Genomic DNA, 115343 nt, shown 5'->3' with positions numbered 1-115343 from the left:
CAGGCCGCAGCTGCCATGGTGGCGGCCTGATCCGGGGCGATCAGGCGCGACAATGCCTTTTGCAGCCCATCGGAATCGCGGATCATCCGGGCCGCGCCCGCCTTGGACAGACGCGCATAGCTGGCGATATGGCGCGACACGAAGGGCCCGTAGAGGATGGCCGAGCCGAGCGCGGCGGGCGCGTAGGGATCATGCCCTTTCATGCCGCGTTTCAGCGATCCGGCCATGAAGGTGACCGGCGACAGGCGGTACCACAGGCCCATCTCATCGCAGCCGTCGGCCAGCAGCACCTGGGTTTCTTCGCGCGGGGCGTCGTCGCGGGACCAGCGGAGGGCGCGCCAGCCTTCGCGCGCCATGATTTCAGCCATCCTGTCGGCATCTTCGGGGCGGGCGGGGACCAGCACCAGCAGCAGCCGATGCGCAAGGCGCGAGGCCCGGCGATGCGCATCGAGCACCGTTTCCAGTTCTTCGAGCTGGACCATCGCCGCCAGCCAGATCGGGCGTCCCGCCAGGCCCGCGGCCAGGTCATCGCGCAGGGCGTCGTCGCAGGTCAGTGCCGTGCCGCCTTCCTGCAAGGGGCCGGTGATCTCGATCAAGGCCTGTTCGACGCCGTGGCGTTGCAGCTTGCGCGCGGTATTGGCCGAACTGGCCAGCACGGTGTGAAATCCGGCCAGCAGACGGCGGCTTTGGGTCACGCGCAGGCCCCACCGCGGTTCGTCGAAGGCGTCCTCCTCGGCTTCGGCCAGCAGCATCGGCACGTTCTGGCGGCGCGCCTGGTTCAGCAGGGTCGGCCGCAGGTGACCGGTCATCCAGATCAGCAGATCCGGGCGCCAGTGATCGAGAAAGGCGGTGACGGCGGCGCTGTCATCGTCGGGCAGCGTGCTGTGCAGCAACGACGGGTCATCGGGCAGCGGCTGGGTGCCGGCCTCGGTAAAGCTGAGCAGGATGGTATAGCCTTCGTCCTGTGCGATCAGGCGATTGGCAAGCTGTTCAGCGGCTTTCTGACGGGCGGCAAGGGGGCAGTGAATCCAGATCAGGACGCCGCGCGGGCGTGGCGGTGCGGCCTCTGCCGCCTGCGGGCGCGCAGCACGACGGGTCAGGGCCTTGTAGGCGGCAAAACCGGCTGTGCGCGCCATGACGGATCAGTGACCCAGTTCCTCGGTGGTCGACACTTCGACCTCTTCATCGCGCAGGCGGTGAATATGGGCGATGAAATAGCGCATGTGCGCGTTGTCCACGGTCTTTTGCGCGGCGGCCTTCCAGGCGTCGAAGGCACTGGCGTAATTGGGAAACATCCCGACGATATCCAGGTTGTCGACGTCGCGAAAGACGTTCTTGGCCGGATCGACGAGCTCTCCTCCGAAGACGAGGTGTAGGCGTTGCGCCATGGTCAGGCTCCTGTTCACGATGGGTTGCGAGATGCGGAAATGGCTTTGCGCAACCTGCGCAGATTGGGCCGCAGGGTCAAGGGGAAGGGGAAAATGCGCGCGGCTTTGCGCGGGCGGGCGCAGGGGCCGCGAGATGATGGTGACGGTGATCGTAGCGTTGATCGTGACTGGGCCGACAGAGGCTTGTCCCGGTGGTTTCAACAACCAGCGACGCAGAGCGCGCGGTGGGTCATTCGCGCCGGGGCGGCAGGCCGGGGGCGCCCAGCGGCCTGTCTGTCGGCGCGCCGTGGGGGGCTGCGTCGATGTTGCGCGGGCGACGCGGGGCGAGTTCGGCGACCATCTTTTCGTGCAAGACGGGGCCTGCCGCGATCACCCCATTCAGCAGCGGTCGCGGGTTGTTGAACCGCAGCGGGCCACCGATCCGATCCGACGCGATGGCACCGGATTCCTCGACAATCAGCGAACCGGCGGCAATGTCCCATTCCCAGCTGGGGCGCAGGGTCAGCATGGCGTCAAAGCGCCCCTGTCCGACCAGCGACAGCCTGTAGGCCAGCGAGGGGCGATAGACGCGGTCGAAATCGGGCACGGTCTGGCGCCAGTTCGCGGCATCGAAATTCGGGCGGGCTGCCAGCACGGTGGCGCCGGACAGCTGCGATTGGGCGGTGCACAGGATCGGCACGCCGTTCAGCGTGGCGCCGCGCCCTGCGGCGGCGGCGTACAGGCGGTCCTTCATCGGCAGATAGACCACGGCGGCGGTGATGCGCCCGCCCGTGGCCACGGCAAGGGAATGTGCCCATGTCTCGCGTCCGTTGACGAAGGCACGGGTGCCGTCGATCGGGTCGATGATGAAGACGCGGTCCTGCGACAGGCGGGCGTCGTGGTCGGGGCTTTCCTCGGACAGCCAGCCGTAATGTGGGCGGGCCGCGCCCAGTTCGCGGTGCAGCATGGTGTTGACGGCCAGGTCGGCCTCGGTCACCGGGCCCTGATCGTCGGCCTTTTCCCATGTCTGATAGCCCCGCTGGGCAAAGCCGCGCGCGATCTCGCCCGAAGCAAGGGCGGCGTCGATCAGCAGATCGAGGTCGTCTGTACCCGCCTCAGGACCCCGCAATCGTCATCCCTTCGACCAGCAGCGACGGCACGACAGTGGCGCGCCATGTCTTGGCATCGTTTGCCGGGATCAGCCGTTGCAGCATGTCGCGCAAATTGCCCGCGATGGTGCATTCGTTGACCGGCCTGATGATTTCGCCGTTCTCCACCCAGAAACCGGCCGCGCCACGGGAATAATCGCCGGTGTTGGGATTGATGGTCGACCCGATCATCGACGTGACCAACAGCCCGGTGCCCATCTGAGCGATCAGGTCGGCGCGGGTCGCGCTGCCCTGTGTCAGCGACAGGTTCCAGTTCGACGGCGACGGTGGCGACGACAGACCGCGCGCGGCATTGGCGGTAGAGGTCATGCCCAGCTTGCGCGCGGTGGCGAGGTCGAGCGTCCAGCCGGTCAGGATACCGTCCGAGACGATTTCGCGGCGCGCGGTGGCCAGACCTTCGGCGTCGAAGGGGCGCGAATTGCCGACGCGTTTGCGCAGCGGGTCCTCGATCAGCGACATGCCGGTGGGCAGCACCTGTTGCCCCAGCCGGTCGCTGAGGAAGGACGAGCCGCGCGCGATTGCCGCCCCGTTCACCGCCCCGCACAGGTGGCCGATCAGGCTGGCCGCGACGCGTTCGTCAAACAATACCGGATAGGCCCCGGTTTTCGGAGCCGTGGCGCCGATGCGTTGCAGGGCACGTTCCGCGGCAAGCGCCCCGATCTCGTCCGGGCTGCGCAGATCCGCCTGAAACACCCGTCCATCGCCGTCATAGTCGCGTTCCATCGCAGCACCGGTGCCGGCGATCGCGACGCAGGAAATCGAGCGGGACGAGCGTTTGTAATTGCCGGAAAAGCCGTTGGTCGCGGCCATGTAGATCTCGCTCGCGCCGTAACCGGCCGAGGCTTCGGCCTGGCTGATGCCGTCATGGGCAAGGGCCGCGGCCTCGGCACGCATCGCGTCGTCCTGCAATTGGGCCGGGTCGGGTTCGGGCGAATTGTCATACATCTCAAGCCCTTCGGCGTCGCGTCGTGCCGAGAGCTGATCCGGGTCCGCAATGCCGATATGGGCATCCTCGGGCGCTTCGCGGGCCATGGCAACGGCGCGTTCGGCCATCATCGCGAAAGTTTCAGGCCGACTGTCCGAGCCGGAGACACAGGCCTGACGCTTGCCCACGAAAACCCGCAGACCGGCCTCGAACCCTTCGGCGCGCTCGGCGTGCTCCAGAGTGCCGCTGCGCACGTCGATCGAGAGCGAGCTGCCTTGGCGCGACAGGGCATCCGCCGCATCGGCCCCGGCCGCGCGCGCGGCCTCCAGCAGCTTATGTGTGAGATCGGCCAGTGATTGCGACATGGGAACCCTCAAGGAAGACTGCCCCTGACCTAGCCGCTGGGGGGCAGCGGATCAAGGCGGCTGAGGGTCGCGGAGCGATTGCACCTGCTGCGACGGGATCAGGGAGAGATAACCTGCCCATTGATCATGATCTCTTCGTCGGGCGTAACCTTGAGCGTCGTTGCCAGATCGTCGGGGCCGTTGACCTGGCGCGCGAACATCCCGGCATAAAGCGCCGAGGAAAAACCGACACTGGGCGGCAGGATGCCGGTGCTGGTCAGCGTCTGGATCACGGACATCACGCCTTTTGCCCGGACGTTGAGCTGGCCGGTGAACTTGGGATACGCGCCAAAGCGGCTGCGCTGCGCGGGATCGGCGTCGAACGCGCCGTCGGCGCTGATCTGGGCGCCAAGTCCGCGCAGGTCAAAGTTTTCAACGTTCAGCGAGGTGATTTCCGGCGGTTGATCATTGGCCAGCAGGCGCCCCTCGCCTGTCATTTCAAGCGTCAGCGAAATGGGATCGCGTGGCAGCTTGCCGGTGGCATCCAGGATGGCCCAGGCGATATCGGGCAGGGTGACCTGATCCAGTGCGACGGTCAGGCTGAAGGGTTGGGGGCTGTCCTGCGGCTGGGTGGGGCCACTGGCGGCAGCGCGCACCTGACCGATCGATGTCTGCAACGCAAAGGGTATGTCGCTGCCGCGCACCCCCAGCGTGGTTTGCGAAGCGGTCATGTCATAGCTGAGGCCGGTGCCATCGAGGGTGGTGGTGGACTGGCCGCCCTGGCTGTCGGATTGCAGGTACAAACTGTCACTTCCATCGACCAGACTGAACTGCATGTCAGCCGCGCCAAAGCTTTGCGCACTGGAATAATGGCGCGCGGCACGCAGACCGTCCTGGGCGACGCGGGCCGGGTCGATCCAGCTTTCCGTGTCGGATTTCAACGTCTTGGCCATCAGGTTCAGTGACAGGTCACCGACCTTGGGGTCCGTTTGCTGGACCGAGACCCGCAGGCTGTCGATGGCCGAGGATTGGGTCAGGCTGATCCTGTCCCGCGTGCCGAGGCTGGCCTGACCCGAGGGCGCATCGGCGATCAACGTGATGGGGGGCTGCATCTGTTGCACCGCCCCGTCGGGGCCGGACATTTCATCGATGCGCAGGTTCAGCGTCTGCGCCCGGTAGGCATAGTCGGTGTCGCCCGGTGCGCCGCTGGCCGTCATGACGAATCCGGCCTGTGCGTAATGACCGCGCAGCGTCGGGCCGGGGGTGGTCAGCGCAAAGGGCGTGTCGGGTTCCAGCGTTATCCGCACCGTGCCGTCCCCCACCGGCGCCAGCGTGATGCCGCCGAGGCTGAGCTCGGCCGATCCGCCCTCGTCATCGGGGGGCAGGCGGAGCGTCAGATGCGTGATGTTCATCTGCTGGTCCAGACGCTCCACATCGGCGGTGACATGGATGCCGGAGCCGTCCAGCGCGGTGTTCCATTCGGTCCAGACCTCCTCGGGTGTAAGGGAAAATGCTGGCGTGGCAAAGGCTTGGGCCAGGAACAGGCCGCTGATGACGAGGGGTGTGCGCATGAACAAATCGGATCCTCCTGCGGATGGGCACAGTGTTGCTGGCAGGGGGGATGCGGTCAAGCAGGGTTGCCCATCGTGGGGGCGGACCGCGCAGAACCGCCGGTCTGAACGCATGCGATACGCCGGTGCGGGGTGGACCGTGGTGCGGCGCTTCGCTACCTCTGGGGCAAAGGCGCACCGGACGGGTCGCGCCGACAGACAGGCCCGTGACGGGCCAAATGGCAGGAGAGACTCCAGATGACGGATCTGACGGGAAAGACGGTGATGATCACGGGCGCCAGCCGGGGCATTGGCGCCGCGGCGGCGCGCACCTTTGCCGCCGCCGGGGCCAGGGTCGCCCTGCTGGCGCGCAGCGAGGAAGAGATCGCGGCTCTCGCCGGAGAGATCGGCCGGGCGGCGGTGGCCATTCCCTGCGACGTGTCGCGATACTGGGAGGTCGAGGCCGCGATCAAGATGGTCACCGAGACCTTCGGCGGCCTCGACGTGCTGATCAACAACGCGGGTATCCTGAAGCCCATCGCGCCGCTGGCCGAGGCCGACCCGGACGAATGGGGGCACGTCATCGACATCAATATCAAGGGCGTTTTCAATGGGATGCGGGCCGCGATGCCGGTGATGATGGCCGCCGGGGGCGGCACCATCCTGACCGTTTCGTCGGGCGCGGCGCACAACGCGCTGGAGGGCTGGAGCGCCTATTGCGCGTCAAAGGCCGGCGCCGCGATGCTGACGAAATCGGCGCACCTGGAGGGCGTGGACAAGGGGCTGCGGGTGATGGGCCTCAGCCCCGGAACGGTGGCGACGCAGATGCAACGCGACATCAAGGCCAGCGGCGTCAACCCGGTCAGCGAACTGGATTGGGAGGCTCATATTCCCGCCGAATGGCCTGCGCGTGCGCTGCTGTGGATGTGTGATCCGGCGTCCGATGCGCACCTTGGCGAAGAGCTGTCTTTGCGCGACGAGGCGCTGCGCGCACGGCTGGGTCTGGGCAGGTGATCCGGCACCAGGAACGGGCCCCGGGGCAGTGGATCGTGACCATCGACCGCCCCGAAAAGGCCAATTCCCTGACGCCGGAGATGTTGGAAACCCTGTGCAATATCGTTGAAAAGATACAGAAGGCGCAATCGGTTATCCTGACCGGGACCGGCGCGGTCTTTAGCGCGGGCGCCGATCTGGAGGCCGCTCGGAAGGGCCTTGGCGTCTCGCCCCTTTGGGAGCGTCTTTCGGCGGGTGTCGCGGCGGTGCAGGGCCTGACCATCGCGGCGCTGAACGGCACGCTGGCGGGGGGCGCGATGGGGATGGCGCTGGCCTGTGACCTGCGGATCGCCGTACCGGACGCGCGCCTGTTCTATCCGGTGATGCGGCTCGGCTTTCTGCCACAGCCGTCGGACCCGGGGCGGCTGGTCGCGCTGGTCGGTCCGGCCCGCGCCAAGCTGATCCTGATGGGCGGGCAAAGGATAACGGCACAGGAGGCGCTGTGGTTCGGCCTGATCGACCGGATTGTCGATGGCGACGTGGTCGATGCGGCGCTGATGCTGACGACGGATGTGATGGCCGCCGAGACGACCCATGTCGCGGCGATCAAGCGGATGATCTGAGGGATGTCGGTGCGGACCACGCAAGCCTTTGAAATAACAGAATTTCGACGTCGGTATCCTGACGGTATCTCGACGGTAAGCGAACGGTGAAAAATTGCGCGCCGAAGCGGCCACAGAAGGGGAGGCGACCATGCGGCAGGCGCTGGTGATCGGGGGCGGCCCGGCAGGGCTGATGTCGGCAGAGGCGCTGTCGGCCGCAGGCCTGGCCGTGACCGTGGCGGAAAAGATGCCGACCATGGGCCGCAAGGTGTTGATGGCGGGCAAGAGCGGGCTGAACCTGACCAAGGAGGAGGCGCGAGACGCCTTTGTCGCGGCATTCCGCGCCGATTGGTTGCGCGCGCCGTTGCAGGCCTTTGGTCCGTCCGAGGTGCGCGCCTGGACCGAGGCGCTGGGCATCAGCACCTTCGCCGGATCGACGGGGCGGGTGTTCCCGGTCGGCATGAAGGCGTCGCCCCTGCTGCGGGCCTGGCTGGCGCGGCTGGACGCGGCGGGCGTTGCCCTGCGCACCCGCTGGGATTGGCAGGGCTGGGCCGACGGTGGCGACGCGCTGTTCGCCACCCCGGGCGGTTTGCAACGGGTCGCGGCCGACGTGACCGTCCTGGCGCTGGGTGGGGCAAGCTGGCCGCGCCTGGGGTCCGATGGCGGCTGGGTGCGCCACGTCGGGCCGGTCGCCCCGTTCCGCCCGGCAAACTGCGGTTTCCATGTCGCCTGGTCGCACCACATGGCGACGCATTTCGGTGCCCCGGTCAAGGCGGTGGTGCTGCGCGCAGGGGCCGAGGAAAGCCGCGGTGAAATCGTGCTGAGCCGTGACGGGATCGAGGGCGGCGGGATCTATGCGCTGGCCCATCTGCTGCGCGATGGCGTGGCATTGCGGCTGGACCTGCTGCCCAACCATACGCAGGCGGATGTTGCGGCGCGGCTGGCGGGCGGCAAGGCGGGAGAGAGCCTGTCGAACCGCCTGCGAAAGGCGCTGAGGCTGGATGCGGCGAAGCGGGCGCTGGTGCAGGAATGTGCCCGCCCCCTGCCCGACGATCCACAGGCGCTGGCGGCGCTGCTGAAGGATCTGCCGGTGCCACTGGGCGGGCCAATGGACATGGCGCGGGCGATTTCCTGCGCCGGCGGCCTGCGCGCCGATGCGCTGGATGCCGGTCTCATGCTGACGGCGCGCCCCGGTGTCTTTGCCGCCGGAGAAATGCTGGACTGGGAAGCACCGACGGGCGGCTACCTTTTGACGGGCTGCATGGCGACGGGCCTGTGGGCGGGTCGACATGCGGCAGCGTATGGTCAATCGGCTGGCTGAGCTGCCGCCGCCATCATCGCCTTTTCAGACGCCAGGGTGGCCTTGTAGGCGTCGCGCTGACGCAGCCGCGTGGCATAGTCCAGCAGGGCCGGATCCTCGACAGGGAATTTCGCGGCGACGGCCCAGTTCAGGCAATGCACCGCCAGCAGGTCGGGCAGGGTGATCGCATCGCCCATCAGGTAGGGCCCCTGCATCCGTTCGGCCAGCTTGGCGGTGTTGCGCAGGAATTCCCAACGCAGCGACGGCTTGATCGCAGCCACCCTCTGATCCTCGGGCAGGATGAAGGTATGGCGGGTGGAGGTCCAGAGCACCGATTCCAGCTCATCGACGATCTGCTGGGTGATGCCATCCTGTCGGGCCCGCGCGATGGTGCCGGCGGGCGCGGTCAGCGCGCCGTGCCGGTCGCACAGGTAGGTCATGATCGCGACGCTGTCGGTCAGCGATTCCCCCTGGTCGACCAGAACGGGGAGCTTGCCCAGCGGCGTATGCCCGCGCAGCATCGGATCGTGGGGGTGCGCGTCGGTGCGCTGATAGGGTTGGCCCAGTTCCTCAAGCATCCAGATGACGCGAAAGGTGCGGTTGTTGGCACAGCCGATGACGTTGTACATGTGGTTTCCTCCCATGGTTGCGGCAGCACAGCGCAACCGGGGCGGAAAATCCAGCAAAACATGGCAACACGTGCCTAGCGGGTGCGCCCCATCATCGCCAGCCGGATCAGCATCCGTTCGACCAGCGCCATGTCGGGTGCGCTGCGCCCCGCTGATCGCAGGGTCAGGTCCGTATCGGTGATCAGCCCGAGCGCCTGTTCCAGGCGGTTGACGCCCCAGCCCTGGGCCTGGTTCAACATACGGTCCCGTCTGGGGCCGAACACCGGCGGGCGCAGTTTGCCGATACCGGCCCCGGCACCGTCGGGATGGGCGGCGATGGCGTAGAGCGTGCGAAAATGGCGCATCGCGGCGATGCACAGGCCCGTGGCGTTCGCGCCCTGCCCCTGAAGGCGGGCCATCATCGGGCCGATCTCGGCGCTGCGGGCCTCGGCCACGATATGCAGGATGTCGTCCATGTCCGCTTCGGTGCTGGCCGGGGCGCAAAGGGTGATTTCCTGCGCTGTCAGCGGCGTGTCATCGCCGAACTTGTACAGCGCGATCTTGTCGACGGTCTGGCGAAAATCGCCGGGGTCCAGCGTCAGCGCCAGCGCGGACAGGTCGCGCAGGCTGTCGGGGGGCAATTTCCGCAGGCCGGCCTTGTTCAGCGTCGCTTCGATTTCCTCGCGGCTGGGGGGATCGTCGTAGATCCCGCAGGCATAGGCGTTCTTGTGGCTTTCGAAGGCCTTGCGCAGTTTCGACGTGGCTTTCAGCTGGCCGGCGGCGATGATCAGCTGGGCGTCGCCCTTTTGCCAATCCTCGACGGCGGGCAGGATATAGGGGGCCTGCACCTCGGTCGCGCCGTCCAGGAAAACCACGCGCGGACCGGGGAAAAAGCTCTGGGCCTTGATGGCGTCGATCAGTGCGGCGGGGTCGCGGCGCAGATCGGCGGCCTGCATCCGGGTCAGGCGCATCTCTTCCTCTCCGGCGGGGCCGACGAGGGCGGCAACCATTTCCTGCCGACGCAGCGAGATCCGCATTGCATCCGGGCCGTACAGCAGCACGCCAAGGCGGTCTGCCTCGGGGCGGGCGGCATAGCGGGCAATGTCGCGCGAGGCGAGCTTCATGGGGTCAGGGTCTGGTGGGGCGGCGCCTTGGCAGCATCGGCGATCAGGCGCGGCATCAGCATGTTGGCCAGCATGATCACCAGCCGTTTGTGCGCATCGCGCTGCGCGGCCTGCGTGGCGACGGTGGTGCCGGTCGCCGAGTAGCCCGAAAAGTTGGTGACCCGTCCGGCCCCGATCTGGGTGCCAGAGGCGATGTCGCGCAACGTATAGCTGAGATCGCCCACCACGTTGAAACGGGTCGTCGTACCGTCGGTGGTGATCGCCAGCGCGGCCTCGCTGACGCTCAGCTTCAGCCCGAGATCGTAGAGGGGGCTTTGCGGACGGCCGAGACGCTGTTCCAGCTCACGCACCAGGATATAGCTGTCGCCCGAATCGGGGTCGGGCAGCCGGGTCACGTTCAGCAGCCGGTCGGCCCCGCCGCCGGGGGCATAAGCGGGGGTGAAGCCGCAGGCCGACAGCGCCGCCAGGGTGGCGGGCGCTGCAACCAGCAGTTTCAGCAGTCTGCGTCGGTCAGATGACCACATTGACGATCCGTCCCGGAACAACGATGACCTTTTTCGGCGTGGCACCATCCAGCGCCTTTTGCACAGCGTGATGCGCCAGCGCCAGTTTTTCAACCTCTGCCTTGTCCATATCGGCGGGGACGTCGATTTCCGCGCGGCGCTTGCCGTTGATCTGGATCGGCAGGGTCACCGTGTCATCGACCAGCATCGCCGCGTCCGCGACTGGCCAGGGGGCGTGGGCCACCAGACCTTCGCCACCCAGGATCTGCCACATTTCTTCGGCCAGGTGCGGCGTCATCGGTGACATCAGCTGGGCCAGCGTGCGGGTCGCGATGCGTTTCGCCGCGCCCCCCGCCCGGGATTTCTGCACGCTGTTGGTAAAGGCATAGAGCCGCGCGATGGAGGCGTTGAAGCCAAAGCTTTCGATGCCCAGCGTCACGTCGTTGATCGCCTTGTGCATCTCGCGCAGCAGGGCGGTATCCTCGGCGTCGTTCGCGGGCGTGTCGCCATCCAGTTCGGCGGCCAGGCGCCAGACGCGGGCAAGGTGCTTGGACGCGGCCTCGGCCCCTGCGGCAGTCCACTCGACGTCACGCTCCGGCGGGCTGTCGGACAGGACGAACCAGCGCGCGGTATCGGCGCCGTACTGCTGGATGATCTGCACCGGGTCGACGACGTTGTTCTTGGATTTCGACATCTTGGCCGAGGGGATCACCTCGACCTCGCGGCCGTCCTCCAGGAACGCCTTGCCGTCGCGCAGCGTCACTTCCTCGGGGTAGTGATAGACCGGGCGACCTTCCGCGTTGCGGGTCTGGTAGATCGCGTGGGTCACCATGCCTTGGGTGAACAGCGCGTCAAAGGGTTCCTTCGCGGTTTCCGGCAGGTGGCCGGTGATGTGCATCGCGCGGGCGAAAAAGCGCGAATAGAGCAGGTGCAGAATCGCGTGTTCGATGCCGCCGATATACTGGTCGACGTTCATCCAGTAGGCGGCTTCGGTCATGTCCGTCGGGGTGGTGGCGCGCGGCGCGGTAAAGCGGGCGAAATACCACGAACTGTCGACAAAGGTGTCCATCGTATCGGTTTCGCGTTGCGCGGGCTGGCCACAGGCGGGGCATGCGCAATCGCGCCAGGTCGGGTGCCGGTTCAGCGGGTTGCCGGGGATGGAGAAATCGATCGGGGTGCCGCCTTCGTCATACGGCAGCTCGATCGGCAGGTTTTCCTTTTTCTCGGGCACGACGCCGCAGGCGGGGCAATGCACCACCGGGATCGGGCAGCCCCAGTAGCGTTGCCGCGACAGGCCCCAGTCGCGCAGGCGGAACTTGGTCACGCCCTGACCGACGCCGTTCGCCTCGCAGAAATCGACGGCGGCATTCACCGCCTCTTCTCCGGTCTGGATTTCCTGCCCCGCGATCAGGCGGGTATAGCGGACCTTTTCCGTCTTGGCGGGCACGAAGGGCGCAAGCTGGATGTCGATCTCGCCGTCCAGCGGCACGAAGGTCTCGACGATGGGCAGGTCATACTTGGTGCAGAAATCGTGGTCGCGCTGGTCGTGACCCGGGCAGCCAAAGATCGCGCCGGTGCCGTAGTCCATCAGGATGAAGTTGGCGATATAGACCGGCAGCTCCCATGCAGTGTCGAAGGGGTGACGCACGCGAATGCCGGTGTCGAAACCCAGCTTGTCGGCCTTTTCGATGGCTTCCTCGGTGGTGCCGCCGCGCCGTGCCTCGGCGCAGAAGGCGGCAACCTCGGGCGATCCGGCCTCAAGCTCTTTCGCCAGCGGGTGATCGGGCGAGATGCCGACAAAGGAGGCCCCGGCCAGCGTGTCGGGGCGCGTCGTGTAGACGTCGATCCGGTCGAAATGTTCCGGCGCGTTGACGGTGGAAAACGCGAATTGCAGTCCGCGCGACTTGCCTATCCAGTTGGCCTGCATCAGCTTGACCTTGGCGGGCCAGTTGTCGAGGGTGTCCAGCGCGTCCAGCAGTTCTTCGGAGTGGTCGGAGATCTTGAAGAACCACTGCGTCAACTCGCGCCGCTCGACCTCGGCGCCCGAGCGCCAGCCGCGCCCGTTTTCCACCTGTTCGTTGGCCAGCACGGTCATGTCGACGGGATCCCAGTTGACCACTGCGTTCTTGCGATAGACCAGATCCTTTGCGAGGAAATCGAGGAACAGCGCCTGCTGCTGGCCATAGTATTCGGGATCGCAGGTGGCGAACATGCGCGACCAGTCCAGGCCAAAGCCCAGCGGTTTCATCTGTTCGACCATCGTGTCGATGTTGGAATATGTCCAGTCCTTGGGGTGGCCGCCATTCGCCATCGCGGCATTTTCCGCCGGCATCCCGAAGGCATCGAACCCCATGGGGTGCAGCACGTTATGACCCGTGGACAGCTTGTAGCGCGCGATCACGTCGCCCATGGTGTAGTTGCGCACGTGGCCGATGTGGATGCGCCCCGACGGATAGGGGAACATCTCGAGCACGTAGTACTTCGGCTTGTCGCTGTCGCGAAGGGCCTGCGCCTGGGGCGCCTTGAAGACCTCGGCGTCCTGCCAGGCCTTTTGCCACTTCGGTTCGATTTCGGCTGCGGAATAGCGCGACATGGACGCTCCCTCTCGGCTCGTGCGGATGGTGTTCATTAGACGTTAGTTTCGGTGCGGGTTGATAGGGCCGTGCGCGCCAAGGGTCCAGCGATTTAGCGAAACTTCGCTGTTGTGGCCGCTTTGCAAGCGGGGATGGGCCTGTGTAGGCTGCGCAATCGACGAAGGGGACCGTCCGTGAATATCCTGTTCATCCATCAGAATTTCCCCGGCCAGTTCAGGCACCTTGCGGGCGCGCTGGCGGCGCGCGGGCACAGCGTCAAGGCATTGACGCTGCGGGTGACGCAGGTGACGGACTGGAACGGGGTGCAGGTGCTGCCCTATAGGTTGGCGCGCACGGGCGGGCAGGCGCTGCATCCGTGGATGACCGACATGGACAGCAAGGTCACCCGCGCCGAGGCCTGCTATCACGCCGCCTGCAAGATGCGCGACGCGGGCTTTGCCCCGGACGTGATCGTGGCGCACCCCGGCTGGGGCGAATCGATGTTCCTGCGCGACGTCTGGCCCGAGGCGCGCATGGGCATCTATTGCGAGCTGTATCATCTGCCCGGCTATCCGCACCTGGGCTTCGACCCGGAATTCCGGCGCGACGACAGCGGCACCGAGGCGCTGCGCATCCGCATGAAGAACCTCAACAACCACCTGCATTTCGACATCGCGCAGGCGGGGCTCAGCCCGACCGCCTTTCAGGCCGATACCTTTCCGCCGCCGTTTCGCGACCGCATCCGCGTGGTGCACGACGGGATCGACACGCAGGCCCTGCGCCCGGACGCAGAGGCGGTCTTTGCGCTGCCGGACGGGCGGACCCTTGGCCGCGGGGACGAGGTGATCACCTTCGTCAATCGCAACCTCGAACCCTATCGCGGCTATCACGTGTTCATGCGGGCGCTGCCGGCACTGTTGGCGGCGCGGCCCGGCGCACAGGTGCTGATCGTCGGCGGCGATGGCGTGTCCTACGGGGCGCACCCCCCGGCGGGCCGGACGTGGAAGCAGATCTTCATCGACGAGGTGCGCGGCCGGATCAGCGACAGCGATTGGGCGCGGGTGCATTTCACCGGGCGCATTCCGCAGGACCAGTTCCGCGCGATGCTGCAAATTTCGACGGTGCACGTCTATCTGACCTACCCCTTCGTGCTCAGCTGGTCGCTGCTGGAGGCGATGGCCTGCGGGGCGGCCATCGTCGCATCCGACACCGACCCCGTGCGCGAGGTGCTGCGCGACGGTGACACCGGGTGGCTGGTCGATTTCTTTGACGCGGCGGCGCTGGTGCGTCGGATCGCGGCGCTGGCCGGGGATGGCGTGGCGCGCGCCCGGCTGGGCGCGGCGGCGCGGGCGCATGTCGTGGCGCAGTACGATCTGGAAACCCGGTGCCTGCCGGGGCAGATCGACTGGGTCGAATCCCTGGCGAAAATGCAACTGGCGCCGCCGGTCGGGCCGCGCCAGCCCTCAGTCTAGACCTTGTGATCTAGAACTTGCGGTCGGCGACGCGCAGCTGGCGCGCGCGGGTCAGGATCGCGTCTTCGACGGCGCGCTGCGTACCGGCGGCCACGGCCTGTCCGCCCGAGGTTTCCAGCGCCACGTTCAGCGACCGGGCCTCCAGCGCGGGATCCGAGATGTAGACCGTCGCACGATACGACCGCCCGCCGCCCGGCGGTGTGCCGTAGCCGGTAGAGATGACGCCGGTGAACGGGTCGACCGACTGGATCGGCAGGAAATCCAGCACCTCGAGCGAGGCGTTCCAGAGATAGCGGTTCACCGCGACCTTGGTGCCATCGTCGGTTTGCGTGAAAATATCCCAGATCTTGCCGTTGTCGGCATAGGCTGTGCGATCGCGGGCACTGATGGGGTTGGGGCCGGTCGCATCGCCGTCCCCTCCGCTGGCCTCAGGACGCACGGCCCCGCAGGCAGCGAGCGCGAAAAGACCTGCGATGGCCGACAACCTGAATGCGCGAGTAGACGTCATGCTTTAGCCCCGTTCAAAACTTCCCCTCCGATCTATCGAAGCGGGCGATAGGGGGCAAGGTTCTTTGCTGAAACAGGGCCGCAGGCTGCATCGCTCCGCCGAGACGCCCCCCACAGACGGGCGCGGCACGACAGCGGCCGCGCTGCGCCACGCTGCCAAAACTGGCTGTGAACAAGGGGGCGCACCGTTGTGCACTTTGCTGCGTGCACTTTGCTGCGCGCACCTGCACGGATTGGCGACGGGGCGCAGCGGGCCTGCGCTCAACGTGCAGGGACACCGGTCAGAATCTGGCCAGACTCACGGCCCACTGTCACCGGCCAGACTCCCCGTTCCGAGTCCTTTGCCTGAGTCTTTTGCCTGAGTCTCTGGGTCTGAGCACAGCGGCGCGTGGCGGGGCCGGGGGGCGGGCGGCGTGCCCCGACCCCTGCAAACAACAGGTGTGCGCGTGCATTTGGGGGCAGAATCCCCCGGTCCGGCGAAAGGACTGTGGCAGCTTTGCACCATTTCGGGGTGCGTGTGCACAGCGGGGGAGCGGTACGCTTGCAATGGAAAGGTGAAAAGAGCGAAAGACTTGCCATACCCAAATCGGATGCTCCGTTTTGGGGCAGACTGAGAAATCGAGGGAAACACAATGAAAAAGATTCTCTTCGCGACGACCGCGCTGGTTATGACCGCAGGCGCCGCTTCCGCAGAAATCAGCTGGTCCGGCTTCGGCCGTTTCGGCGTTGTCTATGAAGACAATGGCACCGACGACAAAACCTTCCTGGAACAGCGTTTCCAACTGGACGTCGAAGGCACCACCGAAACCGACACCGGTCTGGTTGTCGGCGGCAAATACCGCATTCGTTCGCAAGAAACCGCAGTTGGCAACGACGCCGACGACGCCGGCTACCTGCGCACCACCGAAGCTGCGACCGTCAACGCCGCTCAGATGTTCATCACCTCCGGCGGTCTGACCCTCGAAGTTGGCAACATCGACTACGCACTGGACTCGATGGCCAACCTCGCACTGGGCACCATCGGCCTGCAGAACTTCACCTCGTTCCTGGACGGCCCGGGCTACGCTTCGCGCGGCGCTTCGAACACCGGCGTTGCAGTTCTGTACTCCATGGGCGGCCTGAACGCTCACCTGTCGTATGACATGCAGGACGAAGCAACCGACGCTTACGTGTCCTACGACTTCGCCGGCTACACCTTCGGTGTTGGCGGTCAGGACAGCGACACCTACGCAACCGAGTGGGTTGTTGCATTCGGCGGCACCGTTGGCACCGTTGATTTCAACGCTTCCTACGTCGACAACGGCGACGCAGGCGCAGGCTACGGCCTGGCAGGCCACATGGCTGTTGCTTCGGGCGTCAAAGTTGGCGGCTACCTGTCCTACGACGACGCGTCGGAAGACACCGGCTTCGGCCTGGACGCATCCTACGCCCTGGGCGGCGGTGCGAACCTGGTTGGTGGTGCTTACACCATCGGCGACGTCACCGAAGCAGACTTCGGCATCAACTTCCGCTTCTGATTTCAGAAGTGTGAATGTGATTGGAAGGGCAGGTCATTTGACCTGCCCTTTTCTTTTGTCCCGGTTTGATGTTCCTTGGCGCCACCTGACCCGATTGCACAGCAAGGCCGCCCATGTCCCTGACCGAGATCCGCACCCGTATTCAATCCGCCTGTGACGACGCGGGCCGCGACCCGGCCGGTGTCACCCTGATTGCCGTGTCCAAGATGCAGCCCGACGCCCGCGTGCGCGACGTGCTGGAGCAGGGCCAGAGGGTGTTCGGCGAGAATCGCGTGCAGGAGGCCGCCGGCAAATGGCCCGCGTTCCGCGAGGCGTTTGACGCGGTCGAGCTGCATATCATCGGCCCGCTGCAAAGCAACAAGGTGCGTCAGGCGATGGAGCTGGCCGAGGCCATCCATTCGGTCGATCGGCCCAAGATCGCCCGCACCATCGCCCGCATCGCGGACGAGATCGGCCGGTGCCCGGCGCTGTTCCTGCAGATCAACACGGGCGAGGAGCCGCAGAAGGCCGGTGTGCTGCCGGCCGACGCCGATGCCTTTGTCGCGGAATGCCGGGCGCTGTCATTGCCCGTGGCCGGCCTGATGTGCATTCCCCCTGTCGAGGAGGAGGCGGCGCTGCATTTCGCGCTGTTGGCCAAGATCGCGGCGCGCAATGACCTTGAGGGCCTGTCGATGGGCATGTCGGGTGATTTCGAGAAGGCGATCCGGTTCGGTGCAACGCATGTGCGCGTCGGCTCGGCCATCTTTGGCGCGCGCGACAGCTGAGGTCGTGCGAAGCGCGCGAAATGAAGTCGTGCGAAGCGCGCGAAATGAAGTCGTGCGACGCGCGCGAAATGAAGCCGTGCGACGCGCGCGAAATGAAGCCGTGCGGTGCGCGCGAAATGAGGCCGTGCGGTGCGCGCGAAAATCGCGGGTCGTGGAGAGGGCCGGGTGGTCAAGGTGGGGCGCTGCCCCCCGCGCCTGACGGCGCGTTCCCCCGGGGTATTTTCGGCCAGATGACCGGGGAAGCCCCCTGGCGTCAGTCGATGCGGATTTGCGTGCCGGGTACGAGGCGGCGGGCCAGGCGATGCAGGTGGTCGCGGCGCAGGGCCAGGCAGCCCTCGGTCGGGTAGCGCGGGCGACGCCATTGATGCACGAAGATGGCCGACCCCCTGTGCGGCGTGGCCCTTGGCCAGTTCCAGTCCAGCGTCAGGATCAGGTCGTAGAGCGGGTCGGGTCGGCGCAGGCGTTCGTGGCTGGCGGCGAAGGGCGCACGGGTGTGACAGTTGTAGGCGGGGTGGTCGGGGTCATCGCACCACAGGTCGCCGGGGCCGATCGGGCGGGCCCAGGGCGCGGGGCGGGCGATGCGGTCGGCGCGGTACCAGAGGTCGGCCACGCGGTGTGTGCCCGTGGGTGTGGCGCCGTCGCCTTCGGCCTTGTCGGGGCGAAGGCCGCCGCGGCCGATGCTGCAGGGATAGGTGGTGGTGCCGAGGCGCAGGCCCATGGGCGTGATGCGCAGGATCACAGCAGATGCCCGGATTTCGCGGCCTTTGTCGCAAGGTAGGCGCGGTTGTGGGCGTTTTCGCCGACCTTCAGGGGGACGCGTTCCGTAACCTCGATGCCGTTCTTGCGCAGCATGTCGATCTTTTTCGGATTGTTGGTCAGCAGGCGCGCCTGGGTGAAGCCCAAGCGTTGCAGCAATTCGGCGCCGAGGCGGAAATCGCGTTCGTCATCTTCGAAACCGAGGCGATGGTTTGCCTCGACCGTGTCGAAGCCCTGATCCTGGAGGGAGTAGGCGCGCATCTTGTTGGCGAGGCCGATGCCGCGTCCCTCCTGGTTGAGATAGAGCAGGACGCCGGCGCCCTCTGCCCCCATCTGCGCCAGGGCGCCCCGCAGTTGCGGACCGCAATCGCATTTCAGCGAGCCGAGCACGTCGCCGGTGAAACAGGCCGAGTGCAGGCGCGCGAGGACGGGTTTGTCGCGGGCGGGGCGGCCGATTTCGATGGCATAGTGTTCTTCTCCGCCGTCCTCGGGGCGAAAGATATGCACGCGCCCGGCGTCCGAGGCGACCATGGGCAGGCGGGCCGAGATCACCGGGTGCATCGGGCTGGCGTTGGCCAGCAGCGTATGGGTGGCCCCGGCGGGCAGCGTGGTCAGGTGATGGGCGCTGGCGAATTCGCGCGGCGCGTCGATGTCGAGCACGAGGGCGGCGGGCAGCAGGCGCGCCGATTTTGCCAGTTTCAGGGCGATCCGGTGCAGGTCGGCGGGGCCATCGCGCAGGGCGATCAGGGGGCCTTTCATCGGGTGGCGCAGGTCATCCGCGGGATCGGCCAGCGCGCGGACCCAGGCCGGGCTGGCATCGGCGGGCAGGGGCAGGCGCGCCAGGTCACCGTCGTAGGGGCGCGCCTTGAGGGTTTCGGCGCGGCGGGCGGTGATGGCCAGCACCGGGGTGCCCGGCAGGTTCAGCAGATCGGCCAGCCGCGTCGGGCTGAGCGTTTCGGCAGCCAGCACGAGGGCGCCGCGCTGGCCGTCCAGCAGCACCACGGGCAGCCCCATCCGCAGGTCGGTGCGGGCGCGGGCGATGCGTTCTGCGATTTCGGGGGTCAGCGACATGGCGGCATCCATCGGACAGGCGTGGGACAGGCATCTCTCCTTAGCGGCTGCGTGTCGGGTTTGAAACATATCCCGCGCAGGCAACACGAGAGCGTGAGGCTTTTGTTGCAAATCTTGTCGAAGGTGTGAGCGCCGTCCATGTGCGACAAGAGCCGGATGGAGGGCCACGAGATGCCACAGATGAAAAAGATATTGCTGGTCGACGACGACGATGACCTGCGCGAGGCGCTGAGCGAGCAATTGGTGATGACCGAGGATTTCGATGTCTTCGAGGCGTCGAACGGTGCGGGCGCGATGCAGAAGGTCAAGGAAGGCCTGTTCGACCTGGTGATCCTGGACGTGGGCCTGCCCGATACCGATGGGCGCGAATTGTGCCGGTTGATGCGAAAGCAGGGGGTCAAGAGCCCGGTGCTGATGCTGACCGGGCACGATTCGGATGCCGACACCATCCTGGGGCTGGATTCCGGGGCCAACGATTATGTCACCAAGCCGTTCAAGTTTCCCGTGCTGCTGGCGCGCATTCGCGCCCAGTTGCGCCAACATGAACAAAGCGAGGATGCGGTGTTCCAGCTGGGGCCGTACAGTTTTCGCCCGGCAATGAAGATCCTGGTGACCGAGGACGAGAAGAAAATTCGTCTGACCGAAAAGGAAACCAACATCCTGAAGTACCTCTACCGGTCGGCCGACGGGGTCGTTGCGCGCGACGTTCTGCTGCACGAAGTCTGGGGATATAATGCAGGCGTAACGACACATACCCTTGAGACGCACATCTATAGGTTGCGCCAAAAAATTGAGCTTGATCCCTCGAATGCCCGGCTTCTGGTCACGGAAAGCGGCGGATATCGGCTGGTCGCGTAAGGTTTTCCTTACGTACCAGTGGACTACGGGGAATGTATGCTAGTAGCATGTTCCTGTGGAACCACCCCGCGCATATCGGGTTAAATATGCACCTCCCTGTTGGACTTGCCCGGGCCTTTGGTCCGGGTTTTTTTTGTGCGCGCCCCTGTGCGGGCCCCGTTCAGGCATTGCGAGGCCGGGTTATGCCCGGGCGCGGTGAGGGGCGCGGCCCCGGAGGGGGCCTGCTGGTTCCGCGTCAGGCCCGAAAGCACCGGGCGGTCAGAATTCGCTCCAGCCATCGCTGCTGGCGGTGGGAACGCTGTTCACGACCTGCCGGGGCTGTTGGCGCGGTGCCTGGACCTGACGCGGGGCGGGGCGGCCAGCGCCGGTATGGAACCGCTTCATCAGCGCGCTCAGCTCCTCGGCTTCGCGGTTCAGCGCGATCGAGGCGGCGTTGGTTTCCTCGAACATGGCGGCATTTTCCTGCGTGACCTGGTCCAGTTCCTTCATGGTATCGTCGATCAGCGCGATCGAACCGGATTGTTCGTTGGCGGAGGAGGCGATCTGCGCCACCAGCCCGGCGACATTCGCCACCGAATCGGCGATCCGTTTCAGGGCCTCGCCGGTTTCGTTGACCAGTGCCACGCCATTCTTGACATGCTCGCCCGAGGCCGAGATCAGCGCCGTGATCTCTCTGGCCGAGGTCGAGGACCGCGCGGCGAGCGCCCGCACCTCGGTCGCGACAACGGAAAATCCACGCCCTGCTTCGCCCGCCCGCGCCGCCTCGACCCCGGCATTCAGCGCCAGCAGGTTTGTCTGAAAGGCGATGTCGTCGATGACCTTGATGATGTTGGAGATTTCGGATGACGAGGTTTCGAGTTCGGCCATGGCGGCGACGGTGCGCTGCACCACCTCGTCAGATTGGATGGACTGCGACTGGGCCTCGTCCGCGACGGTACTGGCGCTGCGGGCGGCCTTGGCGGTGGCGCGGACATTGGCGTTGATTTCCTGAATGGCGGTTGCCGTACCCTGCAGGGACGCGGCCTGGCGTTCTGTGCGCTGCGCGAGGTTGTTGGAAGCATTGGCGATGGCATCGGCATCTTCGGACACCGCGCTGGCATTGCGCACCACCTGTAGAACGGTGTCGCGCAGCTCTCGGATCGCATCGTTGAAATTCTGCCGCAACTTGTCGTGCGACGGGTCGAACTCCGCGTCGATGGTCACGCTCAGATCGCGTTCGGCCAGGCGTTTCAGCGCCGCGCCCAATCCGTTGACCACGGCCTCCTGCGCCATTGCGGCCGATTCGGATTTCTGCTGTTCGCGCTGCATCGCCTCGCGCGCCGACCGATCCGCCTGGGCCACGCGGGAATCCAGGTCGTGCCGCTGTCGGATGGACAGGAACAGTACCGCGGCTTCGATCACCACGATCACGCCATGCAGGGCGGTGCGTTGCAGGTTCACCAGCAGGTCGCTGGACGGATAGATCATGCCGGGCAGGATGACCGCCAGCGACAGGTGGTGCACGGCAATGACGGCGGCGGCGATTACGATCACCCGTGCATCCGACATCGCCATGGTGATGGCCAGCAGCGCAAAGAACAACATGTGGCTGTCCAGTTGCCAGGGGTGCCCTGCCAGCGCGGCGGTAAAGGCCATGGCCTGCCCGATCAGCCCCAGAGCGACCAGAACGCGCCCCGAAAACCCCTGGACATAGGCGCCGTATTGTCCGATTCCCGCCATCACCACCGCAAGGATCAGCACGGGCAGAAAGGCATTGCCCGCCAGCATCGCGGCGACGGGCGACAGGGGCACCAGCGCCAGCGTCGCCTGCGATATGCGCACTGTCGCCAGGGTGCGTGTTGCGTGGAAATCCAGGTTGTTGGTTGTCATCCGCTGACTCCGCAAAGAGAGGCGACGGCCTGACCGTCGACGACTAGAAAGGGGCCTGCCGCGCGCATCCGGCTGCCGAAATCGGGGTTGTCTGCCTGTGCCAGGGACGCCACGATGGTGGTGACCGGGCCGATGCCACGCCCGCCCGCACCCTCGATGGCCCGTGCGCGGTCCGCCCATGGCGGGCCAAGCACCAGCACCAGCCCGTGCGATGCCGCAGGCAGCGACAGCACCATCACCGCCGGGCCCATCACGGCCATGACGAGGATGGTCAGGAAGATGACAATTTTCTGCATCGGCGTCCCTTTCAGGATCTGCGATACCGCCATTCCCTTGCCGGGACGTTAAGGAGAGATTTTTAGCGGCCGCCGCCGGTCAGATCCGCCCCGCACCCAGGCCCGTCCCGCGCCCAGCCCCGTCTGCCGGCCCTCGACCGTCGGGGTTTTGTGCAGCGCCTCTCCGACGTGGTGAAGGCGATCGCAGACCGGCGGCCCCACCGGCCCAAGGCGCGGCACAAGGCTCGGCGCAAGGCCGGTCAAGAAACGGATCGCTTTCCTTGTCAGGTGTCGGATGATACCCGAAAGGCCAAGCTCCGCGATCCGAACAAGGCAAGTGAAAGAACATGTCATTTACCCTCGCCACCTGGAACATCAACTCCGTCCGCCTGCGCGAAGCGTTGGTGTGTCAATTGCTGGAAACCGCCGGGCCCGACGTGCTCTGCCTGCAGGAATGCAAGAGCCCGGTCGACCTGATCCCGCGCGACCGCTTTCACGCGCTTGGCTACACCCACATGATCGCCCGCGGGCAAAAGGGCTATAACGGCGTCGCCATCCTGTCGAAACTGCCGATCGAAGAGGTCGGTGATCAGGATTTCGCGGCCCTGGGCCATGCCCGCCACATCGCGGGGCGTCTGGAAAACGGCGTCGTCATCCACAATTTCTACGTCCCAGCCGGGGGCGACAAACCCGACCGCGCGATCAACGAGAAGTTCGGCCAAAAGCTCGATTACCTGACCGAGATGCGTGATTGGTTCCATGCCGAGCGTCCTGAAAAGGCGATCCTGGTGGGCGACCTGAACATCGCCCCGCGCGAGGATGACGTCTGGGATCACAAGAAGCTGCTGCGCGTCGTCAGCCACACGCCGGTCGAGGTCGAGCACCTGGCCCAGGCGCAGGATGCCGGTGCCTGGGTCGACATCACCCGGCAGGACATCCCCCAGGGCAATCTCTATTCCTGGTGGTCCTACCGGTCGCCCGACTGGGATGCGGCCGACAAGGGCCGTCGCCTCGATCATGTCTGGGCAACGCCCGATATCTCGAACGCGGCGCATTCCAGCACGATCATGCGGGCCGTGCGCGGATGGGAACAACCCTCCGACCACGCGCCGGTCTTCGCCACCTTCGACCTGTAACCGGGCAGGGCAGGGTCGGGCACGGCAGGGCAGGGCAGGGTGGCGCCGGGCCGCGCCGCCGCCCTAGGCCAGCAGCAGCACCCAGACCGACAGCACCAGCGCGCAGATCAGTGAAAACGCCCCGTTCCAGCGCAGGCTGACGTCGGCGGGCGTCACATCGCCCAGCCGCGCGATCAGCATCACCGACGCGGTAAACGGCGAGGTCACGCCCGACAGCGCCCAGCCCGCCGTCAGCGCCAGCACCATCGGCGTCGGGGAAATCCCCAGAACCTCGGGCGCGGGCAACAGGGGGCCGAACAGCGACACGAACAGGATCGGGTTCATCCCCACCTGACCGCCCAGCGGGATCAGCCAGATCGGCAGCAGCAGCAAGACCCAGACGGGGATCGCCGTCAGGTCCAGCCCGCTGGCGGCCACCACCGGCGCCAGCAACGCGCCCGCGCCGCTGCCCAGGAACCCGGCCATCGTCAGCAGCACGATCTCGCCCCGGAACGCCGGCAGCTCCCGGAACACGAAGGCCCCGACGTGCCCGCCCAGATGCCGCCCGCGCGCCCCGACCGGCCCGCCGATCAGCAGCCACAGCCCGGCCACCACCGGCACCACGCTCAGCACCGACAGCGACGCAGACTGTCCCGTCGTGAAATGCAGCAGGGCCACCGGCCCCGCGATCAGCCCCAGCAGCCACAGCACCGGCAGCAGCACCCGCGCATGATCGTCGTGCGACCGGTCGCGCACCGGCACCCGCCCCGGTGCCAGCTTGCTCTTGTAGGCCTTGTCCAGCCCCCAGCCGATGCCGGTCAGCAGCGCCGCCGACCCGACGGCAGGCAGCAGGATCGCGCCCCAGCTGGCCCCCGGCACCACGGTTGTCGAAATCACGATGGCAAAGCTCAGCGGCGACCACATCAGGCTGGCGGCAAACCCGCGATGCACCGCCTGCAACATCCGCCGCGTGCGGATCGCGCGCACCTCAAGGTCCGGTTCGCGCGCCGCACTGGTGCGCGCCATGCTGCCCAGCAGAGAGATCGAGCCATAGTTCAGCACCAGCGCAAAGGTCTGTCCGCCAAGCGCCAGCGCGGAATAGCGCCGCCCCGGGGGCTGTTGCGCCAGGAACACCGCCGCCCGCGTGATCGCCGCCGAAATCTCGGCCGTATGGCGCAGCGTCGCCAGCGCGCAGAAGAACGCCAGGATAAAGCTGGCCCGTTCCAGCGCATGTCCCAGAACCGCCAGCGCCTGGTCCGGTGCGGCGATCCAGGCATAGGCCACCAGCGCCAGCCCCAGCACGACAAAGATCTGCCGCGACCAGCGCACCTGTGGCGTCAGCAATGCGATTGCGGCGACCGTCCCGGCATTGGCCAGGGCGTCGAACACCCACCAGTCGACCCAGCTGCGCAGGATGACCAAGACCACGACACCTGCCAGCAGCCCCCCTATCAGCTTTTGTGCTGCCGTGGCGGGCTCTTGGTCGCGGGGTTCGTCTCGCATAGGGTACCTTTCTGAGGCCTTTGCGGCCCAGATAGCCGCGCGTCAGGCGCAAACACAAGGTATGGCAGCCTTGCACGGGGCGCGGTTCTGATCCTGCGCGCCTTATGATCGCGCGGGCCGATCTTCTGCCGAATTCCGCCTGTAATCTCATCACTCTGGCCCATCACTCTGCGCCGGAATGGCCCTGCCGGGGCCGGGGCCGCGACGGCGGACGGCGCAGGGCTGTCCCTCGCCCTCGGGCCACGCCTGTCCGCCTCTGCATGTCCGCCTCTGCATGGTGCGCCTGTGCCCGCTGCGCCCCCGCAGGCGCCGCCAGTGTCCGCGCCCCGCCGCCCTTTGCACGCCACCGTGTCCGGTCCTTGCCCGGTCATCCTGCCTTGCGAAGGGCGCCACGCCGCCGGGGCCGTCTGTTCCGCCATGTCGATCCGCATCGCGGCGCGACACCTCTGCAATTGCCCGGCAGGCTGGCGGGGCAGGGGCGCCGCCGCGCAGGTCTGCCCGGCGACGGGCATCTCGTTAACAAACCCCCACCGCCCGCTCCGTTAACCTCTTCCCGGTTACCGCACAAATACCGACGTGATACCGCTCGGATACCGTTTTGACACCGACGCTGGATTTTGCCGTTAACCCAAGCGCTTGCCAGCCTGCACAGGGCCGGCACCGCGGGCGCGCCACGATTGGTTAACCGAACCGCATTCCGCGCCCTTCTGGCATCTTGGAAAACCGCGCCCCAAGGTGCATATAGAGGCCAAGCATCTGAAGGGAGTTCCGCCATGATCGAGCTTGGAACCGGCACCAAGACCCCCGCCCCCGCGGGCAAGTATGTCAAAGACGTCAACGAGGCCAACTTCATGCAGGAGGTCGTCGAGGCCTCGCAGCAAGTGCCTGTCATCGTTGACTTTTGGGCCCCCTGGTGTGGCCCCTGCAAGACCCTTGGCCCGCAGTTGGAAGAGGCCGTGAACGCCCAGGGCGGCAAGGTCCTGATGGCCAAGATCAACGTCGATGAAAACCAGGGGATCGCGGGCCAGATGCGTGTCCAGTCGATCCCGACGGTCTATGCCTTCTTTCAGGGGCAGCCCGTCGATGGCTTTCAGGGGGCCGTGCCCGGCTCCGAGGTGAAGGCCTTTGTTGAAAAGCTTGCCGCGATGGCCCCCGGCGAAGATGACGGATTGGCCGAAGCCATTGAAGCCGCAGAAGAAATGCTGGCCGAAGGCGCCGCCGCCGATGCCGCCCAGACCTTCGAGGCGATCCTTCAGGAAGACGCTGAAAACGTCGCCGCCTACTCTGGTCTCGTGCGTGCGCACCTCGCTCTCGGGGATGTCGAGCAGGCCGAAGCGATCCTGAATGGTGCCCCCGCCCAGATCTCGACGGCACCCGAACTCGAAGCCGCCCACGCCCAGATCGAGCTGGCCAGGCAGGCCGCCAACGCCGGACCCCTGACCGAGCTCACCGCCCGCGTCGAGGCAGACCCGAGCGATCACCAGGCGCGCTTTGACCTCGCGCTCGCGCTGCATGCCGCAGGGCAGGTGCAGGAGGCCGTCGATCAGCTGCTGGAGCTGTTCCGCCGCGACCGTGAATGGAACGAAGGTGCTGCAAAGGCTCAGCTTTTCACGATTTTCGAGGCGCTGAAGCCGCAGGATCCGATTGCCCTGAACGGTCGTCGCAAGCTCAGCTCGTTGATTTTCGCTTGATCGGGGCTTTCCCGGCGCGGCTTGTGGCCTAGAGTCCCTGCCATGATGAAGCCCGCCGACCTGCCCGATGTCATTCCGGTATTTCCCTTGCCCGGCGCCCTGTTGCTGCCGCGGGCAAGGTTGCCGTTGCACCTGTTCGAACCGCGCTATCTGGCCATGTTCGAGGATTGCCTCAAGACGCCGCATCGCCTGATCGGGATGGTGCAACCTAACGAAGTGCCCGGCCGCCCCGGCACCGGGTTGCAGCAGATCGGCTGCGCCGGTCGCCTGACCCAGTTTTCGGAAACCGAGGACGGGCGCTACATGATCACCTTGACCGGCATCTCGCGGTTTCGCGTGGGCGAGGACGTGACCGGGTTCACCCCCTATCGGCGTTTTCGCATCGACTGGCAGGGCTTTGACGTCGACATGGCCGAGAGCGAGCAGGACCCGGGTTTTGCGCGTCGCACCTTCATGGACCTGCTGTCGCGGTATTTCGAGGATCAGGGCCTGTCCACGGACTGGGATACGCTCAAGGATGCCGATGACGAGCTTCTGATCAACTCCTTGTCCATGCTGCTGAATTTCGAACCCGAAGAAAAACAGGCGCTGCTTGAGGCGCCTTCATTGCAAACCCGTCGCGAAACGCTGGTGACCCTGCTGGAATATGCTCTGCGCGGCGGCGACGGACAGGAGATGATCCAATGACGGACCCCGTCGAAGCCCAAGGCCCGCTGTTTGACCGCCGGATGCTGGAGGCGCTGGTCTGCCCGCAGACCCATGCCACGCTGCGCTATGACGCCGAGGCGCAGGAGCTGATTTCGGACAGCGCGCACCTGGCCTTTCCGATCCGCAATGGCATCCCCATCATGCTGGTGGATGAAGCCCGCGATCTACAGGCCGCCGACTGATCAGCGCATCAGCTCAGGCAGGTCGCCGGTCAGCCCGGCGGCCTCGCGGATGAAGCCGCGGCGCAGCTTCGGCAATGCACCGACCGCGCCAAGGCCGAGGTCACGGCCTAGCCGCAGCAGCGGATTATCGTTGGAAAACAGCCGGTTCGTCAGGTCTGTCGCCATGGCGAGCGTCGCGGTATCAAAGCGTCGCCATTCCTGATAGCGGTCCAGCACGTCCAGCGCACCGATGTCTTCGCCGCGCATCTGCGCCTCGCTCAGCACCTGCGCCAAAGCCGCGACATCGCGCAGTCCGGCATTCAGACCCTGACCCGCGATGGGGTGCATTCCGTGTGCGGCATCGCCTACAAGCGCCAGCCGCAGCCCCGAGAAACGTGCGCAGACGGAAAGCCCGAGCGGATAGGTAAAGCGTTTCCCGGCAAGGGAAATCCCGCCGAGAAAATCCCCGAACCGAGGTCGCAGGGCCTCAAGGTATTCGTCATCGGTCAAGGCCTGGATGGTCGCTGCATTGGCGCTCGTCTCGCTCCAGACGATCGAAGACAGGTTGCCCTTGAGCGGCAGGATTGCCAGCGGACCGGCGGGCATGAAGAACTGGTGCGCGACACCGTGGTGGAGCTTGTCATGTGCAATCGCGCAGACCAGCGCCGTCTGCCCATAGCCCCAGCCGCGCCGCTGGATGTGGGCGCGTGCGGCGGTGCCGCTGTTGCGTCCATCGCTGCCGATCAGGACGCGGCCTTTCAGCGCGCGCCCAGATGCAAGTGTGACCTGGGCGAATTGCGCCGTGATCTCTTGGGCGGTGACGGCCTCTCCGCTGATTTGGGTGATCAGTGGAGTGTCGGCCACGGCGTCCAGCAGAGCGCGGCGCAGGTGGCGATCCTCGACCATGTGCCCCATCGGGCCTTCCTCGATCTCGGCATGATCGAAGTGCAGGAAAAATGGCGCACCGCCTTGCCCCGCGTGCCCATCCGAGACCTTGATGTCGAGCATGGGCTGCGCATGGTCCGCGACCGCATCCCAGACGCCAAGCGCGCGCAACAGGCGCACCGAGGCGAGCGCGAGGGAATAGGAACGGCCATCAAAATCGCTTTGACTGCGGTCACTTAGGGGCAGGGCATCAATCACGGTCGCGCTCAGCCCCGCGCGGGCGGCGGCCAGGGCAAGCGCCGGGCCATTCAGCCCGCCACCAACGATGAGAAGATCGCTATCATGTTCCATGCCCCTCAATATGAGCGGGCGGGCGGGATTGTCCATGCGCCTTTCGGGCGCTAGCGTCGCGTCAAATGGAAACAGGCGCGGGCCAGGTCCCGGCGCAACAGGCGGATGCAGAACATGGGCGATCGGGATTGGCTTAACTGGCGGGCATCGGATCTGGGGGCAGCCATCGGGCAAGGCGCGATCGATCCGGTGGGGCTGACGCGGGTTTACCTGGATGCCATCGACGGCCATGACTACCGCGACCGGATCTATGCCCGGGTGACGCATGACCGCGCCCTGGCCGAAGCTGCCGCGGCGGCGAAACGCGCGCAAAACGGCACGCGACGCCACGCGCTGGACGGCGTGCCGGTCAGCTGGAAGGACCTGTTCGATTCGGCGGGCGTGGCGACCGAGGCAGGTTCTGCCTTGCTGAAAGGGCACATCCCGCAGGCTGACGCGCGGGTCCTGGCCAATGCGACGCAGGCGGGCCTGGTCTGTCTGGGCAAGACGCACATGTCGGAACTGGCGTTTTCCGGCATTGGCATCAACCCGGTCACGGCGACACCGCCGAATGTGAATGACCCCGCCCTGGCGCCGGGGGGGTCGTCATCGGGCGCGGCGACATCCGTGGCCTTTGGGCTGGCGGCTGCGGCAATCGGGTCGGACACCGGCGGATCAGTGCGGATTCCGGCCGCCTGGAACGACATCGTCGGCTTCAAGACAACCTCCGGGCGGATCAGCCTCGATGGCGTGCAGCCCCTGTGCAAGCGCTTCGACACAATCGGCCCGCTCTGCCGCTCGGTGCTGGATGCCACGCTGCTGCTGTCGGCGCTTGAGGGCAGGCCTGCCGCCGATTTGCGCGGCGCGCATCTGCGGGGGCTACGTATCGCGGTGCTGGAAACCGAAGTCATGCAGGATATGCGGCCCGAACCACTGGCCGCGTTCGAGAGTGCGCGAGCGCGCCTGGTCGATGCCGGGGCTGAACTTGTGCCAGTGCGCTCTGCCGCGTTGGAACGTGCCGCGCCTCTGTCGGCGTTCCTTTATTCGTCAGAGGCTTATGGCCTCTGGGGCGATGTGATCGAGGCCAATCCGGACGTGATGTTCCCGCAGATCCTTGAACGTTTCCGGGCGGGCGCCAAGGTTTCGGCCCCCACCTATATCGCTGCCTGGGAAAAACTGTACGCCGCGCGGGCGGAATGGAACGTGCAGATGGGCGGATTCGATGCGGTGATCTGCCCGACCGCGCCGATCCTGCCGCCGGATGTTGCGCGGATGCTGACCGATGCCGATTATTACGTCACCGAAAACCTGTTGGCGCTGCGCAACACGCGGGTTGGCAACATGATGGATCTGCCCGCCGTCACCCTGCCGACGGGGCACAAAAGCTGCGGTATCATGCTGATGGGCAAGCCGATGCAGGAAGAGGCGCTGGCCCGCGTCGCCGTCGCGGCCGAGGCCGCATTGTCCTGAGGCCACATGGCTGTGTCTTTCGGGCCATGACGCCGCCATGCTACTGGACGGCTTGGGCATTTCTGCGCTAGTCTACGGTCAAACGGGGCGAAACGATCCCGTATTCAGAGGCAGTTTACATATGTTTCCAGAGCGGTTTTCGAACCTTCCGGAATATGCGTTCCCGCGTTTGCGCGCCTTGCTCGATCATCACGAGCCTGGCGGAGACGTGATGCATATGACCATCGGCGAGCCCAAGCACCCGTTTCCGGACTGGGTGCCCGACGTGCTGGCCGCCTCTGCGCATGAATTTGCAAAATACCCCCCGAATGAGGGCACCCCCGAGCTTCGCTCGGCCATCGCGGGCTGGATTGATCGCCGCTATGGTGTGCAGGTCGATCCCGACACGCAGGTCATGCCGCTGAACGGCACACGCGAGGGGCTTTATAACGTCGGTATGGCGCTGTGCCCGGAACAGAAGGGTGGCAAGCGCCCGGTCGCTCTGATCCCGAATCCCTTCTACCAAGTCTACATGATCGCCGCGATTTCCGTGGGCGCCGAACCGGTGTTTGTGCCCGCGACGCGCGAAACCGGCTTTCTGCCCGATTACGCGGGCCTGCCCGAGGATGTGCTGAACCGTACGGTGGCGGCCTATATCTGTTCGCCCACCAACCCGCAGGGGGCTGTCGCCTCTGAGAGCTACCTGCGTGATCTGCTGGCGCTGGCCGAAAAGTATGATTTTCAGGTCTTTTCTGATGAATGCTATTCAGAGGTCTATCGCGACACGCCGCCGGTCGGTGCCTTGCAGGTGGCCGCTGGCATGGGTGTCGACCCTGAGCGGGTCCTGATTTTCCAGTCGCTCTCCAAACGTTCCAATTTGCCGGGATTGCGTTCGGGCTTCGTCGCGGGTGGGCCGGGCAGCCTGCGGCGTCTGAAGCAATTGCGTGCCTATTCGGGTGCGCCGATTCCCCTGCCATTGCAGCGGGTGTCCGAACGGGTCTGGGCGGACGAGGATCACGTGATCGAGTCCCGTCGCCTCTACAACGAGAAATACGCTGCCGCTGATGCCATTCTGAATGGCGTGCCAGGCTATCAGGGGCCGGAGGCAGGGTTCTTTCTCTGGCTGCCCGTGCCTGACGGAGAGGTCGCGGCGCTGAAATTGTGGCAAGAGACAGGCGTGCGGGTGTTGCCCGGTGCCTACCTCAGCCGAGATGTGGCGGGCGACAACCCCGGCGCAGGATATATCCGGGTCGCCATGGTGGCCCCAAAAGATGCGATGGTGGCCGGGCTGAAGAGCCTGCGCGACTGTCTGTACAAGTAACGAGGAGGCGACATGGCATTTCAGACCAAGGGACGCGACCCGCTTTTCGACAGCTCCGTTCAGGAGGCGCTGGAAAAGCGCGGCAAGGAGCTGATCGGGCTGCTGCTGTTGATCTTCGGGCTGATGGTCGCCGCCTTGCTGTATAGCTACAGCCCGGCCGATCCGTCGTGGATGTCGGCCAGCGACGCGCCGGTGCAGAACTGGCTGGGCCGGTTCGGAGCGTCGATTGCCGCCCCGATGATCATGGTGATCGGCGCAGGGGGCTGGGCAATTGCCGCGCTTTGCATTGTCTGGGGGCTGCGCTTTGGCCTGCATTTCGCAGAAGAAGGGCCGGTGGGCCGTTTGGTCTTTGCGCCCGTGTTCGTTGCCGCCGTGGCGATCTATGCGGGTACGCTGAACACTGGTGCCGACTGGCCGCACGCCTTTGGGTTGGGCGGGTTGTTCGGGGATACCGCGCTTGGCGCGCTGATGGGCCTGCTGCCGTTGCCCATCGATACCGCGATTCGCTTGCTGGCGGTTGGTCTTGGGCTCGGCTCTGCGGTGCTGGGGCTGTGGGTGCTGGGCTTTACCATGTACGAACTGCGCCGCATGTTCCGCCTGATGGTGATCGGCCTCGTGCTTTTCTACGCGATGGTGCTGAAGGTGCTGGGGCGCGGGGCGGCCGGGACCATGCGTGTCGCCGGAAGCGCGGCAACCCATGCGGCGGGGCGCGGTCGTGACCACCTGGAACGCCGCCGTGCAGTGCGCGCGGAGCGGTCGCAGGGGGCCTTTTACGACGACCCGAGCGTGCAGCAAGATTGGCAGGAAGACCCCTGGGCGTCGCCTGACATGCCGCTCTATGACGAAGACGACGAACGGGATTATGCCCTGGCGCAAGCCTATGATCAGCATGTGCCGGAACCGAAGCCAGAACCCCGGCCCCGTCTGCTGGGGCGTTTGTCCAGCGGTTTGAAACGCCGCTCCGATCCGGCTGAAATGCCACCCGATGAACTGGTGGTTGCCGATCCTGTTGCGCACATGCCGCATGGTCATGATCCCAACGTGCCGGAAGATCAGCGTATCAAGGCCAAGATCGCGGATGTGGTCAGGTCGCGCGCCCGCCAGGTTCCGGTGATCCGGTCCACGCCCCCGGCGCCACAGACCGCGCCCCAGGCGGTACGCCCACGCCGCCCCGCTCCGCTGGTTGTCGGTGGTGCCGGCGGCAGTGCAGGATCGTCGCGCACGGAACCTCCTCTGACCTCCAGCTCGGCGCATCAGCCTGCACGCCCGTTTGCCCCGTCGCCGGCGGCAGCACCGCGCGCGGTCGGCGCTGCCGATCCGCGCCACGCCGCCTACCCCTATCCAGATGACGATTACGACAGGGTTGCAGCCTACGCCCCGGCGTCCGAGGTGGACCTGGACCAAGCCGCGGAGCAGCCCTTTGACGACTATGATGTCGATTACGAGGCCGCATCAGGCGCGGCATACGACGCGCCCTACGACCATCACGCCGCCGATGCCCATGCCGGGAATGATGACGCGGGCTATGGCGATCCCATGCCGGAGGATGACCTGCGGAATGCGGCCAGCCCGCGCGTGGTGCGCGGCGCCTATCGCAATGACGATGACGATCAGGCCTGGCTGGATGACGAAGCCTCGGCCTTCGGAGAGGATTATGGTGCGCCGGAGCCAGGGATTGCCGACGACCATTCCCATACCAAGGCCTTTGCCCCTGAAAGCACCCCCCCCTCCCCCGCCGCGCCGCGCGTATCCATTCCCGTGGCCGAGCCGAAAAAGGTGGTGCAGCACACACCCCGCAAGCCCGTGCAGCCATCGTCGCGTGCCCGCGAAGAGGCCCAGCCCGGATTGGCGTTTCAGGAAGCCGAGCCGGTGCAATATGATCTGCCGCCGCTCAGCCTGCTGACGAACCCCGAGAACATTCAACGCCTGCACCTTTCGGACGAGGCGCTGGAAGAGAATGCGCGGATGTTGGAAAACGTACTGGACGATTACGGCGTCAAGGGCGAGATCGTCTCGGTCCGTCCGGGTCCTGTCGTTACCATGTACGAACTTGAGCCTGCGCCGGGCCTCAAGGCCAGCCGGGTGATCGGACTGGCGGATGACATCGCACGTTCGATGTCGGCCCTTTCGGCGCGGGTGTCCACCGTGCCGGGGCGTTCTGTCATCGGGATCGAACTGCCGAACGAGACGCGCGAAAAGGTCGTGCTGCGCGAGATCCTGTCGGCGCGCGATTTCGGCGATACCCACATGAAACTGCCGCTGGCGCTCGGCAAGGATATCGGCGGCGAGCCGATGATTGCCAACCTGGCCAAGATGCCCCACCTGCTGATCGCAGGGACGACCGGTTCGGGTAAATCCGTCGCTATCAACACGATGATCCTGTCGCTGCTCTACCGGCTTACGCCTGAGGAATGCCGCCTGATCATGATCGACCCCAAGATGCTGGAACTGTCCGTCTATGACGGTATTCCGCATCTGCTGTCCCCCGTCGTGACCGATCCTAAAAAGGCCGTCGTGGCCCTGAAATGGACCGTCGCGGAAATGGAGGACCGCTATCGCAAGATGTCCAAGATGGGGGTGCGCAATATCGACGGCTACAACGGCCGGGTGCAGGACGCCATCGACAAGGGTGAAATGTTCAGCCGGACGGTGCAGACCGGCTTTGACGACGGCACCGGCGACCCGGTGTTCGAGACGGAGGAGATCAAGCCCGAGAAGATGCCTTATATCGTCGTTATCGTCGACGAGATGGCTGACCTGATGATGGTCGCGGGCAAGGAAATCGAAGCCTGCATCCAGCGCCTGGCGCAGATGGCGCGTGCGTCTGGCATTCACCTCATCATGGCGACGCAACGCCCGTCGGTCGATGTGATTACCGGGACGATCAAGGCCAACTTTCCGACTCGGATTTCCTTTCAGGTGACGTCAAAAATCGACAGCCGCACCATCCTTGGCGAAATGGGTGCCGAGCAGCTGCTGGGCATGGGCGACATGCTGTACATGGCCGGCGGTGCCAAGATCACCCGGTGCCACGGTCCGTTCGTTTCTGACGAAGAAGTCGAGGAAATCGTCAACCATCTCAAGGGATATGGCCCGCCGTCCTATGTCGGTGGCGTGGTCGATGGCCCCGAGGACGACAAGGCGGATGACATCGACGCAGTTCTGGGCCTGTCCACCGGTGGCAATACGAACGGCGAAGATGCGCTGTATGATCAGGCGGTTGGCATCGTGATCAAGGATCGCAAATGCTCCACCTCCTACATCCAGCGTAAACTGGCCATCGGTTACAACAAGGCGGCGCGCCTGGTCGAGCAGATGGAAGACGAGGGCGTCGTGTCGTCTGCCAACCACGTTGGCAAACGCGAGGTTCTGGTGCCCGAGCAATAGGAATGTGGCGGGGTGGGGCGCCTTTGCCCGCCACCCCACCCCGCCATCCACGACGTCACGTTCGGCGATGCCTCGCCGGTTTGCGTGGAACTGTGACGGCTCTGTGATCGTTCGGTGGTGGAATGGATTGCTGCCGGAGACTACATCACTCGCATGAACAGATTGACCCGCCTTGTTGCGCCCGCCGCCACCATGACCTTCGCCGTGACCGCGACGGTCATCGCCATGGCGCTTCCTGCTACGGCAGCCCCGATCTCGCTGAGTGCGATTTCAAAGTACCTCAATGGCATGACGACTGCCGAGGCAAAGTTCACCCAGATCGCAGGTGACAATTCGGTTTCAACGGGGACGCTCTATATCAAGCGACCCGGTCGGATGCGGTTCGAATATGATCCGCCCGAGGCCACCCGCGTCATCGCCAGCGCCGGTGCAGTCAAGATCTTTGACCCGAAGACGGAAAGTACCGAAACCTATCCGCTGAGCCGTACGCCGCTGTCGATCATCCTGGATTCCAACGTGGATCTGGGGCGGGCCAACATGGTGACCGATCACCGCGAGCAGGGCCCGTCAACAGTGGTGCGCGCCCAGGATCCCGAGCACCCCGAGTACGGCTTTATCGAGATGGTCTTTACCGACAACCCGGTCGAGCTGCGTCAATGGGTGGTGCACGACGATTCCGGCAGCCAGACAACCATCGCCCTGGGCGAATTGCGCACCGGAATGAACCTGTCCACGACACTGTTCATGGACGACAGCGTGACCGACGACGGCAACGGCCGCTGAACAAGAAAACCCTCGCCCCGCCCATGGGATTTGGGCGGGGCGAGGGTTTTTGTTATCTGGTAAAGTTACCGGCAGTAGGGCAGTTGCTTGCCATACAAGGCCGAGCGTACCGCGACCCGTTGCGCCACTGACAGCAACCAGGACTTGTTGTTGTGGCTGCCGCGCAGGTATCCGGTTCTGCCTTCGTGATAGGCAAGATACTGGTTGCGCGCGTCGGTCAGGGGGATGCCCAACCGCTTGGTCGATCCGGCCATGTACCAGCCCATGAAATCAGCGGCGTCGTCGATATCCGTGCGGCGCGCGCGGCGACTGCGGGTCTGTTCCCGGTAATCGTCCCAAGTGGAATCAAGTGCCTGGCTGTAGCCATAGGCCGAGCTTTGCCGCCCCATGGGAATGATTCCCAACATGTACTTGTGCGGAGTACGCGCATTGCCGATGAATTTGCTTTCCTGGTGCATCACGGCCATCAGAACGTTGGTCGGAACGCCCCAGCGGCGTTCGACCTTTCTGAAGGCCCGGCGATAATGCGGACGTTCGGAAAGGATGGAACACGCATCATCCAGATTGCGCGGCGCCGTTGAATCGCGACTGCCGCAAGATGCGACAAGCAGCACGATCAGAAGCGCGAATAGCTTTCTGCCCATATGTCTCTCGTTTTTTTTCTGCTCGATTTTTTCAAATATCCTACACGAAGACGTGTAACGGCGAAACCGACAAAGCTGTGATCCTAGAGCAGAATAGCCAGCAACAGGGGTATTGCGGCAACGGACATCAATGTCGAGGCCACGACAAGGCCGGCAACGGCCTGCGCATCGGCCCCGTATTTCTCGGCCAGCAGATAAGAGGTGACGGCGACCGGCGTCGATATTTGCAGGATCAGCACTGCCAGCGCCACCGGCTCAAGCTGAAACAGGGTTCCGACACCCCACGCGATGCCGATGCACAGGATCAGCTTGAGGGCAGAGAGGCCTACCGCCAGCATCATGCGGCCAGGTGTCAGACGGGCCACCGCGACGCCCAGCGTGATCAGCATGATCGGGATGGCGATCTGGCCCACAAGGTCCAGGGTGTTGGTCAGAAATTTCGGTGTCTCCCACCCTTGCCACAGGAAAATCCCCCCAAGGATCGTGCCCCAGAGCAGCGGTTCGCGCAGCGCCCGCACAACGGACCCACCGCCGGAAACCACCCAGATGCCAAAGGTGAAATTCCACAGCGCCATGACGGCAAAGACGATCACGGCATATCCCAGCCCTGCCTCGCCAAAGGCGAACATGGCCAGCGGCAGGCCCAGGTTGCCGGTATTTCCATAGATCAGCGGCGCCAGATAGGTCCGCATATCCAGACGAAAGACCAGCAGCGCAATCGCCGTGACGGCCGTCAGAACGGCGTATACAACGGCGGCGGCCAGCGACAGAGTCGTCAGGGCCGCGGGGTCGATTTCGGTGCGCATCAGGGCGGTAAAGATCAGGCACGGCACGGACAGCGTCATCGCCAGACGGGTGACGAATTCGACCTTGTATTCGACCCCCATGCGGACCCAGATAAAGCCGATGCTGGCCAGCAGGAACACAGGGGCGACGATCTCGAGAACTGTAAGGACGAGGTTCACACTCGGGTTCCTGAATATTATATTAGGGCGTTGGACAATCTGCGGTGTTTGACGTTAGTAGTGGGGGCCATGGGCTGCAAGACGATGCTGACAACGAAAGCGAAATATCATCTGGGCCAGATCGTCCGGCACAAGAAGCACCCGTTTCGCGGTGTGATCTTTGACGTCGATCCGGAATTCAGCAACACCGAGGAATGGTATGATGCCATTCCCGAAGACAGTCGCCCCGTGCGCGAACAACCCTTTTATCACCTGTTGGCCGAGAACGATCAGAGCTATTACGTCGCCTACGTTTCGGAACAGAACCTGATCGAGGATATATCGGGCGAGCCGGTGGATCATCCTGATATTCCTGATCTATTTGGCCCCTTCCAAGACGGTTCCTACCCTCTGCACTTTCAACTCAACTAGATGGGAAAGGCCGCCCGAGGCGGCCTTTTTCCGGTTTCAGATGGGTGGCTAGTACCCGATGGCGCAGCCGTCCTTGCGCGGGTCGGACCCGGCTTCCAGAAAGCCGTTGGGATCAATGCGGATCGCTTGCGCTCCGCCGATCGGGCCGTCCGGCACAACGACGGTATGGCCGCGTTCGACAAGGTCGGCGCGCACCGTTTCGTCGTAACCCCGTTCGACCTGAAGCTGGCCGACGTCGGGGAATGAGCGCGGCGCGTCGATCGCTTCCTGCGCGGACAGACCGAAATCACGTAAATTTGTAACGAAGCGCGCATGGCCAGCGGCCTGATATTGGCCGCCCATCACGCCAAAAGGCATGTTCGGCACGCCGTCTTCGGCCAGCATTCCGGGGATGATTGTGTGCATGGGGCGCTTGCCGGGGGCGAGTTCGTTGGGGTGCCCTTTTGTCAGGGTAAAGCCGCAGCCCCGATTGTGCATCAGCAGGCCGAATTTCGATGTGCCGATACCGGAGCCGAACGGCATGAAGACCGAATAGATCAGCGAGACTGCCATGCGGTCCTTGTCGACGACGGTGATATATACCGTGTCGCGATGTGGCTGGCCTTCGGGCGCGGTGGTCACGTCATTGGCACGCGCCGGGTCGATACGTGCCGCGAGCTGGGCGGCGAAAGCAGGGTCAAGCATCTGCGCGCCATCGGCGTGTGCCGGATCGGCGATCAGCCGGTTACGGGCGTCATAGGCCAGTTTGGCCGCCTCGGCCTCAAGGTGCGCCCGGTCGGCGCCGAAGGGGTCGAGGCCGGCAAGATCGAAATGCGACAGGATGTTCAGGATCAGGATCGCCGTTGCACCCTGTCCGTTTGGCGGATGCTCGAACACGGTTGCACCCTTGTATTCGCCTTTGATCGGCGCGGTTTGCATGCCTTGGACCGTCGCGAAATCCTCAGCGGTGTGGGTGCCGCCGGCGGCGTGCAAGGCGGCGCGCATGTCATCGGCCACTTCGCCTTCGTAAAAGGCGCGGGCGCCGTCGCGGGCCATGCGGCGCAGCACCTCGGCCTGCGCGGGCAGGGCGAACCGGGTGCCAGGCTTGGGCGGTGCACCCGCGGGCAGGAAATGGGCCCGTGCCGTGTGGTCGAGCGTGGGAAAAGATTGCGCCCAGTCGAAAGCGACGCGCGCATGAACCGGGACGCCGGTTTCGAAATAGTGAATCGCCGGGGCGAGGCTGTCGGCCAGCCCGAGTTTGCCCCACTTGGCCGACATCGCGTCGAACGCCTGAACCGCGCCGGGAAGCGTCACAGCCTGCGCGTTGTCGGTCGGAATCCTGCTATGGCCCTGATCGCGCAGCCCTTGTGCATCGGCGCCGGCGGGCGCGGCACCAGATCCGTTGAAGCCCAGCACCTGATCGGAACCGGCGGGTTTGACCAGCACGAAACAATCACCTGCCAGCCCGCACATGGCCGGTTCGCAAACGCCGAGCGTGACTGCGCCCGCAATCGCGGCGTCCATCGCATTTCCGCCGCGTTTGAGGATGTCGATTGCAACCTGCGCCGCAATCGGGTGCGAAGTTGCACAGATACCATTCTCGGCCCAGATGGGCGAACGGCCCGGCAGTTGAAAATCGCGCATATAGCCTCCTGCTTTAGCGGGCAGAGGCTGCGCGGAGGCGGAAACGAGGTCAAGTAATCATTGAGGGTACCCTTGTGCCGAAGCAGCGGCATCATCGGCGCCGTGTATCGGGCGGGGGCTGTTCACACGGCGCCGAGATAGCCGTTTTAGCTATGGATCAGGCATGGCGGGCGAACGTGGTTCGAATGCGAGAGGTCAGCGGCGATTTCAGGGCAAACGTTTCCGATCTGAACTAAATTGCAGTCAATGCGCATGGCAGGACGCACCAGCGATTTTTGCAATACGGGCCAGGGGCAACGCAGGGCGCTCAGACATGGGCATCCACTCGCGCCGTTTCTGTCAGTTCGGTCGCACGACGACGCCGATATTGACGCGAAAGCTGAGCGTATTGACGTCACCTGTGCGGAAATACTGCACGTCGTGCGACAGGTCCTGGATGAGAAACCAGCCGAAGCCCCCCTCGGGAAGCGCCTCAAGCTCAGATGGAAGGGGCGCGCGCAGGCCCATGGGCACGATCCCCTTTGGCATCGGCTTGCCCTCGTCAAGGATGGTAAAGTGCAGCCCGTCGGGTTTTTGCGTGCATTCCAGGCTGATCCAGCCGCGCTCGCCCTCGCCATAGGCATGTTCCACGACATTGTTCAGCGCCTCGGCCAGGACCAGCTCAACCGTGCCAAGTTCTTCGGGGCCGAGGGACAGCGCAGCCAGGCTGGTGGTCACGGTTTCGAGCGCCCGGCGCACGGACAGCGCCGTGCTGGGAAAGCTGATGCGGATGTCGCGTTGCATCTGGCTGATGGGCTGATCTGAGGTCATGCGCTGCGCCTCACGATGCATGAGGGTTCACCGCCGCATCCGCAGCGACGTGAATGGGAAAGACAGTGTCCATCCGCGTCAACCGAAACACCTTTTCGACATTGGGTTGCAGCGCCGCGAGTTCGAGGCGTGTCCCGTCGCGCATCTGCTTCATGGCGGCAACGATTGCGCCCAGCCCGGACGAATCCACGAATTCAACCTGGGCAAGGTCCAGGACGACCCGCCCCTGTGCACGATCCAGGATCGCGCGCATGTGATCCTTGAACTGGATGGCGACGGCGGCATCTATGCGCAGCGCATTGACCGTGACGATCATGACATCGTCCTGAATTCGCGAAGAAAGATCCATACTGCGTCAGTTCCCCAAATCTGCTGTCACCAGAGTGACGGTCGTCGCAGAGGCTAGACGGTAATCCTTACCATTCGGTATGCAGGGTCAGCACATGCAGGAGGATGCGATGCAGGAGGTTGTGATCGTGGGCGCGGCCCGCACGGCAATGGGGGGATTCCAGGGGGTTTTCGCGGGTGTTCCAGCAGCGCAGCTGGGCGGCACGGCGATTGCGGCGGCGCTGCGCACCGCCAGCGTCGCAACCGTTGACGAGGTGCTGATGGGCTGCGTCCTGCCGGCAGGGCAGGGGCAGGCCCCGGCGCGTCAGGCAGGGTTCGCCGCCGGTCTGGGCGAAGAGGTGCCAGCCACGACGCTGAACAAGATGTGCGGTTCCGGCATGAAAGCCGCGATGATGGCGCACGACCAGATCGCCCTGGGCCATGCGACGACCATGATCGCAGGCGGGATGGAGAGCATGACGAATGCGCCCTACCTGTTGCCCGCGATGCGCGGCGGCGCCCGGCTGGGGCATGACCGCACGATCGATCACATGTTTCTGGACGGGCTGGAGGATGCCTATGACAGGGGCCGCCTGATGGGCAGCTTTGCCGAGGACTGTGCCGACGCGTTTCAGTTCACCCGCCAGGCACAGGATGATTACGCCTTGAAATCATTGTCGAATGCGCTGGACGCACAAGGCGCCGGCGCGTTCGAGGCCGAGATCGCGCCGGTCGTGGTTCCGTCGCGCAAGGGAGAGGACAGGGTCGTTCAGGACGAACAACCCGGCAATGCACGGCCGGAAAAGATCCCGCTGCTCAGGCCCGCCTTTCGCAAGGATGGTACGGTGACGGCGGCCAATTCCTCGTCAATCTCCGATGGCGCGGCGGCGTTGGTCCTGGCGTCTCGCGCGGCGGCGCGCGCCCGTGACCTGCCGGTGCGGGCACGCATCATGGGCCATGCCAGCCACGCACAGGCGCCGAAGGATTTTCCCACCGCACCGGTTCCCGCGGCGCGCAAGCTGTTGAAACGGCTGGGGTGGTCAGTTGCGGATGTTGATCTGTGGGAGGTGAACGAAGCCTTTGCCGTCGTGCCGATGGCGTTCATGCGCGAACTGGGCGTGGGCCGGGACGTGGTCAACATTCATGGCGGAGCATGTGCCCTGGGCCACCCGATCGGCGCCTCTGGTGCGCGGATCATCGTCACCCTGTTGCATGCAATGGAACGCCATGATCTGAAACGGGGAGTTGCGGCGATCTGCATCGGCGGCGGTGAAGGTACGGCCATCGCGATCGAACGCCCCTGACACGCGCGTGGAAAAGGACCGACATGCCTGACTATACCTCTCTTGCGGCCAGGATCGCGTCGCTGACCGAAGGCGAGACGGATGACGTTGCGCTGATGGCGACCTTGGCGTGTGAGCTGCACCACAGCGACGACCGTTTCGACTGGACCGGGTTCTACCGGGTGACAGAGCCGGGGCTGTTGAAGATCGGCCCGTACCAGGGGGGCCATGGGTGCCTGAAAATCCCTTTCGACAAAGGTGTTTGCGGGGCCGCTGCCCGCAGCGGGCAAACCCAGCTGGTGGCGGATGTCGATGCCTTTCCCGGGCATATTGCCTGCGCCAGCAGCACCCGATCCGAACTGGTTATCCCGGTGCGCAACGGGGCCGGGGCGGTGATTGGCGTGCTGGATATCGACAGCGACCAACCCGATGCCTTTACCGAGGAAGATGCCATGCGGTTGGAGGAGATCCTGACACGGGTTTTCACGACGGCCCCGTGACTGCTGCCGCGGCGCTCCGATGACCGTTGGGGCCGCGCCAGGCCACCAGATAACGAAACGCTCAGACCCGGGTGAGCAAGTCCCGGCAAAAAAAGGGAAAACTTGGAAATGCTGAAGGGATCATGCCTGTGCGGCGGTATCGCCTGGACGACCCGGGCCACGCCCCGCGATTCGATCGCCTGCCATTGCACGCAGTGTCGCAAGACGTCTGGTCACTACTGGTCCGCAACACAGGTCCCGACGGCGGATCTTGAGATTACCCGGGCCGACACGCTGACGTGGTATCAGAGCTCTCCCCGCGCCCGGCGGGGATTCTGCAACACCTGCGGGTCGTCCATCTTCTGGCAGATGGAAGGCGAAGGCACGACCTCGATCGGGTCGGGCACCATCGACGGCGGGAGCGGTCTGACCACGTCTGAGCATATATATTGCGCCAGCAAGGGGGACTACTACGACATAGAGGCGGGCCCTGCCAAATCCGCCTGAGGCATTTACGCGAGGCGGGCATGCGTTTATCACCCGCCCATGTCCAGCGAATACAATCCCCCAGACGTCCCCCTCAGCGTGATCCACGAGGACCACGAACTGCTGATCGTGGACAAGCCTGCGGGGTTGCTGTCGGTGCCGGGCAAGGGCGAACACCTCTCCGATTGCCTGCTGAGCCGCATTCAGGCGGCCTTTCCCAATGCCCTTCTGGTGCACCGCCTGGATCGCGACACCAGCGGCGTGATGGTCTTTGCCATGACCCCGCATGCACAGCGTCACCTGGGCCTGCAATTCGAACACCGCCGCATCAAAAAGACCTACTACGCAAGGCTTTACGGCAAGCTTGAACCAAAGACCGGCACGGTCGACCTGCCGATCCTCGTCGACTGGGAAAACCGGCCCCTGCAGAAGATCGACCATGAAAATGGCCGCGCCGCCGTGACCGACTGGAAGGTCAAGAGCTACGGGGCCATTGGCCCCGAGGGAGAGACGCGCGTGCGCCTGTTTCCACATACCGGCCGGTCGCATCAGCTGCGCGTCCATATGCTGGCGATGGGACACCCGATCCTGGGCGATCCGTTCTACGCGACCGGCCCGGCCCGCGACCATCCGCGCCTGATGCTGCACTCGGAAGAGCTGCGGCTGCTGCATCCCGATGGCGGGGCAGGGCACAAATTCCGCGCCAAGGCCCCGTTCTGAGGGCGCAATGTCGGTCTTTCCGGCTGAGAGCAGGCTAACCTCTTGAAAACGCCTGATCCGCACGTCGGTATTCGGGCGGTAACAAAGCGGTTTCCGAGCGGTGCGGCGCACTCGACCCGCGCCCCGTGATCGGCCGTCGCTTCCTGCCCCGAAGACCGGCCCCGAAGACCTGCCTCAGTGCGGCCCCAAGCGAGACAGAGGCATGTCCGCAAGACGCGACCCCCGGCCGTTCGCGCGCCGCCGAGAACGCGCCAGTCATTGCCGTCTGGTGCGGCAAAGGCGATTTCGGAACGGCTGACCTCGTGGGCGATCAACAGCCTCTGCGAAGGCGCAGGATTGTGATCGGCGATAGGGACGCCTGCGGAATTGCCGCCAGTCGATCCAATGAAAACGCGGAGATGCGCGACAGTGGGTGAAAGCGTGATCTGAGAAAGCTCCGTGCGCCGCTGCCGGGGTGACCGATGGCGCCAGTCTGACGGTGCCTTTCATCGGAGACTGCGACGTTGAGCGTACGGATCGTCGCGGAAACTGATGGTCTCCGCTCTCCCCTCTACTTGCGCAGGATCCGGTCCGTCAGGTTCTGGCGGCCCGGCAGGATCTGCTCCAGCTCGACGGACAGGGCGGCATCGGCGCGCCGCATCTCCTCCAGCTCGTCCAGCCGGTTGGCCGCGACCAGCGACAGCACGTCAAGGCGGATCGAGCCGCTGGGCCCGCGCGGCAGACAGACGACCGCCTGCACCTTCTCCGACAGCGTCTCTGGCACCAGCGCGCGCAACTCTTCCTGCGACAGGTCGGTCTCGGCAAAGGTATACAGGCCGACACCCTTGCCAGGCAGCGCGAAGTTGGTCAGCACATGGGTGCTGACCCGGGGGTGGTTGGCAAGAATGCGGGTGATCTCGGCGCCGTCGCTTTCGATCCGATCCTCCGTGCCTTCGCCATCCGACCAATCGAGAAGCCGGCGCGTGACGAAATTGTACAGCAGCTTTCCGGTGGCCATCCAGATTCGGGTCGGAATGGCCTTGTGGCGCAGCATGGTCTGCTCGCACGGCGTCAGCAGATCCGGCGCATAGGCGCGCTTCTGCTTGAGCAGATGCCGCAGATCCTCGCGCGCCATGGTGCGAAACAGCGGCCCGCGCAGGCGGTGGACCGAGGCAAGCTGAAAGTCGATCACCGCGGCCCCGCCATCGGGACGGCACAGCCAGTTCTGCGGCTTGGCAATGTCGTTGTGGGTGACGCCCCGCCTGCGCATCTCGCGCAGCAGTCGCTTCGCATCGCGGTAAAAGGCGGCATCGGCCGGGCGCGCCAGGTGCAGGGGCGTGCCCTCGGACCATTCGCGCAGGATACCGGTGCGGTCATATCGCAGCAGTTCCGGGCACCCTTCGATCCCTTGCACCGCGCGCAGTCCGCGCACTTCACGCCGGGCCAGAAAACGCGCGATCGGACGCGACCAGAACGGCAGGGCATCCAGCTTTCGCAAGGCCAGCCGACGATCGGGCGAACGCGCAAGATGCCCCGATATCGTTTCGGAAAAGGCATCGCGCTTGAGCACCGTAACGGGGATGAAGTCATTCTCTGACAAGGGCAGGCCCGGTGTTTGCAATCATTTGCGCATCTAGCAGAGCGCAGGCGCTTTCGGCAAGCCTAGGAGGGGGCGCTGCCCCCGCCCCGCGTTCCGCGTGCCTCCCCCGGGGGTATTTTCAGCCAGATGACAGGGGAGCGGCGCGCTCTTCATCATCTGGCCGGAAATACCCCCGCCGGAGGCTCCCGCATGATGGCAGGGCGGCGAAGGCTGGCGAAAACAGCTCCGCCGTTCTCCTGCGGGGCTGTCTGTCATGCAGGGTTCAGGACCTTGCCAGGGTTGCGGCTTTCGTGACGTCGGGATCGAGGAATAGGGCGCGCTTTCAGGCCATTTCCGCATCCCAGCCTGAGACGGCCTTGACCTCCATGAAGTCCTCGAGCCCCCAGACGCCGCCTTCGCGACCGTTTCCCGATGCTTTCATGCCGCCAAAGGGCGAACCAGCCCCGCGAGAAGTGCCGTTCATCTCGACCATGCCAGAGCGCAGGGCGAGCGCCATGCGGTTGGCACGTTTCGCGTCCCGTGTCTGGACGTAGTTGGTCAATCCGTAGGGGGTATCGTTGGCGATCTCGATCGCTTCTTCCTCGGTGTCGAAGGGGATCATGGTCAGCACCGGGCCAAAGATTTCCTCGCGGGCGATGGTCATCTGGTTGTTGGCATCGGCAAAGACCGTGGGACGCACGAAGTAGCCTCGGTTGAAGCCTTCGGGGCGGCCGGTGCCGCCGGCGACCAGGCGGGCGCCTTCGTCGATACCTTTCTGGATCAGGTCCTGGATCTTGTTGAACTGCGATTCGTTGACCACCGGTCCAATGTGGCGCCCTGTGTCATGCGCGGACCCAACGGTGATCGCACTGGCGACGGAGGCAGCGGTTTCGACTGCGGCGTCGTAGACTTCGCGCTGTACCAGCATCCGCGACGGTGCGTTGCAGCTTTGCCCGGAGTTGTTCATCATGTGCAGCACGCCCCGTTTCACCGCCTTGTCGTCGGCATCGGCAAAGATCACGTTCGCGCCCTTGCCCCCGAGTTCGAGGTGAACCTTTTTCAGGGTTTTCGCCGCGTTCTGCGAAATGGCGATGCCGGCGCGGGTCGAGCCGGTGAAGGAGACCATCGCGACATCCTCGTGACCCGAAAGGGCCGTGCCGACGCCGGGGCCGTCGCCGTTGACCAGGTTGAAGACGCCGGCGGGAATTCCGGCCTCGTGCATCATCTCGGCAAAGAGCAGGGCGTTGAGGGGGCTTTCCTCGGAGGGTTTCAGCACCATGGTGCAGCCCGCGATCAGGGCCGCGACGACCTTGAGCGTGATCTGGTTCATCGGCCAGTTCCAGGGCGTGATCAGGGCGCAGACGCCGACGCCTTCGTAGACGATGCGGTCGTTGGGGGCGTGATCGCCGAGCGGGCGGATGAACTGAAAGGTTTTCGCGGCTGTCAGGAAGTTCTTGGTGTGGCTGTAGCCCGCGCCCCATTGCGAGGCGGTCGCCATGTCGATGGGCGCGCCCATTTCGGTCGAGATGGCCTGTGCCATTTCGCCTTGGCGCGCCTTGTAGATCTCAAGAAACTTTTCGACCAGGGCGATGCGTTCGGCAGGGTCGCGGCGCATCCAGGCGGGGAAGGCGGCGCTGGCGGCGGCGACGGCCGCGTCGACATCGGCGGCGGAACCGAGCGAGATAACCGCGCAGGGTTCTTCGGTCGAGGGATCGATGACCTTGTGGTCATGGGGTTGCACCGGGTCCACCCAGGTGCCGTTGATGTAGAACTGGCGTTTCTCGATCATGGTCATGCTCCTACCGTGAGGGTGCGCGAATTCCGCAATGCGGGCGGCCTTTTCGCACTGTTGGCGTCACTTTGGCACCGCCGGCCGTAAAGGGCAAGCTGCGCGGCGGCGCTGAGGGGCGTGCGTTCGTGCACAGTGGCGGCGACCGGACGGTCCCGGGGTCAGGCCCAGAGTTTCGGGCGGAGACAGGTCTGGCAACGGCGAGGTGGGGCCCGCGTTGTGCGCGGGCTGCGATGGGGCGGACAGTTGGCAACAGGGCGCTCCTATCGCCCCACCATCGCGGGTGGACGGGGGGTGCAAAGCCCTGATGGGCGGCTTAAGTATGCGTTAACCATATCAACCGACGGAGGATATCATGGCTTTGCGTATCAATGACGTTGTACCCGATTTCACGGCAGAAACCGACCAGGGGACGATCAGCTTTCACGACTGGATCGGTGACAGCTGGGCGATCCTGTTTTCGCACCCGAAGGATTTCACCCCGGTCTGCACGACGGAATTCGGCGCCGTGGCGCAATTGGCGCCCGAGTGGGAAAAGCGCGGCACCAAGGTGATCGGCATTTCCGTGGACAGCGCCGCGCAGCATACGAAGTGGAAGGACGACATCGAGAGCTTTGCCGGGGCGCCCGCGGGCTTTCCGATCATCGCGGACGAGGGGCTGGAGGTCAGCAAGGCCTTCGACATGCTGCCCGCCGATGCCTATCTGCCCGATGGCCGCACCCCGGCGCATTCGGCCACTGTGCGCAGCGTCTTCATCATCAGCCCGGACAAGAAATTGCAGCTGAGCATGACCTATCCGATGTCGGTGGGGCGCAACTTTGCCGAGGTGCTGCGCGCCCTCGACGGGCTGCAAAAAACCTATGGCGCGCCGGTTGCCACGCCTGCGAACTGGCAGGTCGGGCAGGACGTGATCGTGGCGCTGTCGCTGGATGATGCAGCGGCCACCGAAAAATACGGTGCCCTCGACAAGAAACTGCCCTATCTGAGGTTTGCCAAGGACAAGGGCTGACGCGCCCCGCCGTTCTAGGTGCCAGATGTCCGGGATACGGACGCAAGCCACAAGGAGGTGGGCCAGCGATGGCCCACCGGAGAGAACGATGTTCGTAAAACTCGACACCGGCGTCGTGCGCCATTTCGATGAGGCCCTTGCCGGCGAGGTCGAGGTGATTTCCACCCGCAGCCTCGATGTCTACCGACGTCTGGCGGCGCTGCGGGGGGCGGCCCATGCCCGCCGCGCGCTGTGGCAGGCGCTGCGCGCCGAGCGGGCAGATATCGCGCCGTTGGTCGAGGGCAATCTGGCGCGCAAGCGTATCCGGTTGCCGGGCGTTTTCGGCAATCCCGTGATCGGCGGCATGTACGGCGCCATCAAGCGGGTGCAGGCGCACCTGCTGCGGGCGCTGCTGAAGGCCGAGTTTGCCGAGGTGCAGCCGGACCGTATCGCCATCGTCTATAACGGCTCGAACTATCCCGAATCCGTGCTGGCAGAGGTCACGGCGGGCCATCCGCGCGTCTTTGTCGAGGCGGGGTTCTTTCCCGCGACGCTGCAAGTCGATGCGAAGGGGCTGAACGGCGGCAATTCGGTGCCGCGCACGCCGTCGTTCTACCTGGACACGGACGAGGATTTTGCCGCCGGGGGCCTGCCGGCGACGGTGAACAACCGCCCCTCGAAGGGAACCTTCGCGCCGGTCGATCTGACGCCCGGTTTCGTCTTTGTGCCCTTCCAAGTGCCGTCGGACATGCAGGTGACGCTGCATTCGCCCTGGGTGCGGGACATGGAACAGTTTCTAGACGTGGTGATCGCGGCGGCAGAGGCGAACCCGGACCAGACCTTCGTGATCAAGGAACATCCCAGCTTTAAACGGTCCGTCATCGGGCTGCGGCTGGATCATCCGCGCGTCATCTTTGCCAATGGCAACGTGACGTCCGAGATGATCGCGCAGGCGCGGGCGGTGCTGACGCTGAATTCGACGGTCGGGATCGAGGCGCTGTTGCTGGACAAACCGGTGATCACGCTGGGCGATGCCTGCTACAACATCGAGGGGCTGGTGCTGCACGCCGGGGATGCGGACGCGCTGAACGCGGCGCTGGCGCGGCGCGATTGGCGCCCCGACCCGCGCTTGCGGCGGCAGTTCATCGGCTACCTGTGGAACCGATACCTGGTGCACGGGCGCTATGACGACCTGCCGGAGGATCTGTCGGCGCAGCTGAAACGGGCGGCCCATGGCTGAGGCGGTGCAGATTGCCCTGGCGTCGGATCGCAACATGCTGGACGCGGCATTGGTGGTGATCGGAACGGCGGCGCGCCAGTGTTCGGTGCCGGTCACGGTGCATTTCATGGGGCGGGATCTGTCGGAGGCGGATCGGGCGCGCCTTGCGCGGCTGTGCGAGCTGGAGGGCGCGGCGCTGGTACAGCACGAGCTGAGCGAGGCGATGCTGGCCGGGGCGGTGCAGCGCAACGCGGCGATCTCTCTGGTTGCGATGGCGCGGTTGTTCCTGCCGGGGCTGGTGAGCGGGCGGGTGGTTTACCTGGATTGCGACGTGCGGGTCGCGGCGGATATCGCGCCGCTGTTCACGCGCCCGCTGGACGGCGCGCTGATGGGCGTCGTGCGGGATTTCCTGGTGCTGGACAGGGTGCGTCAGCAGGGCACGGACAGCGCGCGGTTGCGCGGTCACGTCTCGGTCATGGGGGACGCCCCGGTGGTCGAGTATTTCAATTCAGGCGTGCTGCTGATGGACTGCGATGCGATCAATGCCGAGCCGGGGCTGGCAGAGGCGATGACGGACCTGGCACAGGCCAGTGAATACCCGTTGTCGGATCAGGATTACCTGAACCTGCTGTTCGCCGGGCGCACGCATTTCCTGCCGCTGGGCTGGAACGCGATCTGGGGGCGCAACGCCTATCACGCCCGCGCGGTGCGCCAGATGGACTGGCTGCCCGAGGCAGAGCGCGACACCCGCGCACGTATCATCCACTACACGGGGCCGAAAAAACCGTGGAAGCCGGCAACCCTGTCGGCCGTGCTGCGTGGCCGTGGGCCGGAGACGCTGCGCTATCGCCGGGTGGCGGCGAAGGTTCTGTCGCGGCTGTAGGTCGGGCCGCGCCTGCCCTCAGCCCTTGTCCCAGGAGATCAGTTCGCGCTGAATGACGGGATCGAGTTCGGACAGGATCTCGGGGCTTTCGCGCAGGATGGCGCGCTGGCGGATGAACTCTTTCTCACGGATCTTCTTGAGGATCGGCATGCGCATGGTCTGGATGCACAGAACCGGATGGTCATCGACCAGCCGGGTGATGAAGGATTGCGACCTGAGCACGCGGCGCGCGCGGTCCCGAAACGCCGGATCGTCCAGGTCACCTTCCAGGAGGGATGTCAGGCGGTGGTGGTCGCGCCCCGGTTTTTCCAGGTGCAGCCGCAGGACCGTGCGGAAATCCGCGGTCGGCAGCGTCAACAGCGCGTCGATCACGCTGTCGGGGCGATAGGCCGCGTTGATCGACGCGCCGCGGGCGACAAAGTATTCGCTGAGGCCGATTTCGAACCTGCGGACCACGAGGCGCTTGTTCTGATACAGCGGCAATTTTTCCCAGAAACCGCGAAAGTCGGCGGAATTGATCAGATCGCCCGAGAACCGATAGAAATAGGATTGAATATGCGTCCGGTGTTTCTTGAGCGGGTTCTGGTACATGAACAGACCAAAGATTTCCTCGGGTGCTGCGCGGGCCTCTTCAATCAGCGTGCAATCGGGCAGGGTCGGAAACCAGATCGAATCGTTCATTACGAAAAGATTGTTTACCGACGGGACATTATTCAGAATCCAGAGAATACCTTCCCGGTAGCCTCCGAAATCATATCCCAGATTGGGCCGTTCGATCATCGTCATGCACAACGGTTCGAGACGGTCGATGTCTGCGGGATCAAAGCTGTGGTTGGCCACGAGCACCGTGGAAATTCCCCGACTTTTCAGATGCTCCAGCGTCAGGAACAGCGAGCCCAGCAAAGCCTCGGGTTGATAGATCAGGACAACGGCGCATTCGCGGGTGGCGGGGACATCGCCGGGAAAGACGTGTACATTTTCGGCCCGCCGCAGATCGTGATACCGCCGCCGCCAGGGTGCAATGACATGCTGAAGGTAATTGCGGATGGACAGGGGGATGCGCTTGAGTTCACGCTTCAATTTCCAGGCCGGTACCATGCTGCCTTTGAGGCCCCCAAGATAGATTAGTTAAATCGTCGTTACGCTTTTAATACGGGCTTTTACAATAAGTAAGGGGCCTTGCGGCCCCTTACACGATCTCAAGAGAAGTGTTGCCGATTACTCGGTCGCTTCTTCCGCGGTTTCTTCGCCGGTGGTCTGATCGACCATCTTCATCGACAGGCGTACCTTGCCGCGATCATCGAAGCCGACCAGCTTGACCCAGACATCCTGGCCCTCTTTCAGGACATCGGAGGGGTGGTTCAGGCGGCGGTTCTCGATCTGGCTGACGTGCACGAGGCCGTCACGCTTGCCGAAGAAGTTCACGAAGACACCGAAGTCGACGATCTTGACGACCTTGCCCTTGTAGATCTTGCCTTCTTCCGGCTCTGCCACGATCGAATAGATCATGTCATAGGCCTTCTGGATGGCTTCACCGTTGGCCGAGGCGATCTTGATCACGCCGTCGTCGTTGATGTCGACCTTGGCGCCCGACGTTTCAACGATTTCACGGATGACCTTGCCGCCCGACCCGATGACTTCACGGATCTTGTCGGTGGGGATCTGCATGGTTTCGATGCGCGGCGCGTGGACCGAGAATTCACCCACGCCGGACAGCGCCTTGTTCATCTCGCCAAGGATATGCAGACGGCCCGCCTTGGCTTGCGCCAGGGCTTTCTGCATGATCGCGGGGGTGATGCCCTGCACCTTGATGTCCATCTGCAACGAGGTGATGCCAGCTTCGGTACCGGCCACCTTGAAGTCCATGTCGCCAAGGTGATCTTCGTCGCCCAGGATGTCGGTCAGGATGGCGTATTCGCCGTTGTCTTCCATGACCAGGCCCATGGCCACACCGGCAACCGGCGCTTTCAGGGGCACACCTGCATCCATCATCGACAGCGAACCGCCGCAGACCGACGCCATCGAGGAGGAGCCGTTGGATTCGGTGATCTCGGACACGATGCGGATCGTGTAGGGGAAATCGGTGCCGGCGGGCAGGACGGCCTGAAGCGCGCGCCATGCCAGTTTGCCGTGGCCGATTTCACGACGACCGGGCGAGCCCACGCGGCCAACTTCGCCAACCGAGTACGGCGGGAAGTTGTAGTGCAGCATGAAGTTGGATTTGAAGTTGCCGTGCAGCGCGTCGATGAACTGTTCGTCATCGCCGGTGCCCAGCGTGGTCACGACCAGACCCTGGGTTTCGCCACGGGTGAACAGGGCCGAACCGTGCGTGCGCGGCAGGATACCGGTTTCGGCAACGATGTCGCGGACCTGATCGGTGGCGCGGCCATCGATGCGGCGGCCGTTTTTCACGACATCACCACGCAGAACGCCCGATTCCAGCTTTTTCAGCGCCGGGCCGAGGTTGGCGTCGGCCAGCTGCTCTTCGTTCAGCGTCGCCTTGATCTCTTCCTTGGCGGCCGCGACGGCAGCCGTGCGTTCCTGCTTGTCGGTGATCGCATAGGCGGCGCGCATCTTGTCTTCGCCGGCGGCTTTCACGGCGTCATACAGCGCCGAGTAATCCGGGGGGGTAAAGTCGAAGGGCTCTTTCGCGCAATCTTCGGCCAGGTCGATGATCATGTCGATCACCGGCTGGATCTGTTCGTGCGCGAAGTTGACGGCGCCGAGCATCTCGTCTTCGCTCAGCTCGTAGGCCTCGGACTCGACCATCATGACGGCGTCCTTGGTGCCGGCGACAACCAGGTCGAGGCGCTGCTCGGGGTTGCCCCGCAGGCCCTGCATGTCGTCGACGCTCGGGTTCAGCTTGTATTCGCCGTTGGAAAAACCAACGCGGCAGCCGGCGATCGGGCCCATGAACGGGGCGCCGGAGATCGTCAGCGCAGCCGAGGCGGCGATCATGGCAACGACATCGGGGTCATTTTCCAGATCGTGGCTGAGGACGGTGCACATCACCAGAACTTCGTTCTTGAAGCCGGGGACGAACAGCGGGCGGATCGGACGGTCGATCAGACGCGCAGTCAGCGTCTCTTTCTCGGTGGGGCGTGCTTCACGCTTGAAGAAGCCGCCCGGCACTTTACCGGCCGCATAATATTTCTCTTGGTAGTGCACAGTGAGGGGGAAGAAATCCTGGCCCTCTTTCTGTTTCTTGGCGAAAGTCACGTTGGCCATGACCGAAGTTTCGCCCAGGGTGGCGATGACCGAGCCATCCGCCTGACGGGCAACCTTGCCCGTTTCCAGTGTCAGCGTCTCTTCGCCCCACTGAATCGATTTCGTCGTAACGTTGAACATCAGCGTATCCTAACTGGAAGCACTCCCGGGCCCTCCCGGGTCTTCCGTTTTGCATGGCGGCCCCATTGCCGCCGACCCCATCATCCTTCGCTTCACGGTGCGGGGGTCTTCGCACCACGTCTCAGATTGTGCGCGCATACACGGGATTTGGCCTTTTGGGAACCGGAATTCTTGCAGGCCGGACCACTCAGCGCCTTGCGTCCTATGGCGCGCAGGGCAATCCGGGGCATTTGGGCCGGCGCGCGCCGCTCATCCCACGGTTGTTCGCCTGACGGCCCCGGGACCGCCGGAGAGACCGCCGCGCAGGGGCGCGGGGCGGCGGGACGCCGCCCCCGTCACACCCCATTTCCCGGCTTCGGAAATCGGTGCAGGCCCCCGATCGCGGGGCAGGCGCCGCATACGAAAACGCCCGCCTCCTGCGAGGCGGGCGTCGTGTCGGCAACAGGGCCCCGGCGGGGGCGCTGTATCCTGTCCGCTTAGCGGCGCAGACCGAGGCGTTGGATGAGGTTCGTGTAACGCGCCTCTTCCTTGCCTTTCAGGTAATCCAGCAGCTTGCGACGCTGTGCGACCATTTTCAGAAGGCCACGGCGACCGTGGTTGTCCTTCTTGTGGGTCTTGAAGTGCTCGGTCAGCGTGGCAATGCGCGACGACAGGATGGCAACCTGGACTTCGGGCGAACCGGTGTCGCCTTCCTTGGTTGCGTATTCCTTCATCAGGCGGGCTTTTTCTTCGACGGTGATCGACATCGGGATCTCCTTGATTAAGGGTTGGGGCACAAGCCGGGATGTCGTCCAGCAGGGTCCATGGAGGCATCGTCCGGCCACCGGCAAACTCCGGCAGACCAGGCGATTGCGCGCAAATAAGGGATTCTCCCCCCGATAGGAAGCTTTTTTTCCCGACGGCCCCTCCCGGGCACGCCCCGATCCGTTTCCCTGTTCGAAATATCCCCGCCGGAGGCATCACTGCCAGGGCAGCAGCGCCTGGGCATAGGCCACGTAGAGCGGATGCCGTGGGTGCCCGTCCTTCGTCACCCCGAGGTGGCGCAGGGGGCGCCCGGTGCGGCGCAGCAGGTCGGCCACCTCGGCGCCCCGTTCCAGGTGCGCGCCATGCACCCCCCAGCCGCACAGGATCACGCCGGTCGTGCCCAGCCACGCCGCGCTCTGGCGCAGCACGCTGTCATTGTCAGGGCCGACAGGCTGTTCAGCCCGCTTGAGCAGCGCGGGCGAGGTTTCGCGCCAGCCGAACAGGTTGCAGACCCGGAACCCGCCAAATCCCAACGCCCGTGCCCGCCGTTCGCAGCGCTCGACCGTGGGGTCGTTCTGCGCCTCGGTCGCCTTCGAGGGGTTGAGCATGACGTAGAGGATACGTGGCCCATCCACCCATTCGCGACTCAGGGCATAGCGGTAGCGGGCGCAGGGCGAATAGAGCGCACTGCTGAACGCGTCGCCACGCTGCGCGCGCCGTTCGACAAGATCCCCGGTGCTCACGCCTGCGGCAGGTTGAAGACGCGGCTGGGGTGCAGTTCGCCCGCGCGATAGGTGCCGACGGCGACGGGCGTGCCCTCGAAGCTGGCCCAGCATTCGTCCCCGAATTCGACATTCGCCGCGATCACCATGCCGGGGTTGCCGTGCCGCAGCTTTGCCGCGCCCTCGGCCGTTGCCCGCAGCTCGGGCAGATCCGCCAGACCCAGCTGAAGCGGCAGCAGATGTGCGTCCAGCTCGGGTGTGCGGGCGTTCGCCTCGATATGTTCAAAGGACACGCTGTCGTCGACATCGAACGGGCCGGACCAGGTGCGGCGCAGCTCTCGTACATGCCCGTAACAGCCGAGCGCCGCACCCAGGTCGCGGGCGATGGCACGGACATACCCGCCCTTGCCGCAGACCATTTCCAGGGTGACGTGGTCGGCGTCGGGACGTTCCAGCAACACGAGGCTGTCGACAAACAGGGGCCGGGCGGCGATATCCATCTCTTCGCCCTCGCGCGCCAGCTTGTAGGCGCGCTGGCCGTCGATCTTGACGGCGGAAAACTGCGGCGGCACCTGCATGATGTCCCCGACGAAGGGGGCCAGCGCGGCCTCGATCTCTGCGTCGGTGGGGCGCTGGTCGCTGGTCGCGATCACCTCGCCCTCGGCATCGTCTGTATTGGTGGCCTGTCCGAGGCGCACGGTAAAGACATAGGCCTTCAGCGCGTCGGTTATATAGGGCACGGTCTTTGTCGCCTCGCCCAGGGCCACGGCCAGAACGCCGGTGGCATCGGGATCGAGGGTGCCCGCATGGCCCGCCTTGTTGGCGTTGAACGCCCAGCGGACCTTGTTGACGACGGCGTTGGAAGTGATCCCCGCCGGTTTGTCGATCACCAGCCAGCCGGAAATATCGCGACCCTTGCGTTTGCGTGCCATGCCGCCCGTCCTTGTACCTAACTGCGAATGCTGTCGAAGGCCGGTCAGGTAAAGGGCGGCGCCCGCCACGTCAAGATTTCTGACCACGTCAAGATCTCTGGCATCGACCTTCGGGCGCCACGCGGCCCGGCGAGTCCGATTTCGCCGCAGCGGCGCAGGTGGGGGCACCGGCGGGAATGCCGGTCGCCATGGCTCCGTTAGGGAAATGGCTCCGTCAGGGAAAGAGAGCCGCCGCCTATTGTTGACGCCCGCCCGGTGAGGCCGATGTGGCGGGCATCGCTGGCCCCGACCTAGCGAAGGCGCAGGTCGGCGGTCTCGCCCTTTCCTTTGTCGGCGGTGAAACGCAGGGTATTGGCCATCAGGCCGACAGTCTGGCAGTTCATCGGAAAGACCGTCGACCCCCAGGACATGGCGCGGCAGAAATACCCGTCCTTCCATGTCCAGCTGCCGGTGACGCGTCGACCGAAGGCGCTGCCGCGGATCGAGCCGTTCTGGCGCACCTGAAGCGTGACGCCGAGATTCCTGAGGTCGGACCTGCCGACCAGGGCGAGGAACTCCGACTGGGACTTGATCCGCTCGAACTCCTGCGCGCGTGCCACACCGGGGGCGACTCCGGTGCCGAGGACCAGCGCAAGTCCGACGGCAAGGACAGCGGAAAATTTGAAATGGGGAACTCTCATCCCCTTCATACGCGGGAAGTCTGTCATTGGTTCAATCTGTTTGGCACAATTTCTGGCGTCAGGCCATTTTGTGCCGATTCAGTGTAGCGTCGTCGGGCGGGGATTTTCGATGCAACACACCGATTTTCATGAGCGACCAAGGTGCTGGGATACATGTGTAACTCTCGCTCGCAGCCTATCTGCTCTCGACGGTGACGTAAAGGCAACATCCCCGCCGACGCGCGCCGGGTCAGTCGTTCAGGCCCAGCACGTCGAGCATGTCATAGGCCCCGGGTGCCTTGTCCTGGCCCCAGATCGCGGCCCGCAGCGCGCCATTGGCAAAGACGCTGCGATCCTCGGCCACGTGGCGCAGGATGATGCGTTCGCTCTGCGACGCGAACATCACATCGTGCTCCCCGATGATGGCCCCTGCACGGATCGCCGAAAAGCCGATATGCCCGGCCTCGCGCGCGCCGGTTATGCCGTCACGGCCCCGGTCGGCAACCTCTTCCAGCACCACGCCGCGGCCCTCGGCCGCAGCTTCGCCCAGCATCAGTGCGGTACCGGACGGGGCGTCGACCTTGCGGTTGTGATGGTATTCGATCACCTCGATATCGAAATCGGCATCCAGCGCGGCCGCGACCTTTTTCGTCAGCTGGGTCAGCAGGTTGACGCCGAGGCTCATGTTGCCGGCGCGTACGATCACCGCGTGGCGGGCAGCGCGGGAAATGGCGTCGATATCTTCATCGTTGAGGCCGGTGGTGCCGATGACGTGCACCGCGCGGGCCTGGGCCGCCAGGCCGGCAAATTCCACGGTGGCAGCCGGGGCGGTAAAGTCGATCACCGCCTGCGCTTTCGCAAACGCCTCGAGCGCGTCGTCGGTGACGATGACGCCGACGGCGCTGCCGCCCAATGCCTCGCCCACGTCACGGCCGATCCAGTCGTGGCCGCTGCGATCGACTGCGCCGGCAAGGTGCACACGGTCGCTGGCCAGGACGGTGCGGATCAGCATCTGCCCCATGCGCCCCGAAGCGCCGGTGATCACGATGCCGGGTGTGGTGCTGTTGTCTTGGCCGCTCATGTCCTGCCTCTTTCGCTGTCACTGCGTGATTGCGGCCTTCCTACCCTGCGCGCGTGCGGGCGGTAAAGCCATTCGCGCCGCCGGGAGGGCCGTGCAATATGAGTTGACTTGGCAAACGCTGCGCAAGGCTCTAGATGCAGGCCATGAGCAAGAACAGTTTCCAGGATGGCTCCGGCCCCTCACAGCGCCAGCTTCGCATCGGCGAAACCGTGCGGCGTGCGATATCTGAGGTCCTGCAACGTGGCGACATCCACGAACCGGACCTGAACCGCATGTCGATCACGGTGGGCGAGGTGCGCATCAGCAACGACCTCAAGATCGCGACGGCCTATGTCATGCCGCTGGGCGGGTCGAACGTTGACGAGGCGATTGCCCTGCTGGCCAAGAACAAGGGCGAGCTGCGCCGCGCCATCGGCAAGAAGCTGAACCTGAAGTTCACGCCGGATCTGCGGTTCCGTCCCGACGATACCTTTGACCGGCTGGACGAATCGCGCCGCCTGTTTTCGGATGAAACCGTGCGACGCGATGTCGCCGCCTCGGACGAGGATGCGGAGGAGGACGAGTAGCGCCCGTGCTGCTTCGCGTTCTGCTCTTCGCCCTCGCAGGCGTCATGGCGCTGCTGACGCCCCCCGCCGCGCGGGCGCTGGAATGCAGCAACCAGACCTATGCCGGAAATCGCTATACCCTCTGCTCCGTCGCGCCCGAACGGGACGAGTTGCGCCTGTTCCTGTATGATCCCGGTGGCAGGCCCTACGGCGATTTCGCCGCCGTGAATGCGCGCCTGGCGGGCGAGGGCAAGCAGTTGGCCTTTGCTATGAACGCGGGGATGTATCACGAGGATCGCGCGCCGGTCGGTCACTACGTCGAGGATGGCGAGGAGTTGATGCGCGTCGTCCCCAACGCCGGACCGGGCAATTTCGGCCTGCTGCCAAACGGCGTGCTGTGCCTGACGGCCCACCGGGCCCGCGTCTTGGAAACGCTGCGATTCGAGAAAGAACACCCACAGTGCCTTTATGCCACGCAATCCGGCCCGATGCTGGTGATCGACGGTGAATTGCACCCCAGGTTCCTGCCCGACGGTACGTCGCGCTATATCCGCAACGGGGTAGGCACCAGCGCCGATGGCAAGCGGGCGGTTTTCGTCATTTCGCGCAATGCCGTCAGTTTCCACGAATTCGCCAGCTATTTCCGCGACGGGCTGAAGTTGCCGCAGGCGCTGTTCCTGGATGGCAATATCTCGCGCCTGTACGCCCCCGATTTGGGGCGCAACGACTGGGGGCGCCAGATGGGTCCGATCGTCGGCGTTGTCGAGGACAGACCCGCCGGCGAATAGGGCCGCAAGGGGCGTGGCGCGTGGCGCAGGCGTACTGCCGCGCTGTGACCCGATCTCAGGCGTCGTTTTCAGAAATCGATGGCGAGGCCCTTGCTCTCCCAGTCGCCATAGCGAACGGGTTCGGGGCCATCGCGGCCCCCGTATTCCTTGGCGCGGGACTTCGCCTCAGCTTCCATCACGGCGCGGCGTTCGGCAGCTTCGGCCAAGGCGCGCTGGGCGGCGGGGGGCAGCTCCGGTTTCGGCTCTGCGATATCGACCTGCGGTGTCTGGTCCTGTGACATGGATGTTCCTTTCGGCTGAAGCCATGTTATACGCGCGCCCTGATCCGTCGCAAGGAGGCTGCCATGCCCTCTCATCGCTCGACCCCGCCGCGCAAGGGCAATCCGCGCGGTCCGCGCCAAAATTCCGCCGCACCCCGGCGCGAGACGCCGCAGCGTATCCCCTCGGCGCGCGAAGCCGCCGTGCGGATGCTGAACGACGTGCTGGGGGACGAGCCGCGCCTGCTGTCGGACCTGCGCGAAGCCCCCTGGCTGGGCCGTCTGGATCCGCCTGAACGCGCCCGTGCCCTGCGGTTGGCCACCGAAACGCTGCGCTGGCTGGAGCGCTGTGACAGGATGCTGGCCAAACCTCTGCAAAAACAGCCGCCTCTGCCGGTTCTGAACATCCTGCGCCTTGGCACCTATGAACTGGGCACCGGGGGGGCCGCGCATGGCGTGGTCAACGACCTGGTGCAGATGACCAACAATCTGCCCCAGTTGGGTCACCTCAAGGGGCTGGTGAACGCCGTTCTGCGCAAGATCGCGGATGCCGGAGAGGTGCAGTGGAACAAGCTGCGCAATCCGCGCCTGCCGGACTGGCTGCGTGACCCGCTGGTCGAGGCATATGGCAGCGAACGCCTGCTGGCCTTCGAGGCGGCCCATGCTGCCGGTGCCGCGCTGGACCTGACACCGCGCGATCCCGCCACGGCTGCGGAGTGGGCCGAGAAGGTGAACGGCGCGCTGCTGCCGACCGGGTCGATTCGCCTTGAGGCCGGTGTGCAGGTTTCGGCGCTGCCGGGCTATGACGAGGGCGCGTGGTGGGTGCAGGACGCTGCCGCTGCCCTGCCTGCCATGTTGCTGGCGGCCAAGCCGGGCGAGCGGGTGATTGATCTCTGCGCCGCACCGGGGGGCAAGACGCTGCAACTGGCGGCGACGGGGGCAACGGTCACCGCGCTGGATATTTCGGCGCATCGTCTGAAGAGGCTGGAGCAGAACCTGGCGCGCACCGGCCTTGCGGCCGACGTGCTGGCAGGTGATGCGTTGCAGGTCGACGGGCAATACGACGCCGTCCTGCTGGATGCGCCCTGTTCGGCCACCGGCACGATTCGCCGCCACCCGGATCTGCCGCTGGCCCGCGACGGGGCCGAGATTGGCGAACTGATCGGCCTGCAAGAGGCGATGCTGGATCATGCCCTTGGTCTGCTGGCCCCCGGTGGGCGGCTGGTCTTCTGCACCTGCTCGCTTATCCCGGACGAGGGCGAATGCCATATCGAGGAGGCGTTGCAGCGTCACCCCGGTCTGAGCGTGGATCGCGCGGCGCTGGAACGACCCGGCATAGACCCGGCCTGGATCACCGAAGAGGGCGGCCTGCGCCTGACGCCCGATCTCTGGGCAGAGCAGGGCGGAATGGACGGTTTCTACATGGCGGTAATGCGCAAGGACTGATGGCCGCGCCACCGGATGGCGGACGTGATCCGATTGTCGCATGACAGGGACAGGCCCGCAGGCTAGACTGCAGCAAGACGCCGAAAGAGTGTCGGTCGATCAGCGACAGAGGCAGGCAGATGGTATCATCCGAGGCCCATGCGACCCGCAGCGCGCGGTTTCTGAACCGCTTTTACGCTTGGCGTGCCGTGCGCGCCCGGCCTGCCACCGCGTTCACCTCTCAGCCCGAACCGCGCACCGTGGGCAGTGTCGCGCGGGGGCGACAGTTGATGGCGGGAAACTTCCTGTTCGCCGGATATCTGGTCGAGGCCGAGGATACCTCGATCTGGGATGTCGCGGCCCCCGATTACAGTTTCGTCGAAGACGTGCACGGTTTTGCCTGGCTGGATGATCTGGCGGCGGTGCCTGACCCTGCGGCGCGGGCGCGCGCGCAGGACTGGACCTGGGGCTGGATCGCCCGTTTCGGGCGTGGCCGTGGCCCCGGCTGGGTGCCCGACCTGGCGGGGCGCCGCCTGATCCGCTGGATCAACCACGCCCTGTTCCTGTTGCGCAACCAGCCCCCAGCGGCGTCGCAGGCCTTTTTCCTCAGTCTCGGGCAGCAGACGATCTTTCTGTCGCGGCGCTGGCAGGCGGCGCGCCCCGGTCTGCCCCGCGTCGAGGCGCTGACCGGCCTGATCTACGCCGGCCTTGCCCTGCGCGGCATGGAAGAGCACGTCGCGGCGGCGCAAAAGGCGCTGGAGCGCGAGGCGGTCGACCAGATCGACGCACAAGGCGGCTTGCCGACGCGCAATCCCGAAGAATTGCTCGAGGTGTTCACATTGCTCAGCTGGGCCGCTGCCGCGCTTGAGGAGGCGGAGCGGCGGGTGGGACCTGCGCATCTGGCGGCGATTCAGCGAATTGCGCCGACGCTGCGCACGTTGCGCCATGCCGATGGAAGCCTGGCACGGTTTCATGGTGGCGGGCGCGGGCCCGAGGGACGGCTGGATCAGGCATTGGCCGACAGCGGTGTCAGCTATGCGCAGCCCGATGGGCTGTCGATGGGCTACGCGCGCCTGTCGGCCGGCCGCACCAGCGTGATCGTCGATGCCAGCCCCCCACCCAGGGGCCGCGCCAGCCTGAACGCCCATGCCTCGACACTCGCGTTCGAGCTGACGTCGGGGCGGCGGGCGTTGGTGGTCAACTGCGGTTCCGGCGAAAGCTTTGGCCAGGACTGGCGCAGCGCCGGGCGGGCCACCCCCAGCCATTCGACGCTGGTGCTGGATGGCAACTCCTCGGCGCGGGTCGCGTCTGGTCGGCGCGCGCCAGAGTTGGAGGACGGCCCCCGGAACGTGCCGATGGAAATGAGCCATACGCCGGAGGGCGTGCAGTTCGAGGGCGGTCACGACGGCTATCTGCGCGCCACCGGCCTGACCCACGCCCGCCGGCTCGAACTGGGGTTCGACGGGCGCGATCTGACGGGGCAGGACATGCTGTTGTGCCTTGAGGATGCGGACAGGAAACGCTTCGACAGGGTGATGGATGCGCGTGGCCTCCAGGGTGTGCCCTTTGACCTGCGGTTCCACCTGCACCCCGAGGTCGAGGCGCATCTGGACATGGGTGGCGCCGCGGTCTCGCTGGCGCTGAAAAGTGGCGAGGTCTGGGTGTTTCGCCATGACGGGGCGTACGATCTGACGCTGGAGCCATCGGTTTTTCTGGAAAAGAACCGGATCAGGCCCCGCGCGAGCAAACAGATTGTTCTCTCTGGCCGCGCTTTGGAGTATGCGACCCGCATTCGCTGGTCTTTCGCCAAGGCGCAGGATACTCCCGTCAGCGTGCGGGACCTGAACCGGGAAGGCGAGGATCCGGCGCTGAACCACCTGACCTGACCAAGCTGCTGGATTTGATGTACCGATGACCGACACTCTCGCACTTCACCCCGTGCGCCGCGCGCTGATTTCCGTTTCCGACAAGTCCGGGCTGATCGACCTGGCCAAGGCCCTGACCGGGCGCGGGATCGAACTGCTCTCGACCGGGGGCAGTGCGAAGATGCTGCGCGAGGCGGGTCTTGAGGTGCGCGACGTGGCCGATGTCACCGGTTTTCCCGAGATGATGGACGGCCGCGTCAAGACGCTGCACCCTGCGGTGCACGGCGGTCTGCTGGCGCTGCGCGACGATGCCGCGCATGTCGAGGCGATGAACACCCACAACATCGGGCCGATCGACCTGCTGATCGTCAACCTGTATCCGTTCGAGGCGACTGTCGCAAAGGGCGGCGACTATGACGATTGCATCGAGAACATCGACATCGGCGGCCCGGCGATGATCCGCGCCGGCGCCAAGAACCACAAGTTCGTCAACGTTGTTGTCGACACCGACGATTATCAGCCGCTGCTGGAAGAACTGGATGCGCATGACGGCGCGACCTCCTACGCCTTTCGCCAGAAACTGGCGCTGACCGCCTATGCCCGCACCGGCGCCTATGACGCCGCCGTGTCGGCATGGATGACCGGCGCGCTGGAACAGGCCGCGCCGCGTCGTCGTGCCTTTGCCGGCACGCTGGCCCAGACGCTGCGTTATGGCGAGAACCCGCACCAGTCGGCGGCGTTCTATACCGACGGATCCAACCGCCCCGGTCTGGCCAACGCGTCGCAGGTGCAGGGCAAGGAATTGTCCTACAACAACATCAACGACACCGATGCCGCGTTCGAACTGGTGTCGGAGTTCCTGCCCGCCAACGGCCCGGCCTGCGCCGTCATCAAGCACGCCAACCCCTGCGGCGTGGCGCGCGGAGAGACCCTGCGCGAGGCTTACATGCGCGCCTATGACTGCGACCGCACCAGTGCCTTTGGCGGCATCATCGCCCTGAACGCCGAGCTCGACGAAGAAACCGCCGAGGAGATCAGCCAGATCTTTACCGAGGTGATCATCGCGCCCGGCGCCAGCAAGGCCGCGCAAAAGCTGCTGGCAAAGAAAAAGAACCTGCGCCTGCTGCTGACGCCTGGCCTGGCCGATCCGACCGCGGCCGGTCTGATGATCAAGCAGGTCTCGGGCGGGTTCCTGGTGCAGGACCGCGACAATGGCCATATCGACATGGACGATCTGAAGGTGGTGACGAAACGCCAGCCCTCGGAAAAGGAAATGGCCGACATGCTGTTCGCCTGGAAGGTCGCCAAGCACGTCAAATCCAATGCCATCGTCTACGTCAAGGACGGCGCGACCGTCGGTGTCGGGGCAGGCCAGATGAGCCGCGTCGACAGCTGCCGCATCGCGGCGCAGAAAAGCCGCGACATGGCCGAGGCCATGGGCCTGGCCGAGCCGCTGACCATCGGGTCGGTCGTCGCGTCGGACGCGTTCTTTCCCTTCCCCGACGGGTTGCTGACGGCAGCCGAGGCGGGTGCGACGGCCGTGATCCAACCCGGCGGTTCGATGCGGGATCAGGCAGTGATTGATGCGGCGGACGAAGCGGGGCTGGCGATGGTTCTGACCGGCATGCGCCATTTCCGGCACTGAGGCCCGATGATGCGCACAGTTTTCTGGGCAAGCTTCTGGGTCTTCCTGCTGGATCAGATCACCAAGTACCTGGTCGTGCATATGCTCGACCTGGCCCGCGTGCAGGAGGTCGTGGTGATTCCCGGCCTGCTGCGGTTCCGCATGGCCTGGAACTATGGCATCAACTTCGGCCTCTTCGCCAACGAGGGGGCCGACGCGACGCGCTGGATCCTGATCGGCGTGGCGGCGGTGATCAGTGCCGGTGTGCTGTTCTGGGTACAACGCGAGAGTCCGCGCTGGATCGGTCGGGTGGCGGCGGGTCTGGTGATCGGTGGCGCCCTCGGCAACGTGGTCGACCGGCTCCTCTACGGGGCCGTCGCGGATTTCGTCAATGTGACCTGCTGCGGGCTGAACAATCCCTACGCGTTCAATATCGCGGATGTGGCGATCTTTCTGGGCGCCGCAATGCTGGTCTTTCTGCCCGCCGATAAAGAGGCGTGACCTCGGTCGCGGGATGCGATAATCCTGCCCCGAAGCCATGGCGGGATGACCTATCCTGCCTGAAAGGAGGCGCGGGACCACAGGGTCCGGCGCCGTATCCAAAGGGGGTTGCCGGAATGGTGGCACGGGGTCTGATCCTGACGACAGTATGCGTTGTGCTTGCAGGCTGCAGCGACGGAACGACTCTGCGCGCGATGCGCAACACCAGCGCCGGGCCGGAAGAGTTCAACGTCGCACCCACGCGCAAGCTGGAAACACCCGAAACATTCGCGGCGCTGCCGGTTCCGACGCCTGGCGGTGCAAATCTGGTCGATCAGACACCCAAGGCCGATGCCGTTGCCGCACTCGGCGGCAATCCCGCCGCGCTGGCGGGAACCTCCGTCGCGGCGGCGGATGGCGCGCTGGTGTCCTACGTGGGGCGGTCCGGTATCGACGGGGCAATCCGTCCGACACTCGCGGCCGAGGATCAGGCGTTCCGGGAACGCGAGGCGCGGTTTTCGCGCCTGCGGCTGTTCGGGGTGGATCGCTACTATATGGCCTACAAGAATCAGACGCTGGATGCTCAGGCCGCTGCCCGCGCGTTTCGCCGCGCTGGCGTGACCACGCCGAGTGCACCGCCGGCAAACTGACCCCTTTCCGACCCCGGGGCAGGCATCTTTCCGCGCAGTCGCCGGATCCTGTGTCAGGGCGCGCGGCTGTCCTTGGCGCGCCGCAGCTCTCTGGCCGCTCAGCAATCCTCCGGCCGCTCAGCAATCAAGTGTGTGGTCTCAGACGTGCGCCGTCATGTCCGGCGCGACCGGGATCGCCGTGCGACATCGCGGAGCCATGACGTTAACCAGGACGTTAACACTGTGTTAGGCATGTATGGCGCAGTCTCGGCCTGACGCTGGGCTTGTGTCGTTCGCGGGGCCTGTATCGTTCGCTGGGCCTGTATCGTTCGCTGGGCCTGTATCGTTCGCGGGACCTGTATCGTATGTTGCCGTTCAGCTCCGCCCATTACACCCGATCTCACAACGCAGTGAGAAGACCGTCATGCGCTTGAAGCGGCAGGCCCGCGCCGTATGTTCGCAGCATGACCGATCAGTCGAGAGGAAAGCCAATGCTTCGAAGGTTTGCCATCGGGGCCCTGACCCTTGCAACCCTGACCACGCCCGCGATCGCCCAGCCGACGGTGTCTGACCTTGTCACCGATTTCACGCTGGATAACGGGATGCAGGTCGTCGTGATCGAGGATCACCGTGCGCCTGTCGTGGTGCAGATGGTCTGGTACCGCGCCGGGTCCGCCGATGAAAAACCCGGTGTCTCGGGCATCGCGCACTTTCTCGAACACCTGATGTTCAAGGGCACCGACAGCTTTGGCCCCGGCAAATTCTCGTCGACCGTGGCGGAAAATGGCGGCACCGACAACGCCTTTACCAACTACGATTTCACGGCCTATCACCAGCGGGTCGCCGCAGATCGCCTGCCCCTGATGATGGAGATGGAAGCCGACCGCATGACGCACCTCAACCTGGACGAGGACGCGATCAAGACGGAACGCGACGTGATCCTGGAGGAGCGCAACATGCGCACCGACAGCAATCCGCAGGCGCTGTTTGGCGAACAGACGCGCGCGGCGCAATACCTCAACCATCACTACGGCATCCCGATCATCGGCTGGCGGCACGAGATGGAGCAGTTGAACCTGCAAGACGCCCAGGATTTCTACAAGACGTACTATGCGCCCAACAACGCCACGCTGGTTGTCGCCGGCGATGTCACCCCGGACGACGTGCGCACCCTGGCCGACAAGTATTATGGCGTGATCCCCGCCAACCCCGACCTGCCCGAGCGCGTGCGCCCGCAGGAACCTGAGCAGCGGGCCGAACGCCGCGTGATCTTCAAGGATCCGCGCGTGGCGCAACAATACGTCAGCCGCACCTACCTTGCCCCCGAACGTGACCACGACAATCAGGAACCCGCCGCCGCGCTGGTGATGCTGGCGCAGCTGCTGGGCGGTGGACAGTCGGGGTATCTGACCGACAAGCTGGTGTTCGGGCAACAGATCGCCACCTATACCTCGGCCTACTACAACGGCAGTTCGCTGGATGACACGACCTTTGGTGTCTATGCCGTGCCGGCACCGGGTGTCTCGCTCGAGGATGCGGAAACCGCGATGGACGATGCGCTGGCCAGCTTCATCGAGGATGGCGTCGACCCCGAGGCGCTGGAGCGGATCAAGATGCAGGTGCGCGCCAGCCAGGTCTACGACCGGGATGACGTGGCAGGTCTGGCGCAGATGTATGGCGCCGCGCTCAGCCAGGGGCTGACGGTGTCGGATATTCAGGCCTGGCCCGATATTTTGCAGGCGGTGCAGCCCGATGACATCATCGCGGCGGCCAAACAGGTGCTGAACCGCGACAATGCCGTCACCGGCTATCTGATGTCCGACAAGGAGGTGAGCCAATGATGCGCTTTGTCCTGCCGTTCGTGCTGACCCTCGGCGCGCTTCAGGCCCACGCCGAAATCCGGATTCAGCAGGTCACCAGCCCCGGTGGCATTTCCGCCTGGCTGGTCGAGGAGCATTCGATCCCCTTTACCGCACTCGACATGCGCTTTGCCGGTGGCGCGGCGCTGGATGCGCCGGGCAAGCGCGGCGCGACCTACCTGATGTCCGGTCTCCTGGAAGAGGGCACCGGCGACATGGACGCCCGTGATTTCGCCAAGGCCGAAGACGGGCTGGCAGCCAGCTACAGCTATTCCGCCAATTCCGACAGCATGTCGATCTCGGCCCGCTTCCTGACCGAAAACCGTGACGAGGCCGTCGACCTGCTGCGCCGCAGTATCGTTGAACCCAGCCTGCCCGAAGACGCCATAGCGCGGGTCAAGGATCAGGTCCTCTCGGGGATCCGGGAAGACGCCGAAGATCCCTCCAGCATCGCTTCCAGTGCCTTCGATGCGCTGGCCTACGGCGATCATCCCTATGGCAGTGCGATCGAGGGTACGGCGGAAAGCGTCGCGGCCCTGACCCGCGACGATCTGCTGGCAGCCAAGGACAACGTGCTGGTCAAGGACCGCGTCAGCATTGCCGCCGTCGGGGATATCACCCCGGAACAGTTGGGCACCCTGCTCGATACCCTGCTGGGCGATCTGCCGACGGGCGGCGCCGCGCTGCCCGACACCATCGACCTGTCGCTGACGCCGGGCGTGACCATCGTGCCCTACGACACGCCGCAGGCGCAGGTGCTCTGGGGGCAGGACGGGCTTGGCATGGAGGATCCCGACTTCTTCGCTGCCTACCTGCTGAACACGATCCTGGGGGGCGGTGGCTTTGAAAGCCGCCTGATGCAGGAGGTGCGCGAAAAGCGTGGCCTGACCTATGGCGTCTATTCCTGGCTGGCCGACCGTGATTTCGCCGATGTCTGGGAAGGCTCCGTTGCCTCGGCCAACGGCCGCGTGGCGGATGCAATCAGCGTCATTCGCGATGAGTGGACGCGGATCGCCACCGACGGTGTGACCGAAGAAGAGCTTGAGAATGCCAAGAAATACATGACGGGCGCCTATCCCCTGCGCTTTGATGGCAACGGCACCATCGCCAGTATCCTGGTGGGGATGCAGCACGACAACATGCCCATCGACTATCCCGCGACGCGCAACGACAAGATCAACGCCGTCACGCTGGAGGAGATCAACCGCGTCGCGCGCGAGCGTCTGCACCCCGATCAGCTGCGCTTTGTCGTGGTGGGCAAACCCGACGGCCTCGATGCGGTGAACTGATCCGCCCGACCGAAGCGATTGAAAAAAAGGGGGGCCGCGCGCCCCCCTTTTGCCGTCTCAGGTGTGTCCTACGCGGGAAACCCCGGTGCCGGGCGGATCACGCCGGTGTCGATGCCGCGCCGGTTCAGCAGCGGCACGTTCATGCGCTTGCGTGCGGCGGGGTGGTTCGGATCCAGCACGCCCAGATTGGCCAGCAGCGCGGTGATCGCGCATTCGCTGGCACGGGTCCCGCCGTCCATGATCTTCAGCGCGATGCCCAGGCCCAGCTCGGGGATGATCGCCACGAACACCGCCTCGGCCCCGGTCTTGATCGCGACGCGGCCATTCATCGCGCGCATCAGCTCAGTGCAGGCGCGGGTTTCGCCCGCGACCATCTCTGGAAAGGCCGCCATGGCGCGGGTCAGCCGCGCGGCGGCCTTTTCGCGCAGGGTGCTGCCATTGTGCGCATTGGCAAAGAACGCCATCGCGCGGGCCAGTCCGGTCAGCGTGGTGGCAAAGTTCGGGGCCGAACAGCCGTCGATGCCATAGCCGGGGCTATCCATGCCGGTGACGCTCTCAAACGCCTCCCGCACGGCCTTCTGTACCGGGTGATCCGGTTCGACATATTCGGATCCGCCGCCGATATGCCGGTTCAGCGTCAGAAAGCCCGAATGCTTGCCCGAGCAGTTGTTGTGATACTGGCACGGGCTCGAATCGCTCTTGATCAGCGCATGGTGCGCCTCAACGTCGTCGGGCATCTGCGGGCCACAGCGGAAATCGGCATCCGACATCCCCATGTCGGCCAGCCAGCCTTGCACCGCGTCGGTGTGGATCGCGGCGCCGTTGTGCGATGCACAGGACAGGGCCAGTTGCTTTTCGCTCAGCCCGGCGGCATCCGCAGCGCCGGATTCGATCAGCGGCAGGGCCTGGATCATCTTGCAGGACGAGCGTGGCAGGATCATCGCATCCGGGTCGCCCCAGGCCCGGATGACCGCGCCGCTGCTGTCCACGATGGCCGCATGACCATAGTGAACGGACTCGCAGAACGGCCCGCGCCAGACCTCAACCAGTTTCTCTGCCCCGGTCATGATAACTTCCCCTTGATGTGTGCGGTTTCTTGCCAATCAGCCTTTCGCATGTGGCAGATTTTGCGCTAATAATGCAATGTCGAGATTGGCAAGACAGCCCCGAGAGATGGCGCACAGGTCACGGGGGCACGACAGAGGCAAGGACGGCTTGGAGGCTGGACAGATGACATTTGGGAAGTTGGGTGCGGGGATCGCGGTTATGGCGCTTGCCGCGACGGGTGCCATGGCACAGACGGTCAGCGAAAATCAGGTTGCAGCCAAGACGGACTGGAGCGTTTTCGAGGAGCCCGATCCCAAGGAATGCTGGGCAGTCTCCGAACCCAAGGAGACGGTCAATTCCAAGGACGGCAAGGTCGTCTCGGTCCGGCGCAGCGAAATTCAGTTGATGGCCTTCTTCCGCCCCGGTGCCGATCTGTCGGGTCAGGTGGCCTTTACCGGCGGCTATCCCTTTGCGGACGGATCCACCGTGAACCTGGCCGTGGGCGACACCAAATTCGAACTCTACACCCAGGGCGAATGGGCCTGGCCGGGTCCGGGCGACGATGCCAAGATCCTGGCGGCGCTGAAAGGCGGCACCGACGCCGTGCTCAGCGCCCGCTCGGGTCGCGGCACGCAGACCAAGGATACCTTCTCGCTGATGGGCTTTACCGCCGCTGTCGAGGATGCGGCGAACCGCTGCAAGTAACGTCAACCCCTGCGGGACCGGCGGCGAATTCCGCGCCGGGTGCAGAACGGATATGCAGGGCAGGGGGTGTGACAGGGTCACGCGCCCTGTTTTCATGTGGATAAGAATCCCCTATATGGGCAGACTTCCAGCAGGAGCCCGATCATGACCGCCAGCCCAGACAGCGCGACCACCAGCCAGGTGCCCGATATCCAGACGGCCCGCACCCCGGCGCCCGCGACCCCGATCACGCAGGACGTGATGACGATCCCGCGCAAGCTGCCCGAGGGTCCGGTCAACCTGGTCGGTCTGACACGGCCCGCACTGCTGGAGGCGCTGATCGCGGCCGGCACGCCGGAAAAGCAGGCCAAGATGCGCCTCAACCAGGTCTGGCAATGGCTCTATCACTGGGGCGTGCGCGATTTCGCCAGGATGACCAACCTGTCGAAAGACTACCGCGCCCTGCTGGCCGACAACTTCATCATCGAGCTGCCTGAAATCGTCTCGAAACAGGTCTCCTCCGACGGCACCCGCAAATACCTGGTGCGCATCGCCGGCGGTCACGAAGTCGAAGTGGTCTATATCCCCGAAACCGACCGCGGCACGCTCTGCATCTCCTCGCAGGTGGGCTGCACCCTGACCTGTTCGTTCTGCCACACCGGCACCCAGAAGCTGGTGCGCAACCTCACGCCGGGCGAAATCGTCGGCCAGATCATGCTGGCCCGCGACGATCTGGGCGAATGGCCGGTCCCCGGCGCGCCCAAGGATGAAACCCGCCTGCTCTCCAACGTCGTCCTGATGGGCATGGGCGAACCGCTCTACAACTTCGACAACGTGCGCGACGCGATGAAGATCGCGATGGACCCGGAAGGCATCTCGCTGTCGCGTCGCCGCATCACGCTCTCGACCTCCGGTGTCGTCCCCGAAATCGCGAAATGCGCCGAGGAAATCGGCTGTCTCCTCGCGGTCTCCTTCCACGCCACCACGGACGAGGTCCGCGACAAGCTGGTGCCGATCAACAAACGCTGGAACATCGAGACCCTTCTGAACACGCTGCGCGACTACCCGCGCCTGTCCAACTCCGAACGCATCACCTTCGAATACGTGATGCTCAAGGAGGTCAACGACACCGACGCGGATGCCCGCCGCCTGGTCAAGCTGATCAGCGGCATCCCGGCCAAGATCAACCTGATCCCGTTCAACGAATGGCCCGGTGCCCCCTACCAGCGCAGCGAACCCGACCGCATCCGGGCCTTCGCGGATGTCGTCTACAAGGCCGGCTACGCCAGCCCCATCCGCACCCCCCGCGGCGAAGACATCATGGCCGCCTGCGGCCAGCTCAAGTCGGCAACCGAACGCGCCCGCAAATCCCGCAAGGAAATCGCGCAAGAGGCGGGGCTCTAAATCGCTCCGCCCGCTGCGGGCTTCCCTGTCATCTGGCCGTAAATACCCCCGCCGGAGGCTGGCGCGCAGCGCCAATCACCCCTTGCGCACAGCCTTCGGTCTGCTCGCCCGCGCCCGCTTCGGCGTGGGAAACCGTCCTTGCGTCCCGTTCGCGAACCAGACCAGCGACAGCATCACGGGCACCTCCACCAGCACCCCCACCACCGTGGCCAGCGCCGCGCCCGAATTCAGCCCGAACAGGCTGATCGCCACGGCCACCGCCAGCTCAAAGAAGTTCGACGTCCCGATCAGGGCGCAGGGTGCGGCGATCCTGTGCGGCACCTTCATCGCGAAGGCCGCGCCATAGGCCACGGCAAAGATCCCGTAACTCTGGATCAGGATCGGCACCGCGATCAGCGCGATGATCAGCGGATCATACAGGATCACGTCGCCCTGCAACCCGAACAGGATCGCCACCGTCACGATCAGCCCGCCAATCGACACCGGCTTCATCCTTGCCGTGAACGCCGCGATTTCCTTCGCGCTGCCCAGGCGTCGGCGCGTCACCACCCCGGCCAGCAGCGGTGCGGCGACAAACAGCAGCACCGACAGGATCAGCGTGCGCCAGGGCACCACGATATCCGTCACCCCCAGCAGGAACGCCACCAGCGGCGCAAAGGCCACCACCATGATCAGGTCGTTCACCGTGACCTGCACCAGCGTATAGGCCGGATCGCCCTTCGTCAGGTTCGACCAGACAAAGACCATCGCCGTGCAGGGCGCAGCCCCCAGCAGGATCAGCCCGGCGATATATTCGGGCGCCAGTTCCGCCGACACGATCGGCGCATAGATGTGGTCAAAGAACAGCACCGCCAACGCCGCCATGGAAAACGGCTTGATCAGCCAGTTCACCACCAGCGTGATCACCAGGCCCCTGGGCTGTTTCATCACGCCGCTGATCGCACCCGGATCGACCCCGATCATCATCGGATAGACCATGGCCCAGATCAGCACGGCGACCACAAGGTTCACATGCGCCACCTCGGCGCCCGCGATCAGGTCGAACAGCCCCGGCATCACGCTGCCGAGGCCGACGCCGATGGCAATCGCCAGCGCCACCCACAGGGTCAGGTATCTCTCAAACAGGCTCATGTGGGTCCGCTCTCCTCTGTCCCAGCTGCCCGGCACCATAGCGGCTCACCAACAGCAGCGCGGCAGCGGTGCCAAGGCAGGCCGGCAAACCGCCCAGCTGATAACTCAGCCCCGACAGCAGCGTGCCCAGCAACCGCCCCGCAGCATTCGCCATGTAGTAGAAACCCACATCCATTGTCACCCGCTCGCCCGAGGTAAAGGCGAGGATCAGATAGGAATGCAGCGACGAATTGACGGCAAAGATCGCCCCGAACACCAGCAGGCCGACGATGATCACGCCCGTCAGCCAAGGCGCGGGTGCGCCCGCCGCCCAGACCAGCACCGCCAGCAGCGCGGGCACGACCACCAGCGCGGCCACCCAATGGCGGGCGGCGGCGACCAGGTCGCCCTCGCTCCGGCGGCGCGCGCCCAGCAGCCTCGGCGCCCAGGCCTGCACAACGCCATACAGGATGGTCCAGACCGCCATGAAGCTGCCGATGGCAAAAAACGCCGCGCGATTGCCGGCCTCGGTTCCATCCGACAGCACGGCATAGAAATAGATCGGGATGCCGACGACGAACCAGACATCGCGCGCCCCGAACAGGAACACCCGCGCAAAGCTCAGCCAGTTGACATTGACGTCCTTGGAGAAGACCTCGGAAAACGTCGCGCCCTTGCGCCCCTTCGGCAGGCCCTCCGGCATCCATATCGCCACGGCGGCCAGGATCACCGCCAGCACCAGCGCCATGCCCAGCACCGACCCGGTAAACCCCACGCCCCCCAGCAGCAGCGCGCCCATCAGAAAGCCCGCGCCCTTCACGGCGTTTTTCGACCCCGTCAGCACCGCGACCCAGGCGAACAACCCGCCCTGACCCGCAGGCGCCAGCAGCTTGACCGCCGATTTCGACGACATCTTCGCCAGGTCCTTGGCCACGCCCGATGCGCCCTGCACGGCCATGACATAGGCGACCGATCCCCAAAGGCTCCACGCCGGGTCCAGCGCCGCCAGCGCGACCAGCGCCAGCACCTGCAGGCCAAGCCCGGCATAAAGCGTGCGTGTCAGCCCGAACCGCGCCGCGATCCAGCCCGCCGACAGGTTGGTGACGATCCCTGCCACCTCGTACAGCAGGAACAGATAGGCCAGCTGCACCGGTGAAAAGCCGAGGCCGTGGAAATGCAGCAGCACCAGCATCCGCAGCGCCCCGTCACTCAGCATGAAGGCCCAGTAGGCGGCGGTGACGGCGATATAGGCCGACAGGCCAGCCGGTCTCACAGCGCGGCGCCAACCATGCGGGCGACGTCAATCAAACGGTGCGCATAGCCCCATTCATTGTCGTACCATGCATAGATCTTCACCTGCGTACCGTTCACCACCATCGTCGAGGGCGCGTCGACGATCGAACTGCGCGGGTCATTGACATAATCCGCCGACACAAGCGGGCGCACCTCGTACCCCAGAATACCACGCAGCGGCCCCTCGGCGGCGGCCTGCAACAGCGCGTTGACCTCCTCGACACTGGTCGCCCGCGCCACCTCGAACACGCAATCGGTCAGCGAGGCATTCAGCAGCGGCACCCGCACCGCATGGCCGTTCAGCTTGCCGGTCAGTTCCGGGTAGATCAGCGTGATCGCCGTGGCGCTGCCCGTCGTCGTCGGGATCAGCGAATTCAGCGCCGAGCGTGCGCGCCGCAGATCCTTGGCGGGCCGGTCCACCATGGTCTGCGTATTGGTCACGTCATGGATCGTGGTGATCGACCCGTGGCGGATGCCCAGCCCCTCATGGATCACCTTGACCACGGGGGCGAGGCAATTGGTCGTGCAACTGGCCGCCGTGACGATGTTGTGCCGGTCCGCGTCATAATCGTGGTTGTTCACACCATAGACGATATTCGCCGTCGGCCCGTCCTTGACCGGGGCCGAAACGATGACCTTTTTCACCCCTGCGGCGAAATAGGGCGCCAGCGCGGCCTCGCTCTTGAACTTGCCGGTGCAGTCGATGACCACATCGACGCCCTCCAGCGGCAGCGCGGCCAGATCGCGGGTTCCGATGAAGGGCAGGCGGGTGCCGTCGATGGTGACGCTGGTTGCGTCCGCCGCAAATTCCGCCTGCCAGCGGCCATGCACGGTATCGAACTCCAGCAGGTGCGCATGCATCGCGGCGTCCCCCGTGGCGTCGTTGATCCAGGCGATGTCGGCACCGCTCTCCAGCAGCGGCCGCAGCGCCAGCTTGCCGATGCGGCCAAGTCCGTTCAGGGCGTAGGTGGTCATGCGGTTTCCTCGTTTTGGGCAATGGCGTCGACGCGGCGTTGCAGGGACGCGCGGTCCAGCGCGTCGAAGGGCAGGGCGACGAAACTGGCCACCCGGTTGCGCAGCCCGCCATAGGCCGCCTGAAACGCCAGCATCCGCTCGGCCTGCGTGCCCGTCACCCGCACCGGGTCAGGCTGGCCCCAATGGGCGCTGATCGGTTGGCCGGGCCAGGCCGGGCAATCCTCGTTTGCGGCCTGATCGCAGACCGTGAACACGAAATCCATCACTGGCGCGCGCTCTGCCGCGAATTCGTCGATGGATTTCGACCGCAGGTCGCCGGTGGCGTGCCCCTTGTCCGCCAGCATCTGCAAGGTCAGCGGGTTCGGCGCGTCGGCGGGATGCGTTCCGGCGGAAAACGCGCGGAACCGCCCCGCGCCCATGTCGCGCAGCAGCGCCTCGGCAAACAGGGACCGGGCGGAATTTCCAGTGCAGATGAAAAGCACGTTCAGCGGTCTGGATGAGGTCGAGGGCAGGGTCATGCAAAGCTCCGGTCGGCTGCGGCAGCAATCCGCGAACAGGTAATCCAGCATCGTCGTGGCCGACCCTATCGCGGCCCTGTAACGTATGGATGTGCCCTGCCGCTCCTTGTCGATCAGCGCGCTGTCCTTCAGGGCGGACAGGTAGACGGACAAGGTCGAATTCTTCAGCCCCGTTGCCTCGGCGATTTCACCCGCAGGCACCGCGTCGGGGAACCGCCGCATCAGCAACCGCCACACCGCCAGGCGATGCGGATGGCCAAGGGTGGCAAGCTGGGAGGGGATCATTTTTTCCATATTTCATGAAATATGGAAATTGCAGCCCGGGCGCAAATGAAGGTTTTGTAACGTGCCGCCCTGCCGACCCGCCCTTCCCCGAGGTCGGAACCTCACCGCGACCGGTGAAATCAGATCCGCAGAAAGGGCTGCGCAAGGCGCGGCAGGATCGAATTGAACCGCAGCCGTGCATCGGTGGCGGCCAGACAGATGCAAGGTTCACCCGCGTCCGCCGTCGGCGTGTGCTCCAGCGATTCGTCCGCGACCTCCACGTCGCCGACACCGAACTGGCCGGTCTCGTCGTGAAACGCGCCGGACAGCACCATCGTCAGCTCGGTACCGCGGTGGCCGTGGTCCGGCACCGCCATGCCACCGGGGATATACAGCAGACGCACCGACCCCTTGCCGTCCTCGAACAGGATCTGCTGGCGCACGCCACCACCGGCGGCCCGCCAGCGCGGCGGCTTGTGATCCAGCGCCGCGGCCACGGGACCGGGGTAGATGTCCATGCGCCGCACCTGCGGGGCAGGGGCCGCCGGCGCGTCCAGCCGGTCCATCACGCGCGACAGCAGGTCGTTCTCGATCGGCTGCTCCTGCGTCGTCGCCTCCAACAGCGCACCCGCAAGGGTTTCATGCGCCTCAAGGGCGGCGCGGCAGGCGTCGCACATCGACACATGCGCCGCGACGACCATCTCGAACGCCGGTGGCAGGGTGCCGGACACGTAGCCGGCAATCATCTGTTCGGGGATATGATGTGCAATCGCGCTCATCAGCTTCGCAAGTCCTTCAATTCATGTCTCAGGCGGTCCAGTCCCAGGCGGATGCGCGACTTGATCGTGCCCATCGGCAGGCCGGTTTCGGTCTGGATTTCGCGGTGCGTCAGATCCCCGATATAGGCCCGCACGATCAGGTCGCGCTGTTCGGGGCTGAGGCGGCTCAGCGCGTCTTTCAACTGGCCGGCCTCTTCCTGAAAGGCGACCAAGTGACCGGGATCCGCCTCGGGGGGTGTTTCCGTCTCGACCGGTTCGGGCAGGGGGCGCTGTGCCTTGCGGGCGATGTCGATCTGCCGGTTGCGCGCAATCTTGTAGATCCAGCCCGACACCTGCGACCGCGCCGGATCGAACTGCGCCGCCTTGTGCCACACGGCCAGCATCACGTCCTGCACCACGTCTTCGGCGGCGGCGGCAGGCATCCCGGATCGCATCAGCATTCCCTTGATCCGGGGCGCGTAGAACCCGAACAGCCGGGCAAAACTGTCACGGTCACGCTGGTCGCGCACCGCCAGCATCCACGCGATCTGCTGGCTCCGGTCGGTCGTCTGCCCGTCGGTGTTCTGTCCCTCGGTCGTATGACTGTCATTCTGAACGTCGGCCAATTTTGCTCTGCCTTTCCGCGCAGCGGCACGCACCACCCGCAAACGGGGGCGCATCGGAACAAGTGTCGCAGGCATTGGGTCAGGGTTCAACATAAGCCAGTTACGCAACCCCGCCGGAACCGGATCACAAATATTTTTTTGTGACCCGAGTGAACTGTTTCGCGCGCCCCGCCGTACCTTTTATCGAAACGTCAAGCGACTGGCCCCCTCGGGAGGCTGGTTTCACGGGGCGGTCCCTGCGGGCCGCGTCTGACCGGCGACACAAGGCCGGGCACGTCACACAGGGAGCGACCATGTCATTCGACGCGCTATCGATGCGACCACAGCGCATCGCCATCATCGGCGGTGGCATTTCGGGTCTGGCGGCGGCCTACCTGCTGTCGCCCCACCATCGGGTCACGCTGTACGAATCCGATACACGTCTGGGCGGGCACGCCCGCACCGTCATGGCGGGGCGCAACGGCGATCAGCCGGTCGACACCGGGTTCATCGTCTTCAACTATTCAAATTACCCGCATCTGACCTCGATGTTCCGGGATCTCGACGTGCCGGTCGAGAAGAGCGACATGAGCTTTGGCGCGACCATCAACAACGGCCAGGTCGAATACGGTCTGCGCGACATTGCCGCTGTCTTTGGCCAGCGGCGAAACCTGCTGCGCCCCGGTTTTGCCCGCATGGTCCGTGACATCCTGCGCTTTAACGCGCGCGCCGAGGCGACGGCGTTCGACGACACGATGACCGTGGGCGACCTGATGGCCGAACTGAACCTCGGCACATGGTTTCGCGACTATTACCTCAAGCCGATCTGCGGCGCGATCTGGTCGACTCCGCCCGACGGCATCACCGCCTTTCCCGCCCGCTCCCTCGTTCAGTTCTTTCGCAATCACGCGCTGCTCTCGGCGCGCGGCCAGCACCAGTGGTGGACGGTCAGTGGCGGGTCGATCGAATACGTGCGCCGGCTGGAGGCCGCGTTGCGGGCCAATGGTACCGAGATTCGCACGGGCGCGCCGATCCAGGCCGTCACCCGCGACGGCCTGCGCCCCCAGGTGCACGTCGCCGGGGCAGAGCCTGAGGCGTTCGATCAGGTCATCATGGCCTGTCATTCCGATCAGGCCCTGCGCCTGCTGGCGCAGCCGACGGCGGCGGAACATGCCGCCCTGTCCGCCGTCGGCTATCAGGACAACCACATGATCCTGCATCGCGACGAAACGCAGATGCCGCGCCGAAGGGCCTGCTGGTCCTCATGGGTCTACAAGGCCGATACCACGGCACAGCAGAGCCAGATCGGCGTCACCTACTGGATGAACCGCCTGCAAAACATAGATGAGGGCGATCCGCTGTTCGTCTCGCTCAACCCCTGCCAGACGATCCGCGATGACCTGATCTACGATCAGAAAACCTTTCGCCACCCGGTCTTCGACGGCCCCGCGCTGAAGGCGCAAAAGCAAATTCAGGCGATGCAGGGGCAGAACGGCACCTGGTTTGCCGGGGCCTGGCTGCGGCATGGCTTTCACGAAGACGGTTTTGCCAGCGCCGTCCGCGTCGCTCGCCAGCTCGATCCGCAACTGGCCATGACATGACCACCTCTGCCCAGCTGATCCCTGGCCATACGGTCCATGCGCGGCGCGGCGCCATTGCCCACAGCTTTCGGTACTCGGTCGATTACGTGCTGATCGACCCCGACAGCCCGGACACCCCGCTGCTGTTCTCGCGCAACGGCTTCAACCTCGCATCGGTGCAGGACCGCAACCATGGCGGGCCGCGCGGGCAGGGGCGCGGCGTCGCCTGGGTGCGCGATGTCCTGGCCGAACGTGGCCTTGCCGCCGTCCGCATCAGCCGGATCCTGCTGCTGACCCAGCCGGGCTTTTTCGGCGCGCTGTTCAACCCGGTGTCCTTCTGGCTGGTGTATGAGGGCGCGGCGCTGGTCGCCGTCATAGCCGAGGTCAACAATACCTTCGGCGACCGTCACAACTATGTCTGCGCGCATCCCGGTTTCCTGCCGATCTCGGGCCAGGATCACCTCGGCGCGCGCAAGGTGATGCACGTCTCTCCGTTCCAGGATGTCGCGGGCGACTACGACTTCCGCTTCGACATCCGCGACGACCGTGTCGCCATCTTCATCAACCATGGCAACGGGCCAGAGGGGCTGTATGCCACCCTGACCGGCCCGCGCCGCCCCCTGACCAGCGCGGGCCTGCTGCGCTCGGCCCTGCTGCGCCGCCCGTTCGGGGCGCTGCGCACCGTGGCGCTGATCTACTGGCAGGCCATACGCCTGAAACTGAAACGTGCCCCCTATCGCACCCGACCGGCCCCCCCAGCCGAGGAGATTTCGTGATGCCGATCCTGACCAACCGCCTGAAATCCGAATTCCTCAAAAGCTGCGAGGTGATCGAGACCGGTCGCCTGACCCTGCGCACCCCCGAAGGCGAGGTGCACCATTTCGGGTCTAGCGGTGTCGAGGCCGAAATGCAGATCAACGACTGGTCCGCGATTTCCGCCGCCCTGGCCCGCGGTGACGTCGGCCTGGGCGAAGCCTACATCGACGGCCTCTGGGACACTCCCTCGATCGAGGCGCTGACCGTGCTGGCGCTGAAGAACCTCGACCAGTTCCGCCGCTATGCCTACGCCAGCCCATGGCAAAGTCTCAAGTTCCGCACCATCGACCGCCTGCTTCGGGCCAATTCGCGCAGCGGATCGTCGCGCAACATCCGCGCCCACTACGATGTGGGCAACGAATTCTTCCAGCTCTGGCTCGACCCGTCGATGACCTATTCCTCGGCCCTGTTCAGCCCCGGCGACATGGACCTCGGGCGCGGCCAGATGCGAAAATACGACCGCATTCTCGACCGCGTGGGCGACGGCGAACGCCTGCTTGAAATCGGTTGCGGCTGGGGGGGCTTTGCCGAACGGGCCGCGCGTCAGGGGCGCTACGTCACCGGGCTGACGATCTCGCCCGCGCAAAAAGGCTATGCCGATGCCCGCCTGGATGGTCAGGCCGACATCCAGCTGCGCGATTACCGCGACAGCGCGGGCAAATACGATGGCATCGTCTCGATCGAGATGATCGAGGCCGTGGGAGAGCGCTATTGGCCGACCTTCTTTGCGACGATGAAGGCGCGCCTGTCTGACAGTGGCCGGGCGGTGGTGCAGGCGATCACCGTGCCCGACCGCTATTTCCCGACCTATCGCAGCAGCTCCGATTTTATCCGTCAGCATTCCTTTCCGGGCGGCATGTTGCTGTCTGATGGGCAGATCCGCCGGGCCGCCGAGGGGGCGGGCCTGCGCGTGACGGACACCTTTGCCTTCGGCCACGACTACGCCCGCACCTGCCGCACGTGGCTGGCCCGCATGGATGCCGAGGCAGGCCGCATCGAACGTCTGGGCTATGGCCCTGCGTTCCTGCGCAGCTGGCGCTACTACCTCGAGATCTGTGCCGCCTCCTTTGCCGTGGGCCAGACCGACGTCGTCCAGGTCGAGCTGCGCCATGCGTAGCCCCGGTGCCACTGGGCGGCGCACCCCGGTCGCGGCCGGGCTGGCCGCCGCGCGGCCCGGGCGGGTGTTCCCCGCTACGGTTCTTTTCGTTGCCCTCTGCCTGGCGGTCATCGCCGGCAACACCCAGGCACAGGCCCAAACCCAACCTTTGCCTGCCGAGGCCGGCAGCACCGTTGCCGCCCCCAGGTTGCTCGGGCAGGCCCGGTTCACGTGGTTGGGCATCCACATCTACGATGCAGCCTTGTGGAGCAGTGCCGCACGCTTCGACTGGGCCGCCCCGATGGCGCTGCAACTGACCTATGCCATGGGCATCGACGGCGACGACCTGCTCGACACCTCGATGGATGAAATCGCCCGTGTCGAAGGGCCCAGTGCCGACCTGCCACAACTGAAACAACAGCTTGCGCGGTGCATGGGAACCGTCGACAGCGGCGATCGCTATGTCGCCGCGTCGGATGGCGACGACCACCTGCGCATGTGGCTGAACGGACGGCAGACCTGTGATGTGTCGCATCCGGGTATCAAGCGGCGCTTTCTGGGCATATGGCTGGGCGACGACACCCGCAGCCCGCGCCTGTCGCGCCGGTTGCGCGGCGGCTAGGCCCGCGCCGTGACGCCCCCGCTGCGCCGCTGGCGCATCCTGCCCTTTGCCGCGATGCTCTCGGTGGCCGGGCTGCCACTCTATATCCACCTGCCCCGCTTTGCCGGGGCCGAGCTTGGCCTCAGCCTGTCCACCGTCGGCTTCATCCTGATCGCGATCCGGGTGCTGGACGTTGTCGAAGATCCCGCGCTGGGCTGGATGGTCGACCGCTGGCCAAGGGCGCGCCCGGTCTTTGCCGGGCTGGCCTGTGCGGCGCTTGGCGGGGGATTTCTGCTGCTGTTTTCCGTGCCGCCGCCAATTGATCCCGTGGTGTGGGTGACGGGCCTTCTGGTGGGTATCTTTACCGCCTACAGCCTCGCCACCATCCTGCTCTATGGCCAGACCGAAGCGATTGCCCGCCAGACCGTGCCCCTTACTGCGCCCCGTTCTGCGCCCCTTACTGCGCCCAGTGCTGCGTCCCGTACCACGCCCCCGGCTGGCCCGGACGCTGGAGTCGCCATGGGGCCGGAAAATGCGCCCGCATCGACTGTGCGCGTCCCACAGCCCAAGGCACCGCAGACTGCGCCGGTTTCCGTGCAACGCCCCACGCCCGCCTCTGCCTCGATCCCTGCCTCCATCTCCGCCGACGTGGACGAGGCACCCGATACCGTGGCGCCCGGCGGCGGGGCAGGCCATCTGGGGGTGGCGGCCTGGCGCGAAACCGGGCTGGTGATCGGCGTGCTGCTGGCCGCCGCCGCGCCCGGCCTGCTGGCGGCGATTGCGGGTGAGGATCTGACCTACCCGCTGTTCGGCGCGGTGATTGCAGTCCTCGCTCTGGCCGGGGGCTGGTGCGCCCGTCCCCTGTGGCGGATCAGCGCCCCCGCCGCCGCGCCGCTGACCGTCAGGGCCCTGATCGCATCGGGCGGCGGTGCGCTGCTGGTGCTGGCCTGCGTGAATGCCCTGCCCGCCGCGCTGACATCGACCCTGTTCCTGTTCTTCGTCGAAGACCGCCTCGGGCTGCCCGATCTCGCCGGGCCGTTCCTGATCCTGTTCTTTCTGTCCGCCGGGCTGGCGGCACCGCTCTGGGCGCGGGCGGCGGCGCGCTTTGGCAACCGGCCTGTGCTGGTCTGCGGCATGGCGATGACGATCCTCGCCTTTTCCGGCGCGGCGCTGCTGCCCTCCGGGGCGGCGCTGGCCTTTTCGGTCATATGTGTCGCGTCCGGTGCGGCCCTCGGCGCCGATCTGGTGATCCTGCCGGTCCTCTTTTCGACGGCGCTGGCGCGGGCCGGGTTGTCCGGCGGGCAGGCGTTCGGGCTGTGGTCGATGGCGACCAAGCTGTCGCTCGCTCTGGCCGCCGTCGGCACATTGCCGCTGCTTCAGGCCTACGGATACGTGCCGGGCGGCGAAAACTCGCCAAATGCGCTGCAAATTTTAAATTTTTCCTACGCAGTTTTACCCTGCGTCGTGAAACTTATCGCCTTGGCTCTCGTTTTTCTTAGACGCATACCTGTGTCCTGATCTGGCCAGTGACCTGATCTGGCCGCGTCCCGTCACGTTTACATCGCTCCTGTTCGAGCCCCGTTCCAAAGGAAATCCCCATGGCTCCGCGCAACCTGCAAGGCAAGACCTACTGGATCATCGGTGCCAGCGAAGGACTGGGGCGCACCATCGCCCGTGAAATGTCGCGCCTCGGTGCGCAGGTCATCCTGTCGGCCCGCAGCGAAGACCGGCTGCGCGACCTTGCCGCCGACATCAAGGGCGCTCAGGTACTGCCACTGGATGTCACCGATCTCGACTCGGTCAAGGCCGCCGTCGCCGTCGGGGGGCAGGCCGACGGGCTGATCTATTGCGTCGGCCAATACGACCCGATGACCGCACAAGAGTGGAACGCCGACAAGGCCGAACAGATCTGCGAGGCGAACTTCATGGGCGCCATGCGGGTTCTGGGGCGCACGGTGCCCGACTGGGCGGCGCGGGATTACGGGCATATCGTGCTGATCGGTTCGCTGGCGGCCTTCAAGGGCCTGCCCGGCGCGATTGGCTATGGCGCCAGCAAGGCCGCGCTGCGCCACCTCGCCGAAGACATGTTTATCGACCTTCAGGGCACGGGTGTATCGGTGCAGGTGGCCAACCCCGGTTTCATCCGCACGCGCCTGACCTCCAAGAACGAATTTTCCATGCCGCAGCTGATGGACCCGCAGCAGGCAGCCTATCACGTCATGGGCCTGATCCGAAACCCGGAGTCGCGCCAGATCAGCTTTCCGCGGCCCTTTGCATGGGTCTTTACCGTGCTGGGCCGGCTTCTGCCCTTCCGCCTCTATGCCCGCATCGTGTCGGGCTGACACGCGGCACCTCCCCTGCGACCGAACAGGCCCGTGCCCCCGGCGCGGGCCTTTTTCATGGCCGCAGGGCATACCGCGAAAATCGCCATTGAGGTCCGCTGACCGCCCGGTCTAGGAAGGGTAACGGACCCGGCAGATACGGGTGATGCACAAGGGCACGCCGATGCAAATCCCCCCGACCTTTCCCGCCACGTCGATCGCCGCGCCCCTGCATGGCTGAGATCGACACCCCCGCGTATACCCCCGGCCGCCCGCCCCTCCGCACACCCTTCCGCACCCCCCGGCGCGCCACGTCTGCCGCCTTCGCCCTGAACGGCCTGCTGCTGGGCGGCTGGGCCTCGCGCGTGCCCGCCGTCGTCGAAAAACATGGGCTGAGCGAATCCGGCTTCGGTCTGTTGCTGCTGGTCATGGGGGTCGGGGCGCTGGTTTCCTTTCCGCTGGCCGGGCGGCTCGCCGATGGGTTCGGCGCCGTGCGCCTGACCCGCTGGATCATCGCGTTCTACCTGTCCACGCTGATCCTGATCGGCCTGGCCCCCGGTGCGGCATGGCTGGGCGTGGCGCTGTTCCTGTTCGGCATGTGTCATGGCGCGATGGACGTGGCGATGAACAGCTGGGCCAGCGAGGTGGAAAAACACCTGCGCCGCTCCATCATGTCCTCGTTTCACGCGATGTGGAGCCTTGGCGCGGGCCTGGGGGCCGCCAGCGGTTTTGCGGCGACCAGTTTTGACCTGTCCATCGCTGGGCATTTTGCCATCCTCGCGCTGCTGGCGGCGCTGCTGCTGGCACCGATGACCCTGTGCAAATGGACATCCGCCACCCGCGCGCACGACCGCAATTCCCCGGTCTTTGCCCTGCCGCGCGGCCCGCTGGTGCTGGTCGGGGTGATCGCCCTGTCCGCCGGTCTGGGCGAAGGCGCCCTGGCGGATTGGAGCGCGATCTTCCTGCGCGACGTCGCCGGTTCGGGCGAGGCGCAGGCGACCCTGGGATACGCGGCCTTCTCGGTCACCATGGTTGCCATGCGCCTCGGCGTCGACCCTCTGATCACCCGTCTCGGCCCGACGGTGGTGGCCCGCTGTGGTGGTCTTGCCGCCGCGCTCGGCATTGCCATCGCCACGGGCGTTGCCACGCTGCCCGCCGCGCTGCTGGGGTTCGTTCTGATGGGGGTCGGCTATGCCGCACTCGTGCCACTGGCCTTCAGCCGTGCCGCCGCCGATCCGATCGTGCCACCGGGGCAGGGCATCGCCTCGGTCGCGACGCTGGGCTATGGCGCGATGCTGCTGGGGCCGCCGGTGATCGGCTTCGTGGCCGAGGTCAGCTCGCTGCGCATCGCCTTCATGCTGCTGGGCGGCTTTGCCCTGTTGATCGCGCTGATTGCGCCCGTGCTGCAACGCGATGTGACCCGTACCGCAACCTGATCCGCGCCGCAAACTGACCCTCCATCAGATCGGCTCTCCATCATCTTGGCCCCCGATCAGATTGGCCCCCGATCAGATTGTCCCGCCTGGCGGCGTTTTTCCAATGTGCGCCGCCGCGCCGGGGTCCCCCCGCACGGCGGCGCGCCCGCATCAGGTCAACCGCATCCCATCGGCCCCGAACAGGTGCAGCGCTTCGGGGTCGGCCATCAGCGCCATTTCCTCGCTCAGACCCTGACCTGACGGGAAGGCCGCGATCAGCCGCGCGCCCGCGCAGTCGAAATGCCCCAGCCGCTGCGATCCCAGTTCCTCGACATAGGACAGGCGCACCGGCAGGGCGCCCTGCGTGCCCCCGGGAACCGCGCGCAGATCCTCGGCGCGCACACCCACCCGGACGGGCCCGCAATGGGCATCGGGCAGGCGCATCGTCGCCGTGCCGATGGCCAGGCGGCCATGTTCCATCACGCCGTCCAGCAGGTTCATCGCGGGCGAACCGATGAATTCCGCGACAAAGGTCGAGGCCGGGCGCTGGTACACCTCCAGCGGCGTGCCGATCTGTTCCACCTTGCCCGCGCGCAGCACCACCAGCCGGTCCGCCAGCGTCATCGCCTCAAGCTGGTCGTGGGTGACATAGACCGACGTGGTGCCAAGCCGCTTTTGCAGGTTGCGGATTTCGCCGCGCATGGTGACGCGCAGCTTGGCATCCAGGTTTGACAGCGGTTCGTCGAACAGGAACACCGAAGGTTCGCGCACGATGGCGCGCCCCATCGCGACCCGCTGCCGCTGGCCCCCCGACAGGGCGCGCGGCTTGCGCTCAAGAAAATCCCCGATCTCGAGGATGCGCGCGGCCTCCTCGACGCGGCGGGTGATCTCGGCGCGGGCCATGCGGCGGTTGCGCAGACCATAGGACAGGTTCTCGCGCACCGACATATGCGGATAAAGCGCGTAGTTCTGGAACACCATCGCGATGTCGCGATCCGCCGGTTCCAGCCTGTTCACCTCGCGGGGGCCGATGCGGATGCTGCCGTGGGTCACGGTTTCCAGACCCGCGATCATCCGCAGCAGGGTGGATTTGCCGCAACCCGACGGGCCGACCAGCACCAGGAACTCGCCGTCGGCCACGTCGATGTTGATGCCGCTGACGGCGCTTGCGCCGCTGTCATAGGTCTTGCCCAGGCTCTCTAGCGTCAGGGTGGCCATGGTTATTTCTCCGTCTCGATCAGGCCCTTCACGAAAAGCCTTTGCATGAACACCACGACGGCGACGGGCGGCAGCATTGCCAGCATCGCGACCGCCATGATGTAATTCCATTGGGGGGTGCCGTCGGCCACGTCGGTCATCCGCTTGATGCCTGCCACGATGGTCGTATAGCTGGGGTCGGTGGTGACCAGCAGCGGCCACAGGTACTGGTTCCAGCCATAGATGAACAAGATCACGAACAGCGCCGCGATATTGGTCCGGCTCAGCGGCAGCAGGATGTCGCGAAAGAACTTCATCGGCCCCGCGCCATCGATCCGCGCCGCCTCCACCAGCTCGTCCGGCATCGTCAGGAACACCTGCCGGAACAGGAACGTCGCCGTGGCCGAGGCGATCAGCGGGATCGACAGACCGGCATAGCTGTTCAGCATCCCGAGGTCGGCAATCACCTTGTAGGTCGGCAGGATCCGCACCTCGACCGGCAGCATCAGCGTGATGAAGATCATCCAGAACGCCAGCCCCCGGAACGGAAACCGGAAATACACGATGGCAAAGGCCGAGGTGATCGAGATGACGATCTTGCCGACGGCGATCATCATCGCCATGATCATCGAATTGCCCAGCATCAGCCAGATCGGCTGCGACATCTGCGACGACAGGCCCCCGCGCAGCACCGCCGAATAGGTCTCGACCATGTTGCGCCCCGGCAGCATCGGGATGACGCCCGACAGGAAGACCCCGCTCTCGTGCGTCGATGCGACAAGGGCGATATAGACCGGCAGCGCCACCACCAGCACCCCCAGGATCAGCACCGCGTGGGCCAGCACGTTCAGCCAGCGTTGGTTTTCAACCATGTCCCTCGCTCCTCAGTAATTCACGCGCCGCTCGACAAAGCGGAACTGGATGACGGTCAGGACGATGACGATGCCCATCAGCACCACCGATTGCGCCGCAGAAGATCCGAGGTTCAGACCCACGAACCCATCCTGGTAGACCTTGTAGACAAGGATGTTGGTCGATTGCGCCGGCCCGCCCTCGGTGATCGCGTCGATCACGCCGAAGGTGTCGAACATCGTGTAGACGATGGTCACGACCAGCAGGAAGAACGTCGTCGGGGACAGCAGCGGCAGGGTGATCGTCCAGAACCGCCGCACCGGGCCCGCACCGTCGATCGCGGCCGCTTCGCGCAGGCTGGCCGGGATCGCCTGCAAGCCTGCGACAAAGAACAGGAAGTTATAGCTGATCTGCTTCCAGGCGGCGGAAATCACCACCAGCGTCATCGCGTCGCCCCGGTCCAGCGCATGGTTCCAGCCATAGCCCACCCCCTTCAGCAGATAGGGCAGGATGCCGATGGTCGGGTTGAACATGAACCACCACAGCACGCCCGCAACCGCCGGCGCCACGGCATAGGGCCAGATCAGCAGCGTCGAATAGATCCGCGCACTGCGCAGCGTCCGGTCGACGGCCAGCGCCAGCACCAGCGCCACGCCCATCGACAGCGCGGCGGTCGACAGGGCGAACACCACCGTCACCTTCAGCGCGTTCAGATAGCTCGGGTCGGCAAACAGCCGGGAATAATTCTCCAGCGCGACAAAGGTCGTCTTGATGCCAAAGGCGTCCTCGCGCAGGAAACTCTGCCAGATCGCCTGCCCGGCGGGCCAGAGAAAGAAGATCGCCGTGATGATCAGCTGCGGGGCCAGCAGCAGGTAGGGCAACCCCTTCGCCCCGAATATCGCGCGTTTGTTCTGCATGTCCTGGTTCACTTGCTGTGCCGCTTGCCGAAAACGGCCCTGAAACGGCCCGAAAACGGCAATGACCCGCGCCGTCACTGGCGCGGGTCGGGTTTGCTCAGGGTCGGACCTGATCAGTTGTTGGCGGCCTCGAACTGGCGCAGCAGGTCGTTGCCGCGTGCGTCCACCTGGTCCAGCGCGGTCTGCGCATCGACGTCACCGGCCAGCAGGGCCTGGAATTCCTCGTCGATGATGCCGCGGATCTGCACGTAGTTGCCAAACCGCAGACCCTTGGAATTCGCCGTCGGCGCATTCAGCGTGATCTGCTTGATCGCCACGTCGGATCCGGGGTTGGCCTCGTAGTAGCCCTGTTCCTTGCCCAGGTCATAGGCGGCGCTGGTGATCGGCAGATAGCCCGAGAACTGGTGCCAGTCCGCCTGAACCTCCGGGCTGGACAGGTAGCTGAAGAAGTTCGCCGCCGCCTTGTACTCGTCGCTCTCATGGCCCTGCAGGACCCACAGGGTCGCGCCACCGATGATCGAGTTCTGCGGCGCGCCCTCGACGTCGCCGTAATAGGGCAACATGCCAAAGCCGACGTCGAAGTCTTTCGCGTTGGCCATCACACCCGCGCGGCTGGCAGAGGAGTTCATGTACATGGCGCATTCCTGCGCATAGAATTTCGGTGCCGCGTCATCGCCGCCACCCGGTCCACCGTATTGGAAGACACCGCTTTCCTGCCACTTGGCCAGGTTTTCCCAATGCTTGACCTGCACGGGGCCGTTCACCGTCAGCTCGGCGTCCAGACCGCCAAAGCCGTTTTCCTTGGTGCCGATCGGCTGGTTGTGCCAGGCCGACAGGTTTTCCAGCTGCACCCAGCTGATCCAGCCGGTGGTAAAGCCGCAGTTCGCCGCGCCGCTGTCCATGATCTTGGCCGAATAGGCCTCGACGTCTTCCCATGTCTCGGGGGCGGTGTTCGGGTCCAGGCCGGCTTTCTCGAACACGTCCTTGTTGTAATACAGGATCGGGGTCGAGGAGTTGAAGGGCATCGACAGCATGTTGCCGTTGGTGTCGGTGTAATAGCCGACGACAGCAGGCAGGAACGCCTTGGGGTCGAACGCCTGATCGGTGTCCTTCATCATCTGGTAGACGGGATAAACCGCGCCCTCGGCCGCCATCATGGTGCCGGTGCCAACCTCAAAGACCTGAACGATGGTCGGCTGCTCTTTCGCGCGAAAGGCGGCAATGGCGGATGTCATGGTCTCGGCGTAGCTGCCCTTGTAGGTCGGAACGACCTTATAGTCGGACTGGCTGTCGTTATAGGCGGCGACAATCTCTTCCAGCTTCTGGCCCAGCTCGCCACCCATGGCGTGCCACCACTGGATTTCGGTCTGTGCCTGCGCTGCGGTCATCGACGCGACAAGCGCCAGTGCGGAAATGGAAAACGTGCGGATCATAGGATGCCCCATTGGTTCTGATGGGGGGCTTGTGCTGGCCGAATGTGACAGCGGTGTTGCAGTTTTCTGAAGCTTTCTGACAGCGCCCCGGAACGCGTGAAAATTCACCTGCCCGTCATGCAGGTGTCACCGCCCTGTCATGTTTGAGCTGTCACATTTTGGCCGATCGCCTTTGGCCGATTTGACTTCTACCGGCACGCCTGTGCGCTGTCACCCTGGCGGCACGCCTCTGCCGGATGAGAGATATGCGGCCTCCGGTCAGATATCCGCGCCCCTGACCCCGCCGCCGACCCGACCCCGACCCCGACCCTGACCCCGCCCCTGCGACGCGCCTTTCCCTGATACCCGTCGTCGCACGCGACGGCTAGGTGTTAACGCCAACCGGCGCACGCTGTCTTAACCGGGGGATTTCATGCGTCCGGGCACCGTTCAGATACCGCTCAGACACCGTTCGGATACCGACGTTCCGATTTGCAGGTTTTCAGTTGTAAACGATGAGTCGCCTGCGTCTCTGCCACCGCGATACCGACGCCGCAAAATCCCGCGTTTCCCCGATTAACGTTTTGCGCCCCGTCCTGGCTGAATCGCGCCCCGCCGCCCCGCGGTTCCCGGCACTGCCTTCGGCCACAGGAACACCAGCATCCAGGCGCAGGACGCAAGCCTGCACAATGATTTCAGGGACTTGAGTGAAAAGGAGGATTTGGTAGCGGAGGAGGGACTTGAACCCCCGACACGCGGATTATGATTCCGCTGCTCTAACCAACTGAGCTACTCCGCCAAACCGTGGCGCTACCTAGGGCAGAGAATTTGCGAGGTCAAGGCAAAATCTGGAACGGCTTCGCAAATAGCCGCGATGGCGTGGCGCCCGCTTCTCCCTCCCTTGCCCCCGCCGCGCCCGCGACGCATGATAACCTCGTAATACAAAGGGATATTCCATGCTCGACCAGCTTACGGCACGCCTCGGCCCGGCCAATGTTCTGACGGGAAAGGACGCCGAACCCTACGGCTGGGATTGGAGCCACGAGTCGTTTCAGGCCCCCCTCGCCGTGGTCCGCCCCGCCTCCACCGAAGAGGTGTCCGCGGTGGTGAAATGGGCCAATGCCACCCGCACACCGCTCGTCCCGGCTGGCGGACGCACGGGCATGGCCGGCGGCGCACAGGGCGAGGGGGCCGTGGTCGTGTCGCTGGAACGGATGAACCGCATCCGCGACATGCGCCCCGAGGCCCGCAGTATCGTCGTGGAAGCGGGTGTGATCATTGCAAAAATTCACGAAACGGTCGAACCGCACGGGCTGATATTTCCGCTGTCTTTCGGGGCGCGCGGCTCTGCCATGATCGGCGGCGCGCTGGCCACCAATGCAGGCGGCTCCAACGTGCTGCGCTACGGAAACACGCGTGACCTGGTGCTGGGAATCGAAGCGGTCCTGCCCAACGGCGATGTCGTCGACCTGATGCACGACCTTCACAAGAACAACTCCGGGTACGACCTGCGACACCTGCTGATCGGCTCCGAAGGGACATTGGGGATCATCACCGGCGCCGTCCTGCGTCTGCGTTCAAAGCCTGGCGCCTATGCCACGGCGCTCGTCGGAATGAAGAGCCTGGCGTCGGCCCTCGACCTGCTGAATCGCATCCAGCTGGCAACCGGGGGCGCCGTCGAAGCTTTTGAATTCATGCCAGACACTTACGTGGCCGACTACCAACGCCTGCGGGCGACCGCACGCCCCCCCTTTGCCGAGAATCACAAGGTGAACATCCTGATCGAAATCGGCGCCCTTGCGCCGCGCGATTGCACGCCGCTAGCCGATGGTTCGATGCCCATCGTCTCCTACCTCGAAGAGGTGCTGGCCCAGATGCACGACGCCGGGGCGATCGAAGACGCACTGATCGCCACATCTCAATCCCAAAGAAGCGAGATGTGGGCCATGCGCGAGGCCGCCAGCGAAGTCGCAGCGATGAAGAAGCCCATGATCATCATGGATGTCGCCGTGCCGGTCGATCGCATGGATGCCTTCATCGCCCGTGCAGACAATGCCCTGGCTCAGTTGGATTCCCAGGCGACGACCTCTGTCGTGGCGCACCTGGGGGATGGGAACATCCACTATACGATCTTTCCCGGCTCGCCGGTAGCGGCGCACAAGGACAGCCTCGTCGAGGCGATTGAGGATGTTGTTGCGGACCTGAAAGGTTCGTTCTCGGCAGAACATGGCATCGGGACGCACAAACTGTCGACCATGGCCCGACGAAAAGATCCGGCGGCCCTCGCAGCCATGCACGCAATCAAGCGGGCGCTGGATCCGAATGGCATCATGAACCCAGGTAAGTTGCTGCCTTTATTAGAAGACTGAACTTGCGTGTTCGGCAGCTGGATCAAAGCCAGATTGCCGACGTGGGTAGCACCGCAGGGCGGCGCACTCCCATGGCATCTCCGAGCCCGGCTCGCCGAACGCCTCCGGCGGGGGTATTTTCGGCCAGATGATAAAGAGCGCCGTCCTGCATGTTTCCCTGTTCGAAATATCCCGGGGGAGGCAGCGTAGCTGACGGGGGCAGAGCCCCTTTGCCGACGGTCGTTCAGCCCGCTTTGCGCAGCTCGGGCGCAACCTTGGTGCCGAGCACTTCGATGGCCTTCAGCATGTCTTTCTGCGCGATTACGCCAATGGCCATCTGGATAGTGACGCGGTCGAAGCCGAGATCCTCTTTCAGGCCGAGGATCTTGTCCACCAATTGCGCGGGAGAGCCCACAAACATGGCGCCCTCGGCGCTCATCGAGGCATCGAACTGGGCGCGGCTTTGCGGGCCCCAGCCGCGTTCGCGGCCGATCTGGTCCATCACCTGCTTCTGTGCGGGGAAGAACAGGTCGGCGGCGGCCTTGCCGTCCTCGCCGACGAAGCCGTGCACGTTGAGAGAGACACGGGCCTTGTTGGCATTGCCGGCTTGTTCCGCGGCGCGGCGATAGAGGCCGGCCAGCGGGGCAAAGCGGCGCGGTTCGCCACCGATGATGGCGAGGGCGAGGGGTGCCCCATAGGCGCCTGCGCGGACCATGCTTTGCGGGGTGCCGCCCGCGGCGATCCAGATCGGCAATTTGCCGTTGACCGGCCGTGGGTAGACGCCGACGCCCTTGACCCCTTGCGTATGCGTCGTCGCCTTCCAGTTCAGCTTTTCATCTTCGTTGATGGCCATCAGCATGGCCAGCTTTTCTTCGAACAGCGCGTCGTAGTCGTTCAGGTCATATCCGAACAGCGGAAAGCTCTCGATGAAGCTGCCACGTCCGACCATCAGCTCGGCGCGTCCGTTCGTCAGGTTGTCGAGCGTCGAGAACTGCTGGTAGGCGCGCACCGGGTCTTCGGAACTGAGGACGGTCACGGCCGAGCTGAGCTTGATGGTCTTTGTGGTGCGTGCGGCGGCGGCAAGGACCGTGGCGGGCGAGGTGACGGCATAGTTCGGGCGGTGGTGTTCGCCGAGGCCGAAGACGTCGAGGCCGACCTGGTCGGCCAGCTCGATCTCTTCCAGCAGGTTGTTCAGGCGGGTCTGTGCGTTGACCTTCTCGCCTGTGACCGGGTTGGTGCCGACGTCGCCGAACGTATAAAGACCGACTTCCATGAATGCCTCCGAAATGTTTCGCCACAACCTAGGCGCGCCACCTCGGTCGGCATAGCCCCCTGGCGCGCACAGCGCCTGTGCGCATGGGAAGGGCTGCGCAGCGCAGCACAAAACCCTGCGCGGCTGTCGTGCACATCACGTTCCGCGGGTACCGCCATTTTGGTCGCCGCGCCTGTTCGCGTTGCGATCCGCACGCCAGCGGGCAAAGCGGCTGCGGTCATAGCTGTCTTCGACGTTTTCCAGCATCGGGTCGATGCGGCGGCGGCGGAATCGAAGCCAGCGCACGCGGATGGCCCAGAACAGCGCTGCGACCAGCGTCAGGATGATGATGTTCAGCCAGGGGATCGAGGTGACATCCGGCCCCGGGACGGCCTTGAGGCCGACCGCGTTGGGAAAGGTCGACAGGAATTCGTTGCGCCAGCCGTAGTGCGTCACCCGTACCCACTGCGGGTTGGCTGAGGTCGATTTCAGATCCGACGCCTGCGCCTGCAGGTTGTTGGTGTCGAACTTGAAATACGGTGGCCAGCCCCATCCGGTGTCTTCATTGCGATAGACCATCGGCTTGCCGTTTTCGCGGATCGACTGGATGAAGAACACGTCGCGGTTGGTATTGCCGGTCGCATTTCCGGTATTGGCATCGGCCCAGAAGATGGAGTTGGCGCCGAAATCGACCCGCTTTTCAAACGTGTCGGTGATGCGGACGATGTCGTGTTGCGGCAGCGTATAGTGGAAGAAGGCCGCCGCGATGATGGCGATGATCCCCCAGAAGGCCCATTTCAGATAGCGCATGCGCCGGTTCTCCTTACATGAAATTCACGGCGTAGATGATGAAGGCGACAATGACCACAGGCACGACATAGATCAGCAGCATCAGCTTGCGTGCAAGGCTGTCGTCATACGCCTTCAGCCCCCGTTCGACGAATGCATCGCGGCTGCCGGGGGCGGCCGACTCTTGCCATTCCCGTTCCAGCCGCGCGCGACGGGCGTGGCGCGCGCAGAGCGAGGCCACCACGTAGAGCAGCGTCAGAACGATGAAGGACACGAAGGCGAGGCGAAACATGGGGCGATGGTAACCGCTCTTGCGCGGGAGTGCATCCCGCAGGTTCATTGCCCCGGCGGTGCAAGGCCGTGGGCGCGTCTTGTCCCGAGATGGGGCGCCGGGCGGGTCGGCGCAAACCCCCACAGCGAATAAACATCTGTCGGCGTGCAGGCCGGAGGCGCGCTCCGGCCTGTCCTGTCAGGCGATTATGTTGTGATCTGGCCCGTAGGGAAAGCCGGTGATGTCGTCGGCGCCGTCCTCGGTGATCACCAGGATATCGTGTTCGCGGTAGCCGCCCGCGCCGGGGGTGCCCTGCGGCAGGGTCAGCATCGGTTCCATTGAGATCACCATGCCGGGGTGCAGGACGGTATCGATATCCTCGCGCAGTTCCAGTCCGGCTTCGCGCCCATAGTAATGCGACAGAACCCCGAACGAATGGCCATACCCGAAGGTGCGATATTGCAGCAGGTCCCGTTCCGCCAGAAAGGCATTGATCTGGCTCGTGATCTCGGCGCAGCTGACGCCGGGTTTCAGCAGGGACATGCCATAGTCGTGCGTGTCGACATTGGCCTGCCAGATCTTCAGCGCGGCGGCATCCGGCTCACCCAGAAACAAGGTGCGTTCCAGTGCCGTGTAGTAGCCCGAGATCATCGGAAAGGTGTTCAGTGACAGGATGTCGCCCTGTTGCAACCTGCGCGAGGTAACGGGGTTGTGGGCGCCGTCGGTGTTCAGCCCGGATTGGAACCAGACCCAGGTGTCGCGGTACTCGGCATCGGGGAACGCCTCGGCGATGGCCAGTTCCATAGCGTCGCGACCGGCCATGGCGACGTCGATTTCGCGGGTGCCTTCGCGGATCGCGGCACGGATCGCCTCGCCTCCGATATCCGCGATACGGGCGCCTTCACGGATCAGGGCGACCTCGGCCTCGCTCTTGAACAGGCGCTGACGCATTGTGGCTGGGGCGATGTCGACCATGACCAGCGGGTCGAGGGCTTCCTCCAGCTTGTCGCGCATGGACAGGGTCAGGTGGTCGCCCTCATATCCGACCAGCTTGCCCTTGCCCGTGACGCTCTGGACCGCGCGCCAGAAGTTGTCACGGCCCCAGTCGGTATATGTCAGGCTGTCGCCATGGCTGCGCCGCCACGGCTGGCCCGCGTCGATGCCCGCGCTGATGGTGACGCATTTGTCCTCGGTCACGACCAGGGCATAGGGGCGGCCGAAGCTGCAATAGAGAAAGCCCGAATAATAGGCGATATTGTGCATCGAGGTGAGGACAACCACGGCGGCGCCGGTGAACTCCATCGCGTCGCGCAGACCGGCAAGGCGGGCGTCGTATTCGGCGGCGGAAAAGGGCAGGGCGACCTTGTCGCCATTGTGAACGGGATGAAAGGCGGGACGTTTGGTCAAGGTGACCTCCTGAAACAGAGGTCCCGGCGTGCAGGACGTGAGAAGGCCCGACCGGAACGGGTCCGGGTGGCGACGCCATCGCCAAGGCCGTGGTCATCTTGCCCATCCCGTGCCATCTGGCAAGATGCCCCGCGATGATGCAGGCATTCTGTGCCGCGAAAGAAGGACCACGTGATGACCTATTCAGCCCCGATGCCCTCCTGGCAGCCCGGCCCCCGCAACGCGATCACGGATGTTGCGGGGCTGTTGGTGGGGCAGGCGCGCGATCTGGCGGTGAAAACCGGTGTCACGGTGTTGACGGGCGTGCGCCCGTTTACCGCCGGGGTCAGCGTGATGGGCGGGGCACCCGGCACGCGCGAGACGGATTTGCTGGCCCCCGACAAGACGGTGCAGAAGGTCGACGCGCTGGTGCTGTCGGGTGGCTCGGCCTTCGGGCTGGACGCCGCCGGTGGTGTCACGGATGCGCTGCGCGAGGCAGGGCGGGGCTATCGGGCCGGGCCGGTGCGGGTGCCGATCGTGCCATCGGCCATTCTGTTCGACCTGCTGAACGGCGGCAGGAAAGACTGGGCCGAGAACCCTTACAAGTCGCTGGGCCGTCAGGCATTTGCAGCGGCGGATACGGATATGGACCTGGGCAGCGTCGGCGCGGGCACCGGTGCGGTGACGGCGGGGCTGAAGGGGGGGCTTGGCACCGCCTCGGTCGTGCTGCCTTCGGGGCATGTCGTGGCGGCGATGGTGGCGGTCAACGCCCTGGGCACCGCCACGGTGAATGCGGGCGAACACTTCTGGGCCGCGCCTTGGGAAGTGGGGCAGGAGTTCGGCGGAAGAGGCGTGGCACTGGACTTTCCCGCTCCGCATGAGCCTCTGACCAAGCTGACCATGCTCGACCGGCTGGGCCTGCCATCGCCCGGCACCCGCGGCAATACCACCATCGGCATCGTCGCCACCGATGCCGATTTGAACCAGGCACAGTGCACACGCCTGGCAACCACCGCCCATGACGGTTTTGCCCGTGCGCTGGTGCCCAGCCATACGCCGGCGGACGGAGACCTGATCTTTGGCGCCGCCACCGGGGAAAAACCGCTGGACCAGCCCGAGACCGACATGCTGGTGCTGTGCCACGCGGCCGCCATCGTCATGGCGCGCGCGATTGCACGTGGCGTGCATGCGGCGATCCCGGCGGACGGCGATCCCTTCCCCTGCTGGCAGGCTCGATTTGGCTGATTTGCGTCAATGGCGATCAATAGCGGGTGGCAGCCGGGGCGTTCGGCGCTAAACTCCGCTGCATACCCAATTCAGGGCCGGTCTTCGGCCCACACCACGGCCCGCATCAAATATGCGGTGCCAAACTGATCAAGGGATATCCCATGCTTGATTCCAATACGGACCTGAAATCCATTTTGAAAGACCCCTCTCTGCTGGTCGAAGCGGCCTATCTGGCCGGTGACTGGGTCGAAGGGGACGAGGGCACCTTTGACGTGCTGAACCCTGCGCGCGGCGATGTCATTGCCCGTGTCGCGGACCTGAGCCGCGCCCAGGTCGCCCTGGCCATCGACCGCGCCTATGCCGCGCAAAAGGAATGGGCGGCCATGACCGGCAAGGAACGCGCCAACATCATGCGCAAGTGGTACGACCTGATGATGGAGAACCAGGACGATCTGGGCACCATCCTGACGGCGGAACAGGGCAAGCCACTGGCAGAGGCCAAGGGCGAGATCGCCTATGGCGCGTCCTTCATCGAGTTTTTCGCAGAAGAGGCCAAGCGGATCTACGGCGAGACGATCCCGGGCCACCAGCGCGACAAGCGCATCACGGTGATCAAGCAGCCGATCGGGGTTGCCGCGTCGATCACGCCGTGGAACTTTCCCAACGCGATGATCACCCGCAAGGCCGCCCCTGCGTTGGCGGCCGGCTGTGCCTTTGTCGGGCGTCCGGCGGCGGAGACGCCGCTGTCGGCCCTGGTACTGGGCGTGCTGGCAGAACGCGCGGGCATCCCTAAGGGCGTCTTCAGCATCCTGACATCCTCGCGCGCGTCGGACGTGGGCAAGGAATTCTGCGAAAACCCCAAGGTGCGCAAGATCACCTTCACCGGCTCGACCGAGGTGGGGCGCATCCTGCTGAAACAATCCGCCGAACAGGTCAAGAAATGTTCCATGGAACTGGGTGGCAATGCGCCCTTCATCGTGTTTGACGACGCTGATCTGGATGCGGCGGTCGAGGGCGCGATCATGTGCAAGTTCCGCAACAACGGCCAGACCTGCGTCTGCGCGAACCGGATCTACGTGCAGGACGGTGTCTATGATGCCTTTGCCGAAAAGCTGAAGGTCCGCGTCGCGCAGATGAAGGTCGGTGATGGCCTGAAAGAGGGCACCGAGCTTGGCCCGCTGATCAACGCCGATGCGATCACCAAGGTGCAGGACCATATCGCGGATGCCAAGGCCAAGGGCGCAAAGGTGATCCTGGGTGGCGAGGCGCATGAGATGCAGGGCACCTTCTTTGGCCCGACCATCGTGACCGGCGCGACGAAAGAGATGTTGTTCTCGACCGAGGAAACCTTTGGCCCGCTTGCACCGCTGTTCCGCTTTGACACGGTCGACGACGTGATCGAGATGGCCAATGACACGATCTTCGGCCTGGCCAGCTATTTCTACGCCAAGGACCTGAGCCGGGTCTACAAGGTGGCAGAGGCGCTGGAATATGGCATCGTCGGCGTCAATACCGGCATCATTTCGACCGAGGTTGCGCCCTTTGGTGGCGTCAAGCAGTCGGGGCTGGGCCGCGAAGGCAGCCACCACGGGATCGAGGATTACCTCGAGATGAAATACATCTGCATGTCGGTCTGAACCGGCAATTCCTGATGTGAAAAAGACCGGCGTCGGGTGACTGGCGCCGGTCTTTTCCTGTCTGGCGCGGCCCGCCTCGGCGGGGCTCAGGCCAGGACGTTGCGCTTGCGCATTCGTGCTGCGCCCAGGTGAAGAGCCGCCCCCCCGCAATAGGCCACGACGGCAAAGATCACGAGGCCGGTCAGCCCCATTGCCCCCGTCATCGCGAGCAGGATCGGCGTGCCGATGAAATTGCCCAGGTTGCCCATCTGTGCCAGCGCGCCGTTGGCCAGCGCCCGGTCGGCAGGGTCGTGGTTGATCTGCGGGATGCTGGCAAAGCTGCTGCCCTGGACAAAGCCGAGGGCGCAGAACAGCAGCACTGGCGGCCAGGAGGCCCCGGGCAGCAGGCCCGTCAGCAGCGCGCAGGCGGCTGCCGCCAGAAAGCCGCAGATCGCCACCGGCACCGCTGGGACCAGCCGCAACAGCGCCGCACCCAGCGTCAGCCCGGTGATGATACCCGCCACCGGCAGCACCGTCATCAGCCCGTCGCGCGTCGCCTCCGGCAGGTAGGGCGGCAGCACGGTCAGGATGGCGACGAAGGTGGCAGTGTAGAACAGGAACCCCAGTGCAGGCGCCGCCACGAAGGGCGAGGCATAGGCCTGGGCATGGCGTCGCAGCACTGTCCCGAGGCGCAGTCTTTGCGCCGGGTGGGCGATGGCACCCGCCCGAAGCTGCCGGTCATCGGGCAACGTCAGGAACAGCACGCCCGCCAGCATCACCATGTAGGCCGCGTGGCTGAGCAGCACGACAGGCAGTCCGCCCAGGGCCAGCAGCGACGGCCCGATCACGGCATACAGCGCGAAGGCGACGCCGAAGTAGGTGCCCCAGAGCGACATGGCGAGGGGGCGCGCCTTGTCGTCCGTGATTTCGGCCATCAGGGTGGGGGCGGCGACGACGATGGCAAGGTGCGACAGCCCCTCGACAGCGCGCAGCACCAGCATCGCCGGCAGCGGCAGCATCAGGGACTGAACGGCCGACAGGGCTGCGCCCAGCAACAGCGCGGCGATCATCATGCGCCGGAACCCGACGCGGGCCACCACCATCCCTGCCACCAGCCCCAGAATCACCCCGATCAGGGAAATCAGCGACAGCAGAAAGCCCAGCGTCGCTCCGGCCTCGGGATAGGCGGCAGCCCAGGCGGGGAACAGGACCGAGATCTTGCCGAATTGCGCCGCGGCCCCCAGACCGGCGGCGAACAGGGCGAAAACCCGCAGCAGGATCATGCGTCGCGACCCGGTATGTTGTTGCGTGTTTCGCCCGCCCCATCCCAGGTCCTGATTGCCTCCATCGCCTCGGCGGCGGTTTCGACGAACTTGAACAGGCTCAGGTCCTCCGGGGAAATCGTGCCTGCTTCGCACAGCGCCTCGAAGTTGATGACCTTTTCCCAGAAGGCGCGGCCGAACAACAGGAAGGGGATCTTCTGCATGCGTCCGGTCTGAATCAGGGTCAGCGCCTCGAATGTCTCGTCCATGGTGCCGAAGCCGCCGGGAAAGACGCAGACGGCACGGGCCCGCATCAGAAAGTGCATCTTGCGGATGGCAAAGTAGTGGAAGTTGAAGCAGAGGTCGGGTGTGACGTATTCGTTCGGGGCCTGTTCATGCGGCAGCACGATATTCAGCCCGATGGAACTGCCGCCCGCATCCTGCGCGCCACGGTTGCCTGCCTCCATCACGCCGGGGCCGCCACCGGTGCAGATCACGTCGCGCTTGCCGTAGGATTCCAGCGACTGCCGCGTCATCAGGCGGGCGAATTCACGGGCTTCGGCATAGAAATGCGACAGATCCGACATTCCTTTCGAGCGGGCCTTCTTGCCCGGTTCAGGGATCCGGGCACCCCCGAACAGCACCACGGTGGTTTCGATGCCCCGTTCGTCCAGCACCATTTGCGGTTTCAGCAGTTCCAGTTGCAGGCGTACCGCGCGCAATTCGTCCCGGCAGAGGAAATCGTTGTCGGTAAAGGCCAGACGGTACGCCGGGGCGCGGCTTTGCGGTGTGTCCGGCAGCTCATGAACGCTCTCGATATCCTTGTGGGCATCGCGAAGCGGGGATTGGCGCGTTTGGTCGGTCATGAAGGGTCCTTTGTGCTGGCCCTTTGGTATCGCAGGGTGCAGCGCGGCGCCATGGCGTTGCTGCATAATCCTGCGCTGGCGATATCGACTGATCTGCGACGCGCCCCCGGTCCCTGGCACTCTGTAACCGGTACCAAGGTGGTGGCAGTAGCGGTCGCCAACACCAGCGTCAAAGCCAAGCAACTGCCACAGCTTGGCGTGCGTCAAAACGCGGGCGTAGAAATCGCGCGGCGTCGCACAGGCAAAACCGCTGATGCCCAAGCACGACGTCTCGGTCCTGATCCGTTTGCCCAGCATCCCGCAGTGCCCTGCGCGTGGGTCAAAAATGCCGCTGCCGCACCGCGCCTGCGGGTCAGCTGTGATTGCGGCGCGGCGCGCAAGCGATTATAGGGCCAAAGACCCGTATTTCAGGAGATGCCCCATGTCGAACGCCGCATTGGAAACTGCCATCGAAGCCGCCTGGGAGGCGCGCGAGACGATCACCCCCGCCACCACCGGCGAAACCCGCGACGCCATCGAAACGACCCTGGCCGCGCTGGACGGCGGCACCCTGCGCGTCGCTGAAAAACGCGAGGATGGAAGCTGGTTCGTCAACCAGTGGGCCAAGAAGGCCGTTCTGCTGGGCTTTCGCCTCAAGGACATGGAAGAGCAATCCGGCGGCCCGCAGGGTGGCGGCTGGTGGGACAAGGTCGACAGCAAGTTCAAGGGCTGGACGCCGGCGGAGTGGAAAGCCGCAGGGTTCCGTGCCGTGCCGAACTGCGTCGTGCGCAAATCTGCCTATATCGCGCCCGGCGTGGTGCTGATGCCGTCGTTCGTGAATCTCGGCGCCTATGTCGACAGCGGCACCATGGTCGATGCCTGGGCCACGGTCGGCAGCTGCGCGCAGATCGGCAAGAACGTGCACCTGTCGGGCGGTGTCGGTATCGGCGGTGTTCTGGAACCCATGCAGGCCGGTCCCACGATCATCGAGGACAACTGCTTTATCGGCGCGCGTTCCGAAGTGGTCGAGGGCGTGATCATCCGCGAAGGGTCCGTCCTGGGCATGGGTGTCTACATCGGCCAGTCGACCAAGATCGTCGACCGTGAAACCGGCGAAGTGACCTATGGCGAGGTGCCGCCCTATTCCGTCGTCGTGTCGGGCACCATGCCCTCAAAGAACGGCGTGAACCTGTATTGCGCGGTCATCGTCAAGCGCGTCGATGAACGCACCCGCTCGAAAACCGGCGTGAACGAGCTGCTGCGCGACTGATCCGACAAGCCTTCCATTAGCTCACGCCTGAATTATCAAGGCGTCTGCGGGGCCCGAGGGAACCGCAGACGCCTTTTGTCGTTGTATCTGCGAAGCCGCCACACCGTGCGGCACCGTCATATCAATGGAATTTGAGGAAGGAACGTCTCATGGAAGGTTTGGGTTGGATCGCAGCGATCATCGTTGGTGCGCTTGCGGGGTGGATTGCGGAAAAAATCATGAAATCCGATATGGGGCTGATCCTGAACATCATCCTCGGCATCGTCGGTGCGATCGTGATGAACTTTCTGCTGCTCGCCATTGTCGGATCGACGCTCGGCGGCTGGATCGGTCAGCTGATCGTCGGTGTCATCGGTGCCTGCCTGCTGATCTTCCTGGCGCGGGCGTTCCGCCGCGGGTAACCCCGCCGGCGAGTGCTGCCAGCTAGATGGCAAAAGGGCATTTTCGCCCTGATATAGCGCCCGGGGCCATAGCGGCTTCGGGCGTTCTGCGTCTTTAGGGCGGTGCCTTCCCTACGGTTGCTGAGGCAGGTTTTGCGGGCGGTAAGTGCTGTCGCCCTGCATCCGCGCCTCAACGGACGGGGCAATGTCGGCATCGCGGGGCACAACTCGCGCGGCGCCCAGCGGAAAGGTCAGCCCGCAGAATCGCCGGCCCTGGGGGGGCGCGTCCTTCGGTGTGATGCGCGGCACGCATTCCAGCACCCACCAGCCGCTTTTCAGCGACACGTGCATCTGTCCCAAGGGATCGGGGCGGGAATACTTGGAGGGTCCTTCCCCCAGCACGATCGAATTGATGGTGCGGCTGCTATAGGCGAGCCCCATCGCGCGTGTCTCCTGGATCATCCAGTCCAGCGTCAGCTTGCCCAGGCCGGATTCCCCCTCCGGGTAACCGCCGCCGATATCGCCATGGACACCGGCGAACCAACGCTCTTGCACGTCCTGCGGCAGGCTCTCTTCGGGGCGGAAGGGGTTGGGGCGGAACAGGTGGTCCGGTCCCCACAGCTTGGGGCGGAACATGGCGCGGCGTTCGTCGATGGCCAGCGCCTGGCGCACCGCCATCACGCTGGGATTGTTGCTGGTGAAGGCATGCGAGCGGACGCGCGGCAGAAATCGCCCCGGTTCGATGACCGAGGCTACGGTGTCGAACAGGCCCAGGCAGCGGATCTTGGGCTTGGTCGGATCAAGGATGCGTTCGTGCATCCTGAGTTCGGCAAAAACCTCATCGCCCTCGCCCGAGGCGCCCTCGCCAATGCTCTTGTAGGCGCGATAGGCGTAATGCAGCAGGTTGAACTGTTCAGGGGCGATCAGGCCGAAGGCATGCAGGAACCCCGCCAGAACCCGCGCTGAATAAGCGCCGCGGCTGAACCCGAACAGCCAGATCCGGTCGCTGTCCCGCGCGCCGTCGGGGCCCTTTTCGCCGTGGTCATAATGGGTGCACAGAAACCGGTAGGCCTCCAGCACGTTTTCATCCAGACCATAGCCCGTGGCCTGCCCGAACAGTTCGACCAGCCAGCGCCGCGTGCTGGACCACGCGTTGTCGGCGCCGAATGTGCCGACGCCGGGGTCGTAATAGACCACCTGTTGCGGGGTTTTCTTCAGCGTTCCGTAAAGGCGCAGGATATTGCTGCGCTTGCGCGAGATCTGGTTCGATGTGCCGTCCAGCAGGATCACGATATCCTTGGGCATGGGCGTCTGTCCCCCGGGGGCGCCCAATGGGTGGCGCCATCATGTTATGGATATGGCCGTGAAACCGGCCGAAAGGCGTTAATCAATCTATGGTGGATCTTAGCAGGTTTCCCACACCAACGGAATATGGCGCTCCGTGTCGCGGGCTCTTTACTCAGGGGGGTGTTTCTGACAGGCAGCGCGAATTGAGGTCCGGAGGCCCATGTTATGAACGACGACGACAAGAGCATTCCCAAAGACACGTCCACCGCAAAGCTGCGCGAAGCCTCTGCCGAGGATGCTGAAAACACTTCGCCCGAGGCCACCGAGGCGACGTCCGGAAAATCCGGCGACAAACCTGCCAGGAAGAAGACGCCCAAGCGGCAGCAGGTCTTTACGCTGTTGGTCGAAGTCGGTCGCAAGGCCGAGGACGGTCTGCCCGAAGGCAGCACCGGCGCGGCGCTGATGTGCTATGCCTCGGGGATCGACGAGGCCGAGGCGGTGCGCGAGACGGTCGCCGTGCTGAAACTCGCCGACCTCGCACCCTTGGACGTGTCCGGCTATGGCACGCTTGAGGAACGTCTGGCAGAGGGCCATGACATTCCCGACGAAGAGCGCGTGCTGATGGATCGTGCGCTGTCGGAAAACGCCGTGATCGTGGCGCAGATGACTCCGTTCTACGAAACCCCCGAGGGCGGCAAGCAGCGCCCGAACTGAACGATCGCGACGCGCTTGCTACGCCGTCAGATCCGCCGGTGCAGGACCAGCGTAATCGCCTCGAACGGACGCAGCACGGGCGTGTCATGCGGTTCGGAGCAGGGCAGGCTTTCGCGCGGATAGGCCGATAGCAGGCTGGCGCGGTGCAGCTCCGGTGATGTGCGCAACGCGTCGACCGGCAGGCTTTCGACGCATAATCCGTTGACGCCGAGTGGCTGCTGATCCTGCATCATGACCTGGTACCAGGTGACAAGCGGGGGCGCTTGGGTGAATTGTGCCATCCGGTCACTGACCAGGTAGGCCGCGGGCACCCGTACAGTTTCACAGCCGAACAGGTAATCCACGTCCGTTCCGCTGATCAGCAGACGCTGTTCGCCTGATACGGTGATATCCTTGCCCAGGCCGAACCAGGGGGCCAGCAGGCGCACCGGGCGGAACATGCCGCGCGCGGGCATCTGGCGGCGCACGACGGCCAGCACGGTGCGCGCTGCGCTTCCCGGGACCAGCACCTGCGCTCCGGGGCGCAGCGTCTCGATCGGGGTCGGCCCGGCGGGCGTGTCGATTTCGGTGCCCGGCGCCAGCCCCGGAATGGGGCCAACCGGCGCAATCCCTTCGGAGAGGGAAATGGCCTCGACATGCGGGCCGAGATGCGCGCCGGCGCGTGGTGCCGCCGCGATATCGTGATCGGCGGCCAGGATGGCCTGGCACAACGCCCGGCGTGGCAGCGGTGGCGGCGCGGGCAAGCGGGTAAAGCGGGGCGGGCTGTCGTGACAGGGCTGTTCGGCCACCAGCAGCGCCGCGCGTGATCGCGCGTCCCAGCAATAACTGACGCGCAGACGCCCGGGAAATGCCTCGGCGGGCAGGATCAGGCTGGCCTCGCGGTGCCTGCCGTCGTGATGCAGGCTCAGCGTCAGCCGGCCGCCTTGCGCATTCGACGATGCATTTGGTCGTGCGCTTCGCGGCGTCGGGGTACCTTCGGCGGTGCCTGCGGGTTCGGCCGCCGCGCCGGGGACGGGGGTGGGCTCTCGCTCGACGCGCAGGGTGATGCGCCCCGCATAGGGGGCCTCTGGCACCAGATCCAGCAGCGGCTCGTCTATGTCAGGCGCGCTCAGCTCGACCTCGATCATGAGGGTGCCGCGCATCAGCAGATCGTCGGCCTGCGCCTGGCCGTCGGCCTGCCATCCCGGTGCGTCAAAGGTGGGTGATGTCGCAATCCAGGCCATGCGTCAGTGCGGCGCGGTCTGCCAGCGGCCAGGCCGCCGCCAAAATTCCGCCAGTCCGGTGAAGGCCATGTTGCGTATCCTAGTTGTGGACCCCGCGTCCGGGGCCCCCGATGCGGGACGGTAGTCAGGGCGCGCGCGCTTGTTAAGCGATTTCTTGCCCATGCAATCGGGCAGGCAGCTCGGTGGACGGGCGGGGCCGATGATCGGACCGGATGGTCGCGTCGTGCTGCGGGGTATTCAGAGGTGGGCGGCCGGCGGTCTTTGGGCTTTGCAGCCTTGATCAAAAACCGCTAGCCATGCGTCCGAGCAAGGAGAAGACCATGATTGATACCCCCGCTGCCGCGCCGACCGGCGTTGACCCCGTCGCGCTGACGGCCCGGCTGATCCAATGCCCGTCGGTCACCCCTCAGGACGGCGGCGCGTTGGCGTTGTTGTCGGATGTGCTGGCCGGGGCCGGCTTCGACTGCACCATGATCGAACGGGGCGGCATCACCAACCTCTATGCCCGCTGGGGCGAAAAGGGGCACGTGCGCACCTTCGGCTTCAATGGTCACACGGATGTTGTACCGGTGGGCGACGCCGATGCCTGGACACACCCCCCCTTCTGCGGAGAGGTGCACGGCGATGACCTTTGGGGGCGTGGCGCGCAAGACATGAAATCAGGTGTCGCGGCCTTTGCCGCCGCAGCCGTGGATTTCGTGCGCGACACCCCGCCCGACGGCGCGGTGGTGCTGGCGATCACGGGGGACGAGGAGGGCGACGCCACCGATGGCACGATCGCCCTGCTCGACTGGATGCGCGACAATGGCGAAGGGCTGAGCCATTGCATCGTGGGCGAGCCGACGTCGCCCGATACCATGGGCCAGATGATGAAGATCGGGCGGCGTGGCAGCATGACCGCATGGTTCACCGCGACGGGCGTTCAGGGCCATTCCGCCTATCCGCACCGCGCGAAAAACCCGCTGCCCGCGATGGCGCGGCTGGTCGACCGGCTGGCCAGCGCGACGCTGGACGCGGGCACCGACCACTTCGATGCCTCCACGCTGGCCGTGGTGCAGTTCGACACCGGCAACGGTGCGACCAACGTGATCCCCGCACAATGCCGCGCGGCGGTCAACATCCGCTTCAACGACAGCCACACCGGCGGCGACCTGTCGCAATGGCTGCGGCGCGAGGCGCAGGATGTCAGCCGCATGTTCGATATCGTGATCGAAACGAAGGTCAAGATCAGCGGCGAAAGCTTCCTGACCCCGCCGGGAGAGCTGAGCGAGCTCGTCGGCAAGGCCGTTGCCGCCGAAACAGGCGTCACGCCGGACTTGTCGACCACGGGCGGCACCTCGGACGCGCGCTTTGTCAAGGATCTCTGCCCGGTGGTGGAATTCGGCCTGGTCGGTGACCGTATGCACCAGGTCGATGAACGTGTGCCGGTCGAACAGATCACCCAGTTGAAGGCGATCTATGGGCGCATCCTGCGGGATTATTTCGCATGACCTGGCGGTTCGAGGAAGTCAGCGACCCCGCGCCCTGTTTTGCGCTGCGGCGTACAGTCTTCATTCAGGAACAGGGCTTTGCCGAGGCTGATGAGTGGGATGCACTGGACGCGGATGCCGTGCACCTGCTGGCCTCGGACGCGACAGGTCCCCTCGGCACCGCGCGCCTGCTGTGCGAAGGTGCGGCCTTCGCTGGCAATACGGGGCGCATCGGGCGGATCTGCGTGGCCAAACCGGCGCGCGGCACCGGTCTTGGCGCCGCGATCGTGCGCGACGCGGTCGAACGGCTGCGTGCAAGGGGTTGCACCCGTGTGATCCTGGGGGCGCAGGTCCGGGCGGCAGGGTTTTATGAAAAGCTGGGGTTTCGCCCCTGCGGGCAGGTCTACGACGACGGCGGCGTGCCGCATCAAGAGATGGACCTGGCGCTGTAATCCCTCGCTGCTTTCCCGGATGACCTGCCTTGCGGGCCGTGTTAGATCAGGGTCATGTCACACCTCCCCTCCAAGCAGGAGATCCTTGACTGGATCGCCGCGAACCCCACCCAGACCGCCAAACGCGACATCGCAAAGGCGTTCAGCATCAAGGGCGCCGCCCGGATCGACCTCAAGCGTATCCTGAAGGAGCTTGAGGACGAAGGTCATCTTGAGAAACGCAAGAAGACCTATCGCGATCCCGACAGCCTGCCCCCCGTCAGCGTGCTGATGGTCAACGCACCCGATTCCGATGGCGATCTGACGGCCCGGCCGCTGGAATGGCAGGGCGAGGGACCGGAGCCGCTTGTACGGATGATCCTGCGTGCCTCGGACCCCGCGCTTGGCGCGGGCGACCGGATCCTGGCCAAGATGACCCGGCTGGGCAACGAAAACACCTATGAGGCGCGACTGATCCGCAAGATCGGCAGCAACCCCCTGCGCATTCTGGGGGTGTTTCGCGCCAACTCCGAAGGCGGGCGCATCCTGCCCGTCGACAAGGGCAGCGACCGCGAATGGATGGTGCCGATGGGGGCGACCCACGGCGCGCAGGATGGTGAACTGGTCGAGGGCGAACAGAGCGGCCCCAAGGCGCGCATGGGCCTGCCACGCGCCCGCATTGTCGCGCGCCTCGGGGACCCGTCCGCGCCGCGCGCCGTCAGCCTGATCGCGATCCACCAGCACGGCATCCCCGATGCCTTTCCCGATGCGGTGGTCGAGGAAGCCGATGCCCAGAAACCCGCCGGCCTGTCTGGCCGCGAGGATCTGCGCGACCTGCCCCTCGTCACCATCGACCCTTCGGACGCGCGCGACCACGACGACGCCTGCTTTGCCGAACCCGATGACGATGCCAAGAACCCCGGCGGCCACCTGTTGTGGGTGGCGATTGCCGATGTGGCCCACTATGTCCGCTCCGGGTCCGAGCTGGACCGCGAGGCGAAGAAGCGCGGCAACTCGACCTATTTTCCCGACCGCGTCGTGCCGATGCTGCCCGACCGGCTGTCGGGCGACCTGTGCAGCCTGCATGAGGGCGTGCCACGGGCCTGTATCGTCGTGCGGATGCAGATCGACAGGGACGGCAACAAGCTGTCGCATACCTTCTACCGGGGCCTGATGCGTTCGGCCGCGTCGCTGCATTACGGCGAGGTGCAGGATGCCATCGAAGGACGCACCAACGACAAGACCGGCCCCCTGCTGGAGGACGTGATCGAGCCGCTGTATGCCGCCTATTATGCCCTGCGCGAGGCCCGCAAGGTGCGCCAACCGCTCGACCTCGATCTGCCGGAGCGCCGGATCGAGCTGTCGGACGAGGGCAAGGTCACCTCGGTCAAGTTCCGCGACCGGCTGGATGCACACCGCATGATCGAGGAGTTCATGGTGCTGGCCAACGTCGCCGCCGCCGAAACCCTGATCGCCAAGGGCCAGCCGCTGCTGTTCCGGGTGCACGAGGAGCCGACGCCCGAAAAGTTGGAATCGCTGCGTGAAACCGCGCAGGCCTCGGGGTACAACCTGCCGAAAGGCCAGGTGCTGAAGACCGCGCACCTGAACCGCCTGCTGAACGATGCTGCCGGGTCCGAACAGGCCGAGCTGATCAACATGTCGACGCTGCGCGCCATGATGCAGGCCTACTACGCGCCGCACAACTTCGGTCACTTCGGGCTGGCGCTGCGCAACTACGCCCACTTTACCTCGCCCATCCGCCGCTACGCCGATCTGGTGGTGCACCGCGCCCTGATCCGCGCCCATGGCTGGGGCAAGGACGGCCTGACGGAACACGATATCGAAGCGCTGGATGTCACCGCTGGCCATATCTCGGAAACCGAACGCCGTTCGATGACCGCTGAACGGGATACGACCGACCGTTATCTTGCCGCCTATCTGGCTGATCGCGTCGGGTCGGAATTCACGGGGCGGATCAGCGGTGTCGCGCGTTTCGGCGCTTTCGTCCGGCTGGACGAGACGGGGGCCGACGGCCTGATCCCGATCCGTTCGCTGGGGCGCGAATTCTTTCACCACGACCGCGAGGCGAACACCCTGATGGGGTCGGAAAGTGGCATGATCATCCAGCCGGGCCAGCGCGTGACGGTCAAACTGGCCGAGGCTGCGCCGGTCACGGGTGGCATCGCGCTCGAGTTGTTGACGCTGGAGGGCGACGAGGTTGCGCGTGGGCCCTCGCTCGACCGGGGGCGGGGCCGCAGGCCGGGTGGCAAGCCCAAAACCGGCACAGGCCCGTCGAAACGCAAGCTTGTCCGGGCCAAGGTCAAGAAGGCCAAGACGGCGCGCAAGCTCAAACGCACCCGCTGAAACTGGGGCCTGCCCCGGCGCAGGCCCGGTGTTTCCCGGTCGCCCGGGCACCCCGGACCGACGGGCAACAGCGAAAGACCGCTGGAAATTGTCGCGCATCGCGCGGCTTTCCTTTGGTTTTGCGCCGGTTCCGGGTATGCTTGGTTAACAACAAAAACACGAGCAGCCGGAAAACATCAGATATGCGCGCACCATTTCGGGCGATCGCCCATAGTCTCCTGGTTCTGCCGCTGACAGGCGCGGCACTGACCCCCCTTGCATTCAGCGTGGCGGCCCTGGCCGGCCCGGTTGAGCAATCGTTGCGCCCAAAGGCCCGGCCTGCCGACGCCTTGCTGGCGCCGGATGTGGCCGTGGCGCGGTCTGCCAGCCGCGTGACGGACGCCAGCCCGCAAGAGGTCATCGAACTCGCCTCTGCGACGCTGGCGGTTCTGGGCGCGGTTCCATTGCCGACAGCTGCGGCCCCGCGCCCGGCTACCGCCGCCGCCGGCGACGCCAGCCCCGCCACCTCGGTTGAACCGAAGGCCCCGCCGCCGACGGTGCTGGCGTCTGCCCTGACCCCGTTGGAAAGCCGCCCAGTGGTGCGGCGCAGCCTGCGCCCACGTGTGCGCCCGAATGGCATCGCCTCGGCCCCCGCGCCGGCCTCCACGGCCCCCGATGCCATCGCCCAGACCGTGTCGGACCCCGGCTTCACCCGCTGGGTGCAGGGGTTCCGCGGCCGGGCCATGGCGCAGGGGATTACCGGCGCGACCTTCGACAGGGCGTTCCGCAATGCGACCTTCATGCCCGACGTGATCCGAAAGGATGGCAATCAGGCCGAATTCACCAAGGGCATCGGCGACTACATGGATGGCGCTGTGTCCGACACGCGGATCCGCAATGGTCGCGCCGAATTTGCCAAGAACGCCGATACCTTCAACAAGATACAGGGCCACTACGGCGTCCAGGCGCAATATATCGCCGCAATCTGGGGCATGGAAACGGCCTATGGCAGCTACCGAGGCAACACGCCGCTGATCTCCTCGATGGCGACGCTGGCCTACGAGGGGCGGCGCGGGGCGTTCTACGAGGCTCAGCTGATCTCTCTTTTGCGCACCGTTCAGCATGGCGATACCACCCCCGAACGGATGGTCGGCAGCTGGGCCGGGGCGATGGGACACACCCAGTTCATGCCCACCTCCTATGAAACCTACGCGGTGGATTTCACCGGCGACGGGCGTCGCGACATCTGGGCGGATGATCCGACCGATGCGCTGGCGTCCTCGGCGGCCTATCTCAAGCGGTTCGGCTGGGTGTCCGGCCAACCCTGGGGGATGGAGGTGACGCTGCCGCAGAACTTTGACTACAACCTGATAAACGGCCCGGAAAAGATGCCCTCGCAATGGGCGCGCCTTGGCATTCGTGCGACGCAGGGCGACATGCGTGACTACGGCTCGGCGCGTTTGCTGATGCTGACCGGTGCAAATGGCCCGGCGTTTCTGGTGTTCAAGAACTTCGATGTGATCAAGCGCTACAACAACGCCGATACCTACGCGCTGGCCGTGGGTCTGCTGGGCGACAGGATCGCCGGGGCAGGCCCGTTGCAGGCCAGCTGGCCGCACGGCGAACGCACCTTGAAAAAGGCTGAACGCATCGAATTGCAGACATTGCTGACGCGCCGCGGCTTCGATACCGGTGGCGTCGATGGTATCCTAGGCTCCGGCAGCGCCAAGGCGATCCGGGCCTATCAGCGCAGCATCGGCGTGGTGCCCGATGGCTATGCCACGGTATCGCTGTTGTCGCGGCTGCGCTGACCCGGCAGGCGACGCCCCAGCCCGGCTGACCCGCTGCCCGCCCCGACTGGTCGGTCCATCTGGGTAAGACTGGAACGGGGCAGCCGCCAACCTGGGCAGGTCCGGGGGCAAGCGTCACGCAGGATGTGACGCCTGACGCAAGGCACGGCCCTCGCGCGCCTCCGGTTGGGGCGTGCTTGCCATTTGAAGCCGGGCGTGCACAGGCTATGTCTAAGACAAACCCGGCTTTTAACCGCTTTTGCGGATCGGACCCCGCCCGACATGACCCGTGACATGACCCAGACCGATGACAGGACGCCCCAGACGCCTGGGGCGATACAGGGTCATGCACCGGCAGACCTGGCGGGGATGATCGCCTGCCCGCGCTGTGACGCGGTTTTTCGCGCGATCGAGCCGGCACCGAACCAGCGGGCGATCTGCACGCGGTGTCACCATGTCCTGATTGCGCCGCGCCGCCGCGCGGGCAAACGCATCATCGCGGTGTCGATGTCGGTCCTGATCCTGCTGGTGGCGGCGTCGGCCTATCCTTTTCTCAGCATCGCCACCACCGGGCTCAGCAACTCCAGCTCGATCCTGGATGCGGCCTTGGCGTTCACCTCCGACGGGCTGCTTGCGGCGCTGTCGTTCGTCCTGGCGGGACTGATCGTGTTCATCCCCGCCGCCCGCGCGGTGCTTTCGATCTACGTGCTTGCGCCCTTGGTGCTGGATCGCGACGCGTTTCCGGGGGCGCCTTTCGCGTTCCGCCTGTCCGAACACCTGCGCCCCTGGTCGATGGCCGAAATCTTTGCCATCGGCTGTGCCGTGGCGCTGATCAAGGTCGCGGACCTGGCAACCGTCAGCTTCGGCCCGGCGTTCTGGATGTTTGCGCTGCTGGTGCTGCTGGTCGTCGTCCAGGACAACTTGGCCTGCCGCTATTCGATCTGGAAGGCATTGGGAGAATGAAGTCCGCCCGCCAGATGGGCCTGGTCGCCTGCCAGTATTGCACCCGGGTCTGGCCTGGTGAGACGAAGATCTGCGGTCGCTGTGGCCATCACATCAGGTCGCGTGATCCGGTCTCGCTGCAAAAGGTCTGGGCGCTGTGGACCGTCGGGATGATGTGCTACATTCCGGCCAATATCTATCCGATGCTCGCCACGGAAACACTCGTCTCCAGCCAGAAGAACACCATCGTCGGCGGCGCGCTGGAACTGGGCCGCCACGGGGCCTGGGGCATTGCCATCGTGATCCTGGTTGCCTCCGTTCTGATCCCCGTGGGCAAATTCATGGCGATTGCCGCGCTGGCCTTCGGCGTGACCTCCGGCAGCCGTCTGAAACCGCACACGCGCCAGATCCTCCACGAGATCGTCGAATACGTTGGCCGCTGGTCGATGATCGACGTCTTCGTGGTGGCGATCCTGTCCTCTCTGGTGCAACTCGGTTCGGTCGCGTCGATCCACCCGGGGCGCGCCAGCCTGTATTTCGCGCTGTCGGTGTTTTTCACGATGCTGTCCGCCCAGGCATTCGACAGCCGCCTGATCTGGGATGCCGACGCGCCGCCCGAACCCGACGGACCGCCCGTGAAAGGCTTTGGTCCGGTGTCGCAGATCACGCCTGACACCACGTTCGACTTTCCCTTCAGCGCGGGGGCGGCGACACTGACCGTGGCCTCCGCGACTGAGCGGCGTGCCGAACCACCCTTTTCCGACCCCCAGACCCGCAAGGATTCCCCGACGTGAGCGATGAAGCAAGCAAAAGCGATACGCCAGAGGATGTGACAGTGACCGGCGCCCGTTCCGGTTTCTGGGAACGGATTTCGCTGATCTGGATCGTGCCGGTGATGGCACTGATCATCGCACTTGGCGTGGCTTTCGACAATTATATCAAGCGCGGCCCGCTGATCCAGATCACGTTTGAGAATGCAGAGGGGATCGCGGCGAACGAGACCGAGCTGCGGTATCGCGACCTTGCCGTCGGCGTGGTCGAAAAGGTCGGCTTTTCCAAGGGGCTGGAAAAGGTCCAGGTATTCGTGCGCCTTGATCGCAACGTGGCCGATTACGTCGACGACGACGCGGCCTTCTGGGTCGTGCGCCCCGAAGTGACGGCGCGCGGCGTTACCGGCCTCGGCACGGTTCTGTCCGGCGTCTATATACAGGGCATCTGGAACAGCACTCCCGGTGGCTTGCGCTCCGAATTCGAAGGGGCCTCGCAACCGCCGCTCAATCCCGATGGTCGGCCGGGCCTCAAGCTGCGCCTGCGCGCCGCGCCCGATGGCAGCCTGACTGGCAATACCCCGATCGAATACCGCGGCATCGACGTCGGCCAGATGGGCAAGGCCGAGATTTCGCAGGATGGCACCACCATCGAGGCTGACGCGATCATCTTCGAACCCCACAACCGCCTGATCTCCTCGGCCACGCGGTTCTGGGACACATCCGGGTTCAAGTTCAGCTTCGGCGCCAATGGGGCGGAACTGGATTTCTCCTCTCTCGCGACCGTCCTGTCGGGCGGCACGTCCTTCTCGACGCAGATTTCCGGCGGAACGGCGGTGCAGCCAGGCACCATCTTTACCGTCTATTCCGATGAAAGCGCGGCCCGCGCCAGCATGTTCAGCGAAGAAGACGGCGTGCTGCTGACCTATTCCGCGATCTTCGATGAAAACGTGCCGGGGCTCAGCCCGGATTCACAGGTGACCTATGGCGGTCTGCGCATCGGGCAGGTCAGTTCCGTCAACGGTTTCATAGACCCGGAACGCTTTGGCGACGACAAGGTGCGGCTGGCCGTGACCATGCAGATCCGGCCTGCGCGGCTGGGTCTGGACGACACGACCGGCAAGGCGGCGGCGCTGAAATTCTTTGCCGATCACGTGGCGGAAAACGGGCTGCGCGCGCGCCTGGCCACGGCCTCGATCCTGACCGGTGGCCTCAAGATCGAGATTGTCGAGGTGCCTGACGCGCCGGAGGCGACGGTCGACACCGATGCCGACCCCTTTCCGATCTTTCCCACCGCGCCAAGCCGCATCACCGATGTTTCGGCCTCGGCCGACGGGATCTTCAAGCGGATCAGCGCCCTGCCGATCGAACAGCTGATGAACAGCGCGGTGGCGACGCTCGACAACATCTCCCGTCTGACCGGCAGCGACGATATCCGCGCGGTTCCTGGCGAAGTACGGGCCCTGCTGGGCGATGCGCGTGATTTCGTCGAATCCGATGCGCTTCAGGCTCTGCCCGGCCAGATCGGGTCGATCGCGACCGAGGTCGAAAAGGTCGTGCTGGCTATCAACACCCGCGATGCCGTCGGGCGCATCGTCGAGGCGATCGACAATGTGTCCAAGGCCGCCGGCTCGGTCTCCGGGGCGGTCGCGGGCGTGCCGCAGCTGGTACAACGTATCGACAATGTCGCGGCGGGGGCCGAGACCGTGCCGCTGGATCAACTTGCGCAATCGCTCGACGGTCTGTTGCAAAGCGCCGACGCCTTCGTCGGCACGCCCGAGGCCCGTGCCCTGCCGGGCGATGTGTCGGCGGCGCTGGACGAATTGCGCAGACTGCTGGCCGAACTGCGCAACGGCGGCCTGATCGAAAACGCCAATACCACCATGCTCTCGGCCCGCGAGGCCGCCGACAGCATCGCCGGTGCGGCGGATGACCTGCCGGCGATGATGGCGCGGGTCCGCGCCGTGCTGGACCGCGCCGGCACCACCCTGCAAGGCTACGATGCCCAAAGCGGCGTCGGTCGCGAGGCCACGGATACCCTGCGCGAGGTACAGCGCGCCGCCGCCGCCATCTCTGCTTTGGCGAGAGAGCTGCAACGCAATCCCAATTCCCTGCTCTTCGGAAGGTGACATCATGATTTCCCGCCGCGCGCCCCTTTTTCGCGTTCCCCTCCTGTCGCTGCTTGCCGTGCTGTCGCTCGGTGCCTGCAGCGCGGACAAGCTCTACACCGTTCCCACCCCGCCGGCCCAGGCCGCCGTCGGCCGTATCGCCATCGCCTATGCCTCGGTCGAAGTGCAGGATGTGTCGCTGCCCGAATATGCCTCCGGGGATGCGATCCCGATGCGAGACGACGATGGCAGCGTGACGGCCTCCAAGAACCTGCTCTGGGCCGACCTGCCGACGCGCGCCGTGACGCTGGAACTGTCACGCTACCTGCGCCAGATCACCGGGGCCGAGGTGGCTCCCTCGCCCTGGCCGTTCCTGGATCGGGCCCAGGTCCGCGTGGACGTCCGCGTCGAACAGATGCTGGCCGAGGCGAACGGCAGCTTTCGCCTGTCGGGCCAGTATTTCGTTGCCCCCGAAACCGGCGCACGTGGACGCTCGGCCCTGTTCGACCTGACGGTCCCGATCGGCGGCGACGGCGGCGCCGTCGCCATCGCCGCAGCACGCGGCCAGGCGGTGCTGCAACTGGCACAACTGATGGCGCAATCAGCCCTTCGTTGAACTGAGGAGGGTGGCAGCGCGCAACGCGCCACCTCCCGCCACGCCCCCGGCGCTCCCTGTCATCTGGCTGGAAATACCCCCGCCGGAGGCTCCCGGACTGGCCGTGCGTCCTGCGGCCCGAAGGTGGGGCCGCACCGCTCCGACACCGCCCTGATACCGACGTGCTCGAATCCCCTCTCCGCGCTTGTTGCCGAGGCGGAGAGGGGGTGGGGGACTCAGCCGAAGACGCG

The 115343-nt window shown here is 65.2% G+C and carries 104 protein-coding genes, 1 tRNA gene and 1 pseudogene (1 of these 106 running past the window's edge); 55 read left to right on the top strand and 51 right to left on the bottom strand.

The window, feature by feature from the left end:
• From DL237_RS12665 to DL237_RS12645, 5 genes are all read right to left on the bottom strand, one after another.
• On the bottom strand, positions 1-1136 hold the 5' portion of the coding sequence (locus DL237_RS12665; protein WP_119399429.1) for a 3-deoxy-D-manno-octulosonic acid transferase. It extends 85 nt beyond the left edge of the window; 1136 of the gene's 1221 nt are visible here — the first part of the coding sequence; the start codon lies at positions 1134-1136; its stop codon lies off the left edge, out of view.
• A gap of 6 nt (positions 1137-1142) precedes the next feature.
• Positions 1143-1388 (bottom strand): DUF4170 domain-containing protein, encoded by a 246-nt coding sequence (locus DL237_RS12660; RefSeq protein ID WP_119399509.1) that lies wholly within the window; start codon positions 1386-1388, stop codon positions 1143-1145.
• Positions 1389-1617: 229 nt separating this feature from the next.
• Positions 1618-2496 (bottom strand): inositol monophosphatase family protein, encoded by an 879-nt coding sequence (locus tag DL237_RS12655; protein ID WP_119399428.1) that lies wholly within the window; start codon positions 2494-2496, stop codon positions 1618-1620.
• Positions 2483-3826, bottom strand: coding sequence for a TldD/PmbA family protein (locus tag DL237_RS12650; protein ID WP_119399427.1), 1344 nt, complete (start codon positions 3824-3826; stop codon positions 2483-2485). Before DL237_RS12650 ends, DL237_RS12655 begins: the two co-directional genes overlap by 14 nt.
• A gap of 98 nt (positions 3827-3924) precedes the next feature.
• Positions 3925-5376: a DUF2125 domain-containing protein gene (locus DL237_RS12645; RefSeq protein WP_147405344.1), complete on the bottom strand. Its 1452-nt coding sequence runs from the start codon at positions 5374-5376 to the stop codon at positions 3925-3927.
• Between the two features lie 237 nt (positions 5377-5613).
• On the opposite strand from DL237_RS12645, the gene DL237_RS12640 reads away from it, so the two are divergent.
• The 3 genes from DL237_RS12640 (at position 5614) to DL237_RS12630 (ending at position 8271) form a co-directional block, all read left to right on the top strand.
• The gene (locus DL237_RS12640; protein ID WP_119399425.1) at positions 5614-6369 is read left to right on the top strand and encodes an SDR family oxidoreductase; all 756 of its coding nucleotides are present in this window, start codon (positions 5614-5616) and stop codon (positions 6367-6369) included.
• Positions 6370-6404: 35 nt separating this feature from the next.
• The gene (locus DL237_RS12635) at positions 6405-6971 is read left to right on the top strand and encodes an enoyl-CoA hydratase/isomerase family protein (protein ID WP_407691908.1); all 567 of its coding nucleotides are present in this window, start codon (positions 6405-6407) and stop codon (positions 6969-6971) included.
• 130 nt (positions 6972-7101) lie between these two features.
• Positions 7102-8271 (top strand): TIGR03862 family flavoprotein, encoded by a 1170-nt coding sequence (locus DL237_RS12630; protein ID WP_119399424.1) that lies wholly within the window; start codon positions 7102-7104, stop codon positions 8269-8271.
• On the opposite strand, the gene DL237_RS12625 is transcribed toward DL237_RS12630, so the two are convergent.
• The 4 genes from DL237_RS12625 to leuS all read right to left on the bottom strand — a co-directional run bounded on the left by DL237_RS12625 (position 8256) and on the right by leuS (position 13078).
• Positions 8256-8879, bottom strand: a complete 624-nt coding sequence (locus tag DL237_RS12625) for a glutathione S-transferase family protein (RefSeq protein WP_119399423.1) — start codon at positions 8877-8879, stop codon at positions 8256-8258. The genes DL237_RS12630 and DL237_RS12625 overlap by 16 nt on opposite strands.
• 74 nt (positions 8880-8953) lie before the next feature.
• A complete protein-coding gene (gene holA, locus DL237_RS12620) occupies positions 8954-9982 on the bottom strand; it encodes a DNA polymerase III subunit delta (protein ID WP_119399422.1) in 1029 nt (342 codons plus the stop codon).
• Entirely contained in the window at positions 9979-10506 is a 528-nt protein-coding gene (gene lptE, locus DL237_RS12615) for an LPS assembly lipoprotein LptE (protein WP_119399421.1), read from the bottom strand. Before lptE ends, holA begins: the two co-directional genes overlap by 4 nt.
• The gene (leuS, locus tag DL237_RS12610; protein WP_119399420.1) at positions 10493-13078 is read right to left on the bottom strand and encodes a leucine--tRNA ligase; all 2586 of its coding nucleotides are present in this window, start codon (positions 13076-13078) and stop codon (positions 10493-10495) included. Before leuS ends, lptE begins: the two co-directional genes overlap by 14 nt.
• 174 nt (positions 13079-13252) lie before the next feature.
• On the opposite strand from leuS, the gene DL237_RS12605 reads away from it, so the two are divergent.
• Entirely contained in the window at positions 13253-14530 is a 1278-nt protein-coding gene (locus tag DL237_RS12605) for a glycosyltransferase (RefSeq protein WP_119399419.1), read from the top strand.
• 10 nt (positions 14531-14540) lie between these two features.
• Here DL237_RS12605 and DL237_RS12600 read toward each other — a convergent pair whose 3' ends face one another.
• Positions 14541-15038 (bottom strand): DUF3576 domain-containing protein, encoded by a 498-nt coding sequence (locus tag DL237_RS12600; protein WP_119399418.1) that lies wholly within the window; start codon positions 15036-15038, stop codon positions 14541-14543.
• Between the two features lie 631 nt (positions 15039-15669).
• On the opposite strand from DL237_RS12600, the gene DL237_RS12595 reads away from it, so the two are divergent.
• Together DL237_RS12595 and DL237_RS12590 are read left to right on the top strand one after the other, a co-directional pair.
• A complete protein-coding gene (locus DL237_RS12595) occupies positions 15670-16554 on the top strand; it encodes a porin (RefSeq protein WP_119399417.1) in 885 nt (294 codons plus the stop codon).
• A 113-nt stretch (positions 16555-16667) separates the two neighbouring features.
• Positions 16668-17318: a YggS family pyridoxal phosphate-dependent enzyme gene (locus tag DL237_RS12590; RefSeq protein ID WP_119399416.1), complete on the top strand. Its 651-nt coding sequence runs from the start codon at positions 16668-16670 to the stop codon at positions 17316-17318.
• 253 nt (positions 17319-17571) lie between these two features.
• Here the strand turns inward: DL237_RS12590 and DL237_RS12585 are convergent, their stop codons facing one another.
• Positions 17572-18051 carry a L,D-transpeptidase family protein gene (locus DL237_RS12585; protein WP_119399507.1) on the bottom strand — a complete coding sequence of 160 codons (480 nt, stop codon included), beginning with the start codon at positions 18049-18051 and terminating at the stop codon, positions 17572-17574.
• Between the two features lie 2 nt (positions 18052-18053).
• Positions 18054-19145 (bottom strand): GTP cyclohydrolase II, encoded by a 1092-nt coding sequence (ribA, locus tag DL237_RS12580; RefSeq protein WP_119399506.1) that lies wholly within the window; start codon positions 19143-19145, stop codon positions 18054-18056.
• A gap of 171 nt (positions 19146-19316) precedes the next feature.
• On the opposite strand from ribA, the gene DL237_RS12575 reads away from it, so the two are divergent.
• Positions 19317-20003 carry a response regulator transcription factor gene (locus DL237_RS12575; protein ID WP_119399505.1) on the top strand — a complete coding sequence of 229 codons (687 nt, stop codon included), beginning with the start codon at positions 19317-19319 and terminating at the stop codon, positions 20001-20003.
• Positions 20004-20261: 258 nt separating this feature from the next.
• Here DL237_RS12575 and DL237_RS12570 read toward each other — a convergent pair whose 3' ends face one another.
• Together DL237_RS12570 and DL237_RS20590 are read right to left on the bottom strand one after the other, a co-directional pair.
• Positions 20262-21872 carry a methyl-accepting chemotaxis protein gene (locus DL237_RS12570; RefSeq protein ID WP_158585636.1) on the bottom strand — a complete coding sequence of 537 codons (1611 nt, stop codon included), beginning with the start codon at positions 21870-21872 and terminating at the stop codon, positions 20262-20264.
• Positions 21869-22168 (bottom strand): hypothetical protein, encoded by a 300-nt coding sequence (locus DL237_RS20590; RefSeq protein ID WP_158585635.1) that lies wholly within the window; start codon positions 22166-22168, stop codon positions 21869-21871. Before DL237_RS20590 ends, DL237_RS12570 begins: the two co-directional genes overlap by 4 nt.
• 326 nt (positions 22169-22494) lie before the next feature.
• On the opposite strand from DL237_RS20590, the gene DL237_RS12565 reads away from it, so the two are divergent.
• On the top strand, positions 22495-23283 hold the full coding sequence (locus DL237_RS12565) for an exodeoxyribonuclease III (RefSeq protein ID WP_119399414.1): 789 nt from the start codon (positions 22495-22497) through the stop codon (positions 23281-23283).
• Between the two features lie 63 nt (positions 23284-23346).
• Here the strand turns inward: DL237_RS12565 and DL237_RS12560 are convergent, their stop codons facing one another.
• On the bottom strand, positions 23347-24765 hold the full coding sequence (locus tag DL237_RS12560; RefSeq protein ID WP_119399413.1) for a hypothetical protein: 1419 nt from the start codon (positions 24763-24765) through the stop codon (positions 23347-23349).
• A gap of 773 nt (positions 24766-25538) precedes the next feature.
• Here DL237_RS12560 and trxA point away from each other — a divergent pair.
• Genes trxA through DL237_RS12545 form a run of 3 tightly spaced genes read left to right on the top strand, consistent with a single transcriptional unit; the run spans position 25539 to position 27346 of the window.
• Positions 25539-26456: a thioredoxin gene (trxA, locus tag DL237_RS12555; RefSeq protein WP_119399412.1), complete on the top strand. Its 918-nt coding sequence runs from the start codon at positions 25539-25541 to the stop codon at positions 26454-26456.
• A 42-nt stretch (positions 26457-26498) separates the two neighbouring features.
• Positions 26499-27143, top strand: coding sequence for an LON peptidase substrate-binding domain-containing protein (locus DL237_RS12550; RefSeq protein ID WP_119399411.1), 645 nt, complete (start codon positions 26499-26501; stop codon positions 27141-27143).
• Positions 27140-27346: a Trm112 family protein gene (locus DL237_RS12545; RefSeq protein ID WP_119399410.1), complete on the top strand. Its 207-nt coding sequence runs from the start codon at positions 27140-27142 to the stop codon at positions 27344-27346. Before DL237_RS12550 ends, DL237_RS12545 begins: the two co-directional genes overlap by 4 nt.
• Here the strand turns inward: DL237_RS12545 and DL237_RS12540 are convergent, their stop codons facing one another.
• Positions 27347-28597, bottom strand: a complete 1251-nt coding sequence (locus DL237_RS12540) for a UbiH/UbiF/VisC/COQ6 family ubiquinone biosynthesis hydroxylase (protein ID WP_119399409.1) — start codon at positions 28595-28597, stop codon at positions 27347-27349.
• A gap of 78 nt (positions 28598-28675) precedes the next feature.
• On the opposite strand from DL237_RS12540, the gene DL237_RS12535 reads away from it, so the two are divergent.
• The 4 genes from DL237_RS12535 to DL237_RS12520 all read left to right on the top strand — a co-directional run bounded on the left by DL237_RS12535 (position 28676) and on the right by DL237_RS12520 (position 35480).
• Complete coding sequence (locus DL237_RS12535; RefSeq protein WP_119399504.1) at positions 28676-30010, top strand: amidase; 1335 nt, start codon at positions 28676-28678, stop codon at positions 30008-30010.
• Positions 30011-30131: 121 nt separating this feature from the next.
• Positions 30132-31310 carry an aminotransferase class I/II-fold pyridoxal phosphate-dependent enzyme gene (locus DL237_RS12530; RefSeq protein ID WP_119399408.1) on the top strand — a complete coding sequence of 393 codons (1179 nt, stop codon included), beginning with the start codon at positions 30132-30134 and terminating at the stop codon, positions 31308-31310.
• Between the two features lie 12 nt (positions 31311-31322).
• On the top strand, positions 31323-34697 hold the full coding sequence (locus DL237_RS12525; protein ID WP_119399407.1) for a DNA translocase FtsK: 3375 nt from the start codon (positions 31323-31325) through the stop codon (positions 34695-34697).
• Between the two features lie 153 nt (positions 34698-34850).
• Positions 34851-35480, top strand: a complete 630-nt coding sequence (locus DL237_RS12520) for a LolA family protein (protein WP_119399406.1) — start codon at positions 34851-34853, stop codon at positions 35478-35480.
• 65 nt (positions 35481-35545) lie between these two features.
• Here the strand turns inward: DL237_RS12520 and DL237_RS12515 are convergent, their stop codons facing one another.
• Together DL237_RS12515 and DL237_RS12510 are read right to left on the bottom strand one after the other, a co-directional pair.
• Positions 35546-36124 carry a transglycosylase SLT domain-containing protein gene (locus DL237_RS12515; protein WP_119399405.1) on the bottom strand — a complete coding sequence of 193 codons (579 nt, stop codon included), beginning with the start codon at positions 36122-36124 and terminating at the stop codon, positions 35546-35548.
• A gap of 83 nt (positions 36125-36207) precedes the next feature.
• On the bottom strand, positions 36208-37089 hold the full coding sequence (locus DL237_RS12510) for an AEC family transporter (protein WP_119399404.1): 882 nt from the start codon (positions 37087-37089) through the stop codon (positions 36208-36210).
• An 84-nt stretch (positions 37090-37173) separates the two neighbouring features.
• Between DL237_RS12510 and hspQ the strand changes: the two genes are divergently transcribed.
• Positions 37174-37500 carry a heat shock protein HspQ gene (gene hspQ / locus DL237_RS12505; protein ID WP_119399403.1) on the top strand — a complete coding sequence of 109 codons (327 nt, stop codon included), beginning with the start codon at positions 37174-37176 and terminating at the stop codon, positions 37498-37500.
• 48 nt (positions 37501-37548) lie between these two features.
• Here the strand turns inward: hspQ and DL237_RS12500 are convergent, their stop codons facing one another.
• From DL237_RS12500 to DL237_RS12490, 3 genes are all read right to left on the bottom strand, one after another.
• Positions 37549-39123 carry a gamma-glutamyltransferase family protein gene (locus DL237_RS12500; RefSeq protein ID WP_119399402.1) on the bottom strand — a complete coding sequence of 525 codons (1575 nt, stop codon included), beginning with the start codon at positions 39121-39123 and terminating at the stop codon, positions 37549-37551.
• Positions 39124-39462: 339 nt separating this feature from the next.
• The gene (locus DL237_RS12495) at positions 39463-39933 is read right to left on the bottom strand and encodes an ATP-binding protein (protein WP_158585634.1); all 471 of its coding nucleotides are present in this window, start codon (positions 39931-39933) and stop codon (positions 39463-39465) included.
• 10 nt (positions 39934-39943) lie between these two features.
• Positions 39944-40282 (bottom strand): STAS domain-containing protein, encoded by a 339-nt coding sequence (locus tag DL237_RS12490; protein WP_119399400.1) that lies wholly within the window; start codon positions 40280-40282, stop codon positions 39944-39946.
• Positions 40283-40391: 109 nt separating this feature from the next.
• On the opposite strand from DL237_RS12490, the gene DL237_RS12485 reads away from it, so the two are divergent.
• From DL237_RS12485 to DL237_RS12470, 4 genes are all read left to right on the top strand, one after another.
• Entirely contained in the window at positions 40392-41564 is a 1173-nt protein-coding gene (locus tag DL237_RS12485; protein WP_119399503.1) for a thiolase family protein, read from the top strand.
• Positions 41565-41587: 23 nt separating this feature from the next.
• A complete protein-coding gene (locus DL237_RS12480; protein ID WP_119399399.1) occupies positions 41588-42043 on the top strand; it encodes a GAF domain-containing protein in 456 nt (151 codons plus the stop codon).
• Positions 42044-42151: 108 nt separating this feature from the next.
• Positions 42152-42529 carry a GFA family protein gene (locus DL237_RS12475; protein WP_119399398.1) on the top strand — a complete coding sequence of 126 codons (378 nt, stop codon included), beginning with the start codon at positions 42152-42154 and terminating at the stop codon, positions 42527-42529.
• 39 nt (positions 42530-42568) lie between these two features.
• Complete coding sequence (locus DL237_RS12470) at positions 42569-43228, top strand: pseudouridine synthase (protein ID WP_119399397.1); 660 nt, start codon at positions 42569-42571, stop codon at positions 43226-43228.
• 550 nt (positions 43229-43778) lie between these two features.
• Here the strand turns inward: DL237_RS12470 and DL237_RS12465 are convergent.
• The gene (locus DL237_RS12465) at positions 43779-44807 is read right to left on the bottom strand and encodes a serine/threonine protein kinase (RefSeq protein ID WP_119399396.1); all 1029 of its coding nucleotides are present in this window, start codon (positions 44805-44807) and stop codon (positions 43779-43781) included.
• 322 nt (positions 44808-45129) lie between these two features.
• Positions 45130-46575, bottom strand: coding sequence for an aldehyde dehydrogenase family protein (locus DL237_RS12460; protein WP_119399395.1), 1446 nt, complete (start codon positions 46573-46575; stop codon positions 45130-45132).
• A gap of 355 nt (positions 46576-46930) precedes the next feature.
• Between DL237_RS12460 and DL237_RS12455 the strand changes: the two genes are divergently transcribed.
• From DL237_RS12455 to DL237_RS12445, 3 genes are all read left to right on the top strand, one after another.
• Positions 46931-47584: a peroxiredoxin gene (locus tag DL237_RS12455; RefSeq protein WP_119399394.1), complete on the top strand. Its 654-nt coding sequence runs from the start codon at positions 46931-46933 to the stop codon at positions 47582-47584.
• Positions 47585-47672: 88 nt separating this feature from the next.
• Entirely contained in the window at positions 47673-48803 is a 1131-nt protein-coding gene (locus DL237_RS12450) for a capsular polysaccharide export protein, LipB/KpsS family (RefSeq protein ID WP_119399393.1), read from the top strand.
• A complete protein-coding gene (locus DL237_RS12445) occupies positions 48796-49665 on the top strand; it encodes a glycosyltransferase family 8 protein (protein ID WP_119399392.1) in 870 nt (289 codons plus the stop codon). Before DL237_RS12450 ends, DL237_RS12445 begins: the two co-directional genes overlap by 8 nt.
• Positions 49666-49683: 18 nt before the next feature.
• Here DL237_RS12445 and DL237_RS12440 read toward each other — a convergent pair whose 3' ends face one another.
• The 7 genes from DL237_RS12440 to dapB all read right to left on the bottom strand — a co-directional run bounded on the left by DL237_RS12440 (position 49684) and on the right by dapB (position 57151).
• Positions 49684-50745, bottom strand: a complete 1062-nt coding sequence (locus tag DL237_RS12440) for a rhamnan synthesis F family protein (protein ID WP_158585633.1) — start codon at positions 50743-50745, stop codon at positions 49684-49686.
• A 138-nt stretch (positions 50746-50883) separates the two neighbouring features.
• On the bottom strand, positions 50884-53013 hold the full coding sequence (pnp, locus tag DL237_RS12435; RefSeq protein WP_119399390.1) for a polyribonucleotide nucleotidyltransferase: 2130 nt from the start codon (positions 53011-53013) through the stop codon (positions 50884-50886).
• A gap of 476 nt (positions 53014-53489) precedes the next feature.
• Complete coding sequence (gene rpsO / locus DL237_RS12430; RefSeq protein WP_119399389.1) at positions 53490-53759, bottom strand: 30S ribosomal protein S15; 270 nt, start codon at positions 53757-53759, stop codon at positions 53490-53492.
• A gap of 213 nt (positions 53760-53972) precedes the next feature.
• Entirely contained in the window at positions 53973-54500 is a 528-nt protein-coding gene (locus DL237_RS12425) for a DUF1643 domain-containing protein (protein WP_233544982.1), read from the bottom strand.
• Positions 54497-55411: a tRNA pseudouridine(55) synthase TruB gene (truB, locus tag DL237_RS12420; RefSeq protein ID WP_119399387.1), complete on the bottom strand. Its 915-nt coding sequence runs from the start codon at positions 55409-55411 to the stop codon at positions 54497-54499. The genes DL237_RS12425 and truB overlap by 4 nt, the downstream gene beginning before the upstream one ends.
• Before the next feature lie 290 nt (positions 55412-55701).
• Positions 55702-56118 (bottom strand): dihydrodipicolinate reductase, encoded by a 417-nt coding sequence (locus DL237_RS12415; RefSeq protein ID WP_119399386.1) that lies wholly within the window; start codon positions 56116-56118, stop codon positions 55702-55704.
• A gap of 202 nt (positions 56119-56320) precedes the next feature.
• Positions 56321-57151 (bottom strand): 4-hydroxy-tetrahydrodipicolinate reductase, encoded by an 831-nt coding sequence (dapB, locus tag DL237_RS12410; protein WP_119399385.1) that lies wholly within the window; start codon positions 57149-57151, stop codon positions 56321-56323.
• A 143-nt stretch (positions 57152-57294) separates the two neighbouring features.
• Here dapB and rbfA point away from each other — a divergent pair, with 143 nt between their 5' ends.
• Positions 57295-57717 carry a 30S ribosome-binding factor RbfA gene (rbfA, locus tag DL237_RS12405; RefSeq protein ID WP_119399502.1) on the top strand — a complete coding sequence of 141 codons (423 nt, stop codon included), beginning with the start codon at positions 57295-57297 and terminating at the stop codon, positions 57715-57717.
• Positions 57718-57725: 8 nt separating this feature from the next.
• A complete protein-coding gene (locus tag DL237_RS12400) occupies positions 57726-58484 on the top strand; it encodes a phosphodiester glycosidase family protein (protein ID WP_407691909.1) in 759 nt (252 codons plus the stop codon).
• A gap of 68 nt (positions 58485-58552) precedes the next feature.
• On the opposite strand, the gene DL237_RS12395 is transcribed toward DL237_RS12400, so the two are convergent.
• Positions 58553-58765, bottom strand: a complete 213-nt coding sequence (locus DL237_RS12395) for a DUF1674 domain-containing protein (protein WP_119399384.1) — start codon at positions 58763-58765, stop codon at positions 58553-58555.
• Positions 58766-58828: 63 nt separating this feature from the next.
• Between DL237_RS12395 and DL237_RS12390 the strand changes: the two genes are divergently transcribed.
• The 7 genes from DL237_RS12390 to DL237_RS12360 all read left to right on the top strand — a co-directional run bounded on the left by DL237_RS12390 (position 58829) and on the right by DL237_RS12360 (position 67912).
• Positions 58829-60187, top strand: coding sequence for an RsmB/NOP family class I SAM-dependent RNA methyltransferase (locus DL237_RS12390; RefSeq protein WP_119399383.1), 1359 nt, complete (start codon positions 58829-58831; stop codon positions 60185-60187).
• A 119-nt stretch (positions 60188-60306) separates the two neighbouring features.
• Entirely contained in the window at positions 60307-62052 is a 1746-nt protein-coding gene (locus DL237_RS12385) for a heparinase II/III family protein (protein ID WP_119399382.1), read from the top strand.
• Positions 62053-62077: 25 nt separating this feature from the next.
• Positions 62078-63676 carry a bifunctional phosphoribosylaminoimidazolecarboxamide formyltransferase/IMP cyclohydrolase gene (gene purH, locus DL237_RS12380; RefSeq protein WP_119399381.1) on the top strand — a complete coding sequence of 533 codons (1599 nt, stop codon included), beginning with the start codon at positions 62078-62080 and terminating at the stop codon, positions 63674-63676.
• Between the two features lie 9 nt (positions 63677-63685).
• On the top strand, positions 63686-64156 hold the full coding sequence (gene lspA, locus DL237_RS12375) for a signal peptidase II (RefSeq protein ID WP_119399500.1): 471 nt from the start codon (positions 63686-63688) through the stop codon (positions 64154-64156).
• Positions 64157-64350: 194 nt separating this feature from the next.
• Entirely contained in the window at positions 64351-64785 is a 435-nt protein-coding gene (locus DL237_RS12370) for a DUF3035 domain-containing protein (RefSeq protein WP_233544981.1), read from the top strand.
• 470 nt (positions 64786-65255) lie between these two features.
• A complete protein-coding gene (locus tag DL237_RS12365; protein WP_119399379.1) occupies positions 65256-66605 on the top strand; it encodes a M16 family metallopeptidase in 1350 nt (449 codons plus the stop codon).
• Entirely contained in the window at positions 66602-67912 is a 1311-nt protein-coding gene (locus DL237_RS12360; protein WP_119399378.1) for a M16 family metallopeptidase, read from the top strand. Before DL237_RS12365 ends, DL237_RS12360 begins: the two co-directional genes overlap by 4 nt.
• 68 nt (positions 67913-67980) lie before the next feature.
• Here the strand turns inward: DL237_RS12360 and DL237_RS12355 are convergent, their stop codons facing one another.
• A complete protein-coding gene (locus DL237_RS12355; protein WP_119399377.1) occupies positions 67981-68979 on the bottom strand; it encodes an asparaginase in 999 nt (332 codons plus the stop codon).
• A gap of 163 nt (positions 68980-69142) precedes the next feature.
• On the opposite strand from DL237_RS12355, the gene DL237_RS12350 reads away from it, so the two are divergent.
• A complete protein-coding gene (locus DL237_RS12350; RefSeq protein WP_119399376.1) occupies positions 69143-69664 on the top strand; it encodes an invasion associated locus B family protein in 522 nt (173 codons plus the stop codon).
• Between the two features lie 240 nt (positions 69665-69904).
• Positions 69905-71047, top strand: coding sequence for a 23S rRNA (adenine(2503)-C(2))-methyltransferase RlmN (gene rlmN / locus DL237_RS12345; protein ID WP_199672077.1), 1143 nt, complete (start codon positions 69905-69907; stop codon positions 71045-71047).
• Between the two features lie 75 nt (positions 71048-71122).
• On the opposite strand, the gene arsB is transcribed toward rlmN, so the two are convergent.
• From arsB to DL237_RS12315, 6 genes are all read right to left on the bottom strand, one after another.
• The gene (gene arsB, locus DL237_RS12340; RefSeq protein ID WP_119399374.1) at positions 71123-72178 is read right to left on the bottom strand and encodes an ACR3 family arsenite efflux transporter; all 1056 of its coding nucleotides are present in this window, start codon (positions 72176-72178) and stop codon (positions 71123-71125) included.
• Positions 72165-73430, bottom strand: coding sequence for an organoarsenical effux MFS transporter ArsJ (gene arsJ / locus DL237_RS12335; protein WP_119399373.1), 1266 nt, complete (start codon positions 73428-73430; stop codon positions 72165-72167). The genes arsB and arsJ overlap by 14 nt, the downstream gene beginning before the upstream one ends.
• The gene (locus DL237_RS12330; RefSeq protein WP_119399372.1) at positions 73427-74425 is read right to left on the bottom strand and encodes an ArsJ-associated glyceraldehyde-3-phosphate dehydrogenase; all 999 of its coding nucleotides are present in this window, start codon (positions 74423-74425) and stop codon (positions 73427-73429) included. The genes arsJ and DL237_RS12330 overlap by 4 nt, the downstream gene beginning before the upstream one ends.
• The gene (locus tag DL237_RS12325; protein ID WP_119399371.1) at positions 74422-75237 is read right to left on the bottom strand and encodes an arsenate reductase/protein-tyrosine-phosphatase family protein; all 816 of its coding nucleotides are present in this window, start codon (positions 75235-75237) and stop codon (positions 74422-74424) included. The genes DL237_RS12330 and DL237_RS12325 overlap by 4 nt, the downstream gene beginning before the upstream one ends.
• 110 nt (positions 75238-75347) lie before the next feature.
• On the bottom strand, positions 75348-75986 hold the full coding sequence (locus DL237_RS12320; protein ID WP_119399370.1) for a ChrR family anti-sigma-E factor: 639 nt from the start codon (positions 75984-75986) through the stop codon (positions 75348-75350).
• A complete protein-coding gene (locus DL237_RS12315) occupies positions 75986-76591 on the bottom strand; it encodes a sigma-70 family RNA polymerase sigma factor (RefSeq protein WP_233544980.1) in 606 nt (201 codons plus the stop codon). Before DL237_RS12315 ends, DL237_RS12320 begins: the two co-directional genes overlap by 1 nt.
• A gap of 293 nt (positions 76592-76884) precedes the next feature.
• Between DL237_RS12315 and DL237_RS12310 the strand changes: the two genes are divergently transcribed.
• The 7 genes from DL237_RS12310 to DL237_RS12280 all read left to right on the top strand — a co-directional run bounded on the left by DL237_RS12310 (position 76885) and on the right by DL237_RS12280 (position 84420).
• Positions 76885-78171 (top strand): NAD(P)/FAD-dependent oxidoreductase, encoded by a 1287-nt coding sequence (locus DL237_RS12310; protein WP_119399369.1) that lies wholly within the window; start codon positions 76885-76887, stop codon positions 78169-78171.
• Entirely contained in the window at positions 78168-78926 is a 759-nt protein-coding gene (locus tag DL237_RS12305) for a DUF1365 domain-containing protein (protein WP_119399368.1), read from the top strand. Before DL237_RS12310 ends, DL237_RS12305 begins: the two co-directional genes overlap by 4 nt.
• Complete coding sequence (locus DL237_RS12300) at positions 78926-80083, top strand: SAM-dependent methyltransferase (RefSeq protein WP_119399367.1); 1158 nt, start codon at positions 78926-78928, stop codon at positions 80081-80083. The genes DL237_RS12305 and DL237_RS12300 overlap by 1 nt, the downstream gene beginning before the upstream one ends.
• Positions 80076-80684: a chalcone isomerase family protein gene (locus DL237_RS12295; RefSeq protein ID WP_158585632.1), complete on the top strand. Its 609-nt coding sequence runs from the start codon at positions 80076-80078 to the stop codon at positions 80682-80684. The genes DL237_RS12300 and DL237_RS12295 overlap by 8 nt, the downstream gene beginning before the upstream one ends.
• Before the next feature lie 9 nt (positions 80685-80693).
• On the top strand, positions 80694-82181 hold the full coding sequence (locus tag DL237_RS12290) for an MFS transporter (RefSeq protein ID WP_119399365.1): 1488 nt from the start codon (positions 80694-80696) through the stop codon (positions 82179-82181).
• 80 nt (positions 82182-82261) lie between these two features.
• Entirely contained in the window at positions 82262-83005 is a 744-nt protein-coding gene (locus tag DL237_RS12285) for an SDR family NAD(P)-dependent oxidoreductase (RefSeq protein ID WP_119399364.1), read from the top strand.
• A gap of 212 nt (positions 83006-83217) precedes the next feature.
• Entirely contained in the window at positions 83218-84420 is a 1203-nt protein-coding gene (locus DL237_RS12280) for an MFS transporter (RefSeq protein ID WP_119399363.1), read from the top strand.
• A 150-nt stretch (positions 84421-84570) separates the two neighbouring features.
• Here the strand turns inward: DL237_RS12280 and DL237_RS12275 are convergent, their stop codons facing one another.
• The 5 genes from DL237_RS12275 to DL237_RS12255 form a co-directional block, all read right to left on the bottom strand.
• Positions 84571-85617: an ABC transporter ATP-binding protein gene (locus tag DL237_RS12275; protein ID WP_119399362.1), complete on the bottom strand. Its 1047-nt coding sequence runs from the start codon at positions 85615-85617 to the stop codon at positions 84571-84573.
• A gap of 2 nt (positions 85618-85619) precedes the next feature.
• The gene (ugpE, locus tag DL237_RS12270; protein ID WP_119399361.1) at positions 85620-86468 is read right to left on the bottom strand and encodes a sn-glycerol-3-phosphate ABC transporter permease UgpE; all 849 of its coding nucleotides are present in this window, start codon (positions 86466-86468) and stop codon (positions 85620-85622) included.
• Between the two features lie 12 nt (positions 86469-86480).
• Entirely contained in the window at positions 86481-87365 is an 885-nt protein-coding gene (ugpA, locus tag DL237_RS12265) for a sn-glycerol-3-phosphate ABC transporter permease UgpA (RefSeq protein ID WP_119399498.1), read from the bottom strand.
• A 113-nt stretch (positions 87366-87478) separates the two neighbouring features.
• Positions 87479-88798 (bottom strand): sn-glycerol-3-phosphate ABC transporter substrate-binding protein UgpB, encoded by a 1320-nt coding sequence (gene ugpB, locus DL237_RS12260; RefSeq protein ID WP_119399360.1) that lies wholly within the window; start codon positions 88796-88798, stop codon positions 87479-87481.
• 701 nt (positions 88799-89499) lie between these two features.
• Positions 89500-89576 (bottom strand) — tRNA-Met (locus DL237_RS12255).
• 157 nt (positions 89577-89733) lie between these two features.
• Between DL237_RS12255 and DL237_RS12250 the strand changes: the two genes are divergently transcribed.
• Positions 89734-91146, top strand: a complete 1413-nt coding sequence (locus DL237_RS12250; protein ID WP_119399359.1) for an FAD-binding oxidoreductase — start codon at positions 89734-89736, stop codon at positions 91144-91146.
• Between the two features lie 223 nt (positions 91147-91369).
• On the opposite strand, the gene DL237_RS12245 is transcribed toward DL237_RS12250, so the two are convergent.
• From DL237_RS12245 to DL237_RS12230, 4 genes are all read right to left on the bottom strand, one after another.
• Entirely contained in the window at positions 91370-92398 is a 1029-nt protein-coding gene (locus tag DL237_RS12245) for an LLM class flavin-dependent oxidoreductase (RefSeq protein ID WP_119399358.1), read from the bottom strand.
• 135 nt (positions 92399-92533) lie between these two features.
• On the bottom strand, positions 92534-93187 hold the full coding sequence (locus DL237_RS12240) for a DUF1523 family protein (RefSeq protein WP_119399357.1): 654 nt from the start codon (positions 93185-93187) through the stop codon (positions 92534-92536).
• A 13-nt stretch (positions 93188-93200) separates the two neighbouring features.
• Positions 93201-93458 carry a hypothetical protein gene (locus DL237_RS12235; RefSeq protein WP_119399497.1) on the bottom strand — a complete coding sequence of 86 codons (258 nt, stop codon included), beginning with the start codon at positions 93456-93458 and terminating at the stop codon, positions 93201-93203.
• 177 nt (positions 93459-93635) lie between these two features.
• Positions 93636-94844, bottom strand: a complete 1209-nt coding sequence (locus DL237_RS12230) for an aminopeptidase P family protein (protein ID WP_119399356.1) — start codon at positions 94842-94844, stop codon at positions 93636-93638.
• A 174-nt stretch (positions 94845-95018) separates the two neighbouring features.
• Between DL237_RS12230 and DL237_RS12225 the strand changes: the two genes are divergently transcribed.
• Both DL237_RS12225 and DL237_RS12220 read left to right on the top strand, forming a co-directional pair.
• Positions 95019-96068: a P1 family peptidase gene (locus DL237_RS12225; protein WP_233544979.1), complete on the top strand. Its 1050-nt coding sequence runs from the start codon at positions 95019-95021 to the stop codon at positions 96066-96068.
• Positions 96069-96211: 143 nt separating this feature from the next.
• Positions 96212-97687 carry an NAD-dependent succinate-semialdehyde dehydrogenase gene (locus DL237_RS12220; protein WP_119399355.1) on the top strand — a complete coding sequence of 492 codons (1476 nt, stop codon included), beginning with the start codon at positions 96212-96214 and terminating at the stop codon, positions 97685-97687.
• A gap of 86 nt (positions 97688-97773) precedes the next feature.
• Here DL237_RS12220 and DL237_RS12215 read toward each other — a convergent pair whose 3' ends face one another.
• Positions 97774-98949, bottom strand: coding sequence for an MFS transporter (locus DL237_RS12215; protein ID WP_119399354.1), 1176 nt, complete (start codon positions 98947-98949; stop codon positions 97774-97776).
• Positions 98946-99794 carry an LOG family protein gene (locus tag DL237_RS12210; protein WP_119399495.1) on the bottom strand — a complete coding sequence of 283 codons (849 nt, stop codon included), beginning with the start codon at positions 99792-99794 and terminating at the stop codon, positions 98946-98948. Before DL237_RS12210 ends, DL237_RS12215 begins: the two co-directional genes overlap by 4 nt.
• A 421-nt stretch (positions 99795-100215) precedes the next feature.
• Here DL237_RS12210 and dapD point away from each other — a divergent pair, with 421 nt between their 5' ends.
• Both dapD and DL237_RS12200 read left to right on the top strand, forming a co-directional pair.
• Positions 100216-101043 carry a 2,3,4,5-tetrahydropyridine-2,6-dicarboxylate N-succinyltransferase gene (gene dapD / locus DL237_RS12205; RefSeq protein WP_119399353.1) on the top strand — a complete coding sequence of 276 codons (828 nt, stop codon included), beginning with the start codon at positions 100216-100218 and terminating at the stop codon, positions 101041-101043.
• Between the two features lie 149 nt (positions 101044-101192).
• Entirely contained in the window at positions 101193-101444 is a 252-nt protein-coding gene (locus DL237_RS12200; protein ID WP_119399352.1) for a GlsB/YeaQ/YmgE family stress response membrane protein, read from the top strand.
• 111 nt (positions 101445-101555) lie between these two features.
• On the opposite strand, the gene DL237_RS12195 is transcribed toward DL237_RS12200, so the two are convergent.
• On the bottom strand, positions 101556-102728 hold the full coding sequence (locus DL237_RS12195; RefSeq protein ID WP_119399351.1) for a T6SS phospholipase effector Tle1-like catalytic domain-containing protein: 1173 nt from the start codon (positions 102726-102728) through the stop codon (positions 101556-101558).
• A gap of 378 nt (positions 102729-103106) precedes the next feature.
• Here DL237_RS12195 and DL237_RS12190 point away from each other — a divergent pair, with 378 nt between their 5' ends.
• Positions 103107-103424 carry a hypothetical protein gene (locus DL237_RS12190; RefSeq protein ID WP_119399494.1) on the top strand — a complete coding sequence of 106 codons (318 nt, stop codon included), beginning with the start codon at positions 103107-103109 and terminating at the stop codon, positions 103422-103424.
• A 26-nt stretch (positions 103425-103450) separates the two neighbouring features.
• Here DL237_RS12190 and DL237_RS12185 read toward each other — a convergent pair whose 3' ends face one another.
• Complete coding sequence (locus DL237_RS12185) at positions 103451-104647, bottom strand: Hint domain-containing protein (protein WP_119399350.1); 1197 nt, start codon at positions 104645-104647, stop codon at positions 103451-103453.
• Positions 104648-104967: 320 nt separating this feature from the next.
• On the opposite strand from DL237_RS12185, the gene dapE reads away from it, so the two are divergent.
• The 8 genes and pseudogenes from dapE to DL237_RS12145 all read left to right on the top strand — a co-directional run bounded on the left by dapE (position 104968) and on the right by DL237_RS12145 (position 115113).
• Positions 104968-106137, top strand: coding sequence for a succinyl-diaminopimelate desuccinylase (gene dapE, locus DL237_RS12180; RefSeq protein ID WP_119399349.1), 1170 nt, complete (start codon positions 104968-104970; stop codon positions 106135-106137).
• Entirely contained in the window at positions 106134-106568 is a 435-nt protein-coding gene (locus DL237_RS12175; protein WP_119399348.1) for a GNAT family N-acetyltransferase, read from the top strand. Before dapE ends, DL237_RS12175 begins: the two co-directional genes overlap by 4 nt.
• A gap of 54 nt (positions 106569-106622) precedes the next feature.
• Entirely contained in the window at positions 106623-108911 is a 2289-nt protein-coding gene (gene rnr / locus DL237_RS12170) for a ribonuclease R (RefSeq protein WP_119399347.1), read from the top strand.
• 182 nt (positions 108912-109093) lie between these two features.
• The gene (locus DL237_RS12165; RefSeq protein WP_119399346.1) at positions 109094-110701 is read left to right on the top strand and encodes a lytic murein transglycosylase; all 1608 of its coding nucleotides are present in this window, start codon (positions 109094-109096) and stop codon (positions 110699-110701) included.
• A gap of 273 nt (positions 110702-110974) precedes the next feature.
• Positions 110975-111643 carry a paraquat-inducible protein A gene (locus tag DL237_RS12160; protein WP_119399345.1) on the top strand — a complete coding sequence of 223 codons (669 nt, stop codon included), beginning with the start codon at positions 110975-110977 and terminating at the stop codon, positions 111641-111643.
• Positions 111644-111657: 14 nt separating this feature from the next.
• Positions 111658-112233: pseudogene (locus tag DL237_RS12155) on the top strand (paraquat-inducible protein A); the annotation flags it as partial.
• 179 nt (positions 112234-112412) lie between these two features.
• A complete protein-coding gene (locus DL237_RS12150; RefSeq protein ID WP_233544978.1) occupies positions 112413-114518 on the top strand; it encodes an MlaD family protein in 2106 nt (701 codons plus the stop codon).
• 4 nt (positions 114519-114522) lie between these two features.
• The gene (locus DL237_RS12145; RefSeq protein ID WP_119399344.1) at positions 114523-115113 is read left to right on the top strand and encodes a PqiC family protein; all 591 of its coding nucleotides are present in this window, start codon (positions 114523-114525) and stop codon (positions 115111-115113) included.
• The last annotated feature ends 230 nt before the right edge of the window (positions 115114-115343 follow it).

Source organism: Pseudooceanicola sediminis (assembly GCF_003575965.1).
GTDB lineage: Bacteria > Pseudomonadota > Alphaproteobacteria > Rhodobacterales > Rhodobacteraceae > Pseudooceanicola > Pseudooceanicola sediminis.
This window is presented reverse-complemented; position numbering and strand designations above follow the sequence as displayed.

Bases quoted from the DNA above. Each gene is read 5' to 3' on its own strand.
- DL237_RS12660 (WP_119399509.1), bottom strand. From the start codon at position 1,388: ATGGCGCAACGCCTACACCTCGTCTTCGGAGGAGAGCTCGTCGATCCG.
- DL237_RS12650 (WP_119399427.1), bottom strand. From the start codon at position 3,826: ATGTCGCAATCACTGGCCGATCTCACACATAAGCTGCTGGAGGCCGCG.
- DL237_RS12645 (WP_147405344.1), bottom strand. From the start codon at position 5,376: ATGCGCACACCCCTCGTCATCAGCGGCCTGTTCCTGGCCCAAGCCTTT.
- DL237_RS12640 (WP_119399425.1), top strand. From the start codon at position 5,614: ATGACGGATCTGACGGGAAAGACGGTGATGATCACGGGCGCCAGCCGG.
- DL237_RS12630 (WP_119399424.1), top strand. From the start codon at position 7,102: ATGCGGCAGGCGCTGGTGATCGGGGGCGGCCCGGCAGGGCTGATGTCG.
- DL237_RS12625 (WP_119399423.1), bottom strand. From the start codon at position 8,879: ATGTACAACGTCATCGGCTGTGCCAACAACCGCACCTTTCGCGTCATC.
- holA (WP_119399422.1), bottom strand. From the start codon at position 9,982: ATGAAGCTCGCCTCGCGCGACATTGCCCGCTATGCCGCCCGCCCCGAG.
- lptE (WP_119399421.1), bottom strand. From the start codon at position 10,506: ATGTGGTCATCTGACCGACGCAGACTGCTGAAACTGCTGGTTGCAGCG.
- leuS (WP_119399420.1), bottom strand. From the start codon at position 13,078: ATGTCGCGCTATTCCGCAGCCGAAATCGAACCGAAGTGGCAAAAGGCC.
- DL237_RS12600 (WP_119399418.1), bottom strand. From the start codon at position 15,038: ATGACGTCTACTCGCGCATTCAGGTTGTCGGCCATCGCAGGTCTTTTC.
- DL237_RS12595 (WP_119399417.1), top strand. From the start codon at position 15,670: ATGAAAAAGATTCTCTTCGCGACGACCGCGCTGGTTATGACCGCAGGC.
- DL237_RS12590 (WP_119399416.1), top strand. From the start codon at position 16,668: ATGTCCCTGACCGAGATCCGCACCCGTATTCAATCCGCCTGTGACGAC.
- ribA (WP_119399506.1), bottom strand. From the start codon at position 19,145: ATGTCGCTGACCCCCGAAATCGCAGAACGCATCGCCCGCGCCCGCACC.
- DL237_RS12575 (WP_119399505.1), top strand. From the start codon at position 19,317: ATGCCACAGATGAAAAAGATATTGCTGGTCGACGACGACGATGACCTG.
- DL237_RS12570 (WP_158585636.1), bottom strand. From the start codon at position 21,872: ATGACAACCAACAACCTGGATTTCCACGCAACACGCACCCTGGCGACA.
- DL237_RS20590 (WP_158585635.1), bottom strand. From the start codon at position 22,168: ATGCAGAAAATTGTCATCTTCCTGACCATCCTCGTCATGGCCGTGATG.
- DL237_RS12565 (WP_119399414.1), top strand. From the start codon at position 22,495: ATGTCATTTACCCTCGCCACCTGGAACATCAACTCCGTCCGCCTGCGC.
- DL237_RS12560 (WP_119399413.1), bottom strand. From the start codon at position 24,765: ATGCGAGACGAACCCCGCGACCAAGAGCCCGCCACGGCAGCACAAAAG.
- trxA (WP_119399412.1), top strand. From the start codon at position 25,539: ATGATCGAGCTTGGAACCGGCACCAAGACCCCCGCCCCCGCGGGCAAG.
- DL237_RS12550 (WP_119399411.1), top strand. From the start codon at position 26,499: ATGATGAAGCCCGCCGACCTGCCCGATGTCATTCCGGTATTTCCCTTG.
- DL237_RS12545 (WP_119399410.1), top strand. From the start codon at position 27,140: ATGACGGACCCCGTCGAAGCCCAAGGCCCGCTGTTTGACCGCCGGATG.
- DL237_RS12540 (WP_119399409.1), bottom strand. From the start codon at position 28,597: ATGGACAATCCCGCCCGCCCGCTCATATTGAGGGGCATGGAACATGAT.
- DL237_RS12535 (WP_119399504.1), top strand. From the start codon at position 28,676: ATGGGCGATCGGGATTGGCTTAACTGGCGGGCATCGGATCTGGGGGCA.
- DL237_RS12530 (WP_119399408.1), top strand. From the start codon at position 30,132: ATGTTTCCAGAGCGGTTTTCGAACCTTCCGGAATATGCGTTCCCGCGT.
- DL237_RS12525 (WP_119399407.1), top strand. From the start codon at position 31,323: ATGGCATTTCAGACCAAGGGACGCGACCCGCTTTTCGACAGCTCCGTT.
- DL237_RS12520 (WP_119399406.1), top strand. From the start codon at position 34,851: ATGAACAGATTGACCCGCCTTGTTGCGCCCGCCGCCACCATGACCTTC.
- DL237_RS12515 (WP_119399405.1), bottom strand. From the start codon at position 36,124: ATGGGCAGAAAGCTATTCGCGCTTCTGATCGTGCTGCTTGTCGCATCT.
- hspQ (WP_119399403.1), top strand. From the start codon at position 37,174: ATGCTGACAACGAAAGCGAAATATCATCTGGGCCAGATCGTCCGGCAC.
- DL237_RS12500 (WP_119399402.1), bottom strand. From the start codon at position 39,123: ATGCGCGATTTTCAACTGCCGGGCCGTTCGCCCATCTGGGCCGAGAAT.
- DL237_RS12495 (WP_158585634.1), bottom strand. From the start codon at position 39,933: ATGACCTCAGATCAGCCCATCAGCCAGATGCAACGCGACATCCGCATC.
- DL237_RS12490 (WP_119399400.1), bottom strand. From the start codon at position 40,282: ATGGATCTTTCTTCGCGAATTCAGGACGATGTCATGATCGTCACGGTC.
- DL237_RS12485 (WP_119399503.1), top strand. From the start codon at position 40,392: ATGCAGGAGGTTGTGATCGTGGGCGCGGCCCGCACGGCAATGGGGGGA.
- DL237_RS12480 (WP_119399399.1), top strand. From the start codon at position 41,588: ATGCCTGACTATACCTCTCTTGCGGCCAGGATCGCGTCGCTGACCGAA.
- DL237_RS12475 (WP_119399398.1), top strand. From the start codon at position 42,152: ATGCTGAAGGGATCATGCCTGTGCGGCGGTATCGCCTGGACGACCCGG.
- DL237_RS12470 (WP_119399397.1), top strand. From the start codon at position 42,569: ATGTCCAGCGAATACAATCCCCCAGACGTCCCCCTCAGCGTGATCCAC.
- DL237_RS12460 (WP_119399395.1), bottom strand. From the start codon at position 46,575: ATGATCGAGAAACGCCAGTTCTACATCAACGGCACCTGGGTGGACCCG.
- DL237_RS12455 (WP_119399394.1), top strand. From the start codon at position 46,931: ATGGCTTTGCGTATCAATGACGTTGTACCCGATTTCACGGCAGAAACC.
- DL237_RS12450 (WP_119399393.1), top strand. From the start codon at position 47,673: ATGTTCGTAAAACTCGACACCGGCGTCGTGCGCCATTTCGATGAGGCC.
- DL237_RS12445 (WP_119399392.1), top strand. From the start codon at position 48,796: ATGGCTGAGGCGGTGCAGATTGCCCTGGCGTCGGATCGCAACATGCTG.
- pnp (WP_119399390.1), bottom strand. From the start codon at position 53,013: ATGTTCAACGTTACGACGAAATCGATTCAGTGGGGCGAAGAGACGCTG.
- rpsO (WP_119399389.1), bottom strand. From the start codon at position 53,759: ATGTCGATCACCGTCGAAGAAAAAGCCCGCCTGATGAAGGAATACGCA.
- truB (WP_119399387.1), bottom strand. From the start codon at position 55,411: ATGGCACGCAAACGCAAGGGTCGCGATATTTCCGGCTGGCTGGTGATC.
- DL237_RS12415 (WP_119399386.1), bottom strand. From the start codon at position 56,118: ATGACAGACTTCCCGCGTATGAAGGGGATGAGAGTTCCCCATTTCAAA.
- dapB (WP_119399385.1), bottom strand. From the start codon at position 57,151: ATGAGCGGCCAAGACAACAGCACCACACCCGGCATCGTGATCACCGGC.
- rbfA (WP_119399502.1), top strand. From the start codon at position 57,295: ATGAGCAAGAACAGTTTCCAGGATGGCTCCGGCCCCTCACAGCGCCAG.
- DL237_RS12395 (WP_119399384.1), bottom strand. From the start codon at position 58,765: ATGTCACAGGACCAGACACCGCAGGTCGATATCGCAGAGCCGAAACCG.
- DL237_RS12390 (WP_119399383.1), top strand. From the start codon at position 58,829: ATGCCCTCTCATCGCTCGACCCCGCCGCGCAAGGGCAATCCGCGCGGT.
- DL237_RS12385 (WP_119399382.1), top strand. From the start codon at position 60,307: ATGGTATCATCCGAGGCCCATGCGACCCGCAGCGCGCGGTTTCTGAAC.
- purH (WP_119399381.1), top strand. From the start codon at position 62,078: ATGACCGACACTCTCGCACTTCACCCCGTGCGCCGCGCGCTGATTTCC.
- lspA (WP_119399500.1), top strand. From the start codon at position 63,686: ATGCGCACAGTTTTCTGGGCAAGCTTCTGGGTCTTCCTGCTGGATCAG.
- DL237_RS12370 (WP_233544981.1), top strand. From the start codon at position 64,351: ATGCGCAACACCAGCGCCGGGCCGGAAGAGTTCAACGTCGCACCCACG.
- DL237_RS12365 (WP_119399379.1), top strand. From the start codon at position 65,256: ATGCTTCGAAGGTTTGCCATCGGGGCCCTGACCCTTGCAACCCTGACC.
- DL237_RS12360 (WP_119399378.1), top strand. From the start codon at position 66,602: ATGATGCGCTTTGTCCTGCCGTTCGTGCTGACCCTCGGCGCGCTTCAG.
- DL237_RS12355 (WP_119399377.1), bottom strand. From the start codon at position 68,979: ATGACCGGGGCAGAGAAACTGGTTGAGGTCTGGCGCGGGCCGTTCTGC.
- DL237_RS12350 (WP_119399376.1), top strand. From the start codon at position 69,143: ATGACATTTGGGAAGTTGGGTGCGGGGATCGCGGTTATGGCGCTTGCC.
- rlmN (WP_199672077.1), top strand. From the start codon at position 69,905: ATGACGATCCCGCGCAAGCTGCCCGAGGGTCCGGTCAACCTGGTCGGT.
- arsB (WP_119399374.1), bottom strand. From the start codon at position 72,178: ATGAGCCTGTTTGAGAGATACCTGACCCTGTGGGTGGCGCTGGCGATT.
- DL237_RS12330 (WP_119399372.1), bottom strand. From the start codon at position 74,425: ATGACCACCTACGCCCTGAACGGACTTGGCCGCATCGGCAAGCTGGCG.
- DL237_RS12325 (WP_119399371.1), bottom strand. From the start codon at position 75,237: ATGGAAAAAATGATCCCCTCCCAGCTTGCCACCCTTGGCCATCCGCAT.
- DL237_RS12320 (WP_119399370.1), bottom strand. From the start codon at position 75,986: ATGAGCGCGATTGCACATCATATCCCCGAACAGATGATTGCCGGCTAC.
- DL237_RS12310 (WP_119399369.1), top strand. From the start codon at position 76,885: ATGTCATTCGACGCGCTATCGATGCGACCACAGCGCATCGCCATCATC.
- DL237_RS12305 (WP_119399368.1), top strand. From the start codon at position 78,168: ATGACCACCTCTGCCCAGCTGATCCCTGGCCATACGGTCCATGCGCGG.
- DL237_RS12300 (WP_119399367.1), top strand. From the start codon at position 78,926: ATGCCGATCCTGACCAACCGCCTGAAATCCGAATTCCTCAAAAGCTGC.
- DL237_RS12295 (WP_158585632.1), top strand. From the start codon at position 80,076: ATGCGTAGCCCCGGTGCCACTGGGCGGCGCACCCCGGTCGCGGCCGGG.
- DL237_RS12285 (WP_119399364.1), top strand. From the start codon at position 82,262: ATGGCTCCGCGCAACCTGCAAGGCAAGACCTACTGGATCATCGGTGCC.
- DL237_RS12280 (WP_119399363.1), top strand. From the start codon at position 83,218: ATGGCTGAGATCGACACCCCCGCGTATACCCCCGGCCGCCCGCCCCTC.
- DL237_RS12275 (WP_119399362.1), bottom strand. From the start codon at position 85,617: ATGGCCACCCTGACGCTAGAGAGCCTGGGCAAGACCTATGACAGCGGC.
- ugpE (WP_119399361.1), bottom strand. From the start codon at position 86,468: ATGGTTGAAAACCAACGCTGGCTGAACGTGCTGGCCCACGCGGTGCTG.
- ugpA (WP_119399498.1), bottom strand. From the start codon at position 87,365: ATGCAGAACAAACGCGCGATATTCGGGGCGAAGGGGTTGCCCTACCTG.
- ugpB (WP_119399360.1), bottom strand. From the start codon at position 88,798: ATGATCCGCACGTTTTCCATTTCCGCACTGGCGCTTGTCGCGTCGATG.
- DL237_RS12250 (WP_119399359.1), top strand. From the start codon at position 89,734: ATGCTCGACCAGCTTACGGCACGCCTCGGCCCGGCCAATGTTCTGACG.
- DL237_RS12245 (WP_119399358.1), bottom strand. From the start codon at position 92,398: ATGGAAGTCGGTCTTTATACGTTCGGCGACGTCGGCACCAACCCGGTC.
- DL237_RS12240 (WP_119399357.1), bottom strand. From the start codon at position 93,187: ATGCGCTATCTGAAATGGGCCTTCTGGGGGATCATCGCCATCATCGCG.
- DL237_RS12235 (WP_119399497.1), bottom strand. From the start codon at position 93,458: ATGTTTCGCCTCGCCTTCGTGTCCTTCATCGTTCTGACGCTGCTCTAC.
- DL237_RS12225 (WP_233544979.1), top strand. From the start codon at position 95,019: ATGACCTATTCAGCCCCGATGCCCTCCTGGCAGCCCGGCCCCCGCAAC.
- DL237_RS12220 (WP_119399355.1), top strand. From the start codon at position 96,212: ATGCTTGATTCCAATACGGACCTGAAATCCATTTTGAAAGACCCCTCT.
- DL237_RS12215 (WP_119399354.1), bottom strand. From the start codon at position 98,949: ATGATCCTGCTGCGGGTTTTCGCCCTGTTCGCCGCCGGTCTGGGGGCC.
- DL237_RS12210 (WP_119399495.1), bottom strand. From the start codon at position 99,794: ATGACCGACCAAACGCGCCAATCCCCGCTTCGCGATGCCCACAAGGAT.
- dapD (WP_119399353.1), top strand. From the start codon at position 100,216: ATGTCGAACGCCGCATTGGAAACTGCCATCGAAGCCGCCTGGGAGGCG.
- DL237_RS12200 (WP_119399352.1), top strand. From the start codon at position 101,193: ATGGAAGGTTTGGGTTGGATCGCAGCGATCATCGTTGGTGCGCTTGCG.
- DL237_RS12195 (WP_119399351.1), bottom strand. From the start codon at position 102,728: ATGCCCAAGGATATCGTGATCCTGCTGGACGGCACATCGAACCAGATC.
- DL237_RS12185 (WP_119399350.1), bottom strand. From the start codon at position 104,647: ATGGCCTGGATTGCGACATCACCCACCTTTGACGCACCGGGATGGCAG.
- dapE (WP_119399349.1), top strand. From the start codon at position 104,968: ATGATTGATACCCCCGCTGCCGCGCCGACCGGCGTTGACCCCGTCGCG.
- DL237_RS12175 (WP_119399348.1), top strand. From the start codon at position 106,134: ATGACCTGGCGGTTCGAGGAAGTCAGCGACCCCGCGCCCTGTTTTGCG.
- rnr (WP_119399347.1), top strand. From the start codon at position 106,623: ATGTCACACCTCCCCTCCAAGCAGGAGATCCTTGACTGGATCGCCGCG.
- DL237_RS12165 (WP_119399346.1), top strand. From the start codon at position 109,094: ATGCGCGCACCATTTCGGGCGATCGCCCATAGTCTCCTGGTTCTGCCG.
- DL237_RS12160 (WP_119399345.1), top strand. From the start codon at position 110,975: ATGACCCAGACCGATGACAGGACGCCCCAGACGCCTGGGGCGATACAG.
- DL237_RS12145 (WP_119399344.1), top strand. From the start codon at position 114,523: ATGATTTCCCGCCGCGCGCCCCTTTTTCGCGTTCCCCTCCTGTCGCTG.